We start from the raw sequence: 92971 nt of genomic DNA, 5'->3' as shown, positions 1-92971 counted from the left end.
CATCTGGCCGGCGCCGAACCGTAGAACGGCACCACCATCTGCACAGGCAATGGCCGGAAAGCCGATCATGCATTAAAACTGAAACCGGACCACCTCATAGGGGCAGGCCATGTGGTTACCCTATCTCGTCTCTGAAGGAGCGAATCTATGCCAGCGGTGCGGGCCAGCCCGATCGTTTCGGAATCCTCATCTACACCTCTACCGCCGGCGCCCAGGGCACTCTTGGCGGCCTGAGTGGCATGGCGGAGCACCTGCCAGAGATCTTGGCCAAGGTAGTCGAAAGCCTTGAACTCTGTTCCAACGACCCGATATGTGCGGACCACCACGCCGGGACGGATCTCGATGAACGGCCGCTCCATGGCGCCGCGTGCCACGCCTGCATCCTTGTCCCCGAGACGTCGTGTGAGGCTCGAAATTCTAGGCTTGATCGAGGACTCCTAGTTTCAACATTGGTCGGCTCCAAGTCGGCAATTTTCGGTGAAATCAAGCGCTAGCCCTGATGTAGTGCTGTCACCAAGTGCTCGCCTGCGGTCAGGAGAACCGAACTGAGCCCTCGGTAGAGCAGCGCCAGGTGAACGGAGGCAGTCGTCAAGTGATACAGCTTGGCCAAAGAGTCGGTGAGCGCTGACCGAGCGATACTGCGATGGACTTCAGAGGCAGATCGAACCATGCTCAAATCTTCCGATAGAATGTCGCGACTGGCACCTAGTCGAACACGTAGCGGGGAAATGCCTCGATCGCTGCTTTTCGAGCCTTGAGCGTCACATCGCCGTAGTTATCGCCGGCCGTCTTTGACGCGTGGCCTTGAATTGCGTCTAGCGTCCTGTCGGAAATCCCTTGCTCCTGTCCCACCGTCTTGAAGCGATGTCGCCAGCCGTGGCTAGGCGCAACCCCTTCGGGGATCACACCGAGTGCCTGAAGCCATACGCTGATACGGCCGGTGACGGTCTTTGCAGCAAGTGCCGGATTTTTGCCGCGCCGGTCTGGATAGAACAACGGGCCGTCCGCCGAGGCGTCCACGAAGTCCATGAAGCCCATTTCGATCAACTGCGGATGCAAAGGCACGTCACGGTAGTCGCCGGCCTTTACGGTGCCGGCATCGGGGCGAATGCGCATGACGTGCGTCTCACCTTCCTTACGGAAGTCCTGTTTCCGTAGCTGCGTGATTTCTGAGATGCGCGCGCCGGTGAATGCGCACAAGATCGGCGACCAGCGTTTCGCCGCCGTGGTCCTGGGGTTTTCCATAGTCGCGGCGTTGTCGGTCACGATCGGAACGTGGTCGCGGGCCGCGCGCAAAATCACTACCGCCTCATTGTCAGTGAAGCCCTTTTCTCGTGACCGCTGTTTCTTCGGCACGTTCTGCCGGACTTTCTCGGCGACGTTGGTTTCCAGCTTGTCGTTTTCGACTGCCCATTTCAGCACCGTGCGGACAGATGCGAGATAGACATGCCCCACGGTCTTCGCTGAAAGGGTCTTCAGGCGAGCATCGCGCCAATCCATAAGGTTCTGTTTGGTGAGCCGCCGCGCATCGTTGTGGCCGATGAACTTGACCAAATCGACAAAGACAGGCGTCCAGCGCTTTTCGATGCCCCGGCCCTTGCCGATGATCTTCCGGCTAGAGATGTAGTCCGTCAGAAGTCGCTTCAGGGGGAGGGGTGGCTTTTCGTCGGCCACCGGGGCGGCGTTGACCAAGAGCGGGTGCGTCGGCTTGCCGCCCCAATCGCCGTCATGCCGTTCGGCCACGCGTGAAAGCAGTTCATATTCACTGACACACAAGGCGCGCGCCAGCGTTCGCCATTCCGCCGTTCCGCGTTCCGCTGTCGTGTTGCCAAGCTGTCGGAAACGTTCGATGCGCGATCCGACAAGTTCCTCTAGCTGGTCATCATCAAGCGCGCCGGAAAAACCATCGCGAAGCCGCGCGGCATGTCGGTCGTCAATGTCCATGCGTGCATAGCGCGGATCGGCATCACGGATTTCCTCATCAAATGCGAGTTGAGATTGATAGTGGCGAAGCGCGATCTGGTCAGGAGCCAGGGGATAGCGTCCGACTGTCACCGATTTTTTGCCACCCTCAACGGCACGGCGTTCGCCGAGTGCTATATTGTGCTGCAGTAGGGCAACCGCGCCGGGAAGCTTCGTTAGCGCCTCGCGACGATCAGGACCGAGCGGCGTGCGCAGTTCGGTCTTGCCGTCCATGAACGGACGAAGTTCTTTCGGGATGACAAGCCGGGCGAAGTAGCGCCCGTCTCGATTGAGAAGATTCCGCACCTTGCCAGCCACGATTGCCGCCCGCTTTGTTACGAAGTTTGTAACATCAATATGGACGGAAGCCCTTACGGGTCAAGGCATTTAAAGATTTCAAAGGGATAGACTGGTGCTGCGAGAGAGGATTGAACTCTCGACCTCTCCCTTACCAAGGGAGTGCTCTACCACTGAGCTACCGCAGCAGGTCGCGAATGTGGCGGCCTTCTGCCATATGGATCGGCCGAGCGCAAGCGTGGATCGCTCCATTAATGCCAGTTCGATGCAGGTAGGGTTTCAGAGCGTTCGTTCTTGCCAGCTATGCACTTTGAGCTGGCGCTTCGGTCTGATATAGGCTTGCGCCGCCAGATGAACACATTTCGCCCTTAGCTCGAGATTTCCCGGTTGAACCCGCCCGACGAGCGCAAGCCCCAGAAGCAGGCTCCAAACGAAGATAAGAAGGCCCGGCTTGCCAGCAAGCTTCGGGCCAACCTTCAGCGCCGCAAGGCGCAGGCGCGGTCGAGACGGGACGGCGAGGCCGATTCGCGGCCCGACGGGCTGGTGAAGGTGGCAGGGGACGACCACAAGGGCGATGGCTGACCTGTGAGAGGGCTCGGCCGATATGGTTTCCCGCCATCCATTGAACATGGCCGTCCGTCGCGCTAGACGGGCCGGCTCTTGAACAGACAGACAAGACGAGGCCGGCGCGCCGGCGAGGGGATTTCATGGATCGCATAAGGATTGTCGGCGGTAACGAACTCAAGGGGTCGATCCCGATTTCGGGCGCCAAGAACGCGGCCCTCCCGCTGATGATTGCCTCTCTGCTGACGGACGAGACGCTGAGCCTGGAAAACGTGCCGCATCTGGCGGACGTGGAGCAGCTCACCCGCATCCTCGGCAATCACGGCGTCGACTATTCCGTGAATGGCCGGCGAGAGGCGCAGAATTCGACATACGCCCGCACGGTGAACTTCACCGCGAAGAACATCGTCGACACCACCGCGCCTTACGAACTCGTCTCCAAGATGCGCGCGTCATTCTGGGTGATCGGGCCGCTGCTGGCGCGCATGGGCGAGGCGCGCGTGTCACTGCCCGGCGGCTGCGCCATCGGCACGCGTCCGGTGGACCTCTTCATCGATGGCCTGCGCGCGCTGGGCGCCGATATCGAGATCGAGCAGGGCTACGCGCATGCCAGCGCACCCAAGGGGCTGGTCGGAAACCGCTACGTATTTCCAAAGGTCTCGGTCGGCGCGACGCATGTGCTGATGATGGCCGCGACGCTTGCCCACGGCCAGACCGTGCTCGAGAACGCCGCCCGCGAGCCCGAGATCGTCAACCTAGCCGAATGCCTCAACGCGATGGGTGCGAAGGTGTCGGGCGCGGGCACGCCCACCATCGTCATCGACGGGGTTTCGTCGCTTTCCGGGGCAACCCATCAGGTTATCCCGGACCGGATCGAGACCGGCACCTACGCCATGGCCGTGGCAATGACGGGCGGCGACGTCATCCTGGAAGGCGCGCGTGCCGACCTTCTTGAAAGCGCGCTGGAAACCATTGCGCGCGCCGGTGTCGAGATCACCCCGCTCAATTCGGGCATTCGCGTCCGCCGCAACGGCGCGGGCATCCAGCCGGTGGACGTGACGACCGAACCCTTTCCCGGCTTCCCGACCGACCTTCAGGCTCAGTTCATGGGCCTGATGACGCGGGCGAACGGCCGTTCGCACATCACCGAGACGATCTTCGAAAACCGCTTCATGCACGTTCAGGAACTCGCCCGGCTCGGTGCGAAGATCACGCTGTCGGGCCAGACGGCCATCGTGGATGGCGTGCAGAAGCTGAAGGGTGCGCCGGTCATGGCGACAGACCTTCGCGCTTCCGTCTCGCTGGTCATCGCCGGCCTCGCGGCCGAGGGCGAAACGGTGGTCAACCGCGTCTATCACCTCGATCGCGGCTTCGAGCGGCTGGAAGAGAAGCTTTCGGGCTGCGGCGCCACCATCGAGCGCCTGTCTTCCTGACGATACGCAGCTTTTTGCGGAACTTTTGCGCCGCTCTTTCGGTTGCGCCGCACACAAAGACGGCCTAGACCGGGACAAACCCGTCCCGGCACCTCCGGATTGCGCCCGCCATGTCACAGCTCAAGCTTGTCGCCCTCGACGAACAGGATCTGCAGGTCATCTCTGCCCATTCGCAGGATGCCGTGATGAAGGTGAGTGATCTTGTCTATCTCGCCGCCGAAAAGCGTTTTGTCGTGGTCATGAACCGCTTCGTCTGGGAAAACCGCAAGGGTTTGTTCTCGCGCAACAATGAGCGCAGGCGCAGCGCGCTTCACTTCGAGGCTGTGCGCGGCGTCAAGACGGCCGGCTTTGCGCGCGACAAGGCAGACGACGTGCTGTCGCTCCTTGCCATACGCTTCGAGCCGGGGTCGGAAGCGCCAGCTGGTGTGATCGAGCTCACCTGCTCGGCGGGCGCGGCGATTCGTCTGGAGGTCGACTATGTCGAGGCGCGGCTGGCCGATCTGGGGGCCGCATGGCAGGCGGCCTCACGCCCGACGCATATCGGCTGAGGGGGAGCCGCCATTCATGCCTTTGCGCCTTGCAAGCTCCGAAGCGAACTTCGAAGCCCGGTTTGCCGCCTTCCTCGCCACCAAGCGTGAGGTTTCGGAAGATGTCGATGCCGTCGTGCGCGATATCATTGCCCGTGTGCGCGCCGAAGGTGACGCCGCGCTGATCGATTACACGAAGCGTTTCGACCAGCTCGACCTGTCCGAAGCGGGTATTGCGGTCGATGCGGCGGAAATGGACGCCGCGATGGAGCGGGTCGACCGCGATACACTGGCTGCGCTGGAGTTTGCCCACAAGCGCATCGCGGCACACCATGCGCGCCAGATGCCGAAGGACGACCGCTATGTCGATCCTATCGGTGTAGAGCTTGGGTCGCACTGGACGGCGGTGGAGGCCGTCGGGCTCTACGTACCCGGCGGGACGGCCAGCTATCCGAGTTCGGTGCTGATGAATGCGGTCCCGGCGCGCGTCGCGGGCGTGGAGCGCATCGTCATGACCGTGCCGTCGCCGCGCGGCGAGCTCAACCCGCTTGTGCTGGCGGCGGCTAGGCTGGCGGGCGTCAGCGAGGTCTATCGCGTGGGTGGGGCGCAGGCGGTTGCCGCACTTGCCTATGGCACGCAAACCATCGCGCCCGTCGCCAAGATCGTCGGCCCCGGCAATGCCTATGTCGCAGCCGCCAAGCGGCGCGTCTTCGGCACCGTCGGCATCGACATGATCGCCGGGCCGTCGGAAGTGCTGATTATCGCGGACAGCGAAAACGACCCCGCCTGGCTGGCCGCGGACCTTCTGGCGCAGGCCGAGCACGACGCCGCGGCCCAGTCGATCCTCATCACCGACGATGCCGGGCTGGCCGACGCGGTGGAAGCCGAGGTGGAACGCCAGCTCGCGCGCCTGCCGCGCGGTGCGATGGCGGGGGCCAGCTGGCGCGACTATGGCGCAATCATTCTCGTCTCCGATCTCGCCGAAGCCGTCCCGCTGGCAAATCGCATCGCGGCCGAGCATCTTGAGCTTGCTATGGAGGATGCCGAGGCGTTTGTTGGGAAAATCCGCAATGCCGGCGCGATCTTCATCGGCCGCCATACGCCGGAAGTGATTGGCGACTATGTCGGTGGGTCCAATCACGTGCTCCCCACCGCGCGCTCGGCGCGCTTCTCCTCGGGCCTGTCGGTACTGGATTTCGTCAAGCGCACCTCGATCCTCAAGCTCGGGCCGGACCAGCTTCGTGCGCTCGGCCCTGCGGCGATTACCCTTGCGCGCGCGGAAAACCTTGATGGCCATGCGGCTTCGGTCGCCATCAGGCTCAATCCCGAAAGCTGACCGATGAGCGCGAGCGATCGAAACGCCCGGCTGATCGATGTCGAACTGGACGAATCGATCGGACGTTCGACGCCTGACGTGGAACACGAGCGCGCCGTCGCCATCTTCGACCTGATCGAGGACAACTCCTTCCGGCCGGCGGGTGACGATGCGGGCGGGCCGTACAAGCTCCGGCTGTCGGTGGTCGATTCCAAGCTTGTCTTCGCCATCGCGCGCGAGAGCGGCGAGGCCGTGGTCACTCACATCCTGTCACTGACGCCCTTCCGCCGGGTGGTGAAGGACTACTTCATGATCTGCGAGAGCTATTACGAGGCGATCCGGTCGTCCACGCCGTCGCAGATCGAGGCGATCGATATGGGGCGACGCGGCCTGCACAACGAGGGGTCGCAAACGCTGATGGATCGTCTTGCCGGCAAGATCGAGGTGGATTTCGATACGGCGCGGCGGCTGTTCACGCTCGTATGCGTGCTGCACTGGCGGGGTTGACCATGGCGTCGGGTGCGGTCCATGCTCCCCGCTCCATCCTGTTTCTGTGCGGCTTGAACGCGATCCGCTCGCCCATGGCCGAGGCGCTGGCTCGGGCCACCCTTCCGGCCGGCATCTTCCTGGCCTCCGCCGGCGTTCGCGCGGGTGCGCGCGACCCTTTCGTCGACGCAGTCCTGGCCGAGAAAGGCCTGTCGCTGGGCGAGCGTCAGCCCCAGACGCTGGATGCTATGGAGGACGACTATTTCGACCTGATCGTCACGCTCGCGCCGGAGGCCCATCATGCGGCACTGGAGCTGACGCGCTCCATGGCCGTGGAGGTCGAATATTGGCCGACCGCGGACCCGTCGGACGCCTCCGGCACGCGCGAGCGCATCATGGAGGCCTACCGCGATGTTCGCGACAGGCTGGAGGCCCGGATAGCCGAACGGTTCACGCGCCGCACGCCGTGAACAATCCGGGAATAAGCATGTTCACAAATCCGGTGTAATCATATAGGTTCCGCCGGAATTTCCGGCCGGGGGCCGGCGATGCTCATCAATTCATAGGAATCGGATGCCGAAGGAAGAAGTACTGGAGTTTCCGGGCGTCGTCACTGAACTGTTGCCCAACGCGATGTTCAGGGTCAAGCTCGAGAACGAACATGAAATCATCGCGCACACGGCGGGCCGCATGCGCAAGAACCGCATTCGTGTTCTTACTGGCGACAAGGTTCTTGTCGAAATGACGCCCTACGACCTGACCAAGGGCCGTATCACCTATCGCTTCAAGTAGCGATACGAGACCTCCCGCAGGCCGACGGGTTTTCAATGAGTGAATCACAGAAGCTGGTGCTTGCCTCGGGCTCGCCGAGACGGATCGAGCTTCTGCAGCAGGCAGGTATTGAGCCTGATCGGCTGTTCCCGGCCGATCTGGACGAGACCCCGCTGCGCGCCGAACATCCCCGTTCGCTGGCAAAGCGGCTGTCGAAGGCCAAGGCCGAAAAGGCGCTGCAGGGCCTGAAGGCCGATGGCGAGGGCGACGTCTTCGTATTGGCGGCAGATACGGTCGTCGCCGTAGGGCGGCGCATCCTGCCCAAGGCCGAGACGCTGGACGAGGCGTCCAACTGCCTGCGTCTACTCTCCGGCCGCTCGCACCGCGTGTACACCGGCGTGTGCCTCATTACGCCCGGCGGCAAGCTGCGTCAGCGGCTTGTGGAAACGCGCGTGCGCTTCAAGCGGCTGTCGCGCGAGGAACTCGACAGCTATCTCGGCTCGGGCGAATGGCGCGGCAAGGCGGGCGGCTACGGCGTGCAAGGTCTGGCAGGCGCGTTCGTCGTCAAGCTCGTCGGCTCCTACAGCAACGTCGTGGGATTGCCGCTCTATGAGACGGTCGGGCTGCTCTCAGCAGACGGCTACAAGGTGCTGGCGGGCTGGCACGCTGGCGTAAAGGGCTGATCCGATGAGCGCAAGCGAGCCGGCGAAGGTCACGCCGCTGCGGCCGCGCCGCCCATGCCCGGAATGCGGCAAGCCTTCCACCCGCGCCGACTATCCTTTCTGCTCGCCGCGCTGCAAGGATCTAGACCTCAACCGATGGCTCTCCGGCTCCTATGCGATCCCGGTCACGGAAGCAGACGAAAACCTCGACGACGAGGAACACTGACCGCGTGTCATCGGTACTTTTCGCCCGTTGCAAATCCGGGTGAATTTAGTCGAGAAAACGTGGTTCTTCGCGCTGGACAGGCGGGAAACTCGTGCTATAACCCACGCGCTTCCGGCGGAAAGCCAACACCGCCGCGCTGAAGATTGCCTTTGAGGCATCTTCGGCATCGGATGCCCAGATAGCTCAGTTGGTAGAGCAGCGGATTGAAAATCCGCGTGTCGGTGGTTCGAATCCGCCTCTGGGCACCATTCGATTTCTTTTTTTCCTTTCTTTTCAATCGGTTACCGCGACCTCGTTCAGGTTTATCCACCTCTCGTTCCACCCTCCGTTTACCTCGGCTCACCGGTATGCTTTTGTTCGGAAACCGGCCTATGGTCACATTGGGAGGGGTTCATGTCGATAGAGGGATACCATCGTGAGAAGTTCGGAAATGCCGTTTCGTGCCTCGTAAGTTCATCGGACATTCGAACGCGGTTATTGAACGCGTTTATCGCGATGATTACCGTAAATTCTGCGGATTTCACCGATACAGAGTTGGGTGCGCGGTATCGAGACGTATTTGAGCGCGCAACGGCTAGGCCTGAAACCTACAAAGGAGAGGGGACATTACAGGCGACGATCGGGAAGATGACCGACGAAGAAGCTGAGAAAATCGCTGACGAAATCCTGTCGATCCACAACGAATTGCTTCGCAAAGCCTAGATCGCCTAGCGGGCAACAACGATGGAGACTCTTTGGGATACCATCCAAGGCGTTGGCGCGATTGTCGGCCTCGCGACAGGGTTGTTCGTGTTGTGGGATCGAGTTTTTCGGTTTTCCCCCACCGCGATTGTAGTCGTTCGACCCCTCTTACCGGGCGGCATGCCAAAGGGGACGTATCTCCAAATTTCGAACCCTTCCGACAGGCCAATCATAGTCAGTTGGCGGGCGGGCATGCGACCGAATGAGTTCAGTATTGCCGAGGACCATCAAACCCGATCGATAGTCGCCGCGCTGCTCGAAGGCGGCCGCTCGACGGTGATAGATCCAGCATCCCATCGTGAGCTGTTGCTGTTGAAACCCAGCAACGTCGACGTCATCGATCCAGACAACACTATCGAATGCGAGATCTATTGGCGATATGCCCAGCCGAAAATATGGAAACGGGACCGCCGGCTCAGTGTTGCAATCTCGAAGCGCTCAATGATGATCCTGGATCCGGACGATTACGGTGCGTTAGATTAGAACGCCTGAGGGACGTCGCATGCTTCTCCGGTAACTCGCATATCATTCAGCCCCTCTTGCGCGGATCTTCGATGACATCGAGCACCATCGCCCGGCCTGCGCCGCGCGAGAATTCATGCAATCCCACCTGCGTGACCTTAACGGCAACGTCGCGAGACGTGGCAGAGATCACCGGCCGCAGCATCGGCCCCTCTTCGGCGACAACGAGCACGCGCAGCTCCTGCGGTTTTGCCGCAGCCTTCATCGCCGACAAATTGGGCATGGTGGGCGCCTGAACCGGCGAACTCATCGGGGCGGCCATGGATGCACCCAGCATCGGCCGAGGCGTCGGGATCGGTGCCATGCCGGGAAGTCGCACCCCGCCGCCGATGCTTCCGCCGATCAGGCCGATGATGCTGCCCAGGATGCCGCCGGAGCCCGCCTGGTTGATCTTGAAGATGTTCGACAGCACGTCGTTGATCAGCGCGTCGCCGATCTTCGAGATAGCATTGGCAAAGGCGCCGGCCGCGCTCGTGCCACGGATCAGGTCATCGATGAAACCCTTGGTGACGTTCTGCCCCACACCCAGCCAGTGTTCGGCATTCTCGCGCGCGCGGTTCTGCTCTTCTGCCAGCTTCGCGGCTTCAACGGTCGCCACTGCATACTGCTCGGCCAGGTTAGCGATCTCACCGCGCAGCTCGGCGGTGATCGGCACGCCCGCCTTCTTTGCCGCGTTCAGCAACTCGTGCTCCACGCGCGCGCGTTCAATGGCATAGCCATAGTCGTCGATCAGCGGGTTCAACTGGCGCTGGACTTCCGTTTCCGCCACCAGCGACGCCGTGGCTTCACGAATGCGCTCGGCCAGCCGCTGGTATTCGTCGGCGCGGTCTTTTGTCGATTTGCCCTTTCCGTTAGCAGGCAGGGTCGATGGTAGTCTTTCGCCTCGCGGCGGCGGCGTGCGTCTGCCGGATGCATAGTCGTCGAACTCCGCGCTTAGCGCCTTGATTTCCTCGACACGCTCGCGCATGCGCTCGACCTTCTCGGCCGTGATGTCTCGCTGGCCGGCGACGATGTTCTGCGCGACGACATCTTGGCCGCCAAGGGGGACTTTCGAGGTATCGACACCAAAGCCGGTATATGTCCGCGCGGTCGATGGCGTGGCGCGCTGGTCGATCGTCGCCTGAAGCGCCTCGGCAAGCTGGTACTCTGCCTGCGCGCGTTCTAGCGCGACCTCTGCGGCCTTCAGATCGGCCGCAATCTTCGTGCGCGTCGATGCGACAGCATCGTGGTTGGCATAGTCGAGATTGGCGATCTCGTCACGAAGCTGGACCACGGTCAGTCGGTGCTGCTCGGCGGCCTGGTCGGCCTCTCCTTGCCGCTGGCTGACCATGTACAGCGTCGCTGCTGCGGCCCCCAGCAACAATCCCATCGGCCCGAGAGCCGCCGCAAACCCGGTGGCCGTCAGGGTTCCGGCCCGCATGGCGGTAACCAGCGCCATCACGGACGTGGTGGCTACAGGAAGAGCCTTCACCAGCCCTCCGATGGCGCGACCGGTGAGGGCGGATATGACGATGGTTGCGAATTGTAGGGCTGTGTCGGCGACGCCGGTGAAGTTGTCCGCGAGAAGGATTATCTTCTCGGCGAGCGCGGCCGATGCGCCGGCCGCCTGGTCTGCCCCGCCCACATACTGCAGCATCGCGTCGCGCAGGAGCTGCATCGCGTCGCCGATCGTAGCCGGCATACTGTCGGCCTCTTTCCGCAGCTTTTCGAGCTCCGAGGTAACGCCCGCCATGTCCCGCGTCGTGATCTTGCCCTGCTGGCCGAGCGTTCGCAGCGAGGAAACGCTTACGCCCATACTGTCGGCCAACGCCTGTGCCAGGCGCCCGCCGGACTGGATGACGGTATTGAGGTTGTCGCCGCGAAGCTCGCCAAGGGCCATTGCCTTTGCCCATGCCGACATCACCGACTCGGCGCGCTGTCCTTTCGCCGCCGAGATTACCAAGGCGTTGTTGAGTGTTTCGACCAGATCCAGCTGGCGGCTCGTCGACATCCCGAGCTCTCGAAGCGCGGTCGCGTTGGAAAGCCAGCCCTCGGCCGTCTGCTCAAGGCCGGAATAGGTCCGGCGCGCCATCTCTGACAGGCGACCCATGACGGCCTCGCCGTTCTCGATGGAGCCGGCGGCAAGATCCACGCGAGATTTGAGCTCCGTCCAGGTATCGGCCATGCGCAGGATCTCGCGAGTGCCAAGCGCAGCAGCGACGCCGCCTAATGGCGCGATGATCGATCGGCCCATGCCCATGAAGATACCGTCAAGGTTGCGGTTGAGCTGCCGCGCCCGATCCTCGATCGCCCGAAACTGCCGGTTGGTCACACCGGCGGCGCGCGACATCTGCCGCTCGAACTGCTTAAAGTCGGCCGACAGCTGAACAACCAGCCTTTCCAGATCCTGCGCGGCCATCAGATACCGTCCCGCTCGATCGTCCAGAGCGTGAGAAGCGCTTCGGCGCTTTCCTCCCGACATTTGGCAGCACCCCAGGCGGCAAGCGCCTTGGTCAGCATCGCGTCGGCGATGTCCTCGGCCGGAATGCCCTTGTCGATAAGCGCTGCGACGCATGCGTCAGCAGCGCTTATCGCGAAGTCGAAGTGTGGTGATTGCTGCATCGTGGAAATCCTTATGAAGGGGCGGCGGTCACTGCCGGGGAGAAGTGACCGCCGCAAGGCAGCGCGTTCGCCAGCGCGCCGCCTATTCTTCGACGCCGGCAGGGAACTCGCCGTGGATCAGTGCTTCGGGACGCTTCACCGCGAACGCCAAACGTTCCTCGCCAAGGATGGTGAGCAGATTTCGGATGAAGTCGTCGCCTTCGTAGCCAAGCTCGACGGTCGCATCCTCGCGATCATAAATCGTAGCCGCCGTCTCGAAAGCGCCAACCATGAACGTGCCGGCAGGCATGACGTTGGTCCAAACAACAGGAAGCCGCCAAACCCGCTCCGGAACGTTGGCAAGCGGTCCACCGGAGATATAGCGCCCATCGCCATCCTTGATACCCAACATGGCAAACCAGTCACTGGTGTTGAGTATGATGCCGCTCGCTGGCAACAGAGCGACTTCCGCCTGTTCGATGGCGTGCAGAAGGGTGTCGAAGCGAGTATCGCCGGGGAGATTGCGCGTCGTCTCATAGTCGGTCGCCTGAGGGATCAGGCCGAAAAGGTTCTGGCCCGTTCCGTCGCCCATGAGAAGTTGGTACTCCTCGATTAGCGCTAGGCCATAGCGCAGCTCTGTGTCGATTGTCGTTTGGAGCAGCGGCGCGTCGGCGAGAATCTGGCGGGAAGCCTTCACCCAATGGGCGATGGTCTTCACCTTCGTATCCTTGAACGCAAAGGAGATGTCAGACTCCGGCTTAAGCCCGCCCTCTGCGACCATGGCCGCATTGTTGGTGAAGCCGGTCTGTTCCATGTACTCGACCGAGTTGCTGGTCGTGCGACCCTTGCCGAGCAGGTCGCGGATGGTGAGGCGTTGCTTGGGCAGCATTGTGATGCCCTGCTGCCGATCTGGAGACGCCAGCGCGCCCGCCGATGCTACATCGGAGGTGATCGCCTTCACCTCGATGCGGGCCTTCGCGCGCTTGTCATCATAGACGTGCGCGAGATCCTGCATCCTTTGCGATACCTCGGCGCCAGCGGACACGGGGCCGCTGCCGTAGCCCGCCATACTGCGACGCGCGCCTTTCTGCTCCAGCTCGAACATACGAGCCTGCAGTTCTTCAGCCTTCTGCGAGTGCTTTGCGAGGATTTCATCGACCGTCTTGTGATGATCCTCGAACGACTTTGTGAGCAGTTCCAGCGGATCATCCTTGCGGTGGATTGCCGCGCCCGAAGCCAACAGAGCGGCCGCTGCGCGTGTAAAATATCGATTGTGGTGGGTCATCACTTGGTCCTGAGGGTTGCCGTGGCGCGCGCGATGCGCTGGGCCAGGTCGGTTGCTTTTTCGTGGTTGTTGCCGGACAGCGCCGGCCATCCGCCGGCCGCAACACGCGCGGCCGCCGCTTTCGCGAGCCCGCCCTCACGAAGCATTTCGATCAGGTCGGATTTTGACTGGAGGGACTTCACCTCGCTGACGCGAGCGCGCTTGTTCGCCGGGATCGGCGTCACCGAAATTTCCCAAAGGTCGAGGTCGGTGATTGTCCAAGACCGGTCGTCATTGCGCTTTCGCGAGCCCTCGGATAGCAGAAAGCCGATGGAGAAACCCGTCACGTCGCCCCCTTTGATGTGGGCGTGGGTTTCCCTGCCGGCCTGTGTGTCGAGGTTGAGTTTGCCGCGGACGAAAAGGCCGTGTCCGTCTTGTTTCAGCTCCAGCCAGCGCCCTACAGGTTCATCGGAACGATGACACCAGAGCATTGCCGGCGTCGTGCTCTCGGACTTGTGTTCAGCGAGGGTCCGCGTGAATGCGCCCGGCGCGATGATGTCGCCGTAGCTGTCAGGCGGGCCGCCGAAAACACTGGCGTATCCGGTGACGATGCCCGTTGCGGCCTCGGCCGAGCGAACTTCGAACACGGGAGCAAGCCGGATTTCCGGGGTATTCTTGATGTGGAGCTTGGAAGACATGGCAGCACCTTCGAATAACGACAAAGCTCGGGCATCTCTGCCCGTTTTCAGCTTCGCGCCCGGTACGGTCGCCGGTGCTTTCGAAGGTGGTTCGTCGCTGTGCGCCCCGGACTTGCCGGTGACGCTCTCGATCGAGCCGACGCTAGAAATACATCTCGCGTTCGGCATCCGTCAATGCCTTGCACTGTTTCCGGCGTTCTCGCCGGTCACACTGTGGAAAAGTCCAGCCTCGATCTTGTCAGCGACGACGCGGAAAGCGGCGGCGGTGTGGGGGGACCCATCGTTGACGCAGGCTTGCGCGGCGGCATAGGTCAACAGTCGGTCGAGGATCATACTGAACGGCGCGTTGACCTCTTGGACCATCATCAACGCGGCACGCTCAACGATCATATCGCAAGCGGCTTTCTTGCGTTCTTCCAGTTCGCTTTCGGCGGTCACTTTTTTCGGTTTCATGGGGGGTATCCTTCAGTTGGAGCTTGAGGTTTTGACCTTGCGACCGCGCGCCCGGTAGCCGGCGGCAAGGGCGTTGCGGCCGACGAGGCGGCATTTGTCACAGCAGTAGCGCGGCAGGCGGCCGGCACGGCGTTCGGGAGCTGCGAACACGCGTTCGCACGCCCAGCACGAAAGAGCGCTTCCCGGAGCGCTGTCGGGGTTCTGCTTGTGCCAGGCGCGGACCTGATCGGCGCGCTGGGCCTTGCGACACTCATCGGAGCAGAACCCGGTCGGCCGCCCGTCACGTTTCGGTGCGGCAACAGGCTCGTCGCAGCGCAGACAACGGCGCTCGCGCGCGGGTAGTCCCGGCAGATCGGGCTGGCTCACAAATAAAGAAAATGGGACGGTTTCAGGTGCCTCGTCAGCGTCGTCAACGGCCATCACATTGAAATCCTTGACACTTTTTTTGTGGCATCCGCTCGCAAAGAGGCGAGGGCCCTTGAGATTTTGGTCGCCGAGAAAAAAAGATGCGAGTGAGGGGGACGCGGGTCTAGCCGAGCGGCGCTTGCAGACTTTCGACCCGCCCCCCGTCCGGCAGCAGCGCGCGTCATCGCTTTGCCTCCTGCGCGGCCAGCCAGGCCGCCTCGCGTTGGTGTTTTGGTAGTTGCTCGATCTCGGCTGCAACGCGGCGCCAATGTGCGGCCTCGGCGGCATCCGCCTTCGATGCGCTCTTGCCGCCTGCAACCGGGAGTAGCATGGGAACCTGCGCCCGATGCCGTTCTTTCCTGAGCCCATTGCGCCCCTCGGGAGAGGCAGAAACAGCGGCGATTTGCTCGTCTTCGTGCGACCCCTCAACCTGCTTAGGTTTATTCTTGAGGTTAGTTCTATAGGTTTGTGGCCGGATTTCCGGCCTATTAACGGCCGGATTTCCGGCCCATAATGAGCCGCTTTTCCGGCCTATTGAATTGGCGGTTGAACGGCCGGATTTCCGGCCCATTGACGGTGCCGATCCTTCCTTAAACCGAGCACGATATTCGCCGTGCAATTCAGCGAAGATTTCCCAGCGAGGGATGTACGCCGTCCTGTGGTTGTGGCCACCATGAGTGACGCGTTCAAACAACGCGTCATCGCCGCGACATAGCTCGGCGGTAGCATCCTTTACGGCTGTGCGTCCCATGCCGAGTACCGTCGCCATGCGTTCGATGCTCGGATCGCACTGGCCGCTTTTCCGGTTCAAATGCTCTAGCAGCAAAGCCCCCACCTTTCTCGCGCTCGGCGAAAGACCAGGAACGGCGACGGCAAGCGTGACGTAGGCAAAGAGCAGGTCATTTGCCTGTCTGGGACGCATCGTCGCCTGTTCCCGCTTTAGCCTCCCGAAGCGCCGTGACGGCCTCGTGAGCCGTCAGCCCGAAACGCCGCCGCAGGGCAGGTATGACCGGCCGCTCGCAGGCGTCCCGGTTGGCCGCGTACCAACGCGCGGCCTCCGAGATCGCCGCACTGCTTTCGTGGCAGTGTCCAGTCGTGCCCCCTACGGGAATGTCATCTTGAGCGCCCATGGGCGGCCTCCCGACCCTTGGCCGAGGCCAACGCCGCCATGACATCAGCACGGCTCCAGCGCGACAGGTGGCCCAGCTTGATCGGCGGCGGTATTGTCCCATCGTCGATGCGGCGATAGAGCGAGGGGATCGATATACGGAGCATGTCCGCGACCTCGCGCGCTTTCAGGAGAGGATCGGTCGCGGTCATGGCGCATCCTCGAAAACGAAACGTTCAAGCTTGTCAGATACGACCCTCGACCGATCCCACGCCTCAGAAGCGAGCCACTGCGTCACATCGATGCTTTCGGTCTGGAACGTGAGGTCGATGCCGTAGTCAGTGCGGCGGCCTCGCTTCGGATCGAGGCTGCTGTCTACGTCTGTCATCAGCAGGTAGCAGATGCGTCGCAGGTCGCACGCGTCGGACCAAATGGCCTCGACCATCTTGATCAATTCGGCGCGAGACAGGTCCTCAAGCTTCGCGGTCATGCTGCACCGCCTCCCTGCTTTTCGGCGTCACACTCGAAAAGCAGTTGGGTGATGTCCTTCCATTGTTCGATAAGGTCTTGCGTCTTTACCCAAGCGATCGAGGAGACAACAGCGATCGATTCGCCCTCATTGGTGCTCATCGCTTCCGCGATGAGCGTGACAGCGTTCATAAGGTCTTTGGCGGCGTGGAATTCGGGTTCCATATCGCGAAGCAGCTTCAGAGCCTCGCGCAACACGCTTGCATGCGGCGCGGCGGCCGCTATATTGCTGGTCATCATCTTCCTATCCTTTGCGGGGTTACGAGGTGACATGGCTCGGAGAGGTTGCCGCCTCTGCCGAGCCTTTTGCTTTCATCCGCTCGCGTATCGCGCGGACAATTTCACTGTTTTGAGAACTGGCATTTTCAGCCGCCTCGGCCTTGATGAAGGCTTTTACGTCGGGCGGAAGCCGTATTGCGACTTGCGGATCTGTGCGGGCCATAATCGCTCCTTAACGTTAACGCACGGTGCGTCATAAATAGCGCACACTGCGTTATTGCGGTCAAGCGAAATGTGCGCCATTGGTGCGTCATGGCGCGTGATGATCCACACTTCCGTTTAAGACTGCCGGCCGACCTGAAGACGGCTATTGAGGTCGCTGCGAAAGAGAGCGGTCGATCGATCAATTCGGAGATCGTCGTGCGGCTAGATCAGTCGGTGAATGGCATGTTCTTGGACATGTCAGGTGAAGGCTTCGTCGCCTACATGTTGCGTTTCGCGGCGACCCAGCGTGCGCTTGAAGAACTGTATTTCGATTGCAGAGACATTGATATCGAAGGTTTCATCATCGCGCAGCGCGAAGCGGGCAAGGATCTGACGAGGACCCAGGCCATTCGACAAATTCTCAGGGAATATCTATCCGAGAAAGGGTTTGTCACTTCGCCCAAAAAGGTACGTGCCAACGACGGTAGAGCTGAAGAACTCGGCGAGAAGTAGATCAAATGCTGTCATCGGCCGTGACAGCTTTCCCGCAAACCCAGTCGCTCCACCCCTCCATCACCTTCCGCCGCTGTTCAAGATAGTCCGTGCGCCGATACGCGCGCTCAACCGAGCCGCCGACGATATGCCCCAGCACCGTTTCCGCGACCTCGTAAGGCGTCTCTGTCATCTCCGCGATCCAGTCGCGCAGCGACGAGCGGAAACCGTGCGGCCGATAGTCCATCTTCGCCCGCATCATGTGGTTGCTCATCGTCATGTCGCTGATGACACCCCGGCGCACACTGGGAAACAGGAAGCCTTCGCGTGCATGTCGGCGCGCTTGGTCGATCACCGTAAGCGCCGCCGCCGATAGCGGCACCCTGAAATCCACCGTCGCATCCTTGCGACCTTTCATCGCCTCGGCCGGGATAGTCCAAACATCGCCGTCGATTTGGTCTTCGCGGACATGCCGCAGCGGGCCGGAGCGGACGCCGGTAAGGATCAGCAGGCGCAAGGCCAGATGCGTGACCGAACCGTCGCCGAGAGAGCTGTAGAACGCCGGCACGTCACGCCAGGGCATCGCCGGAATGTTCTCCGGCTTGTGCCGCTGCCTGCCCAGCAGGGCGCGCGCCTTATCCGTTGCCTGTAGATCTACATCGAGGCCGAGCGCGGCGGCATGCTTCAGGCAGATGCCCAGCCGGTTCATCGCCTTGCGCGCCGTCTCGGCCTTGGTGTGCCAGATAGGCGAGAGCGCGTCGCGAATGTCCTTCTGGTCGATGTCGGCAACCGGCACCTTGCCCAGCTTCGGCAGGATATGCAGCTCGAGCGGCGTGAACCATCGGCCAGACTTGCCGTCGCCTTTCAACTCGGCCTTGCGCGCCTCGAACGCGTCGTCGGCAATGTCCTTAAGCAGATGGATGTTGCGGGCATCCTCCCGGCGCTTGCGCTCGCGTTCCTTGATTGGGTCTTTGTCGGCCCGCACCATGGCGCGCCATCGTTCTGCGGCCTCGCGCGCCTCTTTGAGCGAAACGGCGCTTGCAGCGCCCAATCCCATCTCCCGGCGTCGGCCGTGGATCGTGTAGCGAAGCACCCATTGCCCGCCACCATCTTCGCGCTTGTGAAGCCAGAGGCCGGCACCGTCTGCATATTTGCCAGCTCCGAGCGTGGCGACGGCGCGGGCACTCAGACGATGCATCGCTCGCATGCTTTATCAACCTTTCGATCCACCCCTTCCGATCCCCCCGCCAATCCACCCTAAGGCGCGCGGTTGGATGAAATCGGATGCGAAAAGCTGAAACAGACCGAAAGAGGAATGGCAAGCGGTCTCAATCACTTTGAGACAAGGTGACACAGGTTGAAAAACGCTGATATTACAAAGGGATGCAGCCTCTGGGCACCATCAATCCAAAGACTTCCGATTTGTATCTTCGTCGCGTCTCGCGCGCCGCAACCGACACCCGCACGCTGCAGGTGTCGTCGCGTACGCGCAATATTGGTAGAGCAGCGCCTAGAATACGGCGAGATAGCGCAGCAACGAAACGACGCCGATGATGATGACGACGATCCTCGCGATCTGCTTCGCCCTTCCGTCGATCGGCAGCATGCCGATCAGATAGAGCACCAGGACGATGACGAGAAAGGTAATCAGCAAGCTAATCAAAACGCTCATGGTATATCCCCTCAGTTGCAGTGGCTCGATAACTCGCGTCTGACCACAAGGTTCCAGAACAAACGCTCCGAAAGCCTGCATTCAGGCTGCACGAGCACGGCTTCGAATTGTGAAGAACCCGGCCGGAACAATATTCGACAACCATACGTTGGTTCCTCGATCGTCAGAACTCGATCGTACAAACCAGAAGAGGAACCCAGGGATGAAACGCACTCTCATTGCAGCGGCCTTTTGTGCCGCGTTTGCCGGCTCCGCCTTTGCCCAGCAGACCGACGGCGGCAGCGGCGCAAGCCCCGACTATTTCTCCGACCCCGCAATGGTCGGCACCTTCTACACAGACGACACGATGGCCACCTTGCGTCCTGTCGAGGAAATGCGTGCCGCCTACGACGCGCTCGGCGAGGACGAGAGGGCCGCGCTGCAGCAGCAGTGCGAGCAGGAAGCCAACCGTGGCACGGACGCCACCGCTCTCTGTTCGGAAGTGACGACGTACCAGTAAGCGACTGAAGCGCCCGGGAGGGTTAGGCCCCGTCGGCTTTTGCCGGCGGGGTTTTCTATTTTGGGACTGACGATTCGGCGGGCCGGCTCAGATCGGTCTTGCCGCCGCTACGCTGCCTGCTGCAGTTCGAACACGTGATGGTGGATGTGGCCGTCGAACATCTTCATCAACTCGGCGGTAAGGGCGCGGCTTTCGAAGCGCACAGGGGCTTCCAGGGCGGCCGCCAGCGCTGCCTCGTCGTCGAACGTCATCGCCAGCGACAGGACGAAGGGCGGGGCGCCCTCGTCACGTGTCACGGAAAACAGCACGCGCACCTCGCGTGCACCGGGAAAAAGCCGCCACAGCGGCATCAGCCGCTGCTCCACGAAGGCGCGGAATTCGGCTTCGCGGCCGGCATGAATCGCGCCCTCGAAGAAGGCCTGCCTGACGATCATTGCGGTTCTTCTATGCGTGCGAGATTTGTCCGAGGAAGGTGCGCGTACGCTCCTGCTTCGGGTTCGAGAAGAACTCTTCAGGCTCTGCTACCTCGACGATCTCGCCCTGATCCATGAAGATGACCCGGTCGGCAACCTTGCGCGCAAAGCCCATCTCGTGCGTCACGACCATCATCGTCATCCCCTCGGTGGCAAGGTCGATCATGGTGTCGAGCACTTCCTTGACCATCTCGGGGTCGAGAGCCGAAGTCGGCTCGTCGAACAGCATGATCTTCGGGTTCATGCACAGCGCCCGAGCGATGGCCACCCGCTGCTGCTGGCCGCCCGAGAGTTGGGCGGGATACTTGTCGGCCTGCTCGGGAATGCGCACGCGTGTCAGGAACTTGCGCGCCGTCTCTTCCGCTTCTGCCTTCGACACGCCCCGCACGCGCATGGGCGCAAGCGTGCAGTTTTCCAGAACGGTCATGTGCGGAAACAGGTTGAACTGCTGGAACACCATGCCGACGTCGCGGCGGATTTGCTCCACATTCTTTGGCCCGGCGGTCAGCTCGATGCCTTCGACGAAGATGCGGCCTTTTTGCACCTCTTCAAGCTGGTTGACGCATCGGATGAGCGTCGATTTGCCCGAGCCCGAGGGGCCGCACACGACGATCTTCTCGCCGCGTGCAACTTCGAGGTCGATATTCTTGAGGGCGTGGAATGTGCTATACCACTTGTCCACGCCCTCCATTCTTACGGCGGGCATGCCGGCGTCTGCCGCCCTGTCGGTCGCGTTCGTCACTGACATGCCCGCTACTCCTTCAGATTACTCGCCTTCCACCACGAACTCGGGAAGCGGACCGCCAACCCACTGCTCGTGCAGGGCGTTGAGCTCACCGCTTTCCTTCTTGCGTGCGAGGAAATCATTGATCGCTTCCATCAGTTCCGTCTGGCCGGGGCGGGTCGCGATGCCCTGGCTCTGGCGGCGCAGCGAGAACTTGGTGTCGAAGCGACCGGGCGCGGCGGCCTCGATCTGCGAGATCACCACGTTGGATGCGCCCATCAGCGGAACCTGGCCCGACAGCAGCGCCTGCACTGCCGACGCGTCGTCATCGAAACGCTGGATATTCGTGCCTTCCGGCGCGATCTCGGTGATGGAGGTGTCCTGCGTGGACGCGCGCGCCACGCCGACATTCTTGCCGGCAAGGTCCGCTGCCTCGGCCACTTCCGTACCGGTGTCGCCGAACACGAAGATTTCGATGCCTGCATAGGGTTCGGAGAAGTCGACCTGCTCGGCGCGCTCGGGCGTCACGCCCAGCGAGGCGACGAGAATGTCCACCTGGTTCGACAGCAGATAGGGAATGCGGTTCGGGCCGGTCACCGGCACGAGGTTCAGCGTCACGCCGAAATCTTCGGCCAGAAGCTTCGCCACGTCGGCGTCGTAGCCGTCCGGCTGACCCTGCTCGTTGATGATGCCGAACGGCGGAAAATCGACCAGCAGGCCGATGTTCACGCTACCGCGCTGCTTGATTTCGTCGACCGTCTGGGCCGAGGCAGTGGAGAACGTGGCGCCTGCCACCATGGCTGCGCCCAGTGCCAGCCCCGCAAGTTTCTTGACTATGCTCATATCGGTTCCTTCCCTGTTACCTTCCGTTAATTCTTCAACGCCGTGTCGCCACGGCGAAGCGGGTCTCCATGCGGCGCGCGAGGATCGACAGCGGCCAGCAAAGAATGAAGTAAAGCACGGCGACCAGCCCGAACACGGTGAAGGGGTCGAAGGTCGCGTTGTTGATGATCTGGCCCGCGCGTGTCAGTTCCACAAAGCCGATGATCGAGGCAAGCGAGGTGCCCTTGATCAGCTGGACCAGAAAACCGACCGTGGGTGCCACGGCGATCTTGGCGGCCTGCGGAAGCACGATGGATTTCATGCGGTCGTAATAGCGCAGGCCCAGCGCCCACGCGGCCTCGGTCTGGCCCCGAGGCACCGCCTCGATGCAGCCGCGCCAGATTTCGCCCAGAAATGCGCTGGCATGCAGTGTCAGCGCGATGGCCGCTGCCAGCCACGGGTTGATGCCCGACCCGAAGATGTTGAGCCCGAAGAAGACGAGGAAGAGCTGCATCAGCAGCGGCGTCCCCTGAAACAGCCGGATGAAGCCGAGCGCCGCATAGCGCAGCGGCGCAATGGGCGATACCCGCGCCAGCGCGACCGCGAGCCCGCCCAGCGCGCCGCCCGCAAACGCCACCGCTGAAAGCGCCAGCGTCCACTGCACCGCCATGACGATGAACCAGAATTCGTTGATGCCGAAAGGTCGGATCATGCCGCTCTCCTATCGCGCCAACGGGTAGTTGAACGCATAGCGCTGCACCGCGGAGAACAGGGCCGAAAACCCCAGCGCCAGCACCAGATACATTCCGGTAATCACTAGATAGACCTCGAAGGCGGCAAAGGTCTGCGACTGGATGTTGTTGCCGGCCGCGGCCAGATCGGTCGCCGAGATGACGGAGACCACGCTCGAGGTCAGCATGAGATAGATGAACTGACTGGTCAGTGCCGGGTAGATCGTGCGCAGCGCCGGCTTGATGATGATGTAGCGGAAGATTTGCCAGCGCTTCAGCCCCAGCGCATAGCCGGCCTCAACCTGTCCACGGTTGATGGACTCGATGCCGGCGCGGATGATCTCGGTGGCGTAGGCTCCGACATTGACCGTCAGCGCCGTCAGCGCCGCCACGTTCGGCGACAGCCGGATGCCCAGAGCGGGCAGGGCGAAGAAGATGAAGAAGATTTGGATCAGGAACGGCGTGTTGCGGATGATCTCGATATAGGCGTCGATCAGCCAGCGAAGCGGTCGCGGTCCGGCTGTCTTGCCGATGGCGCAGGCGATCGCGACGATCGTGCCCAGCACCATGGCACCGAACGAAAGCTGGATCGTCACCAGCGCTCCCGCGAGCAGCTGGTCGAAATTCCTGAAAACCGGCGCGAAGTTCAGCTGATAACCCAAGGCATACCTCCCGTCCGCATCATTTGGGGACGACGCGGCAGCGCACCTTCTTCCTCCGTGCGTTTAGATCGATCTAAATGATAAGGCCCGACGGGTCAAGCCTCTACCGCCGAGACCGTTGACCGCACCGGCCCGCACGAACCGCGCTGGACGAAATATGTGGGCTCCGTTTCATGCAGGACTTCCGCGTCGGGGCGTTCGATCCTGCGCAGGAGCAGCCGGGCGGCCATCTCGCCGACCTTGAACGGCTCGGTCGCGACCGAGGCGAGGCCTGGGCGCACCAGATCCGCTTCCGCGACATTGTCGAAGCCGACCAGTGATACGTCGCGGCCGGGCATGACGCCGAGGTCCGAGAGGCCGCGATGCAGGCCCAGCCCCAGTACGTCGTTATGGCAGATCAGGGCGGTCGGGCGCGCCGGACGGTTCATGATCTCGGGCGCAGCCATGCGTGCGGTGTGGTGGGTGGATTCAATCTGGCGGACGAAAAGCGGATCCAGTCCGCTGGCCGCCATCGCATCGTGAAAGCTCGCTAGCCGCTCCGTATGAGCCGAGTGGAGGGTGTCCGCAGCGATGTAGCCGATGCGGCGGTGGCCGAAGTCGAACAGGCATTGCACCGCTTCGCGCATGCCGGCCGCCGGGTCCATCCCGGCATAGTCGGCCGAGGTTCCGGGCAGGAAGCGCAAGGTCTGCACCAGCGGCATGCCCCATCTGCGCGCGTCGTCCACGAAGCGTTGCTCGGTGCCTTCCGCAGGACAGACGATGAGGCCGTCGACGCCATGTTCGCGCATTCGGTTGACGAAACCGTCCTGCTTGGCCGCGCTCTCGTTGGAGTTGGCGAGAATGACGGCGAGGCCGGCAGTCTCCAGCGCGCTCTCGATGCCGGCCAGCAGCACGGCGAAGAACGGGTTGGTGAGGTTGGGGATTATGACGCCGGCGGTTCGGCTTCGCGCCGCGCGCATTCGCGCCGCGCCGAGATTGTAGACATAGCCGAGTTCGGCCATGGCCGCCTCGACCTTCGCGCGCGTCGCAGCCCCGACCAGCGGGCTGTCGCGAACGACCAGCGATGCCGTCGCGCGCGAAACGCCGGCGTGGCTGGCCACGTCCAGAAGGGTGATCCGTTTCATGCCCGGCTGCTTCGCATGCCAGCGCCTCCTCCGATTTGGATCGATCTAAACACGATAGTGGCACTATCTGTTGCCGTAAAGGGTTTCCCGGCACGCCCATGCAAAAACGCCCCGGAAAAGCTTCCGGGGCGTTTGCAATCTTAAGTCCGGCAGACGCCGGATCGTGTCAGCTGTAGCGATAGGGGGCGCCGGCCCCGCGCATCGTCTCCTGATACTTCTTGAGGATTTCAACCACCTTGGCGTTGCGCCCGCCGCCTGCGGCCACCTCGTCCCAGAATTTCATCGCCTCGTCCTCGACCTGCTTCCACTCGTCCTCTGGGATCGTGGTCAGCTCCAGCTTGCCGCCGGTGGTGCGATAGTGTGCCTCCCCCCACCAGTACCAGTGCTGGCGGTAGTAATGCGAGGAATCGATGCACAGCTTGTAGATCGTCTTCAGGTGCTCAGGCAGTTCTTCCCACCGCTCGCTGTTGACGAAATAGGAGCCGGCCCACGCACCGTTGATGTTGTTGGTAAGGTAGTACTGGTTGATGTCCGCCCAGCCCACCGTATAAGTCTCGGTCGCGCCGCACCACGCCACGCCGTCGAGCTCGCCGGTCTGGATCGCGACTTCGATATCCTCCCAAGGCAGCGTCACCGGCACCACGCCGAACCGCTCGAGGAAGCGTCCGCCCGTCGGGAAGGTGAACACGCGCAGGCCCCTCAGGTCTTCAAGGCTGCGGATCGGCTTTGTCGTGACGAAGTTGCAGGGGTCCCACGCGCCTGCCGAAAGCCAGGTCACGCCCGGAACCTCGGCATAGGCTTCTTCCCAGATTTCCTTGAGCCCGTACCACTCCCACAGCACAGGCACGTCGAGGCCGTAGCGCGAGGCGAAGGGGAAGTATGCGCCGAAGATCGACACGTCCACCGGAGATGCCATTGAGTCGTCGTCCGACTGCGCGGCATCGATGGTGCCCTGCTGCACGGCGCGGAAAAGCTCGCCCTGCGGCACGAGCTGGTCGGCGGTGTAGAGGTCGATCACCATCTCGCCGTTTGCCGCCTTGTTGAAGGCGTCGATCGACGGCTTGATCACGTGCTCGGCCAGCGATGCGCCGGCGTAGGTCTGCAGCCGCCAGCGGATCGGCGCCTGCGCTTTGACATAAGGTGCCGCGAGCGTCGTGGCGCCCACTGCGCCGGCCGTCGTCAGGCCCGCTTTCTTCAGGAAGTCGCGTTTGTTGATAATGCCTTTGGTGCTCATTTCCGTTCTCCCATTGCGATTGCTCGTCTGTTTCCGCCCTCGTCGCCGGATCGTTTCCCCGTTGCCGCCTTTTGTTTCGTTGTCGTGTTTTTGCGCGATCGTCCCCTATCGGCCCGAATAGAGATTGGGCAGCCACAGTGCGATCTGCGGAAAGATCATGATGAGAACCATGGTCGCGATCATCAGGAAGAAGAACGGCCAGATCGAACGGTAGATGTCGCCCAGCGAGATTTCCGGCGGCGCCATGGCCCGCATCAGAAAGAGGTTGTAGCCGAAAGGCGGCGTGATGTACGCAATCTGGCAGGTGATCGTGTAGAGCACGCCGAACCAGATCGGATCGAAGCCGAGGCTGCGCACCAGCGGTATGTACAGCGGCGCGACGATCACCAGCATGGCCGTGTCGTCGAGAAAAATTCCCAGGATGATGAACGATGCCATCATCATGATGAGGATTTCCCAAGGCCCCAGATCCCATGTGTTCAGCAGCAGAGCCTCGATCGCGCGCACCGCGCCGAGCCCGTCATAGACGGCCGAGAAGCACAGCGCGCCGAGTATGATCCAAAGAAACATGCACGACACGGCAAGCGACTTGCGCGTGGTCTCCTCGAGAACCGTTCGGTTAAGTCTTCCGGTCACCAGCGCTGCCAGCGTGGCCAGCACCGCACCCATGACCGAGCTTTCCACCAGGCTCGTCACGCCGGTCATGAACAAGCCCATGATCGCGCCGAAGATGCCCAGCGGCAAAAGACCGGCCGTCAGCAGCTTCAGCTTTTCAGCGCGCGGAATCGCAGCCAGTTCCTCGGCGGGAATGGCGGGGCCGAGCTCGGGGTTTCGATGGCAGCGCCACCAGATATAGACGGTGAAAAGAGTTGCCATCAGCAGCCCCGGCACGATGCCTGCCAGCCACAGCTGCAGAACCGGCTGTCTTGCGATCATCGCGTAGAGAACCAGCACGATGCTCGGCGGCAGAAGGATGCCCAGCGACGACCCGCCCTGGATCACGCCCGTCACCATGCGCTTGTCGTAGCCGCGCGCCAGAAGCTGCGGCAGGGCCACCGTCGCGCCAATGGCCATGCCCGCGACCGACAGCCCGTTCATGCAGGAAATCAGCACCATCAGCCCCATGGTGCCCAGCGCCAGCCCGCCGCGCAGCCCGCCGAACCAGACATGGAACATGCGGTACAGGTTGGAGGCGATGCCCGACTCCGAGAGCATGTAGCCCATGAACACGAAGAACGGCACGGTGATGAGCGGAAACCAGTTCATCACCTGGATGGACGCGTTGAAGGGCAGCTCGGCCGAGCCTTTGCCCCACAGCCACAGCGCCGCCACCGCGCCCACGAAGCCGATCACGCCGAACACACGCTGGCCGGTCGCCATCAGCAGCAGCATAGACGCGAACATGAATAGCGTGATGAATTCCGAACTCATGCGATCGGCCTTCCGCGCGCAATCGCGACGTCCTTGAAGAATGCGGATATCGCCTGCAGCAGCATCAGGATGATGCCGAAGGTCATGATGGCCTTGACCGGCCACATCGGCGGCGCCCAGGAGGTGTAGTTCTTCTGGTTGTAGCTCCAGGCATATTCGGTGGACGAGAAGCCGCCCCACGCCAGAACGCCCAGATAGAAGATCACGAACAGGATGGTGAAGGCGTCGGTCACGGCTCGTTTTTTCGCCGAAAGCCTGCCGTAGAACAGGTCCATGCGCACATGCGCGTCGAGTTGCATGGAATAGGCCCCGCCCAGCAGGTAGTAGGAGACGAGCAGGAACTGCGACATCTCCATCACCCAGTTGACGGGCCGGCCCAGAAACAGGCGCGAGAAGATGGCGTAGAGCATGATCGCGGCCATCACGAAGATGAGCCGCATCGCGAACCGCCCGACCCAGCGGTTGAACGTGTCCACCCAGTGCACGTAGAGCTTCACCGTCTTGCCCAAGTGGCCGCCTCCTTTCCGCTCGCGCCGGCTCTCATCGCCGCCAGCGCGCCGTTCAGCCAGCCGGCAAGCCGCTCAGACATCGCCATCTGGCTCCCCGCGTCACCGATCAGGTCGTTGCGTATCTCGATCATCACGTTCAGCAGGCCGCGTGGCAGCGCGTGCTCGCGCAGCGTGTGGGTAACGCCGTCCTGCGGTCCGTATGGCTCGTTGCGACGCACGACATGCCCGTCGCCGTCGCCTGCCGCCGACAGTACGGCGTCGGCCAGACGCGAATCTTCATCGTGCAGGATGCCGATTTCGACCGTGCGTGAGACGCCATGGTAGACCGGCGTGAAAGAGTGGATTGTGACGATGGCAGGTGGAGCCGGTCTCGCGTCTATGGCATCGGCCAGCGCCGCGCGAAACGGATGGTAGAAGCGCTCCGCCCGCTTCCGGCGTGCATCGTCGTCCAGCCCCTCGTTGCCCGGCACGCGATGGATTTCGCTGACCGCAGGCACCGCGCTTGCCTCATGAGGCGGGCGGTTGCAGTCATAGAGCAGACGTGAAAAGCGCTGCGCCACCAGCGGAGCGTCCAGCATTGCGGACATCGCCCGCGCGACGGGCAGCGCACCGGGGTCCCATGCGATGTGGCTTTGCAGCGCTTCGCTGTCGAGCCCGAGCGTTCCATATTCGGCGGGAATGGCATTGGATGCGTGTTCGCAAACGATGAGGAAGGCACCTGCGCCAGCCTCGTTTTCGAGGTGGACCGGCGATGCCTTTTCGTGCGCTCCGTTCATGCCCACGCCACCGAAACCCCGCACAGCTTCCCCAACGACACGAGACCATCATTTCAGACGATGGGTGACAGTCAAGGCGGATTCTGAAACTTTCTCTTCCATCGCGATCACGATGGTGCATTCTATTCACAAGCTGGCTTGCCAAGCCGGAGGGGAGCGAGGCGATGGACATTTCGCAAGACCTTACGGTCGCCGAACGCATGCGTTCCGGCTTCGAGGAGCTGACCCGTGCCGAGCGGCAACTGGCCAATGCGATGCTGGCCAACTACCCGGTGCTGGGGCTCGATTCCATCACCGCTGTCGCACAGGTCTCGGGCGTATCGACGCCCACAGTCGTTCGCATGGCCAAGAAGCTGGGCTTCGCCGGTTTCCCCGAAATGCAGGCGGCGCTGCGTGGCGAGCTGGAGGCGACGATTTCCAATCCCATCGCCAAGCACGACCGGTGGGCGGCCAGCGCGCCCGACACTCATATCCTCAACCGCTTCGCCGATCAGGTGATGGAAAACCTGCGCCAAACCCTGCGTCAGCTATCGCCCGAGACGTTCAATGCAGTCGTGGCGCTGCTTTCCGATCCCTCCCGCACTGTGCACATGGTGGGCGGCCGCATCACACGGTCGCTTGCTGAATATTTCTTCACCCACATGCAGGTGATCCGCGGCGGCGTCGTTCAGGTTGCCTCCAACGCCAACACATGGCCGCACTACGTGCTGGAAATGCGCGAGGGCGACGTGCTCGTGGCCTTCGACGTGCGCCGCTACGAGCAGGAGATGCTGCGCCTTGCCGAGATGGCTCGCGCCAAGGGCGTTCTGCTGGTCCTTTTCACGGACCAGTGGGGTTCGCCGGCGGCAAAGCTTGCGACGCATTCGTTCCACGCCCGCATCGAGGCCCCGTCGGCATGGGACTCTTCGGTCGTCACGCTGTTCATCGTGGAGGCCATCATCGCCGCCGTGCAGGACGAGAACTGGGAGGAGACCCGTGCGCGCATGAAATCGCTGGAGGACTTGTTCGACCAGACCCGGATGTTCCGGAAATTCGTCTGATCCGGTCTAAGCCGCAGAGCTGATCCGCGCCGGCATTGTCGCCGCCGGCATGGCCGCCGCTTCCCCTTGCATGGTTCCATCATCGCCCGCCGGCAAGAGCCGTCCAGCCTCGTTGCCGATGCGCTCAGCCAGCGTCGCGAAAGTCCTGCTCGCCTCCACATTGCGCTGTGCGGCGACGGCCACGCCGCCTATCAGGTGCTTGGCCATGCGCAATGCCTCGTCGACACTGTGCGCTTCCATCGCGAGGAGTTCGGCGTCTACGCGCTCGGCCAGCTTGCTTGCCCGGCGCATCAGTTGCCCGGCGGCTTCATCGATCTCCTGACGGTGCCGTTGCAACCGCTCGCCGGCACCGTCGAGCCTGTTGAAACGTGTCTGCAAGTCTTCCATCGCCGTGTTGAACTCGTCGCGGAATGCACGGTACGGCTCCGGCAGTTCCAGCGAGATGCGGGCCGAGAAGTCGCCCTTCGAGAGACTCGAAATGCCTGCTCCCATAAGCCGTGCCACAGCCGAGTGCACCTTCGTCGCGCGGTGCCGTTCTTCCAGCGCTGCGCGGCAGTCCTCGACCGCCAGCATCAGCCGTGCCGTCTCTGCCGTTGCAGCCGACTTGCGCGAAGGTACGAAATCGTGCGCGGCAAGGCGGGAGAGGGCTTCGATCGCGGGATCCAGGCTCCCTTCTATCGCTCGCCGCGCCGTAGCCCATACAACGCCCGCGATGACCAGCGGCATCAGCATCAGCGGCAGGAAGACGAGGGCAGGGGAGGTTGGCGTGGCGGGCAGAAGGCTCCACAGCACGATGACGCAGCAGGCCGTCGCCGCGCTAGCAAGCGCGGCTGCGACAGCTGTTCTGGCGGCGGGAGATAGCCCGGCTCCCGACCTTTTGCTGGCAAGCTCTTTCATTTGCGTGCGAAATCCCGCAATCGCTCGATCAGCGCACCCTAGCGCTGCAAGCTTGCACGGGGCAGGAGCGCGCCTACTTGCCCAGTTCGACCGAGCGTACCCGGGCCGCCTCGACGGCTTCGGAAACCAGATTTTCGAGCCTGTTCTCGCCCATCAGCACTGAAAGTGCGGCGGCCGTGGTGCCGTTCGGGCTGGTCACCTGCCGGCGCAGTTCGCCCGGCTCATCGCTGCTTTCGGCAGCCAGCGAGGCTGCGCCATGCACGGTCTGCATGGCCAGCAACTTGGCCGTATCGGCCGGCAGGCCTGCCTTTTGCGCTGCCGCCGTCAGGCATTCGATGAAATGGAATACATAGGCTGGGCCGGAACCGGAAACGGCCGTCACCGCGTCCATCAGCGCCTCGTCATCGATTGTCGCGACCTCGCCGCTGGCGGCAAGCAGGTCGCGCACGAATGCGCTCGTCTCCTCGCCGACATGCGTATTGGCGACGACCACCATCATGCCCTTGCCGATCGCCGCCGGCGTGTTCGGCATGCACCGGATCACGGCTGCGCTGTTTCCCAGCGCGCGCTCGAAGGCGGCTATCGGCGTGCCAGCGGCAACGCTCAGATAGGTCGCCGTTCCTCCGAAGCGGGCATAGTGCGGCACGATGTCTAGGATGACCTGCGGCTTGACCGCGAAGATCACCAGGCGTGGCTGCACATCCTCGGCAATGGCACCTGCATCCGCAACCGCATCCACGCCCAGCGTGGCGGCACGCTCACGCAGCACATCCGTCGGCTCCACCACCAGCACGTCCTGCGGCGCAAGCCGGCCTGAAGCCAGCCAGCCCGCAAGCATCGCGTAGCCCATGTTCCCGCATCCGACGAGTACCACCTTTACCGGCATTGGTCTCTCCAAGCAGCTTTTCCGGCATCCGCGCCGTTGTCTGACGGGCGGTGTAGGGCCTGCGCGATGAATGTTCAATACAACCGCGCGCACGTCTCCGGCCCCGCCAATATTAACCTTTTGTTTCCCATCCCTGTTTAGGTTGCCTTAACGATCGCGCACGCAACTTTTGCAGGACTTCGAATGTCCGCTTCCAGACAAGATCTCAGGCAGAGCCGCATGTCGTCGCTTCTGGCGATAAGGCCGGACGACGATCCGGCGCTGCGCCATGCGAGGGCGCGTGCGTTGCGCGAAGCGAGGTCGAGCCAGCAGCTTGACACGCCTTTGCGCCATCCCGACGCAGAAGAAGAGTTGAGGGTCGAAGCCGCGCCTTTGTACGAGCCGCGCCGGCGTCTGCGCGATCTCCTGTTCGGCCGCACCGCCCGCGCGACAGAAAATGACGCGGCCGATGCACACGCCCAGTCGCTCGCACATGACGTTCGCGAAGAGGCGGAAGTGTACCGAACCGAGCAGGTCGAGACCGAAGCCGTCGTCCCGCCTCAACGCAAGCATAGCGCCGCGCGCACAGTCATTGGCCTCACTCTTTCCGGCGCGGTCGTGGGCGCGGGTCTCGCGCTGGCATGGCCGAAGGCCTATGTCGCCAGAAGCGAAATGCTGATCGACCCGCAGGCTGCCCAGTCCGGCAGTGCCGGTTCGGCGCTCTCCTCCGAAGCGGCCTTCGCGCTGGTCGATAACCAGCTCCGGGTGCTCCGCTCCGGCACAATGCTCAATGCCGCGGTCGAACGCCTCAACCTGACAGCAGACCCCGAATTCAACGGCGAGGCAACCGGTCCCTTCGGCCTTGGCGGCACGATCGCCGGGCTGGGCGATCTCGTTGCCGGCGACGGTGCCAGCGTGATGGAGCGTCGGCGCCGCCACGCCGTCGATACTCTCGACAAAGCCGTCCAGGCCAACCGTGTCGGCGGGTCTTCCGTCATCGCGGTCACTGCCAGCACGGGCGATCCGCAGAAGTCGGCGCTGGTCGCCAACACCATCTCCGAGCTTTTCCTGGCCGATGCAGGCAATGCTGCGGGCAGCGCAGGCGAAATGACCAGTCGACTGGCCGACCTGCGCGCCGGCGTCGAGGAAGCCGAGCGCGCCATCGAGGCTTACAAGGCCCAGAACGGCCTCGTCGATGCACAGGGCCGGCTCATCACCGACGACGAGATCGTGCGGCTTGGCGAGCGGCTGTCGGCCGCTCAGGCACGCACCGTCGAACTCAACGCCCGCGCTGCGTCCACGCGTGACGCCAATGTCGACTCGATCGTCACCGGCTCGCTGCCCGAGCAATACGCCTCGCCGACGTTGACCGAGCTGCGCGCCCGCTATGCCGACGCCAAGCAGCAGGCGGACCGCTCTGCGGTTAAGCTGGGTCCGCGTCATCCCGAGCTGCTCGCCGCGGAGGCCGAGCTGGAAGGGGCTAGGCAGGAGATCGCCGGCGAACTGCGCCGGATAGCCTCGGCACTTCAGACGGAGCTGACACGCGCAGTGCGGCAGGAGCAGGAACTGGCGTCCCAGCTTGCGCAGATGAAGGAACGCCAGGGCGATATCGGCGGCGAGATGGTCGCGCTGCGCGAATTGCAGCGCGAGGCCGACGCCAGGCGATCCGTCTACGAACAGTCGCTGCGCGCCGCGCAGACCGGCGGTCAGGCATCGGCAGCCGGAGGTGCCAGCCTCATCTCGCGCGCCGAGCCGCCCTTGCAGGCGACCGGACCGTCTCTGCCCGGCTTCTCGGTCGCCGGCGGTCTGGCCGGACTTCTTGCCGGGCTCGGCCTTGCAGGCTGGCGCAGGGCACGAGAACGCGACGGCGTGAAGGAAACCGCGCTGGAGTCCACCCAGACCGTTTCTGCTCGCAAAACCGAAACATACGATCCCCGCATCGAACCGGACGACCTCCGCGCAGCCCAAGAGGTGAAGGACATGAACTCCTACCCGCCCTACTACTATCAGCCCGCCACGGATCAGGCCGCGCCGGCACAGGCGCCCCACCTCTATCCGCAGCAGCAGATGCAGGGCCACCCTGCCCACGCACAGCCGGTTCCGCCGATGCCCGCAGGTGGTGGGCCGGCCGCTCCGCATCCGGCGGCATGGCATCCTCAGGCCCCCATGATGCCCGCTCCGGGGTGGCACGCTTCCTACCATCCGATGCCGCCGCAATATTATGCGCCGCCGCCCTACGCGCCGCCAGCGCAGCATTACTACAGCGCACCGCCCGCATATCCGGCCCATCCGGCCGCGTACGCGCCGCAACAGCCCGCCTACGCGCCGCCGCCTCCCGCAGCGCGCCATGCCGCAGACGAAGCGTTCGATCAGGACGCATATATCGACGACAGCACGGATGCGGCTATCCAGGAGATACGCCAGAGCCTGCGCGAATTCCGCGACGCTATCGAGGATTTCGCAGACAGCCGCCCGGCTCGCCGCCGCTACGGCACCTGAGCGCTCTCGCCCTGCCCGCTTTCGGGTTTACGGCATCGAACGACGCAAAGACGGGATCGCCTTGCGTCGAAATCGCCAGAATGCGATGCGAACGCCGAAGCATGCGGGGAGAATCATGGCCGAGATCATCGACGGGAAGAAAATTGCCGAAGACGTGGTCGCTACCGTTGCAGCCACGGCGAAGGACTTGGCCGCTCATGGCGTGAAGCCCGGCCTTGCCGTGGTCATCGTCGGCGAGGATCCGGCAAGCCAGGTCTATGTCGCGTCCAAGTCGAGGAAGGCGAAAGAATGCGGCTTCCATTCGGTGCAGCACACTCTGGCCGGGGGCACCTCGCAGGCTGACCTCGTCGCTTTGATCGAGCAGCTCAATGTCGATCCCGCCATCCACGGCATTCTGGTCCAGCTCCCACTGCCGGCCCACATCGACTCTGGCGCGATCATCCAGACCATCGAGCCCGACAAGGACGTCGATGGCTTCACCTTCGTCAATGTCGGCAGGCTCGGCACGGGCGAGGTGGACAGCGCTTTCGTCCCCTGCACGCCGGCCGGCTCGATGCTGCTGATCGAGCGGGTGCGCGGACGCGATCTTTCGGGGCTCACCGCCGTGGTCGTCGGCCGCTCCAACATTGTCGGCAAGCCGATGGCGAACCTGCTTCTTGCAGCCAACTGCACCGTCACGATCGCGCATTCGCGCACGAAGGATTTGCCGGCGCTTTGCCGCACGGCCGATATCCTCGTGGCCGCCGTAGGCCGGCCCGAGATGGTGAAGGGCGATTGGGTCAAGCAGGGCGCGACCGTCATCGACGTCGGGATCAACCGTATCCCCGCGCCGGAGAAGGGTGAGGGCAAGACACGCCTCGTCGGCGATGTCGCCTTTGCCGAGGCTGCCGAAAACGCCGGCTCGATCACGCCGGTGCCGGGAGGCGTCGGCCCGATGACGATTGCCATGCTGATGGCGAACACGCTGGTTTCGGCCTGCCGCGCGGCGGGTGTCGAGCCTCCCAGATTCTAGAACCGCTTTTCGCCGCGACCCTCAGCCTGTAGAACGCCGGTCATGTCCGACACGTCCTCATCCGGCCGCCAGTTCGCTTTCCTGCTGGTGGACAAGTTCTCGATGTTCTCGCTGGCCGCAGCGATCGACACCGTGCGCTCGGCCAATCGGCTGCTCGGCCGCGATTTCTACGGCTGGACCACGGTTTCGGCCGATGGCGACGCGGTCATGGCGTCGAACGGCCTTCCCATCAAGATCGATTATGCGATCACAGACTTGCCCACGGTCGATATCCTGTTCGTCTGCGCCGGGCTTTCCTACGAGTTTCCAGGTAAGTCCAAGGTGCTTGGCGCGCTGCGATCGCTGGGCAGGCGAGGGGGTGCGCTGGGCGGGCTGTCCGTCGGCTCCTATCTGCTTGCCGAGGCAGGCCAGCTTGAAGGCCATCGCTGCACTATCCACTGGGAAAACAAGGCTGGCTTCAAGGAGCGGTTCCCCGAGATAGAATGCACCGGCAACGTGTTCGAGATCGACCGCAAGCGTTACACCTGCGCGGGCGGCACCACCTCGATCGACCTCATGCTGGAGATCGTTCGTTCCGACTTCGGCCAGAACCTGGCCAACGAGGTTGCCAACCAGTTCCAGCACGAGCGCATCCGTTCGGCCGGCGACCGCCAGCGCGTCGGGCCGGAGCGCGACCTTTCGGGCAAGTCCGAGAAGTTGCGGAAAATCGTGGAGCTCATGGCCGACAATCTCGACGAGCCATATTCGGCGGTCCAACTCGCCAAGGCGGCGGGACTGTCGGTCCGGCAGGTCGAGCGGCTTTTCCTGCGCCACCTCAACATGACGCCTGGCCGATATTACATGCGCCTTCGTCTCGAACGCGCGCGAGAACTGCTGCGCCAAACCAATCTGCCGATCCTCGATGTCGCCATCGCGACCGGCTTCACCTCGCATTCCTATTTCGCGCAGAGCTATCGCCTGCTGTTCGGTCGACCACCGAGCGAGGAACGGCGAACCACCTATTGATTGGCGGGCGGCGTTTCCGCCACCCGCCAGATGCGTCACCAGATGCGTTAGTTGCCCGCCGGCTGCTCGATCGTCACGTCCGGCACGTCCAGCGTAACGTCGATATTGCGGTCTGCGCCGCCTAGGTTGAGGCCACCGAAAATCCAAAGCGCGCCGACGACCAGCACGACCGCCAGAATGATGGCGACTGCCCAGCCGCCGCCACCGCCGCCACCGCCTGTATTGATAACCGTAGGACCACGATCCGACATCTTTCTCTCCTTTTACAATCCGTTGGATGCCCGCGCCGTTTTCACGGCGGTGTTTGCACCGCCGGCACCGGCCGATGGTTTTTGATTGGCGTCCCTTGGGCGAGAAAACGGCGATGCTGCGATTTCGTTCCACGGCTGTCACGGTCGCCGACGCCGCCGCCTTGCCAGAAACGTGGCGCTCGTCTAGCTTCCGCTACGTCAATTTAAGGCGTTGGGGGAGCTATGCGTTTAGCGGGTTTGATGGCGGCGTCGCTGCTTCTGGCTTCGGCGACTGTGTCGACAGCTGACCGCGCGATTATCGTGCTGGACGGGTCGGGCTCCATGTGGGGCCAGATCGACGGCAAGCCAAAGCTGGAGATCGCGCGGGAGACGCTGCGCACGGTTCTGGGCGCCGTCCCTGCCGATCTCGAACTCGGCCTGATTGCGTACGGCCACCGGCAGAAGGGCATGTGTTCCGACATAGAACTGGTCGTGGACCCGGCAGCCGGCACGGGCGCGGCCATCGCCGATGCTGCCGATGCCATGCGGTTTCTGGGCAAGACGCCGCTGTCCCAGGCCGTCAAGCAAGCGGCCGAGACGCTCCGCTTCATCGAGGAAAAGGCCACGGTCATCCTCATCACCGATGGCATCGAGACCTGCGATGCCGATCCCTGTGCGCTCGCCAACGAGCTCGAGCAGTCCGGCGTGGATTTCACGGCCCATGTCGTCGGCTTCGGCCTCTCGCGTGAGGAGGGCCGGCAGGTTGCCTGCCTCGCGGACAACACCGGCGGCCGCTACATCCAGGCGAACGATGCCGGCGGACTTGCCGACGCGCTGACGCGAACCGTGGTGGCCGAGGCGTCGCCGGAACCGGAGCCCGAACCGCAGCCCGAACCGCAGCCCGAACCCGAACCCGTCGCAGCGTTCAACATCGTTCCCACGGTCGCGCTTTCGGAAGATACCGACGATCTCGAAGACAGCGCCGGCAACGCCTACGAGGTCTATCGCGCCTCACCGGATGGGTCGCGTGGCGAGCATGTCACGACCGAGTATGGCCGCTGGCGCGGTACGCTTGAGCAGGGCGAATACGTGATGGTGGCTAGGCTCGGCCGAGCGCAGGTCGAGCAACCTGTCGAGGTCGCAGCCGATGCGGTAGCCGAGCCTCATTTCGTGCTGAATGCCGGCCGGCTGATCGTGCGTCCCCGCCCGCAGGAAGGTGCTGAAGTGCCGGAGGGTGCTTCGACGCTCGTGGATCATCCGGGCGAAGGCGAAGGCGTCTACTACGGTGTGGCCAACGACGTCTTCCCCGCCGGTGACCAGGTCGTCACTGTCGAGATCGGCGAGGGCTCCGTGACCGAGACGATCGCTCTCGCCGCTGGTGAAACGGTCGAGAAGGATATCATCGTCGGCGTCGGTCGCGCGGTTCTCAACGCGTCATATGTGGACGGCATGGCGGTGGAGGAGGGCGGGCTCTACGTTGAAATATTCAAGGCGGCCAAGAGACTGGACGGCAGCCGTGAGAGCATGGCCTACGGCTATGGACCCGGTACGGAATACGATGTCCCTCCCGGCGACTATGTTGCGTTCGCAAGGATGGACAAGGCCTCGGCCGAAGTGCCGTTCACGGTCGAGGTCGGCGAACGCATCGAGGCCAACGTCGTCCTCAACGCCGGCGTTCTGGCCATCGCTGCGCCGGGGGCCGATTTCATCGAGGTGTTTGGCGCCGCCAGGAACATCCAGGGCAACCGCGCCAGCATCGGCTACCAGTATGGCGAGGCGTATCAACTGACGGTGCCCGCCGGCGACTATGTCGTCGTCCGCCGCCTTCCGAACGACGGCGGCCAGGCCGAAGGCACCGCTACCGTGAAGGCGGGCGAGCGAACGGAAATTTCCGTGCAATAGCCACGTTGGCGTGCCCGCTCAGCCGCCAAAAGCTGCCGCGCCGTTCTCGGCTCTCTGCGCCAGCATGCGCATGCCTGCGAAAAGCTCGCGTCCCATGCCGAAATCATTGTCGGAAAGGTCTGGCTGCGCCGGCGCGCGGCTGGCAAGGACGCCGTCGCCGACCTTGACCTCAAGTGTGCCAGCCTCCGCGTCTAGGCGAACGACATCGCCATCTTCGATCCGTCCGATCATGCCGCCGTCGAGCGCCTCGGGCGTGACGTGGATCGCGGCAGGCACCTTACCGGAAGCACCAGACATGCGCCCGTCGGTCACGAGTGCCACCTTGCGGCCGCGATCCTGCAGGATGCCCAGCACCGTCGTCAGGCGGTGAAGCTCGGGCATGCCGTTGGCCTTGGGGCCCTGAAAGCGCACCACTGCGATGAAGTCGCGATCCAGTTCGCCGGCCTTGAACGCGGCGTTCAGCTCCTCCTGGCTGTGAAATACGCGCGCCGGCGCCTCGATCACCCGGTTCTCCGGCTTCACGGCCGAAACCTTGATGATCGCCGCGCCAACATTTCCCTTGAGCACTTTCAGGCCGCCGGTCGGCTGGAAAACCTTTGAGGCCGTGGTCAACACCTGGTCGTCGCCGCTTCGCTCGGCTGCCGGCGAGCGGGAGACGGAGCCGTTGTCGGCCAGATGCGGCTCGATCGCGTAGGGGCGCAGGCCTTCGCCCCATACCGTGCGCACATCCTCGTGCAGATAGCCGGCGTCGAGCAGTTCGCGGATCAGGAAGCCCATCCCGCCGGCTGCGTGGAAGTGGTTCACGTCCGCAAGGCCGTTCGGATAGACCCGTGCCAGCAGCGGGGTGACATCCGAGATGTCGGAGATATCCTGCCACGTCAGCCTGATGCCGGCTGCGGCCGCCATCGCGATCAGGTGGATGGTATGGTTGGTCGAGCCGCCGGTAGCGTTGAGCCCGACCACGCCGTTGACGAAGGAGCGCTCGTCGATCATGCGGCCCACCGGCGTGAACTCGTTGCCCAGCGCGGTGATGGCGAGCGCGCGCTTGGCGGCCTCGCGCGTCAGGGCGTCGCGCAACGGCGTGTTTGGGTTGATGAAGGATGCGCCAGGCGTATGCAGGCCCATGATCTCCATCAACATCTGGTTCGAGTTGGCCGTGCCGTAGAAGGTGCAGGTGCCCGGCCCGTGATAGGATTTCGCTTCCGCCTCCAGTAGCTCGGCGCGCCCGACCTTGCCTTCGGCATAGAGCTGGCGAACCCTGGCCTTCTCGTCGTTTGGCAACCCGGATGTCATCGGACCTGCGGGGATGAAGATTGCCGGCAGGTGACCGAACGTCAGGGCCGCCATCACCAGCCCGGGCACGATCTTGTCACAAACGCCGAGATAGACGGCCGCGTCGAACATATTGTGCGACAGCCCCACGGCGGCCGACATGGCGATCACGTCGCGCGAAAACAGCGACAGCTCCATCCCCGGCTGGCCCTGCGTGACGCCATCGCACATGGCCGGGACGCCGCCCGCAACCTGCGCCACGCCGCCGGCCTCGGCTGCTGCCTGCTTGATGATCGCCGGATACGTCTCGAACGGCTGATGGGCTGAAAGCATGTCGTTGTACGACGTGATGATGCCCAGATTTGCCGCACGGTCCGCCGCCAGCAGCGCCTTGTCCACCGGTCCGCATGCCGCGAACCCATGGGCGAGGTTGCCGCAGGAAAGCACCGTGCGGTGAGGCCCCGATGAGATCGCTGCGTCGACGCGCGCCAGATAGGCCTCCCGTGTCGGCTTCGAGCGTTCGACGATGCGTGCGGTGATGGCTTCGATTTCGGCTCTGGCTGTCATGTTGTGCGTCCTTTATCCGGCCCAGTAGACGGGAACGGATCTGGTTGCATGTCGGAAGATCGCGCTCACGGGCTTGTCGCCATCGGGTGCGAGTGCCGCTTCGAGCACGGCCTTCTTTTCCTGTCCTTCGATATGCAGCGCCAGAAAGCGGGCGCCAGTGAGGACGGGCAGCGTCAGTGTCAGGCGCGGCTCTCCGGCAGAAGGCGCGTGTGCTGCAACGACGCGGCGTGGCTGCTCGGTGTCGAGAAGCGCGTCGAGATTGGCCGCATCCGGAAAGAACGATGCGGTGTGTCCATCCGTCCCCATGCCAAGTACGACGGCGTCGAGCGTCGGGCCCAGCAAGGCCAGCCCGGTATCGGCAAGCCCCGCAGCTTCGTCGGGGGACGCGGCATCGCTGTAGAGCGGCAGGAAGCGCGCCAGCCGCGCTTCGTTCTGCAGCAGCCGCTCGCGCACCAGCCTCTCGTTGGAACGGTCAGACGTAGGCGGCACGAAGCGCTCGTCCACCAGCGTGACGACGACATTCTTCCAGTCGAGCTGCCTCTTCGACAGTTCATCGAAGAACCGCGCAGGCGTGGACCCGCCCGACACCGCAAGCGTCGCGCTGCCGCGCTCGGCGAGGCCGGATTCGAGGACATCGGCGACCTTGGCGGCAAGCGCCTCGGCCAGCGCTTCGGAAGACGGAAAGGAATGCCAGTCTGGAGATGCGTTCATCACGCCTACATGCTCTCGTGCCAGGTCCGCCCGTCGCGCTCGATCAGCGCGATCGACGACGACGGCCCCCAGGTGCCGGCGGTGTAGCCCTGCACGGTATGCCGGTTCTCGGCCCACGAGGCTTGGATCGGGTCGATCCACTGCCACGCGGCTTCCACCTCGTCGCGGCGCATGAACAGGGTCTGGTTGCCGCGCACGACATCCATGATGAGCCGCTCATAGGCGTCGGGATTGCGCACCTCGAACGTATCGGCGAAGCTCATGTCCAGCGGGATCTGGCGCAGTCGCATGCCGCCGGGGCCGGGGTCCTTGATCATGATCCACTGCTTGACCCCCTCGTCGGGCTGCAGGCGGATAACGAGCTGGTTGGCGGTTATGACGCCTGCGCTCTCGTCGAAGATCGAATGCGGCACCGGCTTGAACTGGATGCATATTTCCGAGACGCGCTCCGCCAGCCGCTTGCCGGTGCGCAGATAGAACGGCACGCCCGCCCACCGCCAGTTTGCGATCTCGGCCTTGATGGCGACGAACGTCTCCGTGTCGCTGTCCTTGCCAAGTTCCTCGGCATAGCCCTTTACCGCGCCGCCCGCCGATGCGCCTGCCTTGTACTGGCCGCGCACTGTGAGTTTCGGCGCCTCGTTGCCGTTGATGCGCTTGAGCGAGCGCAGGATTTTCAGCTTCTCGTCGCGAACCGCGTCGGCATCCATCGACGAAGGCGGCTCCATCGCCATCAGGCACAGAAGCTGCAGCATATGGTTCTGCACCATGTCGCGCAGAGCGCCGGCCTTGTCGTAATAGCTGACGCGGTCCTCCAGCCCCACCGTCTCGGCCACCGTGATCTGCACGTGGTCGATATGGGCCGAGTTCCAGAGCGGCTCATACAGCGCGTTGGCGAACCGCAGCGCCATCAGGTTCTGCACCGTCTCCTTGCCGAGATAGTGGTCGATGCGGAAGATTTGGTGCTCATCGAAGACGCAGCCGATCGCGTCGTTGAGTTCGCGCGCCGAGGCCAGGTCGCGGCCGATAGGCTTTTCAACGACGATGCGCGGATCGCCCTCGTTCAGCCCGTGCTTGGCGAGGTTCGAGGCGATGTCTCCGAAAAGGCCCGGCGCGACGGCCAGATAGAAGGCCCGGATGGCCGTGCTGTCGCCCACCATCTCCTTCAGCGTCTCGAAACCGTCGCCCGTTTTGGCATCGACAGGCACGTAGGAAAGCCGGGCTACGAACCTGTCGAGCTCTCCTTCGTCGATCTCTTCGGCCTTCACATGCTCGATGATCGCCTTGCGCGCAAAATCGCGATACTCGTCATCCGAAAGCGCGGAACGCGACGCGCCGATGATGCGGGTGGGTTCGGAGAACTGTCCCGCCATTTGGCGCTGGTAGAGCGCCGGCAGGAGCTTGCGCTCGGCAAGGTCGCCGGTGCCGCCGAAAATGATGAAGTCGAAGGGATCGACGGGTATGATCTGGCTGGTCATGCTGCCTTGGAATCCTGCCATTCGCAACTGCGAGATGGATATAGTCTAATCGATTTAAAATGGCCATAGCCGATATCGGCTTGTGTCGTCATGTCGCTCTCGCTTGACACCATCTGGCGTGTTGGGTTTGTCACGACACAAAACTGGTCCATCGCGCCCGCCCTTTCAAGAAGTTAGGACGGCGCGATCCCGAACGATGGAGAATGCGACCATGGGCACCCCCCTTTCACGCACCGTTGCGGAAGGCTCGGCCTTCATGAACCTGATCGACGGCAAGCCCGCCGATTCGCTTTCGGGCGAGCGCATCGACGTTGCCTCTCCCTCTGACGGCAAGGTCTTCTCCTCCATCCCTGCCTCCAACGCCGCGGATGTGGACCGGGCGGTCAGGTCTGCGCACAAGGCGTTCCACGAAGGGCCGTGGAGCCATATGCCTGCGGTCGAACGCGGACGCTGCCTGACGCGCCTTTTCCATCTGGTCGAGAAGCATGGCGATGAACTCGCGGCGCTCGAATCGCGCGACACCGGCAAGCCGGCCCGGCAGGGAAAGGCCGACGTCACGGCAACCATGCGCTACTACGAGTTCTACGGCGGCGCGGGCGACAAGATTCACGGCGACACCATCCCGTTCCTCGATGGCTACACGGCGCTCACTCTGCGCGAGCCGCACGGTGTCGTGGCTGGCATCATTCCGTGGAACTACCCGATGCAGATCCTCGCGCGTGTCGCGGGCGCAGCCCTTGCCATGGGCAATACGCTGGTCGTGAAGCCGGCTGAAGACGCCTCGCTCAGCACCATCCGCATCGCCCAGCTCTCGCTCGAGGCTGGCATTCCCGAGGGTGTGTTCAACGTCATCACCGGCTACGGGCGTGACGCGGGCGCTGCACTCTCGTCGCATCCGCTCGTCGACTACGTCACTTTCACCGGCTCGCCGATGACGGGAACGGCCATCCAGCAGGCGGCCGCCGTCAACAATCGCGGCGTGACGATGGAGCTTGGCGGCAAGTCGCCCCAAATCGTCTTTGCCGATGCGGATGTGGAGGCGGCTCTGCCTGTGCTGGTCAACGCCATCATCCAGAATGGCGGCCAGACCTGTTCCGCCGGCAGCCGCGTGCTGATCGAGAGGCCGCTTTACGAACGCATCGCCGCCGGACTGGCCGAGCGCTTTTCCAAGCTCGTCGCCGGCCCGCACGACGCCGACCTCGACCTTGGGCCGCTCATCAATGAAAAGCAGCGCGACCGTGTGGCCGCCATGGTCGCTGCCGCAAGGGAGGCGGGCGTCTCGGTTCTGGCCGAGGGCAGCGTGCATCCCGATGCGCCGGCAGGCGGGTACTATCAGCCGCCCGTGCTGCTCGGCTCGGTCGATCCGCAGGCTGTGGTCGCGCAAGAGGAAGTGTTCGGCCCGGTATTGACGCTCTTCCCGTTCGAGGGCGAAGAGGAAGCTGTCCGGCTGGCGAACGGTACCGAGTTCGGCCTCGTCGCCGGCATCTGGACGAAGGACGGTGCACGCCAGCACCGCATGGCCAAGCGCGTGAGGGCAGGGCAGGTCTTCGTCAACGGCTATGGCGCGGGCGGCGGCATCGAGCTTCCGTTCGGCGGGTTCAAGAAGTCCGGCCACGGCCGCGAAAAGGGGTTCGAGGCGCTGTACGACATGTCTGCGACCAAGACAGTAGTCTTCAATCACGGGTAAATCGCGCCCACGCAGATCGAATGAAAGAAGGAACTTCAATGGCACGTCTGGAAAACAAGGTCGCAATCATCACCGGCGCCGCATCCGGCTTCGGTGAGGGCATGGCAAAGCGCTTTGCCGAGGAGGGTGCGAAGATCGTCGTCGCCGACCTCAACGTGAAGGGCGCCGAGCGCGTCGCTCGCGAGATCGGCGACGCCGCCGTAGCAGTCCAGACCGACGTTTCGCAGAAGTCCGAGATCGACGAGATGGTCAAGACCGCGATGGATGCGTTCGGTCGCATCGACATCATGGTCAACAATGCCGGCTACACGCACCGCAACGGCGACCTGCTTCAGGTGAGCGAGGAGACGTTCGACCTCATCACGGCCGTGAACATGAAGGCGATCTACTACGCCACGCTCGCCGTGGTGCCGATCATGGAAAAGCAGGGCGGTGGCTCGATCATCACCACAGCGTCGACCGCCGGCTTGCGCCCGCGTCCAGGCCTTACCTGGTACAATGCGTCCAAAGGCTGGGCCATCAGCGCCACCAAGTCGATGGCGGTCGAGCTTGCGCCCAAGAACGTTCGCGTAAACTGCCTGTGTCCCGTGGCGGGCGAGACCGGCATGCTGGCCCAGTTCATGGGCGAGGACACGCCCGAGCTTCGCGCGAAGTTCCGCGCGTCGATCCCGCTTGGCCGCCTGTCGACGCCGCTCGACATCGCCAATGCAGCCCTGTGGCTGGCCTCCGACGAGGCTGCTTTCATCACGGGCGTGGCGCTGGAGGTGGATGGCGGCCGCTGTATCTGAGGCTAGGTCGGGGCGTTCAGCCTTCGCGGGTGCGGATGTAGTCGAGCGCGATCTCGCGCATCCGCGCCTCGTCGAAGCTCGGACCATGCCCGCCATGGCCGATGCTTATGTCCAGCTCCAGCAGCCGTCGCATCGTCGCTAGGTAGTCGGCGATGCTGGAATCTTCCAACTGGTCGTAAAGCTCGTCGTCGTAGATCGCGTCGGCCGAGAAGAACTCGCCATTGGCTTCGTCCAGCAGCGCGATGCAACCCGGCGAGTGGCCGGGGAGATGCAGGACCGTAAACCGCCGGTCGCCCAGATCGACGACATCGCCGTCTTCGAGAAACTGGGTCAGTGGCGCAGGCGCCAGCCGGTAATCCTGCAGCTCCCAGCCTTCGTAAGGCTGTCGGGATACCGCTCCATCCAGGCTCTTGAACCAGTCGGTGAAGTTGTCGCCAAGCGTGGCGAAGTCCCGCTCTTCCGCGTGATGGCCGGCACGTCGTGCAAACTCGTGGAATGAGCCGACATGGTCTATATGCGCGTGGCTTGCGATGGCCATGACCGGCTTGTCGCCGAAATCCAGGTCGGCTGAAAGGCTCCTGATGCCCATGCCGAAGTCGAGCTGTATGTCGAAGTCGCGGCCTTCGATACGATAGAGATTGGCGCGGAAGATCGGGTGGACGAAAGGTTCGGTAATCAGCGTCACACCGGGCGAGATCGGCCGTGTCTCGAACCACCCGGCCATGTCAGAACCGGTCTCTCAACGCATACCAGTTCAGCGCGAGGAAGAGCAGCGGCGAGCGCAGGCGACGCCCTCCTGGAAATGCCGGGATTTTCAGCTCCTCGAACAGCTTCAGCCGGTCGCGGTTGCCCGCCACCGTCTCGGCGTAGAGCTTGCCCATGAAGTTCGACAGCATCACCCCGTGGCCGGAATAGCCGCCGGCGGAAATCACGTTTGGCATCACTTCGCGCACGAAAGGCTTTCGCGGCATCGTGATGCCGACATAGCCGCCCCAGGCATGCGTGATCTCGACGTCCTTGAGCGCTGGATAGATCTCGGCGATCTGCCTGCGGATGTGGACATGAATGTCCTGCGGGTCGCCCGGCGCGTAGATTTCGCGTCCGCCGAAAAGCAGGCGGCCATCGGTCGATTTCCGAAAGTAGCGCACCACGAAGCGTGAATCGTCCACAGCCTCGCCACCGGGAATGACCGGGCTGTCGCTGCCCAGCGGCACCGTCGCCCCGATGAACGAGCCGATCGGCATGATGTGGGCGGCACTTTCCGCTTCCAGATCGCCGCCATAGGCGTTGACGGCGATCAGCGCCTTGTCGGCCGTGATGGTGCCGGCAGGCGTGGTCACGCGCACCTTGCCGCCCTGCGAAACTATGCCTGTAGCTTTCGTATTTTCGAACAACCTCGCGCCGGCTTCCGCCGCGACGCGGGCAGTGCCGATCACCAGCTTCAGCGGATGGATATGGCCGGTTCCGGTATCGCGCACACCGCCGAAATAGTGGGTCGATCCCAGCCGCTCCGCGGTCTCGCGCGCGTCCATGAAACTGATATGCGGATAACCGAAGCGCTCGGCCATGATGTCGGCATGCGCCTGATAGTCCTTCAGGTAGCGCTTTCTGTGCACCACCGACATCTGGCCGGGCCGATAGTCGATGTCGATGCCGTTGGCCTCCGCGAAGCCCAACACATGCGCCTTCGCCTCTTCGGCCACGTCGAACAGCGCCTTGGCGCGGGTGAAGCCAAGTTCGCCTTCCAGCTCTTCCGCCCATGCGCGCTGGCCGGTGCCGAACTGTCCCCCATTTCGTCCCGACGCCCCGTCGCCGAAGCGATGCGCCTCGATGAGCGCGACGTTCGTGCCCGCCTTAGCCAGATGCGCGGCGGCCGAAAGCCCCGTGAATCCGCCGCCGATCACCACGACATCGGCCCGCATATCGCCGTCGAGCGCGGGATATTCCGGCCGCTCACCGGCCGTCGCCTCATACCACGAGTAGCCGGGAGAGATGGGAGATTGATAGTGCATCAAACGTTCAACAACAGATACTCCCGCTCCCACGGGCTGATAACTTCCATGAAGGTCTCGAACTCCGCCTTCTTGATCGCTGCATAGGTGGAGACGAAGGCCGAGCCGAGCATGTCCCGCAGCGGCTCGTCGCCTTCGAAAAGATCGACCGCTTCCAGCAGGCCGCGCGGCAGTTCGATCTCATCCTCATTGACCGACGTGCCGACCGGCGCCTCGCACTGCTCCTTGTTGATGATGCCGATCAGTCCGCATGCCAGCGATGCGGCCAGCGCCAGATAGGGGTTTGCATCGGAGGAGGGGACGCGGTTTTCCACGCGCCGCGCGACCGGGTCCGAGCGAGGAACACGGAAGGCCGTGGTGCGGTTATCGTAGCCCCATTTGGTATTGACCGGCGCGGAAGCCGACGGCGTCAATCGCCGGTAGGAGTTCACGTAGGGCGCCAGCATCACCAGCGCATTGGGTATGTGGCGCTGCATCCCGCCGATGAAATAGCGGAACGCATCCGTCTCGCCGCCGTCCCCGTTCGAGAAGATGTTCTTGCCGGTCTTCTTGTCGATGACCGACTGGTGGATGTGCATGGCCGACCCCGGCTGGCCCTGGATTGGCTTGGCCATGAAGGTCGCATAGGTCTCGTGTTTCAGCGCCGCTTCGCGGATGGTGCGCTTGAACAGGAACACCTGGTCGGCAAGTTCGATCGGATCCCCGTGCCGCAGGTTGATTTCCAGCTGGCCCGCCCCTTCCTCGTGGATCAGCGTATCGATCTCGAGGCCCTGAGCTTCGGAGAAGTGGTAGATGTCGTCTATCAGCTCGTCGAACTCGTTGACGCCGGCGATGGAATAGCCCTGTCCGCCCGCAATGGCGCGGCCGGAGCGGCCGACTGGCGGTGTCAGCGGATAGTCCGGGTCCGGGTTCTTGCGCACCAGATAGAACTCGATCTCCGGGGCGACGACCGGCTTGAGCCCGCGTTCGTCATAGGCGGCCACCACGCGCCGCAGCAGGTTGCGCGGCGTGAACTCGACCGAGCGGCCGTCCTGATGCACCAGATCGCAGATCACCTGCGCTGTCGGGTCGCTCTCCCACGGCACGACGGAAAGCGTAGAGAGGTCGGGCAGCAGCTTCAGGTCGCCGTCGTCCTCTGGGTAGGTGAAGCCGTTGCCGTCTTCGGGATAGCCGCCCGAAATGGTCGTCATGAACACGGCCGACGGCAGTGCCAGCGACGTGTTCGACGTGAACTTCTTCGACGGCATCATCTTGCCGCGCGCCACGCCTGCCTGATCGGGCGTGATGCACTCGATGTCCTCGATGCCGCGCCAGTCCAGCCATCCGGTGGCCTCCTTCCAGTTCTTCACGCCGCGCTGGCTCTGGACGAATGCGGGTACACGCACCCTGCCACCGCGACTGGCAGGTCGGGCTTCCTTTTTCTGGACGGGCATCAATCACCAATGATTATTCGAGACGGCGAACTATAGCCGCTCGTCGCGAGCGAAGGAAAGGGGGCGCGGCCCCGAAACCATCAGCCGCGAACGCGATCCATCATGCTTCGGATCAGCGGTTGCAGCCTGTCTGGCGTGATCGGCTTTGCGACGATCGCGTCGATCGTGCCGCCTCTGGGCGGCAGCGCCTCGCTGGAGTTGCGGTTGGAAAGCAGGATGACGAACGGCGTCCGGCCCCCACCTGCCAGCCTTTGCGCTGCAAGGCTCTCCATCAGCCGCTCGCAGTCCCGGTCGTCGGCGCCACCGTCGAGTATCACCGTTCCGGGCCGGCGCGCGTTCAGCGCTGCGCCGGCAGTCTCGGGCGTTTCGGCCACCACCTTCAGCCCCGCCCGCTCGGCGATGCTGGCCACCACGATCCGATTTATCGGTGATGAACCTACAACCAGCGCAAGGCCGAAATCTGTGGCGCGCGCATGCGGATGCGCGCCGTTGGTCTCGTCGAGACTCGGATGCGGCATGGGGCGTACCGATCGTTTGAGTAGCTCAGTAGACGGAATTGCAGGCTAGTGGCCTGTTTGTTCGCGATTTGCCCAAGGGTGTCAAGATGAGGGCGCTGGCTATACCGGCCGTGTCACTAAATCAGCCTAAGACACAGAAAAAGGCGGCACCGACGGCGCCGCCCATCTCTACCGATGCGTTGTTTGTCAGGCGGCGTTACGCGCCTGGGTGACGATCACCGGAATGAGCAGGTCGCCCCAGTTGCCGTCTCCGCCATGGTGGCGGGCGGAGCGAACCAGCTCCACCGAGACCCCGGCTTCCACCGCCTTCATGACGGACTGGTTCAACCGGTGCAGGTCGTTCGCCACCATGCGGATCATGGCCTGCTGGTCGTCGTTCATCGCCGAGGCCTGTTCCTCGGCTCTTTCCTTCACGCGGGTTCTGGGCGTCATGGGTCTTCTCCTTGTGGTGCCCCGGATTTTCGCCGGCTTATTCTGCTGCCGGGCGGAACTGTTCGTGCTCGGTGGATTCCTTCATGGCCGTCGTGGAGGACTGGCCGCCGGTGATCGCCAGAGACACGGCGTCGAAGTAACCGGTGCCGACCTCGCGCTGGTGCTTGGTCGCCGTGTAGCCGTTGGCCTCAGCCGCGAACTCCGCTTCCTGCAGCTCCGAATAGGCCGCCATCTGGCGGTCCTTGTAGCCGCGCGCCAGTTCGAACATGCCGTAGTTGAGCTGGTGGAAGCCGGCCAGCGTGATGAACTGGAACTTGTAGCCCATCGCGCCCAACTCGCGTTGGAACTTGGCGATCGTCGCGTCGTCGAGGTTCTTCTTCCAGTTGAATGACGGCGAACAGTTGTAGGCGAGCTTCTTGCCGGGATGGGCCTTGTGCACGGCCTCGGCGAATTTTCTTGCCTGCTCGAGGTCCGGCTTTCCCGTCTCCATCCAGATCAGGTCGCAATGTGGCGCATAGGCGATGGCGCGTGCGATGCACGGCTCGATGCCGTTCTTCACGTTATAGAAGCCTTCGACCGTGCGTCCGGCGTCGTGATCGACAAAGGGCTGGTCGCGCTCGTCGATGTCCGAGGTCAGAAGCTTGGCGGCCTCTGCGTCGGTGCGCGCAACGATCAGCGTCGGCACGCCCATCACGTCGGCGGCAAGCCGCGCGGCATTGAGGTTGCGGATGTGCGCCGCGGTAGGGATCAGAACCTTCCCGCCCAGATGCCCGCACTTCTTCTCGGACGCGAGCTGGTCCTCGAAGTGCACGCCGGCAGCACCAGCCTCGATGAACGCCTTCATGATCTCGAAGGCATTGAGCGGCCCGCCGAAGCCTGCTTCCGCGTCGGCGACGATCGGCGCGAACCAGGTATCGACGGAAAGACCCTTGCCCTCGGCTGTCTCGATCTGGTCGGCGCGCTGCAGCGTCCTGTTGATGCGCTTGGCAAGCTCAGGCGCGGCATTGGCCGGGTAAAGCGACTGGTCGGGGTACATCGCCGAAGCCGTGTTGGCATCAGCCGCGACCTGCCAGCCAGAAAGGTAGATCGCCTTCAGCCCGGCGCGCACCATCTGCATCGCCTGGTTGCCCGACAGCGCGCCCAGCGCGTTGACGAAGTCCTCCTCGTTGATGAGCTTCCACAGCCGGTTGGCGCCGTTTTCGGCCAGCGTATGCCGGATTTGTACGGAGCCGCGCAGCCGCTTCACGTCCTCAGCCGAGTAAGGGCGCTCGATGCCATCGTAACGGCCTTCGGGCGCGGAAGGGACGAGATTGTAAAAATCGGTCATGATATGCTCCGTAGAGATTTTGTGTTCGAGCTTTCAGTCGGCTGCGGTGCCAACGATGTGTGACGAGATTTACATTGCATTGCGGGATAGAACGAGAAAAATGCAGGAAAGGTTCGTGAGAATCGGGTGAACCTGTCTTGCGTTTGACATTCTCCGGCTGTAAACTTGTCAATATTGTAAAGTTGGCGGTGGGCCAAATTTTGTAAAAACTGGTCAAGGTGCATGGCTGACCGGAAGATCTTTGCAGGGCCGCGCATCCGGCGCATCCGCAACGCCAAGGGGCTTACCCAGACGGCGATGGCGGAAGGCCTCGGCATCTCGCCCTCCTACCTCAACCTCATCGAGCGCAATCAGCGCCCTTTGACGGTGCAACTCATCCTCAAGCTCGCCTCGGTCTATGATGTCGAGCCCGAGGAGCTTCAGGCCGAGGCCGGCGGGTCGGTTGCCGCGCTGCGAGAGGTGTTTTCCGATCCGCTGCTTTCAGGCGAACTACCGGGCGACCAGGAGCTGATCGAGGTGGCCGAAGGCGCCCCCAACGCGGCTGCGGCGGTGGTCAAGCTGTTCCGCGCCTACAGGGAGCAGGCAGAGCGCCTGTCCGACCTGTCCGAACTGCTCGCGCGCGAGGGTCACGCGACAACGCTGTCTTCCGCGCGGCTGCCGGTGGATGAGGTGCGCGAGATTTTCGAGCGAAGGCCCAATCATTTTGCCACCATTGAAGAGGAGGCCGAAACCTTCGCGCAGCTTCTCCAGCCGGGCGACGATCTGTTCGGCGCGCTCAAACAGTGGCTGCGGCGCGACTACGGCATCGTCGTCAAGGTGCTGCCCGTCGCCACCATGCCCAACTGGCGCCGGCGCTACGACCGGCACTCGCAAAGGCTCTTCATCTCCGAGCGCCTGTCGCCCTTCGACCAACTGCGCGAAGTCGCTATGGAAGCCTGCCTCATCCGCATGCAGGTGGCCATCGCGGCCGAGCTCAAATCGCTGAAGCTCGGCAGCGACGAGGCGCGGCGCCTGGCGCGCTTCGAGCTGGCCCGCTATGCCGCCCATGCGCTGATGATGCCGCATCAGGCGTTTGCCTCGGCCGCCCAGCGCGCGCGCTACGATGTCGATGTGCTGCGCTCCCGCTTCGGCGTCTCGTTCGAGCAGGCGGCCAATCGCCTCACCACGCTCCATCGGCCCTCCGGCGGCGGCATTCCGTTCTTCATGATGGAGATAGACAATGCCGGCAACCGGTTCCGCCGGGCCGGCGCGCAGGGCTTTCCGCATGCCCGCTTTGGTGGAGGCTGCCCCAAGCTGCCGGTGCATGCCGCTTTCGCCCAGCCCGGACAGATATTCGTCGAGGCGGTCGAGATGCCCGACGGGGCGGAATTCCTGACCATCGCCCGCACGCTGGAAGGCCCCCAGGGCGCATTCAGCGAAAGGCCGCGTCGCACTGCCATCCTCATCGGCTGCGACATCGGCTTCGGCGACGAGACGGTCTACGCCGCAGCGCTCCCCGGATCACGCACCGCCACGCCCGTCGGCACCGCCTGTCGCCTGTGCGAACGGGTAGGATGTCTTGCCCGCGCCGAACCGCCCGTCACCCGTCCCTTGGGGCTTGATGAAATGGCCTCCGGGCTCAGCGCCTTTGATTTTCAGTAAACCGCATTCAGGACTACCCGCCCAGCGGACGCGCGCCGCGAAACAGCGGCGCATGGGCATTCACCAGCGCGACTATGCGGTCGATCACCGTGCGCACGTCGCTGCGATGGCGGTCCTCATTGTGCATCACAAGCCACTGCCCCTCTCGCAGATCGGCGATTTCGTCGCCGGCGCGCTCGAGCAAAGGGTCGCGGTCGCCCGCAAAGCAGGGCATCACGCCTTTGCCAACGCCCGAGCGGATCAGGTCGTGCAGCGTCCGCGGCGTGTTGGCCCACGCCGCAAACGTCGCTCCCGATTGGGCGGCGAGCCAGCGGGCCGAGCGCGTCGCCATGTCTTCGGGCGAGATCGCCACCCAGTTTCGCCGGCCGGCCTCCCCGGCGTTGCGTGCGCAGAACGCGGCCTGCGCCACCTCAACCGTGCGGCGTCCGGCAAGGTTCGGGCTCTCCGGCGCGGCGTTACGCACGCCGATCTCCACCTCGCGATGGGCAATGTCCAGCTTTGCCTCGGTCGTCTTGAAGGCGATGCGAAAGGGGTCTTCAGGGGTCCATAGCCGTGAAAAATTGTCGGCGAAGAAGTTGGCCGTCCACGTGCCGGCCGAAATTCGCACCAGCGAGCGGCCGCCTTCTGCTTCAAGCCAGTCGTCGATACTACGCGCGTTGGCTTCCATCAGCTGCGCCTTCGAAAGAAGCGCGCGCCCGTCGATGGTCAGCTCGTAGCCGGTTTGCCGCCGAACGAAGAGCGGCCGTCCGACGGCCTGCTCCAGCGCCAGCATGCGCCGTCCCACCGTCGCCGGGCTGGAGCCGCTTTCCTTGGCTGCCGGCGAAAGCCCGCCGCCGCGTGCGACGGCGACGAACAGTTGCAGGTCGCTCCAGTCGATGTTTTTCATAAACGAAAGATAAATTGCGGAAATCGGCCGTTCAAGCAGGAATTATGAACGCTCATATTCCATCCATGAACAACATGGGAGTTGTAACATGGATTTCATGACAGGCTTGGTTCTCCTCCAGCACGAACTCACGCGTGCCGAGCGCGACCGCCGCCGCAGCGAGTGGTCGCTGGATAGCCCCGCAACCGATCACCCGATGTCGAGCACCACGTTGCCGGTGACGCGTCCGCCTTCTACTGCCTCATGCGCTGCTGCGATATCGGCCAGGGCAAAGCGCGCGCCGATCGAATGCTTCAACGCGCCGGCTTCGAGCAGCCGGGTCAGTTCGGCGATGGCCACCTGTCTCTCGGCCGGCAGAAGCTCGTAGACCACGAATACGCTGAGCGTCAGGCTTCCCCACAGCATAGCCGGAAACGACAGCGGTATTTCAGCCGGCACGTTGGAGCCGTAGCAGACCATCTTGCCGTGCGGCTTCAGCACGCCCTTGGCCAGCAGGCCCGCCGTGGATGAAAAGTCCATGTCGATGATGCCGTCAACGCCGGCACCGCCTGTCAGCACCTTCACGCGTTCGGCCACGTCCTCGTGGCGATAGTCGATCAGTTCGTCCACGCCGGCAGCCCGCGCGTGTTTCTGCCGCTCGGGTGACGAGGTGCCGATCACCCGTGCCCCGCGCAGCTTGGCCATCTGCGTCGCATAGTGACCTACGGCCGCAGCCGCTCCCGTCACCAGCAGCGTTTTGCCTGCAATGTCGCCGTGAAGGCTCACCGCGTGAAGCGCGGTCAGCGCCGGGATGCCGAGGCAGGCGCCCGTCGCGAAGTCGATGCCCGCCGGCAATCTCACGGCCTGGTCCTGCGGCAGCGCGATATATTCGGCCGCGGTGCCGAACGGGCGTTTCCACTGGCCGTTCCACACCCATACGCGCTCGCCGATGCGCGCCTCGTCCACGCCGTCGCCCACCGCGTCGATGGTGCCGGCACCGTCGGAATGGGGGACGATGCGCGGCGCGATCAGCGGCCGGCCCTTTCGGCTCTTCACATCGGAGGGGTTCACGCCCGAGGTGTGCAGCCGCACCAGTACCTCGCCGGCCGCGGGTTTGGGCGTCTCCATGTCGCCCACCACGAGCACGTCGCGCGCTTCACCGTTCTTCTCGTACCATGCCGCTTTCATGACTGCCTCCTCCGCACCTGCGTGTCACAACTAGACGAGGACGCTGGACCACGCCAGCCCTCGCGCTTCGCGTTAGTCGTGCGAAAGGATGGGCGCTGCCGAGAAAACGGCGCGTCCTCGCCATCAGGAAAATGCAGCCATGGCAGACGCCGCGTCTCAGCAGTCGTATCCGGCGGGGCAGGCCGCTGGCGAAGAACGCGCGGGCTACATGCTCGTCTTCCTCGCCGCGCTATGCTGGAGCCTCGGCGGCGTCATCGCCCGCTTCGTCGAGGCAGGCGATTCTTGGACCGTGATCTTCTGGCGGTCGGTCTGGGCCGCCTCTTTCCTTCTCGGCTATATGCTGTGGCGCGATGGCCTGCGCGGTACTGTGCAGCTCTTTCGCGGCATGGGCCTGCCGGGTCTCGCGGTCGCGTGCTGCTTCACCATCGCGACGTCGTCTTTCGTGGTGGCACTCTCCTATACCACCGTTGCAAACATCCTGCTGATGCAGGCGGGCGCGCCGCTCTTTGCGGCGCTGCTTGCGTTTCTCCTCTTTGGCGAGAGGGTTTCATTGCCCACATGGATAGCCATCGCCGTGGTGATCGTCGGCGTAGGCGTGATGGTGTCGGATTCGCTAACCGGCAACGTCTCGGCGGTGGGCGATGGGCTGGCGCTCGTCATCGTCATGGTGTTTTCGGTCGCTACCGTGCTGACGAGGCGCTTTGCCCATGTGCGAATGACGCCGGCGATGTGCATGGGCACGGCAGTGGCCGGTCTTCTCGCTGCAACGCAGGCCTCGACGCTTGCCGTGTCCGGTTCCGACATGGGATTCCTGTTCGCCTTCGGCGCGGTCAATCTGGGCCTCGGCCTTGCCTTTTTCGCCACGGGCGCGCGGATGATCCCTGCGGCCTATGCCGCCCTGCTGGCAACCTTCGAGACCCTTTTCGGTCCCGTCTGGGTCTGGCTCGTCCACGCCGAGGTTCCGTCGTCGCGCACGCTTGTGGGCGGCGCCATCGTCTTCACCGCCCTGCTGATCCATATCGGCCTTCAGTTCCGTCGTCTTTCGCGCCCGCAACGGCCGGGCGTATCGGGGGTTGCAGCGCCTCGCTAGGCGAGCCGGCATCGGACGTGGCCCCATTGACAAGCCATCGAACGCAAGGGCAGGCTGTCGCATCGGCAACAACCAAGCAGGTTTATCTTGCGATCCACGTCAACGGGCGTCTTGGAGCCCGGTAGCAAGCGTTCATCGAAAGCAAACGAAACGACCATAGCCAGGAAGAAGCGAATTCCGTCGGGCCAGGCTGGCAAGACGAGCGGCTTCATCTCGCCCGATCACGAGCGCGAATTTCTGGCCTTCATCGAAGAACACCCCGACATCGAGGCCGTCGAATTTCTGATGGTCGACCCCAACGGCGTCATGCGCGGCAAGTGGGCGCCCGGCGATGCGCTGAAGAAGGCGTTTCAGGAAGGCGTCAACTTCCCGATGTCGCTGCACGGGCTGGATGTCTGGGGCCGCGAGGTCGCCGAGACGGGCCTGCACATCGAAAGCGGCGACAAGGACGGCTATTGCCGCGCCACGCGCGGGTCGCTCTCGATCGTACCGTGGGCAAAGCGCAAGACCGCGCAGGTGCTGCTGCAGACCTTCTCGCCCGAGGGTGAGCCGTTTCTTGTCGATCCCCGCCAGGTGCTGAAACGCAAGGTCGCCGAGGTCAACGCCAAGGGCTTCTTCCCGGTCGTCGCTTTCGAACTTGAGTTCTATTTGCTCGACCCGGAGACGGATTGGGACGATGGCATGCCCGCCCCGGTGGGTGCGACCGCCGGTCCCGATCGGCTGCGCATGTATGGGCTGGACGATCTGGCCGAGCACGCGGAACTGTTCGACATGATCCGCGACGCCGCCGCCGCGCAGAGCCTGCCGATCGATACGATCATCAAGGAAGCCGCTCCCGGCCAGTTCGAGGTCAATCTCAAGCATCGCGCCGATCCGCTGCGCGCGGCCGACGATGTCATCATGCTTCGCCGCATCGTAATCGGTTGCGCCCGCGCACACGGGCTCACCGCTACCTTCATGGCCAAGCCCTTCCTCGAATATGCCGGCAACGGCATGCACGTCCACGCTTCCATGCTGGATGCTGCCGGCAAGAACATCTTCGGCGGAGCGAGGGGGCGCGCCCGGCTGGAATCGGCGGTTGCGGGCTTGTTGAAGACGATGCCGGAATCGCTCCTGCTCTTCATCAACACGTTGAACGGCTTCCGCCGTATCACGCCGGGCTCCTATGCGCCGACGCGCGCGGTGTGGGCCGAAAACAACCGTTCGGTCGCGCTGCGCATACCCGTCTCCAACGACGAGAACCGCCGCGTCGAACACCGCATCGCAGGCGCCGATGCCAATCCCTATCTCGTGATGGCGGCGATCATCCAGGGCATGGTCGAGGGTGTGGAGAAGAAGGCAGTGCCGCCTCCTCCCATCGAGGGTAACGCGTACGATGACGAGGGCCTGTTCCTGCCGGATGATATGGACGACGCGCTCCAGCTTATGGAGAAGAGCCGTTTCGTCGATCGGGCGCTGGGGCCGCTTCTTGCCAAGGTCTACAAGGATTTGAAGCGGGCGGAGATACTAGCGTTCTGGGGCGAGATCACCCCGCTGGAGCGAACCACGTACCTTTGACCGGGCGCGGCGTTTTCGCGCTTGTCGCACTGCAAAAACGCCAATAGGTTTGAACAAAAGACCCCGGCCGTCACGAGCCGGGGCAGGGGCATCGACAGAGGAGAACATCATGATCCGCAAGGCAATTCTGTTATCGACCGCGTCGCTCGCTGTGGCGGCTTTCACCTTCGCCGCGCAGGCACAGGACCGTGTGGTCAACGTGCTGAACTGGTCCGATTACATCGACGATTCGCTGATCGCCGAATTCACCGAGAAGACCGGCATCCGCGTGGTCTATGACGTGTTCGACTCCAACGAGATCCTCGAGACGAGGCTTCTTGCCGGCGGTTCGGGCTACGACGTCGTGGTGCCCACGGGCTCGTTCCTGTCGCGCCAGATCCAGGCCGGCGTGTTCCAGAAGCTGCAGAAGGACAAGCTGCCCAACCTCGCCAATATGTGGGACGTGGTGACCGAGCGCACCGACAAGTACGATCCGGGCGGCGAGTATTCGATCAACTACATGTGGGGCACCGTCGGCATCGGCTATAACGTGCAGAAGGTGGCCGAAATCCTTGGCACGGAGGAAATCGACAGCTGGGACGTCCTGTTCAAGCCGGAAAATGCGGCCAAGTTCGCAAGCTGCGGCATCCACGTGCTGGATTCGCCGAGCGACATCATTCCCATCGTGCTGAACTATCTCGGCCTCGACCCCAACAGCCACGAGCCCGACGACTTCGCCAAGGCTGAAGAGGTTCTGCTCGCAATGCGTCCTCACGTGCGCAAGTTCCACTCGTCAGAATACATCAACGCGCTGGCCAACGGCGACATCTGCATGGCGGTGGGCTGGTCGGGCGACGTGCTTCAGTCCCGCGACCGTGCGGCCGAGGCCGACCAGGGCGTCACCGTCGCCTACATCGCGCCGAAGGAAGGCACGCAGATGTGGTTCGACCAGATGGCAATCCCCGCCGACGCGCCGAATGTCGATGAAGCGCACGAATTCCTCAACTTCATCATGGAGCCCGAGGTCATCGCCAAGGCGACGAACTACGTCTATTTCGCCAACGGCAACCTCGCCTCGCAGGAGTTCATCGACCAGGAAGTGATCGAGGATCCGGCGATCTATCCGGACGAGGCGGCGCTCGCCACGCTGTTCACCCATATTCCCTACGATTCGAGAACCCAGCGCGTTGTTACGCGTACATGGACCCGGGTCGTGACCGGTCAGTAAAGCTTTCGACGCCGGCGCATCGCGCCGGCGTCTTTCATCTGGGCGAAGGAACGCCACCGGGGACGAAAGATGAAATCGCTTGGCAGTATCCGCAGGAGCTTCGCGCCGTGGAACGATCCCGAGGCCCGGCCCTACATTGTTTTCGAGAATGTCACCAAGCGGTTCGGCGACTTCACCGCCGTAAACGATCTTTCGCTCGATATATATGAGCGCGAGTTCTTCGCCCTTCTGGGCGCGTCGGGCTGCGGCAAATCCACCCTTTTGCGCATGCTCGCCGGCTTCGAGGAGCCGACCTCCGGCCGCATTCTCCTTGAGGGACAGGACTTGCGCGGCATCCCGCCCTATCGGCGGCCCGTCAACATGATGTTCCAGTCCTATGCGCTGTTCCCGCACATGACGGTCGAGGCCAATATCGCTTTTGGCCTCAAGCAGGACGGCATGCCGAAAGCGGATATCGAGGCGCGGGTTGCCGAGATGCTCAAGCTCGTCCGGCTGGAGCAGTTCGCAAGGCGCAAGCCGCACCAGCTTTCCGGCGGCCAGCGCCAGCGCGTCGCGCTTGCCCGCTCGGTAGCGAAGCGGCCCAAGGTGCTGCTACTCGACGAGCCGCTCGGCGCGCTCGACAAGAAGCTGCGGGAAGCCACCCAGTTCGAGCTGATGGACTTGCAGCAGGAACTCGGCCTCACCTTCGTCGTCGTCACCCACGATCAGGAGGAAGCGATGACCATGGCCGACCGCATCGCCATCATGGACAAGGGTCAGGTGATGCAGGTCGCGACCCCGGCGGAAGTCTACGAAGCGCCCACCTCGCGCTTCGTCGCGGACTTCGTCGGCAACGTGAACATGCTGGAAGGAACCGTCGCCGAGCGCAGCGAGAAGACCGCGACGATCACCGGCGCAAGCGGCGCGCGCATCGTGGTTGAAAACGCGGGCGATGCGGCCGCCGGCAGCGAGGTCGCATTCGCCATCCGGCCAGAAAAGATCAAGGTCTCGTCGCGCCCCCCGGCCGCAGGCGTCCCCAATGTCATGGAAGGCGAGATCTGGGATCTGGCCTATCTCGGCGACATGACCGTCTATCACGTCAAGCTTTCCGATGGTCAGGTCGTCAAGGCCAGCGCGCTCAACAGCGCGCGCATCACGGAAGACCAGCTTAGCTGGAACGACAAGGCCTGGATTTCTTTTGCGCCCGATGCCGGCGTCGTGCTGACAAGGTAGGGGCGGGCGATGGCTCAGGCGGTTCAGGAAACGCTGTCGGGCACCACGGCCGGTCAGGTCGGGGAGCAGGGTCTTGCGTCTCGCGCTATCGCTGCCATTACCGGTCGGGCCGTCATTCTCGTGCCGTATCTCTGGCTGCTGATCTTTTTCCTCGTCCCCTTCGGCATCGTGTTCAAGATTTCGCTGTCGCAGACCACGATAGCGATGCCGCCTTACACTCCGGTCTTCAATTGGGACGATGGCATATCGGGCTTCCTCGCGAACCTTCGCGAGTTGTCCTTCGAGAACTACACGTGGCTGCTCGACGACGCGCTCTACTTCAATGCTTACGTGTCGAGCGTCGTCATCGCGGGCGTCTCCACCTTTCTGGCTCTGCTGATCGGCTATCCGCTCGCCTATGCGATGGCGCGCGCGCCGGGCTCGCTCCGTCCGCTGCTCCTGATGATGGTGATCCTGCCATTCTGGACGTCGTTCCTCATCCGCGTCTACGCGTGGATAGGCATCCTCAAGCCGGAGGGCCTGCTCAACCAGTTCCTGTTTTGGATCGGCGCCATCGACACCCCCTTGCAGATCATGAACACCAATACGGCGATCTATATCGGCATCGTCTATTCCTACCTTCCGTTCATGGTTCTGCCGCTCTACGCCACGCTGGAGAAGATGGATTTCTCGCTCATCGAGGCAGCGCAGGATTTGGGCTGCACGCCTATCAGCGCGTTCTGGAAGATCACGTTCCCGCTGTCGCTGCCGGGCGTGGTGGCTGGAAGCCTGCTCGTCTTCATCCCCGCCATCGGCGAGTTCGTCATTCCCGATCTGCTGGGGGGGTCGCAGACGCTGATGATCGGCAAGACGCTATGGAACGAGTTCTTCTCCAACCGCGACTGGCCGGTGGCGTCCGCCGTCGCCATCGTGCTTCTTCTCATCCTCGTGGTGCCGATGATGTTCTTCCAGCGGGCGCAGGCGCGCGCCCAGGAGCAGGGCAGGTAGGCCGCCATGCAGGGACAGCTTAGCCGCTTCAACATCTCCGCGCTGGTTCTGGGCTTCTCGTTCCTTTACCTGCCCATCATCCTGCTCATCATCTACTCGTTCAACGATTCCCGGCTCGTCACCGTCTGGGGCGGGTTCTCGACCCGCTGGTACGTATCGCTGCTTTCCAACCAGCAGCTTCTGGATGCTGCGTGGGTCACGGCGCGCATCGCGTTCGTCTCCGCCACGGTGGCCACGGTTCTCGGCACGCTCGCCGCCCTCGCGCTCACTCGATACACGCGCTTCCGCGGTCGCTTCCTGTTCTCGGGCATGGTGTTCGCCCCGCTGGTCATGCCGGAGGTTATCACCGGCCTGTCGCTGCTGTTGCTCTTCGTGGCGATCGGGCTCGACCGCGGCTTCCTCACCGTGACCCTCGCCCACATCACCTTCACCATGTGCTTCGTTGCAGTCGTCGTGCAGTCGCGTCTCATGAGCTTCGACCGCTCGCTGGAGGAAGCCGCGATGGACCTCGGCGCGACGCCGGTGCGCACCTTCTTTCAGGTGACGCTGCCGGTCATCCTGCCGGCCATCGTCTCCGGCTGGATGCTTGCGTTCACGCTCTCACTCGACGATCTGGTCATTGCCAGCTTCACCTCCGGTCCCGGTGCAACCACGCTCCCTATGCGCATATACAGCCAGGTTCGGCTGGGCGTGACACCGGAAATCAACGCCGTCTGTACGCTGCTCATCGTGGTCGTCACGGCCGGCGTGCTCACGGCGGCCGTCGTGAACAAGCGTCGCGACGTGCAGCGCCAGCGCGATGAGCAGGCCGCCCAGCGCGGCTGACCGCCTTCGTCTCGTCGGTGCCTATTCGTGATCCTGGCCGCGCGTCGCCTGCGTGACGAAGGGTGCGTCCCATGCCCCGCCGATGAAGAACGACATGTCCGGATCGCCGTGGGTGCCGTCCTCGCCCCTCGGCGCGAGATAGCCCGAAAGCGCCAGCGCGCGCCCGAAATAGGGCACGATGCCGACCATCGATATGACCTGCCGGTCGAGAATGAGATCGCCCTTTTCGATCCTCGCAACACCGCCCCTGACATTTGCCTTCAGGTCCGCCGCCCGGAGCGCTATCGCCCCGCCGTTCACGTCGGTCAGCGGGAAGAAGCCGCCCGCCGAAACCCGTTCGGTGAACTTTGCAAGATCGATGCCCTGAAGCGAGCCTTGCCCCAGCGTCGCGCTCACCGTGCCTTCGGTGTTGCCCATCACGGTGTTCCAGTCCCGCCCCGCACCCTTCAGCATGAGGGATATGTTTGCGCGGCCCTGCGGCAGCAAGCGCTCAGCGCCCGCGGCCTTTGCGAGAGCCTGCGCGTCAACCTCGTTGGCCATCAGGCGCATTTCGACGGTCTTGCTTTCGGTCCCCATATCGACCTTCACGCCCGCCTGCACGCTGCCGCCGAACGCCTCGGCATCCGAGATGTCGAAGGCGGCGAGGTTGCCTTTCACCTGCGTCGAGGCGGCCAGATTGGTCAAGGCGATGGAACCGAGCGTTGCCGTTGTCGCAGACAGCCGCAGGTCCAGCGAGAGCTGCTCCGAAAAGCCCGTATCGATCTGGTCGTAGATGTTGCCGCTGCTGGAGGCCAGCGGCGTGAAGGCGGCCAGGAAGGAGCGCAGGTCGAGCCGCTCGAACGCGAGCGTTCCGGAGATGGCGGGCACAGGGTCCGCGAACGAAACTTCCAGCACGCCCCGGCTCGGATTGCCGCCCAGCGTCAGCGCCACCGAATCGAGCCGCAGCCGCTTGGCGGTGCCCTGAACCCGGCTTGCGATCGACACCGCGCCGATGGCGGCACCCGGCGCTATGTCCGTCTTCGACCACTCCAGCATACGACGAAGCGAGGGCGACGCAAGACTGGCCTGTCCCTCGAAATAGGCGTCGCCGGCCAGGTTGGCGATACCGTCGAAGCTGGTTTCCAGCAGCGATGATTTGAGGCTTGCGAAAACCTGCGTGTTCGCGCCTGCCAGCAGAAGCAGCGGTCGCAGCCGCGCCTCCACCGTGATGTTTTCGCCGCGCCAGATGCCTGTGGCCGTCACCCGCGCCGCGCGGTCCAGCGAGGGCCAGGCGATACGTCCGCTCAGGCTGGTTATGCCGTCGCCCGCGTCGCCGCCCACCACGACGATGCGCCCGTCCACGAACTCGACCGTGCCGAAATTGTCGCCGGGCAGGGCGCTCTGGTCCGGATTGTTGGGATTGCTGGCGACGATCGCGCGTGCGGTATCCACCGCCCGCATCATCCGGCCGCCGCCGGGCGAGGCCGGCAGATCCACCACCGCGCCCTCGATCGTCAGGCGCAGCAGCGGCCGGTACATGGTCACCGCCGAAATCACCACATTGCCGCGCAGCGCGGCCAGTGCCGATAGCGACACTTCCAGGCGGTCGGCTTCGAGCACCGGCGGATTGTCGTTGCGCGCCCATTCGTTGAAGGCCACGTCGTTCAGCGTCGCCTTGAAGGTGGGCCAAACGTCCAGCACCGGCGCTTCGCCCAGCGTCACCCGATAGCCGCTCCACAGGCTCAATTCGTGCGCGATGCGGTCGCGCACGATCTGCGTGGATGCAACCCACGGGAGCATCGCGACGAATATGAGGGCGAGCAGCAGCAGCGCTGCAAGCGCGACAACGCCCCTCCTTACGATAGAAAACCGCATTTAGCCTCGCCGCTGCGGGGCGATCTCCTGCGACCGCCCGACGCTACCCAATACTCCCGATACCTGCTTTTCAAGCTTTTATGGCCTGCCTGTGGCGTTTTCCACCAGCACAAGTCGGGTATTTTTGCCAGCTTGCGCGGCCTCGCGCCGATATGCTTAACCGTCATGCGCAAGAAGCGCTGACCGGGTGGCACGCATTGCGCCGGCACATTCAGGGAGGAACCGAATGAACCAGAACGTCCCGCTTTGGAGCCCGTCTCCGCAGGAGATCGCGGCTTCCCCGATCAGCGCGTTCATGCGCCTTGCTTCGGAGGAGAGCGGCCGTTCGATCGCGGATTACGACGCGCTCCACGCGTGGTCGGTCGAGGACCGCGAGAGCTTCTGGCCTCTGATATGGGACTTCTGCGGCGTCGTCGGCGACAAGGGCGAGCGCGTGCTGATCGACGGCGACAGGATGCCGGGCGCGAAGTTCTTTCCCGATGCCAGGCTCAACTTCGCCGAAAATCTGCTGAAGAAGACCGGCCCGTCCGATGCTCTCGTCTTCCGTTGCGAGGACAAAGTGGAAAGGCGCCTCTCATGGGATGAGCTGCGAGCGCTGGTTTCGCGCCTGCAACAGCTTTTCCGCGCCCAAGGCGTCAAGGCCGGCGACCGCGTTGCTGCGATGATGCCGAATATGCCCGAAACGATTGCCTGCATGCTCGCCGCGACCTCGCTGGGCGCGATCTGGTCTTCCTGTTCCCCCGATTTCGGCGAGCAGGGCGTGCTCGACCGTTTCGGCCAGATCGAACCGGTGCTGTTCATCGCGCCCGACGGCTACTGGTATGCGGGCAAGCGCATCGAGGTTGGTGCCAAGGTTGCTGCCGTGCTGGCCAGGATGCCCTCGGTGCGGGCCGCCTTCATCGTCGACTATCTCGGGAGTGCAACGGACGTGGCTGCCGGTATCAACAAGGCGCAGGAACTCGGCCAGGCCATCGCCTCGTACGAGCCTGCAGAGCTCACCTTCGAGCGCCTGCCCTTCGACCATCCGCTTTACATCCTGTTCTCCTCGGGCACGACCGGCATTCCCAAATGCATCGTCCATTCCGCCGGCGGCATGCTGCTCCAGCATGTGAAGGAGCATAGGCTCAATGCGGGCATCCGCGAGGGCGACCGCTTCTTCTACTTCACAACCTGCGGCTGGATGATGTGGAACTGGCTCGTCACCGGGCTCGCTTCCGGCGCGACGCTGCTGCTCTATGACGGCTCGCCCTTCCATCCCGACGGCAACGTCATCTTCGATTTCGCGCAGGCCGAGCAGATGACCTACTTCGGCACTTCTGCGAAATTCATCGATTCCGTGCGTAAGGCCGGTCTGCGCCCGATCGAGACGTACGATCTGTCGACCGTGCGCGTCATCTCGTCCACCGGTTCGCCGCTGGCGCCCGAGTGCTTTCGTTTCGTCTATGACGGCATCAAGAAGGAGGTGCATCTGGCCTCGATATCGGGTGGCACGGACATCGCCGCCTGCTTCGTGCTGGGCGTGCCCACCAAGCCGGTATGGGTCGGCGAAATTCAGGGGCCGGGCCTGGGCATGGCCACCGATGTCTGGGACGACGATGGCAAGCCTGTCAGGGGCGAGAAGGGGGAATTGGTCTGCACCCGCGCCTTCCCCTCCATGCCGGTCATGTTCTGGAACGACCCGGACGGGTCGAAATACCGCGCCGCCTATTTCGAGCGCTTCGACAACATCTGGTGCCACGGCGACTTCGCCGAATGGACGACGCATGGCGGCATGATAATCCACGGCCGCTCGGATGCGACGCTCAACCCCGGCGGCGTGCGCATCGGCACTGCCGAGATTTACAATCAGGTCGAGCAGATGGAGGAAATCCTCGAGGCGATCTGTATCGGCCAGACATGGGACGACGACGTACGCGTGGTGCTGTTCGTGCGGCTTGCGCCGGGCGTCGTGCTCGATGAAGCGCTGGAAAAGAAGATCAAGGCCCGCATCCGCACCGGCGCCAGCCCGCGTCATGTGCCTGCACGCATCGTCGCCGTGGCCGACATTCCTCGCACCAAGTCCGGCAAGATCACCGAACTCGCGGTGCGCGACATCGTTCATGGCCGCACGGTCAAGAACCAGGAAGCGCTGGCCAATCCCGAGGCGCTGGAGCTCTACCGCGACCTGCCGGAACTGCGGGCGTGACCCGGCCATTATGGTTACCGAATGGTGTCGGAGAAATTTACCTCGATTTCAGGGATGATACACATTCGTAAACTTTGGGCCGGGCCGGTAAGGTTTTGTTAAGGTCCGGCCTCGATAGTCGTGCGTAACTTGAGGGAGAAATCCCCCTCCGCGCCCCCCGGAGGCAGGTACGCTCAAGCCCCTTGTGTAACAGCCAATTTCGATTTTTCGGCGCCCCCTTCGGGGCGCTTTTCTTTTACATCATCGCGTCGCGGTCACGCATCAGCGCGCCCGACAGCAGAACCACCGGCACCAGCGCGGTCACGATCACCAGCAGCGCCGCTACCGCGCCATCCTGCGCCATGCCGCGCGAGGCGTTTTCGTAGATGAAGGTGGCGAGCGTGTTGAAGCCGAACGGCCGCAGCAGGATCGTCGCCGACAACTCCTTGATCGTATCGACGAACACCAGCACGCCGGCGGTGAAGATCGCCGGCCACAGCAGCGGGATGGTCACGCTCGCAGCGCTCTGGAGCGACGAGCGCCCGAGGCTGCGCGCAGCCTCGTCGATGTTGGGCGGCAGCTTTTCCAGTCCGGAGCGGATCGCTCCTTCGGCCAGCGCCAGAAAGCGGATCGAGCATGCCAGCACGATGGCCGTGGCCGAGCCCGTCAGCAGCAGCCCGGTCGAAACGTCGAACCATTCACGCATCTGCGCGTCCAGCCAGTTGTCGAACCGCGCCAGCGAGAACAGCAGCCCCAGCGCCATGATGGTGCCCGGCAGCGCGTAACCGATCATGGCGAAGCGCGTGGCGAGCGTCACCGTGCGCGAGCGCGCCACGCGCGCTGCGTTTATCAGCAGGAGCGCGATCACGACCGCCAGCACCGCGGCGGCCAGCGCCGTCGTCAGGCTGTTGACGAATGCGCGCGCCAGCGCCGGATCGAAGAACTGGTGCGTGCGGCGCAGAGCGTAGGTACCGAACACGTAGATCGGGATGCCGAAGCCCAGCAGCATCGGCGTGGCGACGGCAAGCGTGGCCGCCGGCCCCTTCCACCCTTTGAGCTGCACGCGCGGCGGCCGCGCCTTCATATGGGTCGCGCGCGCCGAGTGAAACCGCTGCCGCCGCCGCGCCCATTGCTCGGCCATCAGCAGCGCGAACACCAGAACCAGCATCAGCATGGCGATCTGGGCCGCACCTTCAAGGCTGCCGCGGTTGAGCCATGTGGTGAAGACCGAGAGCGTCAGCGTCCGCACGCCCAGATATTCCGACGCGCCAAAATCGTTCAGCGTCTCCATCAGAACCAGCGCCACGCCCGCCACGATGGCCGGACGCGACACCGGCAGGAGAATGCGGCGAAACACCGTCGACGGCTTTGCGCCCAGCGTCCGCGCGACATCGGCGATGTTGCGCCCCTGCATGATGAAGACGACGCGTGCGGTGAGATAGACGTAGGGATAGAGCACGCACGACATCACCAGCGCGGCCCCGCCCGTCGATCGCAAATCGGGAAACCAGTAGTCCCGCGCGCTCTGGAACCCGAAGAGCGAACGCCACAGCGTCTGCACCGGGCCGGTGAACAGGAAGAACTCGGCAAACGCGTAGGCGGCCAGATAGGGCGGTACGGCCAGCGGCAGCACCAGCGCCCACGCCAGCGTCTTGCGCAGCGGAAACTCGTAGGCCACCACCAGCCAGGCGCAGGCGACGCCGGTTACGGCCGTCAGCACCGCCACCAGCGCCAGCAGATGAAGCGTCGTCAGCGTCGCGCGCGGCAGCACCGTGGAGGCCAGATGCGGCCATGCCTCCCCGGTGCCCGACAGCGCAATTCCGGCCAGCGTGACGACCGGCAGCAGGACCATCGCACACACCGCCAGCGCGATGAAGAACACGACGCCGTGCCGCTCCCGCCTGACGCGCGGGGCAGGGGCAAGCTGAGGCCGTGTTGGTCCGTCTAGGGTGGTCACGCTGGTTCCCTCAAACGCAAAAGCCGGGCTGCCTGCGCAGTCCGGCTTTCGCTTGGCATTGGAGGAGGCTTAGCTGGACGGGCCGTCGTCGAGGCCGACGCGGTCGACCATCTCCGAAGCCGCCTTGCGGTTGGCCGCGATCTCCGCGAGCGAAAGCGTATCGGCGTTCAGTTCACCGAAGGCCTGCACCACCGGCGAGGCCTCGAGGCCCGGCTGCACCGGATACTCGTACGACTGCTCGGCCTGGATCTGCTGTGCTTCCGGGCTCGACAGGAACTGGATCAGCTTCACCGCATTGTCGCGGTTGGGCGCGTTCTTGGCCAGCGCGACGCCCGAGACGTTGACGTGGCTGCCGCCGTTCTCGAAGGTCGGGAACACCACCTTGATGGCGTTGGCCCATTCCTTCTCTTCCGGGTCCTTCTCGTTGGTCTGCATCAGACCGACATAGTAGGTGTTGCCCAGCGCGATATCGCATTCACCGGCCATGATGGCCTTTGCCTGCGGGCGGTCGCCGCCGTCGGGCTTACGGGCGAGGTTGTTCTTCAGGCCGGTCAGCCATTCCTCGGTCTTCTCCGCGCCCCAGTGCGAGATGGCGGCCGAGAACAGGGCGAGGTTGTAGTCGTGCTGGCCCGAGCGCATGCAGATCTTGCCCTTCCACTTCGGATCGGCGAGCTCTGCATAGGTGATCGGCTCGTCCCCGACCCGCTCCTTCGAGGCATAGAGCACGCGCGCGCGCTTGGTGATGCCGAACCAGTGGCCCTCGGGGTCGCGATATTCGGCAGGCAGGTTGGCGTTGACGGTCTCGTCTTCCAGCGCCTGCGTCACACCCTTTTCCTTGACGGTCGTCAGGCGAGCGATGTCGACGGTCAGGATCACGTCGGCGGGCGAGTTGGTGCCCTCTGCGGCGATGCGGTCCTCGAGACCCTTGTCGAGGAACAGGATTTCCGTGCGGATGCCGGTTTCGGCGGTGAAGGCGTCGAGCGCGGGCTGGATCAGGGCCGGCTGGCGATAGGAATAGATGTTGACGACTTCATCCGCCTGGGCAGCGAAAGGAACATAAGCGATACCGGCTGCGATGGCCGCGAGCGCCAGGCGCGAGGATGCCGCGCGAGCGTTTCCGAATGACATTGTTTGCCTCCAAGCCTTTGGGGTTCAAGGCCCCGTGGATGAGTTTTCTTGACATTCCTTGACAGGAATAGTCCACTTTTGCGTGAAACCATCCCTGCCGTCAAGGGAAAGCGTAATGCTTTCAGTAGCTTGGAATTATTCTAAACTAGAAAGCTCATATTTTCAGGGGCTGGGCCTCTGTTTCAGTCTGCAAGCACGCGCGTGGAGGGGAAGGTGATTTCCACCATCGTTCCCTCGCCTGGCGTGGATGAGATCGAGAAGCGTGCGCGGTTGGCCTCCACCATGGCCTTGGTCAGCGGCAGCCCCAGCCCGGTGCCGTCGTGGCGGCCCCGCTTCAGCGCGTTGATCTGCTTGAACGGCTTCAGCGCCTGGTCGATTTCCGAAAGGCTCATGCCGATGCCGGTGTCGCGCACCCGCATCACCACGTCGCCGGATGTCTCGTAGGCCGTGGACACGATCACCTGCCCGCCTGCCTGGGTGTAGCGAATGGCGTTGGACAGGAGGTTCAGCGCGATCTGGCGCACGCTGCGCAGGTCGGCCACCACCTCTGGCAGGCGCGAGGCGAAGCTGGACCGGATGATGACGCGGTCGCGGTTGGCCTGCGGCTGCATCACCGCGACGGTCTCGCCCAGCGTGTCGTTCAGCGACACCGCCTCGTAGTTCATCTCCTGCTCGCCGGCCTCGATCTTGGAGATGTCCAGCAGGTCGTTCACGAGATCGAGCACATGGTTGCCCGAGCGATTGATGTCGCGCAGATAGTCGCGGTAGCGGTCCGAGCCGATCGGTCCGAACTTCTCGTCCATCATCAGTTCGGAAAACCCGATGATGGCGTTGAGCGGCGTGCGGATTTCGTGGCTGACGCGGGCGAGGAACTCAGTCTTCTGCGACGAGGCACGCTCGGCCTGCGTGCGGGCCTGGGTCAGTTCTTCCTCGGCGCGCTTCCACTGGGTTATGTCGCGCACGACCGCGCAATAGCCGTTGTCGCCCGGCAGCCGGCCGATGGTCATGAACAGCGGGATGAACCGGCCTTCCGCCTCGCGGCCGATCACCTCGCGCCCGTCGTTCAGCACGCTCGCCACGCCGTTCTCGGCCAGCCCGTTCAGATAGTCGCGTGCAGCACGCTGGCTCTCGATGGCAAAGAGCGAGGCGAAAGGCTTGCCTTCGACTGTCTCGCTGTCGAAGCCGAACAGCGCTTCGGCCGGCCGGCTGATGTTGCGGATCATGCCATCCTTGGCGATCAGCACCACGCCGTCCGTCGCCGTGTCGATGATGGTGCGCATCTCTGCCACGCGCCGTTCCATCTCCTCGATGCCGATAAAGGGCGAGGTCGCCAGGGATGGGGCAGGCGCCGCAACGGGGGCTGGCGGCTCCACGCGGTTCAGCGCCAGCAGCAGCGCGGAGCGGCCCTGCCAACGAATGGACTGCAGCCGCGCATCGACTGGAAACTCATCGCCACCCAGCGTGCGTAGCCGCAGCTTCTGGCCGTCGGGTCCGGTAGTCTCGTCCGGGCCGCTATCAGCGAACAGCCGGTCAAGTCCGCCTTCGCGGCGTATCTGGTCGAGGCTGGCATAGCCGGTGAGGTTCAGGAACTCGCGATTGGCGAAATAGAGCTCGTCGCCCGCATGCACCAGCAGGGGCAGCGGCAGGCCGCCGATAAGGTCGGTATCGACACTGGCCCGGCCTTCCTCCGCCGCCACGGCCGATGGCGCGAAAACACTCTCTTCCTGCGGCGGTGCCGGGGCATCTGCGGCGGCAGGCGCTTCCTCCACCGGCGGCTCATCGTCGTTGGCGACTACGGGTAGCTCTTCGCCCGCGTCCGCTCCCTGCGTTTCGTCCGTCTCAGCTTCGTCGTCGCCCGCCGGCGCGGCAGCGAGTTCTGCAAGGTGCGGTTCGTCGTAAAACTCTTCCGTCGCCTCCTCGGCAGCATCGACCTCGTCGGCGTCGCCGCTATCTACTGTGTTAGCGGTGAGTTGCTCCTCGCTCTCTTCTGTTGCGGCAGGCGCTTCGTCGGCCGGTCGCACGTCCAGCAGTGATGCGGGCTTGGTCCGCGCGTCGGCCGCTTCCTGCTGCTCCTGCGCGCCTTCAGCCTCGCTCTCCGCCTCCACCGGGGCGGCAGCGGTCTGTTCGCCGGCACGTTCCTGCTCGGCTTCCTTCTTCGCGAAATCCTCGCGCAGGCGAGCGCGGATTTCCTCGAAAGCGCTGCGCTCGCCGGGCGAAAGCCGCCGGTCGGCAGGCGCGGCCGGCCGGTGCTCCGCCAGCCGGATGACCTTGTCGCTCGCACGCCGTTCCGGTCCGTCCGCACGGGCGATGGCTGGCACCTCGCCGTTGAACGGGTCGTCACCCTGCGCTGGAGCGGGGGCTGCGTCCCGCTGTGGCGTCTCTGCCGGCGCCGGCACCGGCTTCCTGCGGCGCATCAGCTGCATGCCCAGCGCGTCCGGGTCGGCTGCAAGCTCATCCATGCGTACGACGCCGAAGCCTCGGAAACCCTCGAAGACGCGGTCGCGGCTGTAGACGGGCAGCGCTGCGAGGTCCACCGGCGCACGCATCTCCGTGCCGGCAACCGGCCACAGAACCGACCGACCCGACCACGTGTCGCGGCGTTGCAGCAGCCCGGCGATCTCGCCCGACGGGTCCAGCTTCAATTCGGCGGCGACATCGGCAAACGATCGACCGGTCACATTGGCCGCCTGCTTGCCCACGGCAGCCACGAACTCGTCCGACAGCGCGCTGAACGCACCATCGGCATCGGTCCGCCACACGAAGCGCACCGGCCCCGTGGGCAGGTCGGTACGGGCAGGCGTCACGTCGTCGAAATACCAGTCGTCCGGTGTAGCCTCCCCGATTGGCACTACGGGTGCGGCTTGCAGCACGGCGGCTGTGTCCTCCGCCTCGACCTCATCCTCCACCAACCGTTCCGGCAGGTCGGCGTCTGAAGGTGCGGCCGCTTCGGCATCCTCGGCGACCGCTTCATGGGTCGCTTCCGGCTGCGCTGTAACCGGGACGGCCTCTGCCACCGGCATTGCGGTGCCACGCTCGGCTTCCGCCGGCTCGTCTACTGCCACGAGCAGGTGCACGGCGGGTTCGTCGGTCAGTCGCGCGATGCCTGCCGGGATCAGGCCGTCGCCCGCCGGTATCATCCGCTTCACCAGCCGGTCGCTCTCGTACTCGACCTCGGCGACCAGCCGCGAAAGTGTCTCTTGCGCGATGCCCAGCCTGTTGAAACCGTCCGAGGCGGCGCCGATCTGCGCCCTGTCATCCAGAAGCGCTGCGAAATAGCCGGCCTCGCCGAATCCTTCGATTACGCGCGCCGCCGAGCCGTCATTTTCCTTCTGCCCCGGCACCGCCAGCAGAACCGCCGGCTCGCCATCGGGCAGCGTGATGCCGCTGACCAGAAACTGCACTGCCTTGCTGGTCATGCCGCTGGCAAGACGCACCAGCACGGACCGGTCGCGGCCCATCCGCGGGAACCCCGGCGTTGCCGAGATTTGCCGCCTTGCGGCAAAAGACAGGCCGGGCGAACCGCCTGTCACCGCGTCGATATCGGGATAGCCAAGCAGTGCCGCGCCCGGGCCGTTCGCCCAGATCACCTCGTCGAGATCGATCGTCAGGATTGCCAGCGCGTCGCCTGCGGCAAAACGCGCACGCACTTCTTCCAGGACGGCGATGTCGATGAAGGAGTAGGGGCCTGAAGCCATGCGCGAACCTGAGCTTTCCGGGCGGACGACTGCCCGCAATTAACCCTTTGTTAATAAAAGCAAGGCCGTTCCGCGTCCACACGGGCGAAGGGGCGGGCGGCGCGAATCTCGTACCTTGGTTAATCTCCCCGGCCGCGGATTGGTGCGATGCAACAAAAATGTTGCAATGCACAAAAGGATCGCCTATATTATGAGCAAGTCAAGCGAGCCGGCGCACGATAGGACGTTGCCGGACCCAGTGTAAAGGATTGAACGATGAACAAAGCAGCGACGAAGACCGCCGAGACCATCGAATTCCCGACCTTTGATGCCGAGAAGGCTACCGACCAGTTCCGCGCCTTCGCCGAGAAGGGCGTCGAGCAGTCGAAGGAAGCCTATGCCAAGCTGAAGACCGGTGCCGAGAGCGCCCAGAAGGCGATCGAGTCGACCCTCGAGACCGCCAAGGCTGCCGGCAGCGAGTTCTCGCTGAAGTCGATCGCGGCTGCCCGCGCCAACACCGAGGCCGGTTTCTCGCATCTCGAGGCTCTCATTGGCGCCAAGTCCCTTTCCGAGATCATCGAGCTCCAGACCTCTTTCATGCGCAAGAGCGTTGAGACGGCTGTCGAGCAGGCCAAGGATTTCCAGGCTGCCTCCACCAAGGCTGCCGAAGAGGTCTCCAGGCCCTTCAAGGACGTTTTCGAGAAGTCCGTGAAGGAACTCAAGATCGCCTGACGCGTTCAGGTGGCAAGTACACTCGCGAAGCGGAAACCTCCTCCCTTCCAAATCGCGGGTTAAGACCGGCACCTCCTCCCGCCGGTCTCTCATAGGAAAAGGCCGGGTCCTCCTCCCCCCGGCCTTTTTCCTTTTTTTAGGGCGTCGCACACGTTTCATCGGGCTTGAAATCGATGCCGATTGCCCGTAAGAGCCTCGCCAGCCAGACATGGCGCGTGCGGTTGTAGCTCAGTTGGTTAGAGCGCCGGATTGTGGATCCGGAGGTCGGTGGTTCGAGCCCACCCAACCGTACCATCGCATCCTATCATCTCCTGATGCGTGACCCTCTATCGGATCATACCCTCAGAACAGCGAGCCCTGTCCGCCCTTTTCCGGCTTTGCGGCCGGCCGGGCCTTGGGCTTCGGCGCATCGCCGCCTGCGGCGATCGCAGCCACCTTGCCGTCCGTGAACTCGATCGTCAGCGCGTCGCCGCGCGCCACTGTCTCGGCGCGGCGTACGATCTCGCCCGTTGCATCAGTGACGAGCGCGAAGCCCCGGTCGAGGATCGACTGGTAGGAAACGCTGCGCAACAGCCGGTCCGCCTGTTCCAGCCTTCGCCTGCGGGCGCGCAGCTTCTCCTCGATCGGCTCGATTCGCAGCCGCAGTTCGGCGCGGTGCAGCCTTGCCACGCGGCGCTCTGCGCTGCGGTCCAGGCTGGCGTCGCCATGCCGCTCCAGCACGCGCAGCGACTGCCGGTGAGCGTCCAGCCTGCGCGACAATGCGGCCGGCGAAACCCGCGCGCCATCCCGGTCGAGCCGTCGGCGCGCCTCGGCGACGCGGCGCTGCAAGACGGAAGGCGAAAGCCGCAGGCCGCGCAGATGCAGGCGCTTGGCTTCCGTGCCGGAGGCCAGCGCGCGCACCAGCCTGCTTGCCGCCTCGTCGAAGCGCCGGCGCGGCAGCGCCAGCAGCTGGTCGGGCGAGGGCAGGGCGCGCGCGGCGGCCCGCAGCGCCTGCCGCTTGCGGTCGGCATGGCGCGACACGCAGCCGCGCAGCCGCGCGGCCAGGCTGGCCAGCGTCGCCTCGAGTTCGGCTTTCACGGGCACGGCAATCTCGGCCGCGCCTGTCGGCGTGGGCGCGCGAATGTCGGCCGCATGGTCGATCAGCGTCCAGTCGGTCTCGTGGCCGACGGCCGAAATCACCGGTATGTCCGACGCCGCCACGGCCCGCACGACGGCCTCGTCGTTGAAGCCCCAGAGGTCTTCGAGGCTGCCGCCGCCGCGCGCCACGATCAGCACGTCGGGACGCGGGATCGGTCCCAGCGGGTCGAGCGCGTTGAAGCCCTCCACCGCCGCCGACACCTCGGCACCGGTCGTCTCGCCCTGAACCCGCACCGGCCACACCAGCACGTGGATCGGGAAGCGGTCGGTGATGCGGTGGATGATGTCGCGGATAACCGCTCCGGTGGGGGAGGTGACGACACCCACCACGCGCGGCATGTAAGGCAGAAGCTGCTTGCGCCCCTCGTCGAACAGGCCTTCGCCCGCCAGCCGCCTGCGGCGTTCTTCCAGCAGCGCCATCAGCGCGCCGGCGCCGGCCGGCTCGATGTTGTCGATGACGATCTGGTATTTCGAAGAGCCCGGATAGGTCGTCAGCTTGCCGGAAGCGATGACCTCCATGCCCTCCTCGGGCCGGAATTTCAGGCGCGAGAACGTGCCTTTCCAGATGACGGCTTCGAGCCTCGCGCGCTCGTCTTTCAGCGCGAAATAGGCGTGGCCCGACGAGTGCGGCCCGCGATAGCCCGAGATTTCGCCGCGCACCCGCACATTTCCGAACTGGTCCTCGACCGCGCGTTTCAGCGCGCCGGAGATTTCCGAAACGGTGAACTCGGCCGCGTTGGTACGCGAATCGGAGGGCAGGATATCGCTCATCGGCGGATTGGGGAGAGTGCGACGGCCAAGGTCAAGGGTGTTGCGCCGCTGCTCACCACCCCGCCATCGCGCTGCGCTGCTTCTGCCGCTTCACGCGCGTGAACGCGAGCGATTCGAAATCGAACTGCCCGTTTTCTTCCGGAGCCGGCACCGAGATGTTGTCGAGGCTGTCGGCGATGTGGCGGGCCAGCGCGTCGACCAGCTCTGGCTGGTTGGTATGTCCGCGCACGATGCCGATGCGCACATCCGGCAGCGCGCCGAAGCCGTCGCTGTCGCCCAGTATGCGCATGCCGGGCCGCAGCGCGCACTCCGGCAGTACCGATACGGCCTGTCCCGACAGCACCGCAGCGATGATGACGGTCGCCGACCAGCTGGTGAACAGGATGCGATAGTCGCGTCCCATCTGGTCGAGCATGTCGCACGCGGCCCTGCGCCACATGCAGGTCGTGCGCCCCACCGCAAGCGGCAGCGTGTCTTCGGCATGGATCGAATGGTTGGCAGACGTGACCCACAGCAAAGGTTCTCGCCGCACCACTTCGGAAGCGCCCTTGTCGCTGTCGTGTGTGACGAGGGCGATGTCGAGATGCCCTCGCTTGATGTGGTCCATCAGGTTCACCGTCGGCTCGCAGATGACCGACAGCTCGACACGCGGGTTGGACCGCGCGAACCGCGCCATGATCTCCGGCAGAAACCGGTCTGCATAGTCGTCGGGCGTGCCGATGCGGATGTGGCCCTCCAGGCTGGCATCGTCGAAGGCTGCCAGCGTCTCGCGGTTCAGCCTCAGCAGCCGCCGCGCATAGGTCAGCAATCGCTCGCCTTCCTCGGTCAGCCGGTTGGTGCGTCCTTCCTTTTCGAACAGCGCCTTGCCAAGCCGTTCCTCCAGCCGGCGCATCTGCATGGAAACGGCCGACTGCGTGCGGTGAACCTCGTCGGCGGCACGGGTGAAGCTGCCGGTGTCGGCAATCGTGATGAACGTATGGAGCTGGTCGAGGTCGAGCGGGGATGCCATGGCGCAATCCATCAGGTTCGTTGATCCGATACATTAAAAACATTCGTTAGACTAATCAATGGCGCCATGAGATCGTCTGCTTGTTCAAACCAGCAGGTGCGATCTTCAGTCCCGGTTTCCCGCCGCGTCCTCCAGCGCGCCGGGAGCGGCACCGTTTGCGCGCACGCAGATCATGAAGGAGACATGCCATGACCGCCCTCGACCACCCCACGCATGCGATCAGTGCCGAGCCGCGCACGGTTGCCGCCGTGGCGCGTCTGATGGAGGCAATGCGCGTGCTCTTTCGTTCGCTCAAAAACCGCCGACAGGTGAATTACCTGTCGCAACTTTCCGACTATGAGCTCGCCGATATCGGGCTGATGCGCACGGATCTTGAAGTGGTGATGGGCGCGCCGATGACGGTCGATCCCACCGCTCGCCTCAGCCAGTACGCCCGCGAGCGCTACGTCATCGAAAGAGGCGCGCGCCGCGTCTGCTGATCGCGCTCACGTTTTCGCAGGCAAACTCCCACACTCCCGCCGGTCCCCTCCGGCAGCCTGCTCACTGCCCGGCCTCCCAATGGGACGGCCGGGCTTTTTCTTCAACGGCGTTGCTTCATCCCGTCCAGAAACTGGTCGAAAATCGATTCCATGTTCTTCTGATAGTCGTCCCGGGTCTTGCGTCCGCTCTCGAACATGTCGCCGAAGAGATCGTCATAGGGCGTGCGCGTGCGCCCGCTGGGGTTCGTATTCTTGGGCGAAGCCTTCGGCTCGGCCTGCGGCTGCCCACCGCGCATCATATCCTCGAAGATCTTGCCCAGCGGGTTGTCGAACGGGCTTTGCGGCGCCTGCTGCGTCGGGCGCTGGGCTTGGCCGCCACCGAACATGCCCTCCAGTATCTTGCCGAACGGGTTGTCGAACTGGTTGAGATCGGGTTGCGGGGCCTCGGGGCGAGGGGTCTGGCGCGCCGCGCCGCCGCCCTGCCGCATCATCTGTTCGATGATCTCCTGCAGCGGGTTGCCCTGCCCTCCGAAGCCTGCGCCCTGCACCTGTCCGGTGGACTGCTTGAAGAGCCCGCCCATGATCATCGTCGCCATCGCGGGCAGCATCTGTTTCAGCACCTCCTGGCCGATGCCGGTGGCCTGCGCGGCCTGCGCCGCCACCGCACGCGAAAGCTCCTTTGAGCCGAAAAGGTGGCCGAGGATGCCGTTGCCTTCGGCCATGCCCTGCGGCGAAAACGCGTTTGAGGCGTCGTCGAAATATCGTGCGTGCTGGCCCGAAGACAGCGCGTTCAGGAACGCGCCGAGGTCGTAGGGGTTGGAGGCGTTGCGCTTCAGCCCCTGGCTGAAGGCCGGCAGCAGGGCTTCCATCGCCTGCTGCGCCTGCTGCTGCGACAGCCCGAACTGCCTCGCCATCTGGTTGATCGCGTTGCCGTTCTGGGCACTGGCGAGCATGTCGAATAGGGGCAGCATGGCGATATCCTCCTGTCGGCCGACAGGAAGACTAGCGCAAAGCCGTCGCGGCTCAATAGGCGTATTCGAGGAACACCGGTTCGATCGAGCCGCCCCAGCGCGTGTGGTAGGCCCGCAGCATCTCCTCGGCGCTGGTGGTGCCGCGCGCGACGACCTCGTCCAGCGGCGCGAGGAAACTGGTCTCGTCGTAGCCGTCACGGTTCTTGCGTCCGCGATTGACGAGCCCCGTCCGGGAGATTTCCAGCACTTCGCGCGCGACCTCGCGCAGCGTGCGGTTATGGAAGGGCGTGGACAGCCCATGCGCCGGCACCGCGTCGCGCATCGCGGCGACATCGGCGTAGGTCCAGTCCTTCGTCAGTGTCTCTGCTGCGTCGAGCGCGGCCTGGTCGTACAGCAGCCCCACCCAGAAAGCGGGCAGGGCGCAGATGCGTCGCCACGGTCCGCCATCCGCCCCGCGCATTTCGAGGAAGCGCTTCAGCCGCACGTCGGGGAAAAGCGTCGAAAGATGGTTGGCCCAGTCGCCCATCGTCGGCAGGCCGTCCGGAACCTCGTTCCTCAACGCCCCGTCCATGAACTGGCGGAACGTGACGTGCGTAACGTCGAAATAGCGCCCCTCGCGGATGAGGAAGTACATCGGCACGTCGAGCGCCCAGTCGACATAGTCGGCAAAGCCGAAATCCGGCGAGAAGCAGAAGTCGAGCAGGCCCGCGCGCTGGTTGTCGGTGTCGCGCCAGTTTTCGCCTCGCCAGCTTTGCAGGCCGTTGGGCCGGCCCTCGGTAAACGGCGAGTTGGCGAACAGCGCCGTCGAGAGCGGCTGGAGCTTGAGCGACACCTGCATCTTGCGGCGCATGTCGGCTTCGCTCTCGAAGTCCAGGTTCACCTGTATGGTGCAGGTGCGGTACATCATGTCGAGCCCGTGCGTGCCGACCTTCGGCATATAGGCGGTCATGATGTCGTAGCGCGACTTTGGCATGCGCGGCGTTTCGGCCAGCGTCCATTTCGGGCTGCCGCCCAGCCCGAGGAAGCGGATTCCCAGCGGCTCGGCTATCTCGCGCAGCTGCGCCAGATGCGCGTTGCCCTCGCGACAGGTCTGGTGGATCGTCTCGACCGGCGCGCCAGACAACTCGAACTGCCCGCCCGGCTCCAGGCTGATCGCGCCCTGTCCCGTCGGCTCCACGAGGCCGATGATGTGCCCCGCATCGATGATCGGCTCCCAGCCCAGCACGCGCTGCATGCCTTCCAGCAGCGCCTTGATGCCGCGCTCGCCGCCATAGGGCACGGGGGCGTGGCCATCGACATAGAACGGGAATTTCTCGTGCTCGGTGCCGATCCGCCACTGGTCGCGCGGCTTGTTTCCGGCGGCAAGATAGGAAACGAGCTCGTCCATATTCTCTATCGGCCGGAAATCGGTCGTATCGCGCGCCATGTCGTTTCCTCAAGATGCTCCGGCCGGCCGATCATCTCGACGGCGCGCGAGTGTTGAGCGCAAGACCGGGCCGCGATCAAGCGAAAAATCCTGACAGGTCGTTGACGGTTGGTTGAACCTACCAGTCGCCGATGGTCGCCTGCATCAGCGCCAGTGCGGCGACGGCTGCCGTGTCCGCGCGCAGGATGCGCGGGCCGAGCGGAATGGCCGTCACGAAGGGCAACGCGCGCAGCATCCGCCGCTCTTCGTCCGAGAAGCCCCCTTCCGGTCCTATCAGCAGGCCGAGCTTGCGTTCCTCGATGCTTTGAAGCGCGGGCAGGGGGTTGTTCGTGGCCGCATCCTCGTCGCAGAAGATCAGCCTGCGCCCAAGCTCCCAGTCGCCCAGCAGGCGGTCGAGCTTGACAGGTGGGCGCACGGCAGGAACGGCAAGCACGCCGCACTGCTCGGCTGCCTCGATCACGTTGGCCTCGAACTTTTCCAGCGGCACCTTTGGCGCCTGCGTATGCTGCGTGATGACCGGCTGGAGCACGCCCGCGCCCATCTCCACCGCCTTCTGGACGAGATAGTCGAGCCGCCCGACCTTCAGCGGCGCGAACGCGTAGACCAGATCGGGCGTCGGCTGCTGCGGGCGTTCCTGCGTCTCGACGGCGATGCGCACGGCCTTCTTGCCGACGACGGCGATCGTCGCGCGCCATTCGCCGTCGCGCCCGTTGAACACGAGAAGCTCGCCGCCCTGCACCATGCGCAGCACATGGGTGAGGTAATGGCTCTGCCCCTTGTCGGCGTCGAACTCGGCACCGGCCGCGAGAGCGTGCGGCACGAACAGCCGCTGCATTCTGTAGTTTGCGCGCATGGAATGTGGATTGCGCGTGCGGGAGGTTCCGTCAAGCTGGCGGCGGACTTTTCCGGTTGGTTGTCGGGCGAGCAGCTTGCCGCGCGTCTTGCAATAACAAACGAATTTATCAGGAGGAACCAGATGCTGTCACTTCCCGCCGTCGTCGAGCGCAAGCCGCAGCCTTACATTGCGGTGCGCGCCCGCATCGCCATGGCCGAGATGAAGCCAGCTGTGGACAAGGCGTTTCAAACTCTGTTCGGCTGGCTGGGCGCAAACGGTGTGGAACCGGTCGGTGCCGCCTTTTTCAAGTATGATCTCATCGACATGGAGGGCAAGTGCGAGATCGAGTTCGCGGTTCTCGTTGCAAAAGATATGACGGCCGGCCCTGGGCTCGTCGCTGGCGTTCTACCTGCCGGCCGCTACGCGCAGGTCACCTGGACCGGTCCCTACGATGCCTTGTTCGACGTAAATGCTGTTCTCGTCGGCTGGGCGCGGGAGAAGGGCCTGCGTTGGGATTCGTCCGCAACGCCCGAAGGCGAACGCTTCGCCGCGCGCGTCGAGATCTACGAGAACAACCCGGCCGAAGTCGAAGATCCGAACGATCTGGTCACGACGGTTGCGATCAAGATCGCGGACTGATTACTTCAGCCGGTACTGCCATGCCAGACCGGCCGGTAGCCTGTCCGCAGCGCCGCTACCGTCGAGAGCGGCGTCAGAAGATGCGCCGCCTCGGGCAGCGGTTCCGGCCTGCCATAGCCGTCGAAGCTCCACCGCGATGCTTTGCCAGCGCGTACGGCATAGGCGGCATTGCCCGCCGCGATCATCGCACCGTCCGGCAGGGTGGCCGTCACAGGGCGCCGCGCGCCCAGTCGCTCCCGATGCAGGACTAAGTCCATCGCCGGCGCGTTCGCCGCCCCGCAACAGCGCTGGAAGTGCTGCGCGGCCTCACGCCTGCAATAGAAGCAGGGCCGATACCCCGCAGCCAGCGCGGTCACCTCATCCAGGAAGAACAGTTCGGTCCAGCCCGCGCCGCCTGAGGGCGCGTTGCGCCCCATCGGTTCGCGCCCTGTCCCCCGCGGGTGAACGAGATCGCAGATAATCCACGCTTTCGTCGTCCAGCGGCGCGAAAGCAGCGTCTTCGTCTCCGGATCGTGGATGACGCCGCGATTGCCGGTAAACAGCCCGCGCGGCCCGACCGCGTGGATCGCCCCGAACGGATCGACCCGGTTCTGCAATGGCACGGCGCGCCTCCCTTTGCCGTCTGCGTCGCCCATGCTATCGCTCGCCGCGCATTTCCACACCACCCGAATCCGGAAGGCTTCATGCGCGTTCTCGTCGTCCAGAATTTCGATGGCACCGGCCTCGGGCAGGTGGAGACCGCGCTTGACGAGGCAGGCGCGGATATCGAGACGGTATGCGCCCAGCAAGGCGACGCCCTGCCGGTTGGTATCTACGGCTTTGACGCGCTGGTGGTGCTGGGAGGCGGGCAGAACGCGCTGGCAGACGATGTGTCTCCGTGGCTGCCGCAGCTCAGCGGCTTGATGCGCGATTTCGCCGATGCCGACCGCTCCGTACTCGGCATCTGCCTCGGCTCCCAGCTTCTGGCGCGTGCCTATGGGGCCGAAAACATCATCGGCGGCGCAACCGAGTTCGGCTGGCGGCATGTCGAGCTCACCGAAGACGGAGAGGCCGATCCCGTCTTCGCCGGCTTGCCGTCATCGTTCCCGATCTTCGAGTGGCACGACGACACGTTCGTCCTGCCACGCGGCGCGGTGCGGCTCGCCGGCAATCTCGACGTTCACAATCAGGCGTTCCGCATTCGCCGCGCCGCCTACGGCATCCAGTTCCACTTCGAGGCCGACCGAAAGCTGGTCGAGCGATGGAACGCCGAGTTCACCGGCTGGCTTGCCGAGCGCCAGCCCGGCTGGCCGCAGCGTCATCCTGTGGAGGCCGCACGCTTCGGCCCCGAGGCCGACGACGCCGGTCTGGCGATCGCGCGCAACTGGGTGCGCACCATCGGGACCCGCTAGCCGGCATGCGTGCTGAAACCTTCGATACCGTCATTCTCGGCGCAGGCGCGGCGGGCATGATGTGCGCCATTCATGCCGCTGCGCGCGGCGGTCGCGTGCTGTTGGTCGACCACGCCAGGGCACCCGGCGAGAAGATCCGCATTTCCGGCGGCGGCCGCTGCAACTTCACCAATCTCGGTTCCGGTCCGCGCAACTTCCTGTCCCGGAACCCGCACTTCGCCAAGTCCGCGCTGGGGCGCTACACCCAGCATGATTTCATCGCGCTCGTAGAGAAGCACCGCATCGCCTATCACGAAAAGACGCTTGGCCAGCTCTTCTGCGACAACTCGGCCAAAGACATCATCGCGATGCTGCTCGACGAAATGGACCGGGCGGGCTGCGAATTGCGGCTCAAGACTACGCTCGAAGGCATCGAGCGGGTCGATGGCGGCTTCGCTGTCACGCTCGGCGGGGAGGGGGCGGCAAGGGTCCGCTGCCGTCAGTTCGTCGTGGCCTGCGGCGGCAAGTCTATCCCCAAGATGGGCGCGACCGGGCTGGGCTATCAGATCGCCGAGCGGTTCGGCCTCGCCGTGACCGAAACCCGGGCGGGCCTCGTCCCGCTGACCTTTGGCGAGGACATGCTGGCCGGCTTTAGCGAGATCGCGGGCGTTGCAGCCGACGTCCGGGTGTCGTGTGGCAAAGCCACGTTCGACGAGGCGCTGCTGTTCACCCATCGCGGTCTGTCGGGGCCGGCCATCCTGCAAATCTCGTCTTACTGGCGCGAGAAGCAGCCCATCCGCATCGCCTTTCTGCCGCGGGAAGACGTGGCCGCCGCGCTGCTGGCCTCCAAGCGCGAGAACGGCCGCCGCAGCATCGCCAATGCTCTCGCCGAAATCCTGCCGAAGCGCCTCGCCGCATACCTGTCGCAGGCGCATGGCTGGTCCGGCACGATGGGCGGGGCAAGCGACCGCAAGCTGGCCGAAATCGCGGCGACGGTGCAGGGGTGGGAGGTCTGTCCCATAGGCTCCGAAGGATACCGCACCGCCGAGGTCACGCTGGGCGGCGTCGACACCGACGGCCTGAACTCCCGCACGATGGAGGCCAAGGCCGTGGACGGCCTCTACTTCATCGGCGAGGTGGTGGACGTGACCGGCTGGCTCGGTGGCTACAATTTCCAGTGGGCGTGGTCGTCCGGCTGGGCGGCCGGCACCGCCATTGCGGAGCGGGCGAACTAACCCGCCTGACCGTGACGCGCGTCGATCTTCTTGACTCAGGCAGGCACAGTGACTATCTCACCGCTCATGTTAGCACTCTCCCTTGGTGAGTGCTAACCACGATCCGGCGCCAGCCGGACGGAGGAACCGTTTAACCTATCCTTATCGAGGACACCAGAGACATGGCAAAGTCGAAATTCCGCCCGCTCCATGACCGCGTGGTCGTTCGCCGGGTCGATTCCGAAGAGAAGACCAAAGGCGGAATCATCATCCCGGACACCGCCAAGGAAAAGCCGCAGGAAGGCGAAATCATCGCTGTCGGCTCCGGCGCTCGCGACGAAGCCGGCAAGCTCGTTCCGCTGGACGTCAAGGCCGGCGACCGCGTCCTGTTCGGCAAGTGGTCCGGCACCGAAGTGAAGCTCGATGGCGAAGACCTTCTGATCATGAAGGAATCCGACATCATGGGCATCATCGGCTGACGCCGGGCACCCACGACCATTTCAATTCCATTCGGGCCGCTTCTCACCGAACGGCCGTGAAAACAGGAGCTTAACATGGCTGCTAAAGACGTAAAATTCTCCCGTGACGCCCGCGAGCGCATGCTGCGTGGTGTCAACATCCTCGCCGACGCGGTGAAGGTCACCCTCGGCCCCAAGGGCCGCAACGTCGTCATCGACAAGTCCTTCGGCGCCCCGCGCATCACCAAGGACGGCGTCACCGTCGCCAAGGAGATCGAGCTGGAAGACAAGTTCGAGAACATGGGCGCCCAGATGGTGCGCGAAGTGGCCTCGAAGACCAACGACATCGCCGGTGACGGTACCACCACCGCGACCGTTCTCGCTCAGGCGATCGTTCAGGAAGGCCACAAGGCCGTTGCCGCCGGCATGAACCCGATGGACCTGAAGCGCGGCATCGACCTCGCCGTCGGCGACGTCGTTGCTCAGCTCGCCAAGGCGACCAAGAAGATCAAGACCTCGGAAGAAGTCGCTCAGGTCGGCACCATCTCTGCTAATGGCGAGAAGGAAATCGGCCAGATGATCGCTTCGGCGATGCAGAAGGTCGGCAACGAGGGTGTCATCACCGTCGAGGAAGCCAAGACCGCCGAGACCGAGCTGGAAGTCGTCGAAGGCATGCAGTTCGACCGCGGCTACCTGTCGCCGTACTTCGTCACCAACCCGGACAAGATGGTTGCCGAGCTGGAAGACGCCTATATCCTGCTGCACGAGAAGAAGCTCTCCAACCTGCAGGCCATGCTGCCGGTTCTGGAAGCTGTCGTTCAGACCTCCAAGCCGCTCGTTATCATCTCGGAAGACGTCGAAGGCGAGGCTCTGGCCACGCTCGTCGTCAACAAGCTGCGCGGCGGCCTCAAGATCGCTGCCGTCAAGGCTCCGGGCTTCGGCGACCGCCGCAAGGCCATGCTCGAGGACATCGCGATCCTCACCGGCGGCCAGGTGATCTCTGAAGACCTCGGCATCAAGCTCGAGAACGTCGGCCTCAACATGCTCGGCCGCGCCAAGAAGGTGTCGATCTCCAAGGAGAACACCACCATCGTCGACGGCGCCGGCAAGAAGGCCGAGATCTCGGGCCGCGTTGCCCAGATCAAGCAGCAGATCGAGGAGACCTCTTCCGACTACGATCGTGAGAAGCTCCAGGAGCGTCTCGCCAAGCTGGCCGGCGGCGTTGCCGTCATCCGCGTCGGCGGTGCGACCGAGGTCGAGGTCAAGGAAAAGAAGGACCGCGTCGATGACGCTCTCAACGCCACCCGCGCGGCCGTTGAGGAAGGCATCGTTCCCGGCGGCGGCACCGCGCTGCTGCGCGCCTCGCACAACCTCAAGGTCAAGGGCGAGAACTCCGACCAGGACGCCGGCATCAACATCGTTCGCCGCGCTCTGCAGGCTCCGGCCCGCCAGATCGCGACCAACGCCGGTGACGAGGCTTCCGTGATCGTGGGCAAGATCCTCGAGAACAAGTCGCAGACCTACGGCTACAACGCCCAGACCGGCGAGTTCGGCGACATGATCTCGAACGGCATCGTGGACCCGACCAAGGTCGTCCGCACCGCCCTTCAGGACGCCGCTTCGGTTGCCGGCCTGCTGGTCACCACCGAGGCCATGATCGCCGAGGCTCCCAAGAAGGAGTCCGGCGCCCCGGCAATGCCCGGCGGCGGCATGGGCGGCATGGGCGGCATGGACTTCTAAGTCCACGCACCACCGCACTAGACGATGGGGCGGCAGCGATGCCGCCCTTTCTTTTTGACTTGCAGCAACCAAAGACTCGTCCGGCCGTTGTCCGAAGCCGCAAGCGCGGTTGTTCGAGAGGAACGAGGCAGATGGTCAACAAGGATCAGGTCAAGGGTGTCGCAAAGCAGGCTAGCGGCTCCGTGAAGGAAGCCGCCGGCAAGGCTACCGGCTCGAAGAAGACGGAAGCCAAGGGCAAGGCCGAAAAGGCCGCCGGCAAGGTTCAGAAGGGCTTTGGCGACGCCAAGGAGAAAATCAAGAAGGCGCTCTAAGCGTCCTTATCAGGCAGCGCAAATTGAAGGGGCGGTTTCGACCGCTCCTTTTTGCGTTCCGACTTTGCCCATCCGGCGCTTGTCGAAGGACGCACCCCGTGCCAACGCCATTTCAAACGCTCCAGCACAAGCCCGGTCCTTGCCCGAATCTCTTATAGCCCTTTCTGCCCTCGCTCTGTCCGCCTTCACCTCGGCCACACTTCTCCCGGGAACCTCGGAGGCGGTACTGGCGGCGATGCATGTGTCTAACGCCGCGCCCGGCTGGATGCTGCTGGCGGTCGCGAGTATCGCCAACATCGCCGGCTCATGCGTCAACTGGATCATGGGCAGGTTTCTGCTTCGCTATGCTGACAGGCGCTGGTTTCCAGCTTCTCCCGACCAGATCGAACGAGCAGGCAGGTGGTACCGCCGCTATGGCTGGCCCAGCCTGTTTGCGTCCTGGCTGCCAGTCGTCGGAGATCCGCTCACCGTGGTTGCCGGATTCCTGCGCACTCCCTTTTTGTTGTTCCTGATCGTTGTGGCAATCGCCAAGACGGCGCGCTATGGAGCGCTTCTATGGCTCGTGGACCTGTTCTGAGCCTCGTATCCGCAATGCCGGCCTCGCCAGCCCCCTATGGATGAGCAAGCCACGGACGGCCCTGAAAAGGAGACCGATATGACCAGAACCCGCCCCGAAACCGACACCTTCGGCCCCGTCGAGGTCGCCGCCGACCGCTACTGGGGCGCGCAGGCGCAGCGTTCGCTCGGCAATTTTCGCATCGGCTGGGAAAAGCAGCCGCAGCCCATCGTGCGCGCGCTGGGCATCGTCAAGCGGGCAGCGGCCGAGACCAACATGGAGCTGGGCCAGCTCGACAAGGCTGTCGGCGAGGTCATCGTCGCCGCCGCGCAGGAGGTGATCGACGGCACGCTCGACGAGCATTTCCCGCTCGTCGTCTGGCAGACGGGCTCCGGCACCCAGTCGAACATGAACGCCAACGAGGTGATCTCAAACCGCGCCATCGAAATGCTTGGCGGCGAGATGGGCTCCAAGAAGCCGGTCCATCCGAACGACCACGTCAACATGAGCCAGTCGTCCAACGACACGTACCCGACTGCGATGCACATCGCCTGCGCGGAAGAGATCGTCCACCGCCTGCTGCCGGCGCTGAAGAAGCTGCACTTGGCACTGGATGAAAAGGCGAAGGCCTGGGGCCACATCATCAAGATCGGCCGCACCCACACGCAGGACGCCACGCCGCTGACGCTCGGTCAGGAGTTTTCCGGCTACGCGAAGCAGGTCGAAAACGGCGTCGCGCGCATCGAGCAGACCCTTCCGGGCCTGATGCAGCTCGCGCAGGGCGGCACCGCCGTCGGCACCGGCCTCAACGCGCCGGTCGGTTTCGCCGAGAAGGTGGCGGAGAAGATCGCCGCCATCACCGGGCTCGCCTTCACTTCCGCGCCCAACAAGTTCGAGGCGCTGGCGGCCCATGACGCGATGGTTTTCTCGCATGGCGCCATCAACACGGTTGCCGCCTCGCTGTTCAAGATCGCCAACGACATCCGCTTCCTCGGTTCAGGCCCCCGTTCCGGGCTTGGCGAGCTAGCGCTGCCGGAGAACGAGCCCGGCTCCTCTATCATGCCAGGCAAGGTCAATCCCACCCAGTGCGAGGCACTGACGCAGGTTTGCGTGCAGGTGTTCGGCAACAACGCCGCGCTCACCTTCGCCGGCTCCCAGGGCCATTTCGAGCTGAACGTGTTCAACCCGGTCATGGCCTACAACTTCCTCCAGTCGGTGCGGCTTCTCTCCGACGCAGCCGTGTCCTTCACCGACAACTGCGTGGTCGGCATCGAGCCCCGCGAAGACAACATCAAGGCCGCGCTCGACCGGTCGCTCATGCTGGTGACGGCGCTGGCGCCCAAGATCGGCTACGACAACGCCGCCAAGATCGCAAAGACCGCGCACAGGAACGGCACGACGTTGCGCGAAGAAGCGCTGGCGACCGGTCTCGTCACCGGCGAGGAATACGACACGATCGTCCGCCCGGAGGCGATGACGCGGCCTGGCTGATCTACGAATCGGATTGTGAACGGAATATTATTCGCCGTTCACAATTCGGGAACACTGAGTTCGTAGTGCCGAGGATTGCTGCGGCGCACAAATAGGCTATCTGGGTACAACCAAACCCGGAGAGTCTTCTGCCTATGTCTAACGATCTCGTACTTCTCGTCGCGCGCATTTTCCTCGTCGCGCTGTTTCTCGCTTCCGGCATCCCTATGCTTTTCGCTCCCAGCGGCTTTGCCGGCTACATGGGCGCCATCGGCCTGCCTGCACCGATGCTCGTCACCTGGATCGTCATCGCGATCAAGGTGCTCGGCGGCCTGGCCGTCCTCGTCGGCTTCCAGACGCGCTACGCTGCCTATGCGCTGGCTGCGTTCTCGGTCGGCTCGGCGCTTCTCGGCCACACCAACTGGGCCGACATGAACGAGTTCAACAACTTCTTCAAGAACTTCGCCATCGCTGGCGGCTTCCTGGCCCTGTCGGTCGCCGGTCCCGGCGCGCTGTCGGTCAGCAAGCGCTGATATCAAAGCCCTCCCAAGGCTGAAACGGAAAGGCCCGGAGCGATCCGGGCCTCTTTTCGTCGGTATTTACTTTCGTCATCCTCGGGCTTGACCCGAGGATCCATGCCTGAATTTTTCCGCCGATCCTGCCTTGCAGGGGTCACGCGTTGACGGCCCTCAACACTTCCTCGAGCACGGCCGCATCCGCCGCACTTCGGTCCTTGAGCGACTGCACGAGGCAAGCCTGCGATTGCAGGATCACGCCGTCTTCCAGCACCTTGAGATGGTTGGCGCGCAGCGTCGAGCCCGTCGTGGTGATGTCCACGATCACGTCGGCCGAGCCGGCAGCCGGCGCACCTTCGGTTGCGCCCAGGCTTTCCACGATACGATACACCTGAATGCCGTGCTGGCTGGAAAAGAACTGCTGCGTCAGCCGCCAGTATTTCGTCGCGATGCGCAGGCGGCGGCCGTGCCGCTGGCGAAAATCGGCGGCCACGTCGTCCAGATCGGCCATGGTGTCGACGTCGAGCCAGGCTTCCGGCACGGCCACCACCACGTCGGCCCGGCCGAAGCCAAGCCGCGCGCCGATGGCCACGCGCTTGTCCCATTCGGGTATCGTCTCGCGCACGAGGTCTTCGCCCGTAACACCGAGATCGACAGCGCCCGCGCCCAGTTCGCGCGCGATCTCGGATGCCGAGAGAAACGCCACCTCGATATCGTCGCGCCCTTCGATATGGGCGCGGTAGCGGCGCTGATCCTCAGGCTGCATGACGCTCAACCCCGCCCGCGCCAGCACACCAATCGCGTCTTCCTTGAGCCGTCCCTTGGAGGGCAGGGCAAGCGTGATCGTCATGCTGCCTCTCCCCTCAGCGCCTCGATGCGGTCGAGCCACACGGAAAAGCCCACGCCCGGTATCGGCTCCTTCGCGCCAAGCAGCGTCAGAAGCCGGTCGTACCGGCCGCCGCCCACGAGCGGCCGCGAGCCGCCGGCCGAGATTTCGAAGACGAGGCCGGTGTAATAGTCCAGCGGACGGCCGAACCCGGCATCGTACTCGACCGTGCCGGCCGCAAGCCCGTTCTTCGCAATTGCCTGCGCACGCGCGGCGAAGAGCTCCAGCGCCGCGCCCAGCGACACGCCGGCCTCGGCCGCGAAGCCCGTTAGCGCGTCGGCGGCTTCCTCCAGCGGGGCGCGGATCGCCAGAAACCGCTTCAGCGCGTCGAACGCGTCCTTCGACAGCCGCACGCTGCGCAGTTCGGCCTTCTCGATCACCCGCCTAGCGATCTCCTGTGGCGTGCGCCCGGCCGAAGCAGACAGTCCCGTGCGTTCCATCAGCGTGGCGACGTGGCCGGCAAGCCCGTCCTGGTCGCCGTCGGCCACGAAGCCGGCCACCGCTTCGGCGGGCGCGGCCCGCTGGCCGGGGTTGGCGAGGTCGTGCAGCGCCGCCTCCAACTGTTCGGCCGAGCCGAAGGCGCGCGCCAGCCGCTTCTGCCAGCCGCGCGGCAGGCCGAGCGCCGCCAGCACCGCCTCGAACACGCGCTGGTCGCCCAGCGTCACGGTCAGCGCTGTTGCGGGCAGCACACGTGCCAAAAGCGCGTGCGCATCGGCGATGGAGCGCGCGTCGGCCGCCGCAATGTCGGTCTCACCAAGGTCTTCTATGCCCGCTTGAAAAAACTCCGCGTCGCCCTCGCGGCGCTGGCGGAACACCTCGCCCAGATAGCCGTAGCGGCGCGGTGTGCCGGCCTGGCTGGCGATGTGATCGAGGCAAACGGGAATGGTGAACTCCGGCCGCAGGCACAGCGACGCGCCGGTCTCGCTCTCGGTCAGGAAGATGCGGCGGCGCAAATCCTCGCCTGCCATGTCGAGGAACGGATCGGCCGGCTGCAGCACCGCGACCTCGGCCAGCGGCGCCCCGCGCTCGGCGAAAAGCGCCGTGATGTCCGGCGCGATCGAGGGGTAGCGCGAGGTCATGCCGCCCCGCTGCGCTCCGCTGCCTGCGCGTCGATCACCCTGCGCACTGCCTCGACCAGTTCGCTCTCCTTCACGGAGAACTGCGCCGGTCGGCTCTCGCGCCATTCGGTGTTGTCGGTGATGCCTTCCGCAGCCTTCGCGCCGGCCACGAGGTCCTTGATCTGCACCTCGTTATTGGCGCGCTCGTCGCCGCCCTGGATGACGACGCAAGGCGCGCCGCGACGGTCGGCATATTTCATCTGCGCCTTCATGCCCGAGCCGCCGAGATACATCTCGGCGCGGATGCCGGCCTTGCGAAGCTCCGAAACCATCTTCTGGTAGCGGCCGAGCGACTCGGTGTCCTTGTCCATCACCAGCACGACGACGGGCGCGACGATCTCGGTGTTTTCCAGCTTGCCGAGGTTCTTCAGCGCCGCCGTCAGGCGCGACACGCCGATGGAAAAGCCCGTCGCTGGCACCGGCTCGCCACGAAAGCGCGAAACCAGCCCGTCATAGCGCCCGCCGCCCGCCACCGAACCGAAGCGTACGATCTCGCCCTTCTCGTTCGGCACCTCGAACAGCAGCTCGGCTTCGTAGACGGGCCCGGTGTAATATTCGAGCCCGCGCACGACGGAGGGGTCGATCTTGACGCGGCCATCATCATAGCCGGCTGACGATACCAAGTGGGAAATTTGCTTCAACTCGGCAATACCTTGCGACGCAACCTCGTTTTCTCCAAAGCTTGCATCCATCGCTGCAAAGAGGTCTCGGGAGGATGCCTCTTCATCAACCCAGTCGACACCGCCTTCGTTCAAAGTTGATTGCGTCGATCGCCCAGTGGAATCGCTCGCAAACTCTTGCCATTGGCCGAAGTCAACAAATCGACCTATGCGGGTGATCTGCTCCTCATCCAGTCCCGCACCCTTGGTGAAATCGCCGCTCTCATCCAGCCTGCCCTTGCCGAGCAGAAGCCGCACGCCTTCCGGTCCGAACTTGTCGAGCTTGTCGATCGCGCGCAGCACGGTCAGCCGCCGCCCGGCATTCTCGTCGCCGCCCAGCCCGATTGCCTCCAGCACGCCGTCCAGCACCTTGCGGTTGTTCACCCGGATCACATAGTCGCCGCGCTTGATGCCCACGGCTTCCAGCGTGTCGGCCATCATCATCGCCATTTCGGCGTCTGCGGCCACGCCAGGCGTGCCGACGATATCGGCGTCGAACTGCATGAACTGGCGAAAGCGGCCCGGCCCCGGCTTCTCGTTGCGGAACACCCAGCCCTGCCGGTACGAGCGGTAGGGCTTCGGCAACTGCTCGAAATTCTCCGCCACGAAGCGTGCTAGCGGCGCGGTCAGGTCGTAGCGCAGGCTCAGCCACTGCTCGTCGTCGTCCTGAAACGAGAACACGCCTTCGTTCGGCCGGTCCTGGTCGGGCAGGAACTTTCCCAGCGCATCGGTATATTCCACCATCGGCTGCTCGACCGGCTCGAAGCCGTAAAGCTCGTAGACCTCGCGGATTTTCGCGGTCATCGCATCGACGGCGCGGATGTCGCCCGCATGGCGGTCGACGAACCCGCGAGGCAGCCGCGCCTTCATCCTGTCCGCCCCATTGCCCGCCTTGTCAGCCATGGTCTTTCCTGCCGTCTTTCATGGAAAAATATGCCCCTGCGGGGGCGCGGGTTTCCTAGCCGATAAGGTCCGAGGCAGCAAGGGCGGCGGGGGCGTTGCATTTGCGCAACGGTGCGGGAAATCCCGTTGAATCGCGATGCAACCATATGGCGTTTGTGGAACGGCAGGCCTATCAGCGCGTTCCAAAATTGCCGCCGTGAACGCGGTGGTAATAGATCGAAGCGTAGAGTGACGGAAAGCCAACCGAGATGACCCCCGTGAAAGCAGCCCTTCTTTCCGTATTCATGCTGTCCGGCATTCTGATGTGGGGCGCGGGCATCTACGCCGCCGACGCTGCGGGCGATCACATCGCCATCGACGGCTACGGCGTCACCGCTTCCATCGACTAGACTTCCGCCACGATAAACCGCTTCTCGCGACCGTCCACCACCAGCGCCGTCAGGCGACCGGTGTCGAACGCGGCCGTATCCACATCGACGCGGTTGGGCATCACCTCCGGCTGGTTCACCGGCGTATGGCCGTGCACCACGACCTTCTCATAAAGGCCGGGGTGGTACAGGAACTCGCGCCTGATCCAGATAAGGTCGTGCGGCGATTGCGCGTCCAGCGGCACGCCCGGCCGCACGCCGGCATGACAGAAGAAGAAATCGCCGAACGAGACAGAGCGCGGCAGGTCGCGCAGGAAAAGCAGGTGCGATTGCGGCATCGCCGCGACGAGTTGTCGGTGGCTTTCCAGCCGCGCTGTGGCGGTCTGGACGTCCAGCACCACGCCGTAGGATGCGGCGGTGTCGAACCCGCCATAGCGCACGAAAAGCTCGGCATCGGCCGGGTCGGCCAGAAACTGCAGCATGCCCTCGTCGTGATTGCCCATCAGCGTCAGCATGCGCGGGTCACGCGCCTTCGCTTCGATCAGGAAGTCCAGCACCTGCGCTGACAGAGGCCCGCGGTCGACATAGTCGCCAAGGTGTATCACCCGCCAGTCGGCCGGCCGGTCGTGCGCGATCTCGTCGGCGATCATCTCGTGCATCAGCGTTAGGCAGTCGAGCCTGCCATGCACGTCGCCTATCGCGTAAAGCTGCATACCCTGGGGCGCGGCCGCATCGAGATAGTGGACGCCTCCCGCCATGCTTACCCTCCGCTGCCGATTGGCGGCGCATCGTTCATGCCGGCAAGCACTTCCGCCAGATGCCTCACCTCGATGGCCGACCCGTCGCGCTTCAGCCTGCCCGCCATGCCCATCAGGCAGGCCAGATCAGCCCCCACCAGTGTGCCCGCCCCGGCAGAACGAATCGCCTTCGTCTTGCGCCTCATCAACTCGGCCGGTGAGGTGTCGGAAGGTGCGCACCCGCCAAACCCGCAGCACGCGCGGGCATCGCGCATGTCCTTCAGTCTCACCCCGTCGATGCTCGCAAGCAGCGCGCGCGACGTGTCTTGCGAAGAAGCTGCGCAGCCTTCATGCAGCGTGACGCTGCCCGTCATCCGTGCCTCCACCTGCGTTACGCCCGTCACCTGCGAGAGGAAGTTCGCCAGCTCGTGCACCTTGGCCGAGAATGCCTGCGCCCGGCTTTCCCATACCGCGTCGTCGTCGAAAAGCGCGGGATAGCCGTTTCGCAGCATATCCGCGCAGGAGGGCGACGGTGCGATCACATGGTCGTAATCCTCGAACGCCCGGATGGTTTCCTGCGCCGTCGCGCGCGCCTCGGTCGCGTCGCCGGCCGCAGATCGCCCGCAGCAGTTCTGCGCGGGCGGCACGTCGACCACGCAACCGGCATCCGTCAGCAGCTTTATCGCGGCAAGGCCCACCGCCGGGCGAAACAGGTCTACCAGGCAGGTGACGAACAGGCCGACGCGCGGCGGGTTTGAAATGGTCTGCCGCAAGATTGGTCTCGTCCGCATAGTCTTTGCCGGTCGCGACGACGGATTTTCACTGTCCGCGGCGCTTCGCGCGGTTATAAGGATCGGGCTCGACGGGCGAAAGCCCTTTGCCGGAAGTCACGGAGGATGAGATGTCCGGTCTTGCCATGCCTGCCCCCGATGCGGCCACGCTCGCCCGCCGCGCCGAGATCGTCGCCGACATGCGCATCATCGTGCCGGGCGAGGGCGTCGTCGATGCGGAAAACGCAATGCGCGCCTTCGAGACCGACGCGCTGACCGCATACCGCCAGCTTCCCATGGTCGTGGTGCTGCCGCAGACCACCGCGCAGGTCGCGCGCATCCTCAAATATTGCTCCGACCGCAACATTCGTGTCGTGCCGCGCGGTTCGGGCACGTCTCTGTCGGGCGGTGCGCTGCCGCTGGCCGATGCCGTTCTGCTGGTCATGAGCCGCTTCAACCGCATCCTCGACATCGACTACGCCAACCGCACCGTCACCGCGCAGCCCGGCGTCACCAATCTGGGCATCACCAATGCCGTGCAGTACGAGGGCTTCTACTACGCGCCCGACCCCTCATCGCAGATCGCATGCTCCATCGGCGGCAATGTCGCGGAAAACTCCGGCGGCGTGCACTGCCTCAAATACGGGCTCACGGCCAACAATGTGCTGGGCGTCGAGATGGTGCTGATGAATGGCGAGGTCTTGCGCCTCGGCGGCAAGCACCTCGACGCCGAGGGCTACGACCTGCTCGGCATCATGACCG

The 92971-nt window shown here is 64.1% G+C and carries 95 protein-coding genes and 3 tRNA genes (1 of these 98 running past the window's edge); 44 read left to right on the top strand and 54 right to left on the bottom strand.

Annotation, left to right across the window (positions count from 1 at the left end):
• The first annotated feature begins 38 nt into the window (after positions 1 to 38).
• Positions 39 to 494: a DUF1998 domain-containing protein gene (locus tag FY036_RS13550; RefSeq protein ID WP_328593104.1), complete on the top strand. Its 456-nt coding sequence runs from the start codon at positions 39 to 41 to the stop codon at positions 492 to 494.
• A 211-nt stretch (positions 495 to 705) separates the two neighbouring features.
• Here the strand turns inward: FY036_RS13550 and FY036_RS13545 are convergent, their stop codons facing one another.
• Both FY036_RS13545 and FY036_RS13540 read right to left on the bottom strand, forming a co-directional pair.
• On the bottom strand, positions 706 to 2280 hold the full coding sequence (locus tag FY036_RS13545; RefSeq protein ID WP_201744758.1) for a tyrosine-type recombinase/integrase: 1575 nt from the start codon (positions 2278 to 2280) through the stop codon (positions 706 to 708).
• Between the two features lie 92 nt (positions 2281 to 2372).
• Positions 2373 to 2447 (bottom strand) — tRNA-Thr (locus FY036_RS13540).
• Positions 2448 to 2646: 199 nt separating this feature from the next.
• Here FY036_RS13540 and FY036_RS13535 point away from each other — a divergent pair.
• From FY036_RS13535 to FY036_RS13480, 12 genes are all read left to right on the top strand, one after another.
• Positions 2647 to 2841, top strand: a complete 195-nt coding sequence (locus FY036_RS13535) for a hypothetical protein (RefSeq protein ID WP_201744757.1) — start codon at positions 2647 to 2649, stop codon at positions 2839 to 2841.
• A 125-nt stretch (positions 2842 to 2966) separates the two neighbouring features.
• On the top strand, positions 2967 to 4256 hold the full coding sequence (gene murA / locus FY036_RS13530; RefSeq protein ID WP_148915255.1) for a UDP-N-acetylglucosamine 1-carboxyvinyltransferase: 1290 nt from the start codon (positions 2967 to 2969) through the stop codon (positions 4254 to 4256).
• Positions 4257 to 4366: 110 nt separating this feature from the next.
• Positions 4367 to 4804 carry a DUF2948 family protein gene (locus FY036_RS13525; RefSeq protein ID WP_148915254.1) on the top strand — a complete coding sequence of 146 codons (438 nt, stop codon included), beginning with the start codon at positions 4367 to 4369 and terminating at the stop codon, positions 4802 to 4804.
• 16 nt (positions 4805 to 4820) lie between these two features.
• The gene (gene hisD / locus FY036_RS13520; protein ID WP_148915253.1) at positions 4821 to 6119 is read left to right on the top strand and encodes a histidinol dehydrogenase; all 1299 of its coding nucleotides are present in this window, start codon (positions 4821 to 4823) and stop codon (positions 6117 to 6119) included.
• Positions 6120 to 6122: 3 nt separating this feature from the next.
• Complete coding sequence (locus tag FY036_RS13515) at positions 6123 to 6605, top strand: UPF0262 family protein (protein ID WP_148915252.1); 483 nt, start codon at positions 6123 to 6125, stop codon at positions 6603 to 6605.
• A gap of 2 nt (positions 6606 to 6607) precedes the next feature.
• A complete protein-coding gene (locus FY036_RS13510) occupies positions 6608 to 7054 on the top strand; it encodes an arsenate-mycothiol transferase ArsC (protein WP_235897667.1) in 447 nt (148 codons plus the stop codon).
• A 103-nt stretch (positions 7055 to 7157) separates the two neighbouring features.
• Complete coding sequence (gene infA, locus FY036_RS13505) at positions 7158 to 7376, top strand: translation initiation factor IF-1 (RefSeq protein ID WP_006200926.1); 219 nt, start codon at positions 7158 to 7160, stop codon at positions 7374 to 7376.
• Between the two features lie 35 nt (positions 7377 to 7411).
• A complete protein-coding gene (locus tag FY036_RS13500) occupies positions 7412 to 8038 on the top strand; it encodes a Maf-like protein (RefSeq protein WP_148915251.1) in 627 nt (208 codons plus the stop codon).
• Between the two features lie 4 nt (positions 8039 to 8042).
• Complete coding sequence (gene yacG, locus FY036_RS13495) at positions 8043 to 8243, top strand: DNA gyrase inhibitor YacG (protein WP_148915250.1); 201 nt, start codon at positions 8043 to 8045, stop codon at positions 8241 to 8243.
• 172 nt (positions 8244 to 8415) lie between these two features.
• Positions 8416 to 8491 (top strand) — tRNA-Phe (locus FY036_RS13490).
• Positions 8492 to 8636: 145 nt separating this feature from the next.
• Positions 8637 to 8945, top strand: coding sequence for a hypothetical protein (locus tag FY036_RS13485; protein ID WP_148915249.1), 309 nt, complete (start codon positions 8637 to 8639; stop codon positions 8943 to 8945).
• Between the two features lie 21 nt (positions 8946 to 8966).
• Positions 8967 to 9467, top strand: a complete 501-nt coding sequence (locus FY036_RS13480; protein ID WP_148915248.1) for a hypothetical protein — start codon at positions 8967 to 8969, stop codon at positions 9465 to 9467.
• A 46-nt stretch (positions 9468 to 9513) separates the two neighbouring features.
• Here FY036_RS13480 and FY036_RS13475 read toward each other — a convergent pair whose 3' ends face one another.
• From FY036_RS13475 to FY036_RS13425, 11 genes are all read right to left on the bottom strand, one after another.
• On the bottom strand, positions 9514 to 11904 hold the full coding sequence (locus tag FY036_RS13475) for a tape measure protein (RefSeq protein WP_161601135.1): 2391 nt from the start codon (positions 11902 to 11904) through the stop codon (positions 9514 to 9516).
• Positions 11904 to 12107 carry a hypothetical protein gene (locus FY036_RS23780; protein WP_161601134.1) on the bottom strand — a complete coding sequence of 68 codons (204 nt, stop codon included), beginning with the start codon at positions 12105 to 12107 and terminating at the stop codon, positions 11904 to 11906. The genes FY036_RS13475 and FY036_RS23780 overlap by 1 nt, the downstream gene beginning before the upstream one ends.
• Before the next feature lie 82 nt (positions 12108 to 12189).
• Positions 12190 to 13371, bottom strand: coding sequence for a phage major capsid protein (locus FY036_RS13470; RefSeq protein WP_148915246.1), 1182 nt, complete (start codon positions 13369 to 13371; stop codon positions 12190 to 12192).
• Entirely contained in the window at positions 13371 to 14216 is an 846-nt protein-coding gene (locus FY036_RS13465) for an HK97 family phage prohead protease (protein WP_235897666.1), read from the bottom strand. Before FY036_RS13465 ends, FY036_RS13470 begins: the two co-directional genes overlap by 1 nt.
• 3 nt (positions 14217 to 14219) lie before the next feature.
• Positions 14220 to 14501: a hypothetical protein gene (locus FY036_RS13460; protein WP_148915245.1), complete on the bottom strand. Its 282-nt coding sequence runs from the start codon at positions 14499 to 14501 to the stop codon at positions 14220 to 14222.
• Positions 14502 to 14513: 12 nt separating this feature from the next.
• Positions 14514 to 14921: a hypothetical protein gene (locus FY036_RS13455; protein ID WP_148915244.1), complete on the bottom strand. Its 408-nt coding sequence runs from the start codon at positions 14919 to 14921 to the stop codon at positions 14514 to 14516.
• A 166-nt stretch (positions 14922 to 15087) separates the two neighbouring features.
• The gene (locus FY036_RS13450) at positions 15088 to 15828 is read right to left on the bottom strand and encodes a helix-turn-helix domain-containing protein (protein ID WP_148915243.1); all 741 of its coding nucleotides are present in this window, start codon (positions 15826 to 15828) and stop codon (positions 15088 to 15090) included.
• A 191-nt stretch (positions 15829 to 16019) separates the two neighbouring features.
• Positions 16020 to 16226, bottom strand: coding sequence for a helix-turn-helix transcriptional regulator (locus FY036_RS13440; RefSeq protein ID WP_148915241.1), 207 nt, complete (start codon positions 16224 to 16226; stop codon positions 16020 to 16022).
• Positions 16223 to 16504, bottom strand: coding sequence for a hypothetical protein (locus FY036_RS13435; RefSeq protein WP_148915240.1), 282 nt, complete (start codon positions 16502 to 16504; stop codon positions 16223 to 16225). Before FY036_RS13435 ends, FY036_RS13440 begins: the two co-directional genes overlap by 4 nt.
• Positions 16501 to 16782 (bottom strand): hypothetical protein, encoded by a 282-nt coding sequence (locus FY036_RS13430; RefSeq protein WP_148915239.1) that lies wholly within the window; start codon positions 16780 to 16782, stop codon positions 16501 to 16503. The genes FY036_RS13435 and FY036_RS13430 overlap by 4 nt, the downstream gene beginning before the upstream one ends.
• Positions 16783 to 16801: 19 nt before the next feature.
• Entirely contained in the window at positions 16802 to 16984 is a 183-nt protein-coding gene (locus tag FY036_RS13425) for an Arc family DNA-binding protein (RefSeq protein ID WP_148915238.1), read from the bottom strand.
• An 89-nt stretch (positions 16985 to 17073) separates the two neighbouring features.
• On the opposite strand from FY036_RS13425, the gene FY036_RS13420 reads away from it, so the two are divergent.
• Positions 17074 to 17478, top strand: coding sequence for an Arc family DNA-binding protein (locus FY036_RS13420; RefSeq protein ID WP_148915237.1), 405 nt, complete (start codon positions 17074 to 17076; stop codon positions 17476 to 17478).
• A gap of 1 nt (position 17479) precedes the next feature.
• Here FY036_RS13420 and FY036_RS13415 read toward each other — a convergent pair whose 3' ends face one another.
• A complete protein-coding gene (locus tag FY036_RS13415) occupies positions 17480 to 18664 on the bottom strand; it encodes a tyrosine-type recombinase/integrase (RefSeq protein ID WP_148915236.1) in 1185 nt (394 codons plus the stop codon).
• 303 nt (positions 18665 to 18967) lie between these two features.
• Entirely contained in the window at positions 18968 to 19129 is a 162-nt protein-coding gene (locus tag FY036_RS23940) for a Thivi_2564 family membrane protein (protein WP_201744755.1), read from the bottom strand.
• A gap of 202 nt (positions 19130 to 19331) precedes the next feature.
• On the opposite strand from FY036_RS23940, the gene FY036_RS13410 reads away from it, so the two are divergent.
• The gene (locus FY036_RS13410; RefSeq protein ID WP_148915235.1) at positions 19332 to 19628 is read left to right on the top strand and encodes a hypothetical protein; all 297 of its coding nucleotides are present in this window, start codon (positions 19332 to 19334) and stop codon (positions 19626 to 19628) included.
• A gap of 107 nt (positions 19629 to 19735) precedes the next feature.
• Here the strand turns inward: FY036_RS13410 and FY036_RS13405 are convergent, their stop codons facing one another.
• The 10 genes from FY036_RS13405 to FY036_RS13360 form a co-directional block, all read right to left on the bottom strand.
• The gene (locus tag FY036_RS13405) at positions 19736 to 20062 is read right to left on the bottom strand and encodes a hypothetical protein (RefSeq protein ID WP_148915234.1); all 327 of its coding nucleotides are present in this window, start codon (positions 20060 to 20062) and stop codon (positions 19736 to 19738) included.
• A gap of 10 nt (positions 20063 to 20072) precedes the next feature.
• Positions 20073 to 20849: an amino acid ABC transporter ATP-binding protein gene (locus tag FY036_RS13400; protein ID WP_148915233.1), complete on the bottom strand. Its 777-nt coding sequence runs from the start codon at positions 20847 to 20849 to the stop codon at positions 20073 to 20075.
• An 18-nt stretch (positions 20850 to 20867) separates the two neighbouring features.
• Entirely contained in the window at positions 20868 to 21668 is an 801-nt protein-coding gene (locus FY036_RS13395; protein WP_148915232.1) for a transporter substrate-binding domain-containing protein, read from the bottom strand.
• Positions 21669 to 21702: 34 nt separating this feature from the next.
• Complete coding sequence (locus FY036_RS13390; RefSeq protein ID WP_148915231.1) at positions 21703 to 22359, bottom strand: amino acid ABC transporter permease; 657 nt, start codon at positions 22357 to 22359, stop codon at positions 21703 to 21705.
• Positions 22360 to 22368: 9 nt separating this feature from the next.
• Positions 22369 to 23040: an amino acid ABC transporter permease gene (locus FY036_RS13385; protein ID WP_148915230.1), complete on the bottom strand. Its 672-nt coding sequence runs from the start codon at positions 23038 to 23040 to the stop codon at positions 22369 to 22371.
• Positions 23041 to 23135: 95 nt separating this feature from the next.
• Positions 23136 to 24164, bottom strand: coding sequence for a LacI family DNA-binding transcriptional regulator (locus FY036_RS13380; protein ID WP_148915229.1), 1029 nt, complete (start codon positions 24162 to 24164; stop codon positions 23136 to 23138).
• Positions 24165 to 24330: 166 nt separating this feature from the next.
• Positions 24331 to 25398, bottom strand: a complete 1068-nt coding sequence (locus FY036_RS13375; RefSeq protein ID WP_148915228.1) for a TRAP transporter substrate-binding protein — start codon at positions 25396 to 25398, stop codon at positions 24331 to 24333.
• Positions 25399 to 25503: 105 nt separating this feature from the next.
• Positions 25504 to 26829, bottom strand: coding sequence for a TRAP transporter large permease (locus FY036_RS13370; RefSeq protein WP_148915227.1), 1326 nt, complete (start codon positions 26827 to 26829; stop codon positions 25504 to 25506).
• Positions 26826 to 27338, bottom strand: a complete 513-nt coding sequence (locus FY036_RS13365; RefSeq protein ID WP_148915226.1) for a TRAP transporter small permease subunit — start codon at positions 27336 to 27338, stop codon at positions 26826 to 26828. The genes FY036_RS13370 and FY036_RS13365 overlap by 4 nt, the downstream gene beginning before the upstream one ends.
• Complete coding sequence (locus tag FY036_RS13360; RefSeq protein WP_148915225.1) at positions 27323 to 28114, bottom strand: N-formylglutamate amidohydrolase; 792 nt, start codon at positions 28112 to 28114, stop codon at positions 27323 to 27325. The genes FY036_RS13365 and FY036_RS13360 overlap by 16 nt, the downstream gene beginning before the upstream one ends.
• Before the next feature lie 164 nt (positions 28115 to 28278).
• Here FY036_RS13360 and FY036_RS13355 point away from each other — a divergent pair, with 164 nt between their 5' ends.
• The gene (locus FY036_RS13355) at positions 28279 to 29154 is read left to right on the top strand and encodes a MurR/RpiR family transcriptional regulator (RefSeq protein WP_148915224.1); all 876 of its coding nucleotides are present in this window, start codon (positions 28279 to 28281) and stop codon (positions 29152 to 29154) included.
• Positions 29155 to 29160: 6 nt separating this feature from the next.
• Here the strand turns inward: FY036_RS13355 and FY036_RS13350 are convergent, their stop codons facing one another.
• On the bottom strand, positions 29161 to 30051 hold the full coding sequence (locus tag FY036_RS13350; RefSeq protein ID WP_148915223.1) for a methyl-accepting chemotaxis protein: 891 nt from the start codon (positions 30049 to 30051) through the stop codon (positions 29161 to 29163).
• Positions 30052 to 30124: 73 nt separating this feature from the next.
• On the bottom strand, positions 30125 to 30937 hold the full coding sequence (gene proC / locus FY036_RS13345) for a pyrroline-5-carboxylate reductase (RefSeq protein WP_148915222.1): 813 nt from the start codon (positions 30935 to 30937) through the stop codon (positions 30125 to 30127).
• 219 nt (positions 30938 to 31156) lie between these two features.
• Between proC and FY036_RS13340 the strand changes: the two genes are divergently transcribed.
• The 3 genes from FY036_RS13340 (at position 31157) to FY036_RS13330 (ending at position 35432) form a co-directional block, all read left to right on the top strand.
• Positions 31157 to 33415, top strand: a complete 2259-nt coding sequence (locus tag FY036_RS13340) for a GumC family protein (RefSeq protein ID WP_148915221.1) — start codon at positions 31157 to 31159, stop codon at positions 33413 to 33415.
• A 115-nt stretch (positions 33416 to 33530) separates the two neighbouring features.
• The gene (locus tag FY036_RS13335; RefSeq protein WP_148915220.1) at positions 33531 to 34427 is read left to right on the top strand and encodes a bifunctional methylenetetrahydrofolate dehydrogenase/methenyltetrahydrofolate cyclohydrolase; all 897 of its coding nucleotides are present in this window, start codon (positions 33531 to 33533) and stop codon (positions 34425 to 34427) included.
• Between the two features lie 42 nt (positions 34428 to 34469).
• Positions 34470 to 35432 carry a GlxA family transcriptional regulator gene (locus FY036_RS13330; protein WP_148915219.1) on the top strand — a complete coding sequence of 321 codons (963 nt, stop codon included), beginning with the start codon at positions 34470 to 34472 and terminating at the stop codon, positions 35430 to 35432.
• Between the two features lie 47 nt (positions 35433 to 35479).
• On the opposite strand, the gene FY036_RS13325 is transcribed toward FY036_RS13330, so the two are convergent.
• Positions 35480 to 35683, bottom strand: coding sequence for a hypothetical protein (locus FY036_RS13325; RefSeq protein ID WP_148915218.1), 204 nt, complete (start codon positions 35681 to 35683; stop codon positions 35480 to 35482).
• A 222-nt stretch (positions 35684 to 35905) separates the two neighbouring features.
• On the opposite strand from FY036_RS13325, the gene FY036_RS13320 reads away from it, so the two are divergent.
• On the top strand, positions 35906 to 37564 hold the full coding sequence (locus FY036_RS13320) for a vWA domain-containing protein (protein ID WP_148915217.1): 1659 nt from the start codon (positions 35906 to 35908) through the stop codon (positions 37562 to 37564).
• Between the two features lie 18 nt (positions 37565 to 37582).
• Here the strand turns inward: FY036_RS13320 and edd are convergent, their stop codons facing one another.
• The 3 genes from edd to zwf are packed head-to-tail and all read right to left on the bottom strand — an operon-like array spanning position 37583 to position 41589.
• A complete protein-coding gene (gene edd / locus FY036_RS13315) occupies positions 37583 to 39403 on the bottom strand; it encodes a phosphogluconate dehydratase (RefSeq protein ID WP_148915216.1) in 1821 nt (606 codons plus the stop codon).
• A gap of 12 nt (positions 39404 to 39415) precedes the next feature.
• The gene (gene pgl, locus FY036_RS13310) at positions 39416 to 40114 is read right to left on the bottom strand and encodes a 6-phosphogluconolactonase (protein ID WP_148915215.1); all 699 of its coding nucleotides are present in this window, start codon (positions 40112 to 40114) and stop codon (positions 39416 to 39418) included.
• Between the two features lie 5 nt (positions 40115 to 40119).
• Positions 40120 to 41589, bottom strand: coding sequence for a glucose-6-phosphate dehydrogenase (zwf, locus tag FY036_RS13305; RefSeq protein WP_148915214.1), 1470 nt, complete (start codon positions 41587 to 41589; stop codon positions 40120 to 40122).
• Positions 41590 to 41800: 211 nt separating this feature from the next.
• Between zwf and FY036_RS13300 the strand changes: the two genes are divergently transcribed.
• Both FY036_RS13300 and FY036_RS13295 read left to right on the top strand, forming a co-directional pair.
• Positions 41801 to 43276 (top strand): aldehyde dehydrogenase family protein, encoded by a 1476-nt coding sequence (locus tag FY036_RS13300; RefSeq protein ID WP_148915213.1) that lies wholly within the window; start codon positions 41801 to 41803, stop codon positions 43274 to 43276.
• A 38-nt stretch (positions 43277 to 43314) separates the two neighbouring features.
• Positions 43315 to 44064 carry an SDR family oxidoreductase gene (locus tag FY036_RS13295; RefSeq protein WP_148915212.1) on the top strand — a complete coding sequence of 250 codons (750 nt, stop codon included), beginning with the start codon at positions 43315 to 43317 and terminating at the stop codon, positions 44062 to 44064.
• Between the two features lie 16 nt (positions 44065 to 44080).
• Here FY036_RS13295 and FY036_RS13290 read toward each other — a convergent pair whose 3' ends face one another.
• From FY036_RS13290 to aceA, 6 genes are all read right to left on the bottom strand, one after another.
• On the bottom strand, positions 44081 to 44788 hold the full coding sequence (locus FY036_RS13290) for an MBL fold metallo-hydrolase (protein WP_148915211.1): 708 nt from the start codon (positions 44786 to 44788) through the stop codon (positions 44081 to 44083).
• 1 nt (position 44789) lies between these two features.
• Positions 44790 to 46076, bottom strand: coding sequence for an NAD(P)/FAD-dependent oxidoreductase (locus FY036_RS13285; protein ID WP_148915210.1), 1287 nt, complete (start codon positions 46074 to 46076; stop codon positions 44790 to 44792).
• The gene (locus FY036_RS13280) at positions 46076 to 47509 is read right to left on the bottom strand and encodes a glutamine synthetase family protein (RefSeq protein ID WP_148915209.1); all 1434 of its coding nucleotides are present in this window, start codon (positions 47507 to 47509) and stop codon (positions 46076 to 46078) included. The genes FY036_RS13285 and FY036_RS13280 overlap by 1 nt, the downstream gene beginning before the upstream one ends.
• Positions 47510 to 47589: 80 nt before the next feature.
• Positions 47590 to 48027 (bottom strand): ANTAR domain-containing protein, encoded by a 438-nt coding sequence (locus FY036_RS13275; protein ID WP_148915208.1) that lies wholly within the window; start codon positions 48025 to 48027, stop codon positions 47590 to 47592.
• Between the two features lie 186 nt (positions 48028 to 48213).
• Positions 48214 to 48459, bottom strand: coding sequence for an SMc00767 family acetate metabolism repressor (locus FY036_RS13270; protein WP_148915207.1), 246 nt, complete (start codon positions 48457 to 48459; stop codon positions 48214 to 48216).
• Between the two features lie 37 nt (positions 48460 to 48496).
• The gene (aceA, locus tag FY036_RS13265) at positions 48497 to 49786 is read right to left on the bottom strand and encodes an isocitrate lyase (protein WP_148915206.1); all 1290 of its coding nucleotides are present in this window, start codon (positions 49784 to 49786) and stop codon (positions 48497 to 48499) included.
• A gap of 222 nt (positions 49787 to 50008) precedes the next feature.
• On the opposite strand from aceA, the gene FY036_RS13260 reads away from it, so the two are divergent.
• Positions 50009 to 51427, top strand: a complete 1419-nt coding sequence (locus tag FY036_RS13260; protein WP_148915205.1) for a helix-turn-helix domain-containing protein — start codon at positions 50009 to 50011, stop codon at positions 51425 to 51427.
• Positions 51428 to 51440: 13 nt separating this feature from the next.
• Here the strand turns inward: FY036_RS13260 and FY036_RS13255 are convergent, their stop codons facing one another.
• Complete coding sequence (locus FY036_RS13255) at positions 51441 to 52313, bottom strand: LysR family transcriptional regulator (RefSeq protein ID WP_148915204.1); 873 nt, start codon at positions 52311 to 52313, stop codon at positions 51441 to 51443.
• Between the two features lie 189 nt (positions 52314 to 52502).
• Complete coding sequence (locus FY036_RS13250; protein WP_148915203.1) at positions 52503 to 53480, bottom strand: NADPH:quinone reductase; 978 nt, start codon at positions 53478 to 53480, stop codon at positions 52503 to 52505.
• 139 nt (positions 53481 to 53619) lie between these two features.
• Here FY036_RS13250 and FY036_RS13245 point away from each other — a divergent pair, with 139 nt between their 5' ends.
• The 6 genes from FY036_RS13245 to FY036_RS13220 all read left to right on the top strand — a co-directional run bounded on the left by FY036_RS13245 (position 53620) and on the right by FY036_RS13220 (position 60358).
• Entirely contained in the window at positions 53620 to 54570 is a 951-nt protein-coding gene (locus FY036_RS13245) for a DMT family transporter (RefSeq protein ID WP_148915202.1), read from the top strand.
• 87 nt (positions 54571 to 54657) lie between these two features.
• The gene (locus tag FY036_RS13240; protein ID WP_148915201.1) at positions 54658 to 56127 is read left to right on the top strand and encodes a glutamine synthetase family protein; all 1470 of its coding nucleotides are present in this window, start codon (positions 54658 to 54660) and stop codon (positions 56125 to 56127) included.
• A gap of 109 nt (positions 56128 to 56236) precedes the next feature.
• Positions 56237 to 57334 carry a polyamine ABC transporter substrate-binding protein gene (locus tag FY036_RS13235; protein ID WP_148915200.1) on the top strand — a complete coding sequence of 366 codons (1098 nt, stop codon included), beginning with the start codon at positions 56237 to 56239 and terminating at the stop codon, positions 57332 to 57334.
• 69 nt (positions 57335 to 57403) lie between these two features.
• Positions 57404 to 58546 (top strand): ABC transporter ATP-binding protein, encoded by a 1143-nt coding sequence (locus FY036_RS13230; RefSeq protein WP_148915199.1) that lies wholly within the window; start codon positions 57404 to 57406, stop codon positions 58544 to 58546.
• Positions 58547 to 58555: 9 nt separating this feature from the next.
• Positions 58556 to 59533, top strand: coding sequence for an ABC transporter permease subunit (locus FY036_RS13225; protein WP_148915198.1), 978 nt, complete (start codon positions 58556 to 58558; stop codon positions 59531 to 59533).
• Between the two features lie 6 nt (positions 59534 to 59539).
• Positions 59540 to 60358 carry an ABC transporter permease gene (locus FY036_RS13220; protein ID WP_148915197.1) on the top strand — a complete coding sequence of 273 codons (819 nt, stop codon included), beginning with the start codon at positions 59540 to 59542 and terminating at the stop codon, positions 60356 to 60358.
• A 21-nt stretch (positions 60359 to 60379) separates the two neighbouring features.
• On the opposite strand, the gene FY036_RS13215 is transcribed toward FY036_RS13220, so the two are convergent.
• Complete coding sequence (locus FY036_RS13215; protein WP_148915196.1) at positions 60380 to 62212, bottom strand: AsmA family protein; 1833 nt, start codon at positions 62210 to 62212, stop codon at positions 60380 to 60382.
• 226 nt (positions 62213 to 62438) lie between these two features.
• Here FY036_RS13215 and FY036_RS13210 point away from each other — a divergent pair, with 226 nt between their 5' ends.
• Positions 62439 to 64397 (top strand): acetoacetate--CoA ligase, encoded by a 1959-nt coding sequence (locus FY036_RS13210; protein WP_148915195.1) that lies wholly within the window; start codon positions 62439 to 62441, stop codon positions 64395 to 64397.
• 235 nt (positions 64398 to 64632) lie between these two features.
• Here the strand turns inward: FY036_RS13210 and FY036_RS13205 are convergent, their stop codons facing one another.
• The 3 genes from FY036_RS13205 to FY036_RS13195 form a co-directional block, all read right to left on the bottom strand.
• Positions 64633 to 66333, bottom strand: coding sequence for an ABC transporter permease (locus FY036_RS13205; protein ID WP_235897665.1), 1701 nt, complete (start codon positions 66331 to 66333; stop codon positions 64633 to 64635).
• A gap of 69 nt (positions 66334 to 66402) precedes the next feature.
• The gene (locus FY036_RS13200; protein ID WP_148915194.1) at positions 66403 to 67461 is read right to left on the bottom strand and encodes a Fe(3+) ABC transporter substrate-binding protein; all 1059 of its coding nucleotides are present in this window, start codon (positions 67459 to 67461) and stop codon (positions 66403 to 66405) included.
• Positions 67462 to 67643: 182 nt separating this feature from the next.
• The gene (locus FY036_RS13195) at positions 67644 to 71156 is read right to left on the bottom strand and encodes a histidine kinase dimerization/phospho-acceptor domain-containing protein (RefSeq protein ID WP_148915193.1); all 3513 of its coding nucleotides are present in this window, start codon (positions 71154 to 71156) and stop codon (positions 67644 to 67646) included.
• A 255-nt stretch (positions 71157 to 71411) separates the two neighbouring features.
• Between FY036_RS13195 and FY036_RS13190 the strand changes: the two genes are divergently transcribed.
• Both FY036_RS13190 and FY036_RS13185 read left to right on the top strand, forming a co-directional pair.
• A complete protein-coding gene (locus tag FY036_RS13190) occupies positions 71412 to 71867 on the top strand; it encodes a phasin (protein WP_148915192.1) in 456 nt (151 codons plus the stop codon).
• A gap of 217 nt (positions 71868 to 72084) precedes the next feature.
• Positions 72085 to 72161 (top strand) — tRNA-His (locus FY036_RS13185).
• A gap of 48 nt (positions 72162 to 72209) precedes the next feature.
• On the opposite strand, the gene xseA is transcribed toward FY036_RS13185, so the two are convergent.
• Positions 72210 to 73775, bottom strand: coding sequence for an exodeoxyribonuclease VII large subunit (gene xseA, locus FY036_RS13180; protein WP_148915191.1), 1566 nt, complete (start codon positions 73773 to 73775; stop codon positions 72210 to 72212).
• A gap of 52 nt (positions 73776 to 73827) precedes the next feature.
• Positions 73828 to 74784 carry a LysR substrate-binding domain-containing protein gene (locus tag FY036_RS13175; protein ID WP_148915190.1) on the bottom strand — a complete coding sequence of 319 codons (957 nt, stop codon included), beginning with the start codon at positions 74782 to 74784 and terminating at the stop codon, positions 73828 to 73830.
• Between the two features lie 188 nt (positions 74785 to 74972).
• Between FY036_RS13175 and FY036_RS13170 the strand changes: the two genes are divergently transcribed.
• Positions 74973 to 75263, top strand: a complete 291-nt coding sequence (locus FY036_RS13170) for a DUF1127 domain-containing protein (protein WP_148915189.1) — start codon at positions 74973 to 74975, stop codon at positions 75261 to 75263.
• A gap of 101 nt (positions 75264 to 75364) precedes the next feature.
• Here the strand turns inward: FY036_RS13170 and FY036_RS13165 are convergent, their stop codons facing one another.
• The 3 genes from FY036_RS13165 to FY036_RS13155 form a co-directional block, all read right to left on the bottom strand.
• Positions 75365 to 76234 carry a DUF937 domain-containing protein gene (locus FY036_RS13165; protein ID WP_148915188.1) on the bottom strand — a complete coding sequence of 290 codons (870 nt, stop codon included), beginning with the start codon at positions 76232 to 76234 and terminating at the stop codon, positions 75365 to 75367.
• A gap of 52 nt (positions 76235 to 76286) precedes the next feature.
• On the bottom strand, positions 76287 to 77660 hold the full coding sequence (locus FY036_RS13160; RefSeq protein WP_148915187.1) for a glutamate--cysteine ligase: 1374 nt from the start codon (positions 77658 to 77660) through the stop codon (positions 76287 to 76289).
• Between the two features lie 118 nt (positions 77661 to 77778).
• Complete coding sequence (locus FY036_RS13155) at positions 77779 to 78513, bottom strand: 16S rRNA (uracil(1498)-N(3))-methyltransferase (protein ID WP_148915186.1); 735 nt, start codon at positions 78511 to 78513, stop codon at positions 77779 to 77781.
• Between FY036_RS13155 and FY036_RS13150 the strand changes: the two genes are divergently transcribed.
• Entirely contained in the window at positions 78472 to 79134 is a 663-nt protein-coding gene (locus FY036_RS13150) for a GyrI-like domain-containing protein (protein WP_148915185.1), read from the top strand. The two genes, FY036_RS13155 and FY036_RS13150, sit on opposite strands and share 42 nt — an antisense overlap.
• A gap of 5 nt (positions 79135 to 79139) precedes the next feature.
• Here FY036_RS13150 and FY036_RS13145 read toward each other — a convergent pair whose 3' ends face one another.
• On the bottom strand, positions 79140 to 79736 hold the full coding sequence (locus tag FY036_RS13145) for a hypothetical protein (RefSeq protein ID WP_148915279.1): 597 nt from the start codon (positions 79734 to 79736) through the stop codon (positions 79140 to 79142).
• Between the two features lie 81 nt (positions 79737 to 79817).
• Here FY036_RS13145 and FY036_RS13140 point away from each other — a divergent pair, with 81 nt between their 5' ends.
• From FY036_RS13140 to FY036_RS13105, 8 genes are all read left to right on the top strand, one after another.
• Positions 79818 to 80525 carry a type 1 glutamine amidotransferase gene (locus FY036_RS13140; protein WP_148915184.1) on the top strand — a complete coding sequence of 236 codons (708 nt, stop codon included), beginning with the start codon at positions 79818 to 79820 and terminating at the stop codon, positions 80523 to 80525.
• Between the two features lie 5 nt (positions 80526 to 80530).
• Positions 80531 to 81739, top strand: coding sequence for a BaiN/RdsA family NAD(P)/FAD-dependent oxidoreductase (locus tag FY036_RS13135; RefSeq protein WP_148915183.1), 1209 nt, complete (start codon positions 80531 to 80533; stop codon positions 81737 to 81739).
• Positions 81740 to 81900: 161 nt separating this feature from the next.
• Entirely contained in the window at positions 81901 to 82197 is a 297-nt protein-coding gene (gene groES / locus FY036_RS13130) for a co-chaperone GroES (RefSeq protein WP_148915182.1), read from the top strand.
• A 75-nt stretch (positions 82198 to 82272) separates the two neighbouring features.
• Positions 82273 to 83916: a chaperonin GroEL gene (gene groL / locus FY036_RS13125; RefSeq protein ID WP_148915181.1), complete on the top strand. Its 1644-nt coding sequence runs from the start codon at positions 82273 to 82275 to the stop codon at positions 83914 to 83916.
• 131 nt (positions 83917 to 84047) lie between these two features.
• Positions 84048 to 84227 carry a CsbD family protein gene (locus tag FY036_RS13120; RefSeq protein WP_148915180.1) on the top strand — a complete coding sequence of 60 codons (180 nt, stop codon included), beginning with the start codon at positions 84048 to 84050 and terminating at the stop codon, positions 84225 to 84227.
• Positions 84228 to 84462: 235 nt separating this feature from the next.
• The gene (locus FY036_RS13115; RefSeq protein ID WP_148915179.1) at positions 84463 to 84804 is read left to right on the top strand and encodes a YqaA family protein; all 342 of its coding nucleotides are present in this window, start codon (positions 84463 to 84465) and stop codon (positions 84802 to 84804) included.
• A 78-nt stretch (positions 84805 to 84882) separates the two neighbouring features.
• Positions 84883 to 86274, top strand: a complete 1392-nt coding sequence (fumC, locus tag FY036_RS13110) for a class II fumarate hydratase (RefSeq protein WP_148915178.1) — start codon at positions 84883 to 84885, stop codon at positions 86272 to 86274.
• Positions 86275 to 86408: 134 nt separating this feature from the next.
• Positions 86409 to 86786: a DoxX family protein gene (locus FY036_RS13105; protein WP_148915177.1), complete on the top strand. Its 378-nt coding sequence runs from the start codon at positions 86409 to 86411 to the stop codon at positions 86784 to 86786.
• Positions 86787 to 86925: 139 nt separating this feature from the next.
• Here the strand turns inward: FY036_RS13105 and hisG are convergent, their stop codons facing one another.
• Genes hisG through hisS form a run of 3 tightly spaced genes read right to left on the bottom strand, consistent with a single transcriptional unit; the run spans position 86926 to position 90334 of the window.
• Entirely contained in the window at positions 86926 to 87618 is a 693-nt protein-coding gene (hisG, locus tag FY036_RS13100; protein WP_148915176.1) for an ATP phosphoribosyltransferase, read from the bottom strand.
• The gene (locus tag FY036_RS13095) at positions 87615 to 88733 is read right to left on the bottom strand and encodes an ATP phosphoribosyltransferase regulatory subunit (RefSeq protein WP_148915175.1); all 1119 of its coding nucleotides are present in this window, start codon (positions 88731 to 88733) and stop codon (positions 87615 to 87617) included. Before FY036_RS13095 ends, hisG begins: the two co-directional genes overlap by 4 nt.
• Complete coding sequence (hisS, locus tag FY036_RS13090) at positions 88730 to 90334, bottom strand: histidine--tRNA ligase (protein WP_148915174.1); 1605 nt, start codon at positions 90332 to 90334, stop codon at positions 88730 to 88732. Before hisS ends, FY036_RS13095 begins: the two co-directional genes overlap by 4 nt.
• Positions 90335 to 90582: 248 nt before the next feature.
• On the opposite strand from hisS, the gene FY036_RS23935 reads away from it, so the two are divergent.
• Positions 90583 to 90723 (top strand): hypothetical protein, encoded by a 141-nt coding sequence (locus FY036_RS23935; RefSeq protein WP_201744754.1) that lies wholly within the window; start codon positions 90583 to 90585, stop codon positions 90721 to 90723.
• Here FY036_RS23935 and FY036_RS13085 read toward each other — a convergent pair.
• A complete protein-coding gene (locus FY036_RS13085) occupies positions 90720 to 91460 on the bottom strand; it encodes a metallophosphoesterase (protein WP_148915173.1) in 741 nt (246 codons plus the stop codon). The two genes, FY036_RS23935 and FY036_RS13085, sit on opposite strands and share 4 nt — an antisense overlap.
• A gap of 2 nt (positions 91461 to 91462) precedes the next feature.
• Positions 91463 to 92212, bottom strand: coding sequence for a (Fe-S)-binding protein (locus FY036_RS13080; protein ID WP_148915172.1), 750 nt, complete (start codon positions 92210 to 92212; stop codon positions 91463 to 91465).
• 128 nt (positions 92213 to 92340) lie between these two features.
• Between FY036_RS13080 and FY036_RS13075 the strand changes: the two genes are divergently transcribed.
• Positions 92341 to 92971, top strand: partial view of an FAD-linked oxidase C-terminal domain-containing protein gene (locus FY036_RS13075; RefSeq protein WP_148915171.1) — the 5' end (the start) only. The gene runs 866 nt beyond the window's last position; the window shows 631 of its 1497 coding nt (coding positions 1-631); the start codon lies at positions 92341 to 92343; the stop codon falls past the right edge of the window.

Origin of the sequence: Neoaquamicrobium microcysteis (genome assembly GCF_008180155.1) — a bacterium.
Taxonomy (GTDB): domain Bacteria; phylum Pseudomonadota; class Alphaproteobacteria; order Rhizobiales; family Rhizobiaceae; genus Aerobium; species Aerobium microcysteis.
The sequence above is the reverse complement of the archived record's forward strand: the minus strand, read 5'-3'. Positions and strand labels throughout refer to the sequence as shown.

Excerpts from the sequence above, each read along its gene's own strand:
- murA (WP_148915255.1), top strand. The coding sequence starts at position 2,967 with ATGGATCGCATAAGGATTGTCGGCGGTAACGAACTCAAGGGGTCGATC.
- FY036_RS13525 (WP_148915254.1), top strand. The coding sequence starts at position 4,367 with ATGTCACAGCTCAAGCTTGTCGCCCTCGACGAACAGGATCTGCAGGTC.
- hisD (WP_148915253.1), top strand. The coding sequence starts at position 4,821 with ATGCCTTTGCGCCTTGCAAGCTCCGAAGCGAACTTCGAAGCCCGGTTT.
- FY036_RS13515 (WP_148915252.1), top strand. The coding sequence starts at position 6,123 with ATGAGCGCGAGCGATCGAAACGCCCGGCTGATCGATGTCGAACTGGAC.
- FY036_RS13510 (WP_235897667.1), top strand. The coding sequence starts at position 6,608 with ATGGCGTCGGGTGCGGTCCATGCTCCCCGCTCCATCCTGTTTCTGTGC.
- infA (WP_006200926.1), top strand. The coding sequence starts at position 7,158 with ATGCCGAAGGAAGAAGTACTGGAGTTTCCGGGCGTCGTCACTGAACTG.
- FY036_RS13500 (WP_148915251.1), top strand. The coding sequence starts at position 7,412 with ATGAGTGAATCACAGAAGCTGGTGCTTGCCTCGGGCTCGCCGAGACGG.
- yacG (WP_148915250.1), top strand. The coding sequence starts at position 8,043 with ATGAGCGCAAGCGAGCCGGCGAAGGTCACGCCGCTGCGGCCGCGCCGC.
- FY036_RS13485 (WP_148915249.1), top strand. The coding sequence starts at position 8,637 with ATGTCGATAGAGGGATACCATCGTGAGAAGTTCGGAAATGCCGTTTCG.
- FY036_RS13480 (WP_148915248.1), top strand. The coding sequence starts at position 8,967 with ATGGAGACTCTTTGGGATACCATCCAAGGCGTTGGCGCGATTGTCGGC.
- FY036_RS13475 (WP_161601135.1), bottom strand. The coding sequence starts at position 11,904 with ATGGCCGCGCAGGATCTGGAAAGGCTGGTTGTTCAGCTGTCGGCCGAC.
- FY036_RS23780 (WP_161601134.1), bottom strand. The coding sequence starts at position 12,107 with ATGCAGCAATCACCACACTTCGACTTCGCGATAAGCGCTGCTGACGCA.
- FY036_RS13470 (WP_148915246.1), bottom strand. The coding sequence starts at position 13,371 with ATGACCCACCACAATCGATATTTTACACGCGCAGCGGCCGCTCTGTTG.
- FY036_RS13465 (WP_235897666.1), bottom strand. The coding sequence starts at position 14,216 with ATGCCGAACGCGAGATGTATTTCTAGCGTCGGCTCGATCGAGAGCGTC.
- FY036_RS13460 (WP_148915245.1), bottom strand. The coding sequence starts at position 14,501 with ATGAAACCGAAAAAAGTGACCGCCGAAAGCGAACTGGAAGAACGCAAG.
- FY036_RS13455 (WP_148915244.1), bottom strand. The coding sequence starts at position 14,921 with ATGGCCGTTGACGACGCTGACGAGGCACCTGAAACCGTCCCATTTTCT.
- FY036_RS13450 (WP_148915243.1), bottom strand. The coding sequence starts at position 15,828 with ATGCGTCCCAGACAGGCAAATGACCTGCTCTTTGCCTACGTCACGCTT.
- FY036_RS13440 (WP_148915241.1), bottom strand. The coding sequence starts at position 16,226 with ATGACCGCGACCGATCCTCTCCTGAAAGCGCGCGAGGTCGCGGACATG.
- FY036_RS13435 (WP_148915240.1), bottom strand. The coding sequence starts at position 16,504 with ATGACCGCGAAGCTTGAGGACCTGTCTCGCGCCGAATTGATCAAGATG.
- FY036_RS13430 (WP_148915239.1), bottom strand. The coding sequence starts at position 16,782 with ATGATGACCAGCAATATAGCGGCCGCCGCGCCGCATGCAAGCGTGTTG.
- FY036_RS13425 (WP_148915238.1), bottom strand. The coding sequence starts at position 16,984 with ATGGCCCGCACAGATCCGCAAGTCGCAATACGGCTTCCGCCCGACGTA.
- FY036_RS13420 (WP_148915237.1), top strand. The coding sequence starts at position 17,074 with ATGGCGCGTGATGATCCACACTTCCGTTTAAGACTGCCGGCCGACCTG.
- FY036_RS13415 (WP_148915236.1), bottom strand. The coding sequence starts at position 18,664 with ATGCGAGCGATGCATCGTCTGAGTGCCCGCGCCGTCGCCACGCTCGGA.
- FY036_RS23940 (WP_201744755.1), bottom strand. The coding sequence starts at position 19,129 with ATGAGCGTTTTGATTAGCTTGCTGATTACCTTTCTCGTCATCGTCCTG.
- FY036_RS13410 (WP_148915235.1), top strand. The coding sequence starts at position 19,332 with ATGAAACGCACTCTCATTGCAGCGGCCTTTTGTGCCGCGTTTGCCGGC.
- FY036_RS13405 (WP_148915234.1), bottom strand. The coding sequence starts at position 20,062 with ATGATCGTCAGGCAGGCCTTCTTCGAGGGCGCGATTCATGCCGGCCGC.
- FY036_RS13400 (WP_148915233.1), bottom strand. The coding sequence starts at position 20,849 with ATGTCAGTGACGAACGCGACCGACAGGGCGGCAGACGCCGGCATGCCC.
- FY036_RS13395 (WP_148915232.1), bottom strand. The coding sequence starts at position 21,668 with ATGAGCATAGTCAAGAAACTTGCGGGGCTGGCACTGGGCGCAGCCATG.
- FY036_RS13390 (WP_148915231.1), bottom strand. The coding sequence starts at position 22,359 with ATGATCCGACCTTTCGGCATCAACGAATTCTGGTTCATCGTCATGGCG.
- FY036_RS13380 (WP_148915229.1), bottom strand. The coding sequence starts at position 24,164 with ATGAAACGGATCACCCTTCTGGACGTGGCCAGCCACGCCGGCGTTTCG.
- FY036_RS13375 (WP_148915228.1), bottom strand. The coding sequence starts at position 25,398 with ATGAGCACCAAAGGCATTATCAACAAACGCGACTTCCTGAAGAAAGCG.
- FY036_RS13370 (WP_148915227.1), bottom strand. The coding sequence starts at position 26,829 with ATGAGTTCGGAATTCATCACGCTATTCATGTTCGCGTCTATGCTGCTG.
- FY036_RS13360 (WP_148915225.1), bottom strand. The coding sequence starts at position 28,114 with ATGAACGGAGCGCACGAAAAGGCATCGCCGGTCCACCTCGAAAACGAG.
- FY036_RS13355 (WP_148915224.1), top strand. The coding sequence starts at position 28,279 with ATGGACATTTCGCAAGACCTTACGGTCGCCGAACGCATGCGTTCCGGC.
- FY036_RS13350 (WP_148915223.1), bottom strand. The coding sequence starts at position 30,051 with ATGAAAGAGCTTGCCAGCAAAAGGTCGGGAGCCGGGCTATCTCCCGCC.
- proC (WP_148915222.1), bottom strand. The coding sequence starts at position 30,937 with ATGCCGGTAAAGGTGGTACTCGTCGGATGCGGGAACATGGGCTACGCG.
- FY036_RS13340 (WP_148915221.1), top strand. The coding sequence starts at position 31,157 with ATGTCGTCGCTTCTGGCGATAAGGCCGGACGACGATCCGGCGCTGCGC.
- FY036_RS13335 (WP_148915220.1), top strand. The coding sequence starts at position 33,531 with ATGGCCGAGATCATCGACGGGAAGAAAATTGCCGAAGACGTGGTCGCT.
- FY036_RS13330 (WP_148915219.1), top strand. The coding sequence starts at position 34,470 with ATGTCCGACACGTCCTCATCCGGCCGCCAGTTCGCTTTCCTGCTGGTG.
- FY036_RS13325 (WP_148915218.1), bottom strand. The coding sequence starts at position 35,683 with ATGTCGGATCGTGGTCCTACGGTTATCAATACAGGCGGTGGCGGCGGT.
- FY036_RS13320 (WP_148915217.1), top strand. The coding sequence starts at position 35,906 with ATGCGTTTAGCGGGTTTGATGGCGGCGTCGCTGCTTCTGGCTTCGGCG.
- edd (WP_148915216.1), bottom strand. The coding sequence starts at position 39,403 with ATGACAGCCAGAGCCGAAATCGAAGCCATCACCGCACGCATCGTCGAA.
- pgl (WP_148915215.1), bottom strand. The coding sequence starts at position 40,114 with ATGAACGCATCTCCAGACTGGCATTCCTTTCCGTCTTCCGAAGCGCTG.
- zwf (WP_148915214.1), bottom strand. The coding sequence starts at position 41,589 with ATGACCAGCCAGATCATACCCGTCGATCCCTTCGACTTCATCATTTTC.
- FY036_RS13300 (WP_148915213.1), top strand. The coding sequence starts at position 41,801 with ATGGGCACCCCCCTTTCACGCACCGTTGCGGAAGGCTCGGCCTTCATG.
- FY036_RS13295 (WP_148915212.1), top strand. The coding sequence starts at position 43,315 with ATGGCACGTCTGGAAAACAAGGTCGCAATCATCACCGGCGCCGCATCC.
- FY036_RS13290 (WP_148915211.1), bottom strand. The coding sequence starts at position 44,788 with ATGGCCGGGTGGTTCGAGACACGGCCGATCTCGCCCGGTGTGACGCTG.
- FY036_RS13285 (WP_148915210.1), bottom strand. The coding sequence starts at position 46,076 with ATGCACTATCAATCTCCCATCTCTCCCGGCTACTCGTGGTATGAGGCG.
- FY036_RS13280 (WP_148915209.1), bottom strand. The coding sequence starts at position 47,509 with ATGCCCGTCCAGAAAAAGGAAGCCCGACCTGCCAGTCGCGGTGGCAGG.
- FY036_RS13275 (WP_148915208.1), bottom strand. The coding sequence starts at position 48,027 with ATGCCGCATCCGAGTCTCGACGAGACCAACGGCGCGCATCCGCATGCG.
- FY036_RS13270 (WP_148915207.1), bottom strand. The coding sequence starts at position 48,459 with ATGACGCCCAGAACCCGCGTGAAGGAAAGAGCCGAGGAACAGGCCTCG.
- aceA (WP_148915206.1), bottom strand. The coding sequence starts at position 49,786 with ATGACCGATTTTTACAATCTCGTCCCTTCCGCGCCCGAAGGCCGTTAC.
- FY036_RS13260 (WP_148915205.1), top strand. The coding sequence starts at position 50,009 with ATGGCTGACCGGAAGATCTTTGCAGGGCCGCGCATCCGGCGCATCCGC.
- FY036_RS13255 (WP_148915204.1), bottom strand. The coding sequence starts at position 52,313 with ATGAAAAACATCGACTGGAGCGACCTGCAACTGTTCGTCGCCGTCGCA.
- FY036_RS13250 (WP_148915203.1), bottom strand. The coding sequence starts at position 53,480 with ATGAAAGCGGCATGGTACGAGAAGAACGGTGAAGCGCGCGACGTGCTC.
- FY036_RS13245 (WP_148915202.1), top strand. The coding sequence starts at position 53,620 with ATGGCAGACGCCGCGTCTCAGCAGTCGTATCCGGCGGGGCAGGCCGCT.
- FY036_RS13235 (WP_148915200.1), top strand. The coding sequence starts at position 56,237 with ATGATCCGCAAGGCAATTCTGTTATCGACCGCGTCGCTCGCTGTGGCG.
- FY036_RS13230 (WP_148915199.1), top strand. The coding sequence starts at position 57,404 with ATGAAATCGCTTGGCAGTATCCGCAGGAGCTTCGCGCCGTGGAACGAT.
- FY036_RS13225 (WP_148915198.1), top strand. The coding sequence starts at position 58,556 with ATGGCTCAGGCGGTTCAGGAAACGCTGTCGGGCACCACGGCCGGTCAG.
- FY036_RS13220 (WP_148915197.1), top strand. The coding sequence starts at position 59,540 with ATGCAGGGACAGCTTAGCCGCTTCAACATCTCCGCGCTGGTTCTGGGC.
- FY036_RS13215 (WP_148915196.1), bottom strand. The coding sequence starts at position 62,212 with ATGCGGTTTTCTATCGTAAGGAGGGGCGTTGTCGCGCTTGCAGCGCTG.
- FY036_RS13210 (WP_148915195.1), top strand. The coding sequence starts at position 62,439 with ATGAACCAGAACGTCCCGCTTTGGAGCCCGTCTCCGCAGGAGATCGCG.
- FY036_RS13200 (WP_148915194.1), bottom strand. The coding sequence starts at position 67,461 with ATGTCATTCGGAAACGCTCGCGCGGCATCCTCGCGCCTGGCGCTCGCG.
- FY036_RS13195 (WP_148915193.1), bottom strand. The coding sequence starts at position 71,156 with ATGGCTTCAGGCCCCTACTCCTTCATCGACATCGCCGTCCTGGAAGAA.
- FY036_RS13190 (WP_148915192.1), top strand. The coding sequence starts at position 71,412 with ATGAACAAAGCAGCGACGAAGACCGCCGAGACCATCGAATTCCCGACC.
- xseA (WP_148915191.1), bottom strand. The coding sequence starts at position 73,775 with ATGAGCGATATCCTGCCCTCCGATTCGCGTACCAACGCGGCCGAGTTC.
- FY036_RS13175 (WP_148915190.1), bottom strand. The coding sequence starts at position 74,784 with ATGGCATCCCCGCTCGACCTCGACCAGCTCCATACGTTCATCACGATT.
- FY036_RS13170 (WP_148915189.1), top strand. The coding sequence starts at position 74,973 with ATGACCGCCCTCGACCACCCCACGCATGCGATCAGTGCCGAGCCGCGC.
- FY036_RS13165 (WP_148915188.1), bottom strand. The coding sequence starts at position 76,234 with ATGCTGCCCCTATTCGACATGCTCGCCAGTGCCCAGAACGGCAACGCG.
- FY036_RS13160 (WP_148915187.1), bottom strand. The coding sequence starts at position 77,660 with ATGGCGCGCGATACGACCGATTTCCGGCCGATAGAGAATATGGACGAG.
- FY036_RS13155 (WP_148915186.1), bottom strand. The coding sequence starts at position 78,513 with ATGCGCGCAAACTACAGAATGCAGCGGCTGTTCGTGCCGCACGCTCTC.
- FY036_RS13140 (WP_148915184.1), top strand. The coding sequence starts at position 79,818 with ATGCGCGTTCTCGTCGTCCAGAATTTCGATGGCACCGGCCTCGGGCAG.
- FY036_RS13135 (WP_148915183.1), top strand. The coding sequence starts at position 80,531 with ATGCGTGCTGAAACCTTCGATACCGTCATTCTCGGCGCAGGCGCGGCG.
- groES (WP_148915182.1), top strand. The coding sequence starts at position 81,901 with ATGGCAAAGTCGAAATTCCGCCCGCTCCATGACCGCGTGGTCGTTCGC.
- groL (WP_148915181.1), top strand. The coding sequence starts at position 82,273 with ATGGCTGCTAAAGACGTAAAATTCTCCCGTGACGCCCGCGAGCGCATG.
- FY036_RS13120 (WP_148915180.1), top strand. The coding sequence starts at position 84,048 with ATGGTCAACAAGGATCAGGTCAAGGGTGTCGCAAAGCAGGCTAGCGGC.
- FY036_RS13115 (WP_148915179.1), top strand. The coding sequence starts at position 84,463 with ATGCATGTGTCTAACGCCGCGCCCGGCTGGATGCTGCTGGCGGTCGCG.
- fumC (WP_148915178.1), top strand. The coding sequence starts at position 84,883 with ATGACCAGAACCCGCCCCGAAACCGACACCTTCGGCCCCGTCGAGGTC.
- FY036_RS13105 (WP_148915177.1), top strand. The coding sequence starts at position 86,409 with ATGTCTAACGATCTCGTACTTCTCGTCGCGCGCATTTTCCTCGTCGCG.
- hisG (WP_148915176.1), bottom strand. The coding sequence starts at position 87,618 with ATGACGATCACGCTTGCCCTGCCCTCCAAGGGACGGCTCAAGGAAGAC.
- FY036_RS13095 (WP_148915175.1), bottom strand. The coding sequence starts at position 88,733 with ATGACCTCGCGCTACCCCTCGATCGCGCCGGACATCACGGCGCTTTTC.
- hisS (WP_148915174.1), bottom strand. The coding sequence starts at position 90,334 with ATGGCTGACAAGGCGGGCAATGGGGCGGACAGGATGAAGGCGCGGCTG.
- FY036_RS23935 (WP_201744754.1), top strand. The coding sequence starts at position 90,583 with ATGACCCCCGTGAAAGCAGCCCTTCTTTCCGTATTCATGCTGTCCGGC.
- FY036_RS13085 (WP_148915173.1), bottom strand. The coding sequence starts at position 91,460 with ATGGCGGGAGGCGTCCACTATCTCGATGCGGCCGCGCCCCAGGGTATG.